Source organism: Achromobacter sp. 77 (assembly GCF_020541125.1).
Lineage (GTDB): Bacteria > Pseudomonadota > Gammaproteobacteria > Burkholderiales > Burkholderiaceae_B > Achromobacter > Achromobacter mucicolens.
In genome coordinates, this window is the sequence record NZ_CP059848.1 from 1,476,615 (window position 1) to 1,585,247 (window position 108,633).

Annotated in this window: 127 protein-coding genes, 1 other RNA gene and 2 pseudogenes (1 of these 130 cut by a window edge); 91 read left to right on the forward strand and 39 right to left on the reverse strand. The window is 64.2% G+C overall.

From position 1 onward, the window contains the following. From H4P35_RS06645 to H4P35_RS06660, 4 genes are all read left to right on the forward strand, one after another. On the forward strand, window positions 1-146 hold the 3' end of the coding sequence (locus H4P35_RS06645; protein ID WP_226848471.1) for an MOSC domain-containing protein. It extends 571 nt beyond the left edge of the window; the window shows 146 of its 717 coding nt (coding positions 572-717); its start codon lies off the left edge, out of view; the stop codon is at window positions 144-146. After that, on the forward strand, window positions 134-1,378 hold the full coding sequence (locus H4P35_RS06650) for a lytic murein transglycosylase (protein WP_370638973.1): 1,245 nt from the start codon (window positions 134-136) through the stop codon (window positions 1,376-1,378). Before H4P35_RS06645 ends, H4P35_RS06650 begins: the two co-directional genes overlap by 13 nt. Window positions 1,379-1,506: 128 nt before the next feature. Next, entirely contained in the window at window positions 1,507-1,920 is a 414-nt protein-coding gene (locus H4P35_RS06655; protein ID WP_180099106.1) for a YidB family protein, read from the forward strand. Between the two features lie 81 nt (window positions 1,921-2,001). Beyond that, complete coding sequence (locus tag H4P35_RS06660) at window positions 2,002-2,925, forward strand: DUF4434 domain-containing protein (RefSeq protein ID WP_370638974.1); 924 nt, start codon at window positions 2,002-2,004, stop codon at window positions 2,923-2,925. An 11-nt stretch (window positions 2,926-2,936) separates the two neighbouring features. Here H4P35_RS06660 and H4P35_RS06665 read toward each other — a convergent pair whose 3' ends face one another. From H4P35_RS06665 to H4P35_RS06680, 4 genes and pseudogenes are all read right to left on the reverse strand, one after another. After that, complete coding sequence (locus H4P35_RS06665; RefSeq protein ID WP_226848474.1) at window positions 2,937-3,047, reverse strand: acyl-CoA dehydrogenase family protein; 111 nt, start codon at window positions 3,045-3,047, stop codon at window positions 2,937-2,939. Between the two features lie 2 nt (window positions 3,048-3,049). Beyond that, window positions 3,050-3,256: pseudogene (locus H4P35_RS06670) on the reverse strand (acyl-CoA dehydrogenase family protein); the annotation flags it as partial. Window positions 3,257-3,268: 12 nt separating this feature from the next. Beyond that, window positions 3,269-3,943 (reverse strand): alginate O-acetyltransferase AlgF, encoded by a 675-nt coding sequence (locus tag H4P35_RS06675; RefSeq protein WP_226848475.1) that lies wholly within the window; start codon window positions 3,941-3,943, stop codon window positions 3,269-3,271. Next, a pseudogene (locus tag H4P35_RS06680) lies at window positions 3,940-4,233 on the reverse strand (D-alanine--poly(phosphoribitol) ligase); the annotation flags it as partial. The pseudogene H4P35_RS06680 and the gene H4P35_RS06675, both read right to left, overlap by 4 nt. Before the next feature lie 106 nt (window positions 4,234-4,339). Here H4P35_RS06680 and H4P35_RS06685 point away from each other — a divergent pair. Further along, complete coding sequence (locus H4P35_RS06685) at window positions 4,340-4,588, forward strand: hypothetical protein (protein ID WP_056322221.1); 249 nt, start codon at window positions 4,340-4,342, stop codon at window positions 4,586-4,588. A gap of 133 nt (window positions 4,589-4,721) precedes the next feature. On the opposite strand, the gene H4P35_RS06690 is transcribed toward H4P35_RS06685, so the two are convergent. From H4P35_RS06690 to H4P35_RS27155, 9 genes are all read right to left on the reverse strand, one after another. Continuing rightward, window positions 4,722-5,921 (reverse strand): site-specific integrase, encoded by a 1,200-nt coding sequence (locus H4P35_RS06690; RefSeq protein ID WP_226848476.1) that lies wholly within the window; start codon window positions 5,919-5,921, stop codon window positions 4,722-4,724. A 235-nt stretch (window positions 5,922-6,156) separates the two neighbouring features. Then, entirely contained in the window at window positions 6,157-6,639 is a 483-nt protein-coding gene (locus tag H4P35_RS06695; RefSeq protein ID WP_226848477.1) for a hypothetical protein, read from the reverse strand. Beyond that, window positions 6,636-7,064, reverse strand: coding sequence for a hypothetical protein (locus H4P35_RS06700; RefSeq protein ID WP_226848478.1), 429 nt, complete (start codon window positions 7,062-7,064; stop codon window positions 6,636-6,638). Before H4P35_RS06700 ends, H4P35_RS06695 begins: the two co-directional genes overlap by 4 nt. 308 nt (window positions 7,065-7,372) lie before the next feature. Next, window positions 7,373-7,906 (reverse strand): hypothetical protein, encoded by a 534-nt coding sequence (locus tag H4P35_RS06705; protein WP_226848479.1) that lies wholly within the window; start codon window positions 7,904-7,906, stop codon window positions 7,373-7,375. Next, window positions 7,903-8,904, reverse strand: coding sequence for a hypothetical protein (locus H4P35_RS06710; RefSeq protein WP_226848480.1), 1,002 nt, complete (start codon window positions 8,902-8,904; stop codon window positions 7,903-7,905). Before H4P35_RS06710 ends, H4P35_RS06705 begins: the two co-directional genes overlap by 4 nt. Before the next feature lie 300 nt (window positions 8,905-9,204). Then, window positions 9,205-10,101, reverse strand: a complete 897-nt coding sequence (locus H4P35_RS06715) for a recombination-associated protein RdgC (RefSeq protein ID WP_226848481.1) — start codon at window positions 10,099-10,101, stop codon at window positions 9,205-9,207. A 6-nt stretch (window positions 10,102-10,107) separates the two neighbouring features. After that, window positions 10,108-10,407 carry a hypothetical protein gene (locus H4P35_RS06720; RefSeq protein WP_226848482.1) on the reverse strand — a complete coding sequence of 100 codons (300 nt, stop codon included), beginning with the start codon at window positions 10,405-10,407 and terminating at the stop codon, window positions 10,108-10,110. Continuing rightward, window positions 10,404-10,637, reverse strand: a complete 234-nt coding sequence (locus H4P35_RS06725; RefSeq protein ID WP_226848483.1) for a hypothetical protein — start codon at window positions 10,635-10,637, stop codon at window positions 10,404-10,406. The genes H4P35_RS06720 and H4P35_RS06725 overlap by 4 nt, the downstream gene beginning before the upstream one ends. After that, complete coding sequence (locus H4P35_RS27155; protein ID WP_255616266.1) at window positions 10,634-10,759, reverse strand: hypothetical protein; 126 nt, start codon at window positions 10,757-10,759, stop codon at window positions 10,634-10,636. Before H4P35_RS27155 ends, H4P35_RS06725 begins: the two co-directional genes overlap by 4 nt. 305 nt (window positions 10,760-11,064) lie before the next feature. Here H4P35_RS27155 and H4P35_RS06730 point away from each other — a divergent pair, with 305 nt between their 5' ends. Further along, window positions 11,065-11,688, forward strand: coding sequence for a hypothetical protein (locus H4P35_RS06730; RefSeq protein WP_226848484.1), 624 nt, complete (start codon window positions 11,065-11,067; stop codon window positions 11,686-11,688). 419 nt (window positions 11,689-12,107) lie between these two features. Here the strand turns inward: H4P35_RS06730 and H4P35_RS06735 are convergent, their stop codons facing one another. Further along, on the reverse strand, window positions 12,108-13,133 hold the full coding sequence (locus tag H4P35_RS06735; protein WP_226848485.1) for a S24 family peptidase: 1,026 nt from the start codon (window positions 13,131-13,133) through the stop codon (window positions 12,108-12,110). Between the two features lie 71 nt (window positions 13,134-13,204). Between H4P35_RS06735 and H4P35_RS27255 the strand changes: the two genes are divergently transcribed. From H4P35_RS27255 to H4P35_RS06780, 9 genes are all read left to right on the forward strand, one after another. After that, window positions 13,205-13,441, forward strand: a complete 237-nt coding sequence (locus H4P35_RS27255) for a YdaS family helix-turn-helix protein (RefSeq protein WP_175235397.1) — start codon at window positions 13,205-13,207, stop codon at window positions 13,439-13,441. 153 nt (window positions 13,442-13,594) lie between these two features. Beyond that, window positions 13,595-14,038, forward strand: coding sequence for a phage regulatory CII family protein (locus H4P35_RS06745; protein WP_226848486.1), 444 nt, complete (start codon window positions 13,595-13,597; stop codon window positions 14,036-14,038). Further along, a complete protein-coding gene (locus H4P35_RS06750) occupies window positions 14,035-14,340 on the forward strand; it encodes a hypothetical protein (RefSeq protein WP_223574971.1) in 306 nt (101 codons plus the stop codon). The genes H4P35_RS06745 and H4P35_RS06750 overlap by 4 nt, the downstream gene beginning before the upstream one ends. Next, window positions 14,333-14,638, forward strand: a complete 306-nt coding sequence (locus tag H4P35_RS06755; RefSeq protein WP_175234775.1) for a hypothetical protein — start codon at window positions 14,333-14,335, stop codon at window positions 14,636-14,638. Before H4P35_RS06750 ends, H4P35_RS06755 begins: the two co-directional genes overlap by 8 nt. Next, window positions 14,629-15,105 (forward strand): nuclease domain-containing protein, encoded by a 477-nt coding sequence (locus tag H4P35_RS06760; protein ID WP_226848487.1) that lies wholly within the window; start codon window positions 14,629-14,631, stop codon window positions 15,103-15,105. The genes H4P35_RS06755 and H4P35_RS06760 overlap by 10 nt, the downstream gene beginning before the upstream one ends. After that, a complete protein-coding gene (locus H4P35_RS06765; protein WP_226848488.1) occupies window positions 15,102-15,947 on the forward strand; it encodes a helix-turn-helix domain-containing protein in 846 nt (281 codons plus the stop codon). The genes H4P35_RS06760 and H4P35_RS06765 overlap by 4 nt, the downstream gene beginning before the upstream one ends. After that, on the forward strand, window positions 15,919-16,677 hold the full coding sequence (locus tag H4P35_RS06770; RefSeq protein ID WP_226848489.1) for a replication protein P: 759 nt from the start codon (window positions 15,919-15,921) through the stop codon (window positions 16,675-16,677). Before H4P35_RS06765 ends, H4P35_RS06770 begins: the two co-directional genes overlap by 29 nt. Then, on the forward strand, window positions 16,674-17,096 hold the full coding sequence (locus tag H4P35_RS06775) for a hypothetical protein (RefSeq protein WP_226848490.1): 423 nt from the start codon (window positions 16,674-16,676) through the stop codon (window positions 17,094-17,096). The genes H4P35_RS06770 and H4P35_RS06775 overlap by 4 nt, the downstream gene beginning before the upstream one ends. Continuing rightward, window positions 17,096-17,758 (forward strand): hypothetical protein, encoded by a 663-nt coding sequence (locus tag H4P35_RS06780; RefSeq protein WP_226848491.1) that lies wholly within the window; start codon window positions 17,096-17,098, stop codon window positions 17,756-17,758. Before H4P35_RS06775 ends, H4P35_RS06780 begins: the two co-directional genes overlap by 1 nt. A 103-nt stretch (window positions 17,759-17,861) precedes the next feature. On the opposite strand, the gene H4P35_RS06785 is transcribed toward H4P35_RS06780, so the two are convergent. Next, window positions 17,862-18,482, reverse strand: a complete 621-nt coding sequence (locus H4P35_RS06785) for a hypothetical protein (protein ID WP_226848492.1) — start codon at window positions 18,480-18,482, stop codon at window positions 17,862-17,864. 143 nt (window positions 18,483-18,625) lie between these two features. On the opposite strand from H4P35_RS06785, the gene H4P35_RS06790 reads away from it, so the two are divergent. Then, window positions 18,626-19,399: a DNA adenine methylase gene (locus H4P35_RS06790; RefSeq protein WP_226848493.1), complete on the forward strand. Its 774-nt coding sequence runs from the start codon at window positions 18,626-18,628 to the stop codon at window positions 19,397-19,399. Here the strand turns inward: H4P35_RS06790 and H4P35_RS06795 are convergent. Continuing rightward, entirely contained in the window at window positions 19,396-19,674 is a 279-nt protein-coding gene (locus tag H4P35_RS06795; protein ID WP_226848494.1) for a BrnA antitoxin family protein, read from the reverse strand. The genes H4P35_RS06790 and H4P35_RS06795 overlap by 4 nt on opposite strands. Continuing rightward, on the reverse strand, window positions 19,661-19,927 hold the full coding sequence (locus H4P35_RS06800; protein ID WP_149064077.1) for a BrnT family toxin: 267 nt from the start codon (window positions 19,925-19,927) through the stop codon (window positions 19,661-19,663). The genes H4P35_RS06795 and H4P35_RS06800 overlap by 14 nt, the downstream gene beginning before the upstream one ends. 722 nt (window positions 19,928-20,649) lie before the next feature. Between H4P35_RS06800 and H4P35_RS06805 the strand changes: the two genes are divergently transcribed. From H4P35_RS06805 to H4P35_RS06955, 31 genes are all read left to right on the forward strand, one after another. Then, window positions 20,650-20,982: an HNH endonuclease gene (locus H4P35_RS06805; protein WP_226848495.1), complete on the forward strand. Its 333-nt coding sequence runs from the start codon at window positions 20,650-20,652 to the stop codon at window positions 20,980-20,982. Between the two features lie 229 nt (window positions 20,983-21,211). Then, window positions 21,212-21,742 (forward strand): terminase small subunit, encoded by a 531-nt coding sequence (locus H4P35_RS06810; RefSeq protein ID WP_223574985.1) that lies wholly within the window; start codon window positions 21,212-21,214, stop codon window positions 21,740-21,742. Window positions 21,743-21,745: 3 nt separating this feature from the next. Next, window positions 21,746-23,443, forward strand: a complete 1,698-nt coding sequence (locus H4P35_RS06815) for a terminase large subunit (RefSeq protein ID WP_226848496.1) — start codon at window positions 21,746-21,748, stop codon at window positions 23,441-23,443. Window positions 23,444-23,447: 4 nt separating this feature from the next. Further along, window positions 23,448-23,624, forward strand: coding sequence for a hypothetical protein (locus H4P35_RS06820; RefSeq protein WP_191578589.1), 177 nt, complete (start codon window positions 23,448-23,450; stop codon window positions 23,622-23,624). Then, window positions 23,614-24,957 carry a phage portal protein gene (locus tag H4P35_RS06825; protein WP_226848497.1) on the forward strand — a complete coding sequence of 448 codons (1,344 nt, stop codon included), beginning with the start codon at window positions 23,614-23,616 and terminating at the stop codon, window positions 24,955-24,957. The genes H4P35_RS06820 and H4P35_RS06825 overlap by 11 nt, the downstream gene beginning before the upstream one ends. Further along, the gene (locus tag H4P35_RS06830) at window positions 24,954-25,649 is read left to right on the forward strand and encodes an HK97 family phage prohead protease (RefSeq protein ID WP_223574991.1); all 696 of its coding nucleotides are present in this window, start codon (window positions 24,954-24,956) and stop codon (window positions 25,647-25,649) included. The genes H4P35_RS06825 and H4P35_RS06830 overlap by 4 nt, the downstream gene beginning before the upstream one ends. Before the next feature lie 10 nt (window positions 25,650-25,659). Next, complete coding sequence (locus H4P35_RS06835) at window positions 25,660-26,922, forward strand: phage major capsid protein (RefSeq protein WP_226848498.1); 1,263 nt, start codon at window positions 25,660-25,662, stop codon at window positions 26,920-26,922. A gap of 60 nt (window positions 26,923-26,982) precedes the next feature. Continuing rightward, window positions 26,983-27,354 (forward strand): hypothetical protein, encoded by a 372-nt coding sequence (locus H4P35_RS06840; protein WP_226848499.1) that lies wholly within the window; start codon window positions 26,983-26,985, stop codon window positions 27,352-27,354. After that, window positions 27,355-27,687: a head-tail connector protein gene (locus tag H4P35_RS06845; RefSeq protein ID WP_226848500.1), complete on the forward strand. Its 333-nt coding sequence runs from the start codon at window positions 27,355-27,357 to the stop codon at window positions 27,685-27,687. After that, on the forward strand, window positions 27,684-28,043 hold the full coding sequence (locus tag H4P35_RS06850) for a head-tail adaptor protein (RefSeq protein WP_226848501.1): 360 nt from the start codon (window positions 27,684-27,686) through the stop codon (window positions 28,041-28,043). Before H4P35_RS06845 ends, H4P35_RS06850 begins: the two co-directional genes overlap by 4 nt. Further along, window positions 28,036-28,533 carry an HK97 gp10 family phage protein gene (locus tag H4P35_RS06855; RefSeq protein ID WP_226848502.1) on the forward strand — a complete coding sequence of 166 codons (498 nt, stop codon included), beginning with the start codon at window positions 28,036-28,038 and terminating at the stop codon, window positions 28,531-28,533. Before H4P35_RS06850 ends, H4P35_RS06855 begins: the two co-directional genes overlap by 8 nt. Then, window positions 28,523-28,882: a DUF3168 domain-containing protein gene (locus H4P35_RS06860; protein ID WP_226848503.1), complete on the forward strand. Its 360-nt coding sequence runs from the start codon at window positions 28,523-28,525 to the stop codon at window positions 28,880-28,882. Before H4P35_RS06855 ends, H4P35_RS06860 begins: the two co-directional genes overlap by 11 nt. Window positions 28,883-28,943: 61 nt before the next feature. Next, window positions 28,944-29,597, forward strand: a complete 654-nt coding sequence (locus H4P35_RS06865) for a phage tail protein (RefSeq protein WP_226848504.1) — start codon at window positions 28,944-28,946, stop codon at window positions 29,595-29,597. Then, window positions 29,597-29,908, forward strand: a complete 312-nt coding sequence (locus H4P35_RS06870; RefSeq protein ID WP_226848505.1) for a phage tail assembly chaperone — start codon at window positions 29,597-29,599, stop codon at window positions 29,906-29,908. The genes H4P35_RS06865 and H4P35_RS06870 overlap by 1 nt, the downstream gene beginning before the upstream one ends. A 53-nt stretch (window positions 29,909-29,961) precedes the next feature. Next, window positions 29,962-30,216 (forward strand): DUF1799 domain-containing protein, encoded by a 255-nt coding sequence (locus H4P35_RS06875; protein WP_226848506.1) that lies wholly within the window; start codon window positions 29,962-29,964, stop codon window positions 30,214-30,216. 2 nt (window positions 30,217-30,218) lie between these two features. Next, a complete protein-coding gene (locus tag H4P35_RS06880) occupies window positions 30,219-32,219 on the forward strand; it encodes a phage tail length tape measure family protein (protein WP_226848507.1) in 2,001 nt (666 codons plus the stop codon). A gap of 39 nt (window positions 32,220-32,258) precedes the next feature. After that, window positions 32,259-33,023, forward strand: coding sequence for a phage tail tape measure protein (locus H4P35_RS06885; RefSeq protein ID WP_255616267.1), 765 nt, complete (start codon window positions 32,259-32,261; stop codon window positions 33,021-33,023). After that, on the forward strand, window positions 33,020-33,358 hold the full coding sequence (locus H4P35_RS06890) for a phage tail protein (RefSeq protein ID WP_226848508.1): 339 nt from the start codon (window positions 33,020-33,022) through the stop codon (window positions 33,356-33,358). The genes H4P35_RS06885 and H4P35_RS06890 overlap by 4 nt, the downstream gene beginning before the upstream one ends. A gap of 9 nt (window positions 33,359-33,367) precedes the next feature. Next, entirely contained in the window at window positions 33,368-34,102 is a 735-nt protein-coding gene (locus H4P35_RS06895; RefSeq protein ID WP_226848509.1) for a phage minor tail protein L, read from the forward strand. Then, entirely contained in the window at window positions 34,102-34,872 is a 771-nt protein-coding gene (locus H4P35_RS06900) for a C40 family peptidase (protein ID WP_370638959.1), read from the forward strand. The genes H4P35_RS06895 and H4P35_RS06900 overlap by 1 nt, the downstream gene beginning before the upstream one ends. After that, on the forward strand, window positions 34,869-35,531 hold the full coding sequence (locus H4P35_RS06905; protein ID WP_226848511.1) for a tail assembly protein: 663 nt from the start codon (window positions 34,869-34,871) through the stop codon (window positions 35,529-35,531). The genes H4P35_RS06900 and H4P35_RS06905 overlap by 4 nt, the downstream gene beginning before the upstream one ends. Next, a complete protein-coding gene (locus H4P35_RS06910) occupies window positions 35,528-38,896 on the forward strand; it encodes a host specificity protein J (protein WP_226848512.1) in 3,369 nt (1,122 codons plus the stop codon). Before H4P35_RS06905 ends, H4P35_RS06910 begins: the two co-directional genes overlap by 4 nt. Window positions 38,897-38,905: 9 nt before the next feature. Next, on the forward strand, window positions 38,906-39,193 hold the full coding sequence (locus H4P35_RS06915) for a hypothetical protein (protein ID WP_226848513.1): 288 nt from the start codon (window positions 38,906-38,908) through the stop codon (window positions 39,191-39,193). Then, the gene (locus tag H4P35_RS06920) at window positions 39,193-39,927 is read left to right on the forward strand and encodes a hypothetical protein (protein WP_226848514.1); all 735 of its coding nucleotides are present in this window, start codon (window positions 39,193-39,195) and stop codon (window positions 39,925-39,927) included. The genes H4P35_RS06915 and H4P35_RS06920 overlap by 1 nt, the downstream gene beginning before the upstream one ends. 48 nt (window positions 39,928-39,975) lie before the next feature. Further along, on the forward strand, window positions 39,976-40,146 hold the full coding sequence (locus H4P35_RS06925; protein ID WP_160144424.1) for a hypothetical protein: 171 nt from the start codon (window positions 39,976-39,978) through the stop codon (window positions 40,144-40,146). Continuing rightward, window positions 40,139-40,822, forward strand: coding sequence for a pyocin knob domain-containing protein (locus H4P35_RS06930; RefSeq protein WP_142054299.1), 684 nt, complete (start codon window positions 40,139-40,141; stop codon window positions 40,820-40,822). The genes H4P35_RS06925 and H4P35_RS06930 overlap by 8 nt, the downstream gene beginning before the upstream one ends. Before the next feature lie 213 nt (window positions 40,823-41,035). Continuing rightward, entirely contained in the window at window positions 41,036-41,272 is a 237-nt protein-coding gene (locus H4P35_RS06935) for a hypothetical protein (RefSeq protein ID WP_142054301.1), read from the forward strand. Window positions 41,273-41,353: 81 nt separating this feature from the next. Then, entirely contained in the window at window positions 41,354-41,662 is a 309-nt protein-coding gene (locus tag H4P35_RS06940; RefSeq protein ID WP_142054303.1) for a hypothetical protein, read from the forward strand. Window position 41,663: 1 nt separating this feature from the next. Further along, window positions 41,664-41,942, forward strand: a complete 279-nt coding sequence (locus tag H4P35_RS06945; RefSeq protein WP_142054305.1) for a hypothetical protein — start codon at window positions 41,664-41,666, stop codon at window positions 41,940-41,942. Beyond that, window positions 41,939-42,439: a hypothetical protein gene (locus H4P35_RS06950; RefSeq protein WP_142054307.1), complete on the forward strand. Its 501-nt coding sequence runs from the start codon at window positions 41,939-41,941 to the stop codon at window positions 42,437-42,439. Before H4P35_RS06945 ends, H4P35_RS06950 begins: the two co-directional genes overlap by 4 nt. Then, complete coding sequence (locus tag H4P35_RS06955) at window positions 42,436-42,837, forward strand: hypothetical protein (protein ID WP_142054309.1); 402 nt, start codon at window positions 42,436-42,438, stop codon at window positions 42,835-42,837. Before H4P35_RS06950 ends, H4P35_RS06955 begins: the two co-directional genes overlap by 4 nt. Window positions 42,838-43,215: 378 nt before the next feature. Here the strand turns inward: H4P35_RS06955 and H4P35_RS06960 are convergent, their stop codons facing one another. From H4P35_RS06960 to ompA, 12 genes are all read right to left on the reverse strand, one after another. Continuing rightward, window positions 43,216-43,710 carry a helix-turn-helix domain-containing protein gene (locus tag H4P35_RS06960; RefSeq protein ID WP_142054311.1) on the reverse strand — a complete coding sequence of 165 codons (495 nt, stop codon included), beginning with the start codon at window positions 43,708-43,710 and terminating at the stop codon, window positions 43,216-43,218. Next, on the reverse strand, window positions 43,691-44,029 hold the full coding sequence (locus H4P35_RS06965) for a hypothetical protein (protein ID WP_142054313.1): 339 nt from the start codon (window positions 44,027-44,029) through the stop codon (window positions 43,691-43,693). Before H4P35_RS06965 ends, H4P35_RS06960 begins: the two co-directional genes overlap by 20 nt. 168 nt (window positions 44,030-44,197) lie before the next feature. Beyond that, on the reverse strand, window positions 44,198-44,506 hold the full coding sequence (locus H4P35_RS06970; RefSeq protein ID WP_226848515.1) for a hypothetical protein: 309 nt from the start codon (window positions 44,504-44,506) through the stop codon (window positions 44,198-44,200). A gap of 55 nt (window positions 44,507-44,561) precedes the next feature. Then, complete coding sequence (locus tag H4P35_RS06975) at window positions 44,562-45,224, reverse strand: SOS response-associated peptidase (protein ID WP_226848516.1); 663 nt, start codon at window positions 45,222-45,224, stop codon at window positions 44,562-44,564. Between the two features lie 53 nt (window positions 45,225-45,277). Then, entirely contained in the window at window positions 45,278-45,751 is a 474-nt protein-coding gene (locus H4P35_RS06980; RefSeq protein WP_226848517.1) for a hypothetical protein, read from the reverse strand. After that, a complete protein-coding gene (locus H4P35_RS06985; RefSeq protein ID WP_226848518.1) occupies window positions 45,744-46,127 on the reverse strand; it encodes a helix-turn-helix domain-containing protein in 384 nt (127 codons plus the stop codon). The genes H4P35_RS06980 and H4P35_RS06985 overlap by 8 nt, the downstream gene beginning before the upstream one ends. A gap of 52 nt (window positions 46,128-46,179) precedes the next feature. Continuing rightward, entirely contained in the window at window positions 46,180-46,620 is a 441-nt protein-coding gene (locus tag H4P35_RS06990) for a hypothetical protein (protein WP_226848519.1), read from the reverse strand. A gap of 302 nt (window positions 46,621-46,922) precedes the next feature. After that, window positions 46,923-47,311: a transfer-messenger RNA gene (gene ssrA, locus H4P35_RS06995) on the reverse strand. A gap of 91 nt (window positions 47,312-47,402) precedes the next feature. Continuing rightward, window positions 47,403-48,581 carry an MFS transporter gene (locus H4P35_RS07000; RefSeq protein ID WP_226848520.1) on the reverse strand — a complete coding sequence of 393 codons (1,179 nt, stop codon included), beginning with the start codon at window positions 48,579-48,581 and terminating at the stop codon, window positions 47,403-47,405. 378 nt (window positions 48,582-48,959) lie between these two features. Next, window positions 48,960-49,634: an HAD-IA family hydrolase gene (locus H4P35_RS07005; protein ID WP_062838600.1), complete on the reverse strand. Its 675-nt coding sequence runs from the start codon at window positions 49,632-49,634 to the stop codon at window positions 48,960-48,962. After that, window positions 49,631-50,359, reverse strand: a complete 729-nt coding sequence (gene ubiG / locus H4P35_RS07010) for a bifunctional 2-polyprenyl-6-hydroxyphenol methylase/3-demethylubiquinol 3-O-methyltransferase UbiG (protein ID WP_056322229.1) — start codon at window positions 50,357-50,359, stop codon at window positions 49,631-49,633. The genes H4P35_RS07005 and ubiG overlap by 4 nt, the downstream gene beginning before the upstream one ends. 148 nt (window positions 50,360-50,507) lie before the next feature. Beyond that, window positions 50,508-51,089, reverse strand: a complete 582-nt coding sequence (ompA, locus tag H4P35_RS07015; protein ID WP_056322232.1) for an outer membrane protein OmpA — start codon at window positions 51,087-51,089, stop codon at window positions 50,508-50,510. A gap of 412 nt (window positions 51,090-51,501) precedes the next feature. On the opposite strand from ompA, the gene gyrA reads away from it, so the two are divergent. The 15 genes from gyrA (at window position 51,502) to cysM (ending at window position 68,187) form a co-directional block, all read left to right on the forward strand. Next, window positions 51,502-54,162 carry a DNA gyrase subunit A gene (gene gyrA / locus H4P35_RS07020; protein ID WP_226848521.1) on the forward strand — a complete coding sequence of 887 codons (2,661 nt, stop codon included), beginning with the start codon at window positions 51,502-51,504 and terminating at the stop codon, window positions 54,160-54,162. Next, entirely contained in the window at window positions 54,162-55,292 is a 1,131-nt protein-coding gene (gene serC, locus H4P35_RS07025; protein WP_056322236.1) for a 3-phosphoserine/phosphohydroxythreonine transaminase, read from the forward strand. The genes gyrA and serC overlap by 1 nt, the downstream gene beginning before the upstream one ends. Continuing rightward, window positions 55,285-56,370: a prephenate dehydratase gene (gene pheA, locus H4P35_RS07030; protein WP_056322239.1), complete on the forward strand. Its 1,086-nt coding sequence runs from the start codon at window positions 55,285-55,287 to the stop codon at window positions 56,368-56,370. The genes serC and pheA overlap by 8 nt, the downstream gene beginning before the upstream one ends. A 10-nt stretch (window positions 56,371-56,380) precedes the next feature. Then, on the forward strand, window positions 56,381-57,502 hold the full coding sequence (gene hisC / locus H4P35_RS07035; protein WP_226848522.1) for a histidinol-phosphate transaminase: 1,122 nt from the start codon (window positions 56,381-56,383) through the stop codon (window positions 57,500-57,502). After that, window positions 57,499-58,401 carry a prephenate dehydrogenase/arogenate dehydrogenase family protein gene (locus tag H4P35_RS07040; protein WP_226848523.1) on the forward strand — a complete coding sequence of 301 codons (903 nt, stop codon included), beginning with the start codon at window positions 57,499-57,501 and terminating at the stop codon, window positions 58,399-58,401. The genes hisC and H4P35_RS07040 overlap by 4 nt, the downstream gene beginning before the upstream one ends. A 4-nt stretch (window positions 58,402-58,405) precedes the next feature. Continuing rightward, entirely contained in the window at window positions 58,406-59,728 is a 1,323-nt protein-coding gene (gene aroA / locus H4P35_RS07045; RefSeq protein ID WP_180099120.1) for a 3-phosphoshikimate 1-carboxyvinyltransferase, read from the forward strand. Window positions 59,729-59,743: 15 nt separating this feature from the next. Continuing rightward, window positions 59,744-60,430, forward strand: coding sequence for a (d)CMP kinase (gene cmk / locus H4P35_RS07050; RefSeq protein WP_226848524.1), 687 nt, complete (start codon window positions 59,744-59,746; stop codon window positions 60,428-60,430). Between the two features lie 176 nt (window positions 60,431-60,606). Further along, entirely contained in the window at window positions 60,607-62,319 is a 1,713-nt protein-coding gene (gene rpsA, locus H4P35_RS07055; RefSeq protein WP_056322251.1) for a 30S ribosomal protein S1, read from the forward strand. Between the two features lie 3 nt (window positions 62,320-62,322). Beyond that, complete coding sequence (locus H4P35_RS07060; RefSeq protein WP_056322254.1) at window positions 62,323-62,685, forward strand: integration host factor subunit beta; 363 nt, start codon at window positions 62,323-62,325, stop codon at window positions 62,683-62,685. 209 nt (window positions 62,686-62,894) lie between these two features. Then, a complete protein-coding gene (locus H4P35_RS07065) occupies window positions 62,895-63,209 on the forward strand; it encodes a lipopolysaccharide assembly LapA domain-containing protein (RefSeq protein WP_062838607.1) in 315 nt (104 codons plus the stop codon). A 46-nt stretch (window positions 63,210-63,255) separates the two neighbouring features. Beyond that, the gene (gene lapB / locus H4P35_RS07070; protein ID WP_056322260.1) at window positions 63,256-64,470 is read left to right on the forward strand and encodes a lipopolysaccharide assembly protein LapB; all 1,215 of its coding nucleotides are present in this window, start codon (window positions 63,256-63,258) and stop codon (window positions 64,468-64,470) included. Beyond that, window positions 64,467-65,408: a D-glycero-beta-D-manno-heptose-7-phosphate kinase gene (gene rfaE1 / locus H4P35_RS07075; protein WP_226848525.1), complete on the forward strand. Its 942-nt coding sequence runs from the start codon at window positions 64,467-64,469 to the stop codon at window positions 65,406-65,408. Before lapB ends, rfaE1 begins: the two co-directional genes overlap by 4 nt. After that, window positions 65,405-66,394: an ADP-glyceromanno-heptose 6-epimerase gene (rfaD, locus tag H4P35_RS07080; RefSeq protein WP_062838608.1), complete on the forward strand. Its 990-nt coding sequence runs from the start codon at window positions 65,405-65,407 to the stop codon at window positions 66,392-66,394. Before rfaE1 ends, rfaD begins: the two co-directional genes overlap by 4 nt. A 170-nt stretch (window positions 66,395-66,564) precedes the next feature. Beyond that, window positions 66,565-67,071 carry a helix-hairpin-helix domain-containing protein gene (locus H4P35_RS07085; protein ID WP_226848526.1) on the forward strand — a complete coding sequence of 169 codons (507 nt, stop codon included), beginning with the start codon at window positions 66,565-66,567 and terminating at the stop codon, window positions 67,069-67,071. Between the two features lie 207 nt (window positions 67,072-67,278). After that, window positions 67,279-68,187 carry a cysteine synthase CysM gene (gene cysM, locus H4P35_RS07090; RefSeq protein WP_056322744.1) on the forward strand — a complete coding sequence of 303 codons (909 nt, stop codon included), beginning with the start codon at window positions 67,279-67,281 and terminating at the stop codon, window positions 68,185-68,187. Window positions 68,188-68,346: 159 nt separating this feature from the next. Here cysM and mltB read toward each other — a convergent pair whose 3' ends face one another. Continuing rightward, window positions 68,347-69,507 (reverse strand): lytic murein transglycosylase B, encoded by a 1,161-nt coding sequence (mltB, locus tag H4P35_RS07095; RefSeq protein ID WP_226848527.1) that lies wholly within the window; start codon window positions 69,505-69,507, stop codon window positions 68,347-68,349. Window positions 69,508-69,517: 10 nt separating this feature from the next. Here mltB and H4P35_RS07100 point away from each other — a divergent pair, with 10 nt between their 5' ends. From H4P35_RS07100 to H4P35_RS07175, 16 genes are all read left to right on the forward strand, one after another. Beyond that, window positions 69,518-70,441 (forward strand): histone deacetylase family protein, encoded by a 924-nt coding sequence (locus H4P35_RS07100; protein ID WP_226848528.1) that lies wholly within the window; start codon window positions 69,518-69,520, stop codon window positions 70,439-70,441. Window positions 70,442-70,512: 71 nt separating this feature from the next. Next, window positions 70,513-71,262, forward strand: a complete 750-nt coding sequence (locus tag H4P35_RS07105) for an electron transfer flavoprotein subunit beta/FixA family protein (protein ID WP_056322273.1) — start codon at window positions 70,513-70,515, stop codon at window positions 71,260-71,262. Between the two features lie 2 nt (window positions 71,263-71,264). Next, on the forward strand, window positions 71,265-72,194 hold the full coding sequence (locus tag H4P35_RS07110; protein ID WP_056322276.1) for an electron transfer flavoprotein subunit alpha/FixB family protein: 930 nt from the start codon (window positions 71,265-71,267) through the stop codon (window positions 72,192-72,194). Window positions 72,195-72,376: 182 nt separating this feature from the next. After that, window positions 72,377-74,068 (forward strand): aspartate-alanine antiporter, encoded by a 1,692-nt coding sequence (gene aspT, locus H4P35_RS07115; protein ID WP_226848529.1) that lies wholly within the window; start codon window positions 72,377-72,379, stop codon window positions 74,066-74,068. A 115-nt stretch (window positions 74,069-74,183) separates the two neighbouring features. Beyond that, window positions 74,184-76,001 carry a bifunctional aspartate transaminase/aspartate 4-decarboxylase gene (locus tag H4P35_RS07120; RefSeq protein ID WP_226848530.1) on the forward strand — a complete coding sequence of 606 codons (1,818 nt, stop codon included), beginning with the start codon at window positions 74,184-74,186 and terminating at the stop codon, window positions 75,999-76,001. 39 nt (window positions 76,002-76,040) lie between these two features. Next, window positions 76,041-77,741: an aspartate-alanine antiporter gene (gene aspT / locus H4P35_RS07125; protein WP_226848531.1), complete on the forward strand. Its 1,701-nt coding sequence runs from the start codon at window positions 76,041-76,043 to the stop codon at window positions 77,739-77,741. 204 nt (window positions 77,742-77,945) lie between these two features. Further along, complete coding sequence (locus H4P35_RS07130) at window positions 77,946-78,587, forward strand: peroxiredoxin (RefSeq protein ID WP_056322285.1); 642 nt, start codon at window positions 77,946-77,948, stop codon at window positions 78,585-78,587. Window positions 78,588-78,863: 276 nt separating this feature from the next. Beyond that, window positions 78,864-79,829, forward strand: coding sequence for a sulfate ABC transporter substrate-binding protein (locus H4P35_RS07135; RefSeq protein ID WP_226849444.1), 966 nt, complete (start codon window positions 78,864-78,866; stop codon window positions 79,827-79,829). A 24-nt stretch (window positions 79,830-79,853) separates the two neighbouring features. Then, a complete protein-coding gene (cysT, locus tag H4P35_RS07140) occupies window positions 79,854-80,744 on the forward strand; it encodes a sulfate ABC transporter permease subunit CysT (RefSeq protein WP_056322290.1) in 891 nt (296 codons plus the stop codon). Beyond that, the gene (cysW, locus tag H4P35_RS07145; protein WP_226848532.1) at window positions 80,741-81,640 is read left to right on the forward strand and encodes a sulfate ABC transporter permease subunit CysW; all 900 of its coding nucleotides are present in this window, start codon (window positions 80,741-80,743) and stop codon (window positions 81,638-81,640) included. Before cysT ends, cysW begins: the two co-directional genes overlap by 4 nt. A gap of 24 nt (window positions 81,641-81,664) precedes the next feature. Next, a complete protein-coding gene (locus H4P35_RS07150) occupies window positions 81,665-82,729 on the forward strand; it encodes a sulfate/molybdate ABC transporter ATP-binding protein (RefSeq protein WP_223574717.1) in 1,065 nt (354 codons plus the stop codon). After that, on the forward strand, window positions 82,726-83,469 hold the full coding sequence (locus H4P35_RS07155; protein WP_152383781.1) for a phosphoadenylyl-sulfate reductase: 744 nt from the start codon (window positions 82,726-82,728) through the stop codon (window positions 83,467-83,469). The genes H4P35_RS07150 and H4P35_RS07155 overlap by 4 nt, the downstream gene beginning before the upstream one ends. Window positions 83,470-83,508: 39 nt before the next feature. Continuing rightward, the gene (gene cysD, locus H4P35_RS07160; protein WP_152383782.1) at window positions 83,509-84,417 is read left to right on the forward strand and encodes a sulfate adenylyltransferase subunit CysD; all 909 of its coding nucleotides are present in this window, start codon (window positions 83,509-83,511) and stop codon (window positions 84,415-84,417) included. Window positions 84,418-84,459: 42 nt separating this feature from the next. Beyond that, entirely contained in the window at window positions 84,460-85,758 is a 1,299-nt protein-coding gene (locus H4P35_RS07165) for a sulfate adenylyltransferase subunit 1 (protein ID WP_062838618.1), read from the forward strand. A 211-nt stretch (window positions 85,759-85,969) separates the two neighbouring features. Further along, window positions 85,970-87,400 (forward strand): PA0069 family radical SAM protein, encoded by a 1,431-nt coding sequence (locus tag H4P35_RS07170; protein ID WP_226848533.1) that lies wholly within the window; start codon window positions 85,970-85,972, stop codon window positions 87,398-87,400. 76 nt (window positions 87,401-87,476) lie between these two features. Next, window positions 87,477-87,944, forward strand: coding sequence for a hypothetical protein (locus H4P35_RS07175; RefSeq protein ID WP_226848534.1), 468 nt, complete (start codon window positions 87,477-87,479; stop codon window positions 87,942-87,944). A gap of 19 nt (window positions 87,945-87,963) precedes the next feature. Here H4P35_RS07175 and H4P35_RS07180 read toward each other — a convergent pair whose 3' ends face one another. Beyond that, window positions 87,964-88,836, reverse strand: coding sequence for a DMT family transporter (locus H4P35_RS07180; RefSeq protein WP_108696456.1), 873 nt, complete (start codon window positions 88,834-88,836; stop codon window positions 87,964-87,966). A 212-nt stretch (window positions 88,837-89,048) separates the two neighbouring features. Here H4P35_RS07180 and rplS point away from each other — a divergent pair, with 212 nt between their 5' ends. Further along, window positions 89,049-89,429 carry a 50S ribosomal protein L19 gene (gene rplS, locus H4P35_RS07185; RefSeq protein ID WP_056322312.1) on the forward strand — a complete coding sequence of 127 codons (381 nt, stop codon included), beginning with the start codon at window positions 89,049-89,051 and terminating at the stop codon, window positions 89,427-89,429. Window positions 89,430-89,553: 124 nt separating this feature from the next. Then, complete coding sequence (locus tag H4P35_RS07190) at window positions 89,554-90,285, forward strand: CoA pyrophosphatase (protein ID WP_128827751.1); 732 nt, start codon at window positions 89,554-89,556, stop codon at window positions 90,283-90,285. An 82-nt stretch (window positions 90,286-90,367) separates the two neighbouring features. On the opposite strand, the gene rsgA is transcribed toward H4P35_RS07190, so the two are convergent. Together rsgA and H4P35_RS07200 are read right to left on the reverse strand one after the other, a co-directional pair. Further along, window positions 90,368-91,270, reverse strand: a complete 903-nt coding sequence (rsgA, locus tag H4P35_RS07195) for a ribosome small subunit-dependent GTPase A (RefSeq protein ID WP_062838621.1) — start codon at window positions 91,268-91,270, stop codon at window positions 90,368-90,370. Beyond that, complete coding sequence (locus H4P35_RS07200) at window positions 91,267-92,517, reverse strand: M48 family metallopeptidase (protein WP_152383786.1); 1,251 nt, start codon at window positions 92,515-92,517, stop codon at window positions 91,267-91,269. The genes rsgA and H4P35_RS07200 overlap by 4 nt, the downstream gene beginning before the upstream one ends. Window positions 92,518-92,578: 61 nt before the next feature. Between H4P35_RS07200 and orn the strand changes: the two genes are divergently transcribed. Then, window positions 92,579-93,124 carry an oligoribonuclease gene (gene orn / locus H4P35_RS07205; protein ID WP_062838623.1) on the forward strand — a complete coding sequence of 182 codons (546 nt, stop codon included), beginning with the start codon at window positions 92,579-92,581 and terminating at the stop codon, window positions 93,122-93,124. A 59-nt stretch (window positions 93,125-93,183) separates the two neighbouring features. Beyond that, window positions 93,184-93,822, forward strand: a complete 639-nt coding sequence (locus H4P35_RS07210) for an NAD(P)H-hydrate epimerase (RefSeq protein ID WP_226848535.1) — start codon at window positions 93,184-93,186, stop codon at window positions 93,820-93,822. A 19-nt stretch (window positions 93,823-93,841) separates the two neighbouring features. Here the strand turns inward: H4P35_RS07210 and paaX are convergent, their stop codons facing one another. Further along, window positions 93,842-94,771 carry a phenylacetic acid degradation operon negative regulatory protein PaaX gene (gene paaX / locus H4P35_RS07215; RefSeq protein ID WP_175156251.1) on the reverse strand — a complete coding sequence of 310 codons (930 nt, stop codon included), beginning with the start codon at window positions 94,769-94,771 and terminating at the stop codon, window positions 93,842-93,844. Window positions 94,772-94,943: 172 nt separating this feature from the next. Here paaX and paaA point away from each other — a divergent pair, with 172 nt between their 5' ends. The 9 genes from paaA to paaK all read left to right on the forward strand — a co-directional run bounded on the left by paaA (window position 94,944) and on the right by paaK (window position 103,140). After that, entirely contained in the window at window positions 94,944-95,933 is a 990-nt protein-coding gene (gene paaA / locus H4P35_RS07220) for a 1,2-phenylacetyl-CoA epoxidase subunit PaaA (RefSeq protein ID WP_062838626.1), read from the forward strand. Between the two features lie 199 nt (window positions 95,934-96,132). After that, window positions 96,133-96,417: a 1,2-phenylacetyl-CoA epoxidase subunit PaaB gene (paaB, locus tag H4P35_RS07225; RefSeq protein ID WP_006388300.1), complete on the forward strand. Its 285-nt coding sequence runs from the start codon at window positions 96,133-96,135 to the stop codon at window positions 96,415-96,417. 16 nt (window positions 96,418-96,433) lie between these two features. Next, window positions 96,434-97,198 (forward strand): 1,2-phenylacetyl-CoA epoxidase subunit PaaC, encoded by a 765-nt coding sequence (paaC, locus tag H4P35_RS07230; RefSeq protein ID WP_226848536.1) that lies wholly within the window; start codon window positions 96,434-96,436, stop codon window positions 97,196-97,198. After that, window positions 97,195-97,701, forward strand: coding sequence for a 1,2-phenylacetyl-CoA epoxidase subunit PaaD (paaD, locus tag H4P35_RS07235; protein ID WP_062838680.1), 507 nt, complete (start codon window positions 97,195-97,197; stop codon window positions 97,699-97,701). The genes paaC and paaD overlap by 4 nt, the downstream gene beginning before the upstream one ends. Before the next feature lie 14 nt (window positions 97,702-97,715). Continuing rightward, entirely contained in the window at window positions 97,716-98,804 is a 1,089-nt protein-coding gene (gene paaE, locus H4P35_RS07240; RefSeq protein ID WP_056322336.1) for a 1,2-phenylacetyl-CoA epoxidase subunit PaaE, read from the forward strand. A gap of 47 nt (window positions 98,805-98,851) precedes the next feature. Continuing rightward, on the forward strand, window positions 98,852-100,516 hold the full coding sequence (gene paaN, locus H4P35_RS07245; protein ID WP_128827755.1) for a phenylacetic acid degradation protein PaaN: 1,665 nt from the start codon (window positions 98,852-98,854) through the stop codon (window positions 100,514-100,516). Window positions 100,517-100,531: 15 nt separating this feature from the next. Then, window positions 100,532-101,320 carry a 2-(1,2-epoxy-1,2-dihydrophenyl)acetyl-CoA isomerase PaaG gene (gene paaG, locus H4P35_RS07250; protein ID WP_056322341.1) on the forward strand — a complete coding sequence of 263 codons (789 nt, stop codon included), beginning with the start codon at window positions 100,532-100,534 and terminating at the stop codon, window positions 101,318-101,320. Further along, window positions 101,320-101,790 carry a hydroxyphenylacetyl-CoA thioesterase PaaI gene (gene paaI / locus H4P35_RS07255; protein ID WP_180099141.1) on the forward strand — a complete coding sequence of 157 codons (471 nt, stop codon included), beginning with the start codon at window positions 101,320-101,322 and terminating at the stop codon, window positions 101,788-101,790. Before paaG ends, paaI begins: the two co-directional genes overlap by 1 nt. 36 nt (window positions 101,791-101,826) lie before the next feature. After that, window positions 101,827-103,140, forward strand: a complete 1,314-nt coding sequence (paaK, locus tag H4P35_RS07260; RefSeq protein WP_062838629.1) for a phenylacetate--CoA ligase PaaK — start codon at window positions 101,827-101,829, stop codon at window positions 103,138-103,140. 41 nt (window positions 103,141-103,181) lie between these two features. Here paaK and H4P35_RS07265 read toward each other — a convergent pair whose 3' ends face one another. From H4P35_RS07265 to kynB, 5 genes are all read right to left on the reverse strand, one after another. Beyond that, window positions 103,182-104,582, reverse strand: a complete 1,401-nt coding sequence (locus H4P35_RS07265) for an MATE family efflux transporter (protein ID WP_155721765.1) — start codon at window positions 104,580-104,582, stop codon at window positions 103,182-103,184. Continuing rightward, on the reverse strand, window positions 104,579-106,309 hold the full coding sequence (locus tag H4P35_RS07270) for a glycosyltransferase family 39 protein (RefSeq protein ID WP_152383793.1): 1,731 nt from the start codon (window positions 106,307-106,309) through the stop codon (window positions 104,579-104,581). Before H4P35_RS07270 ends, H4P35_RS07265 begins: the two co-directional genes overlap by 4 nt. Before the next feature lie 124 nt (window positions 106,310-106,433). Then, entirely contained in the window at window positions 106,434-106,700 is a 267-nt protein-coding gene (locus tag H4P35_RS07275; RefSeq protein WP_008164119.1) for a type B 50S ribosomal protein L31, read from the reverse strand. A 226-nt stretch (window positions 106,701-106,926) separates the two neighbouring features. Next, window positions 106,927-107,775 carry a tryptophan 2,3-dioxygenase gene (gene kynA / locus H4P35_RS07280; protein ID WP_226848537.1) on the reverse strand — a complete coding sequence of 283 codons (849 nt, stop codon included), beginning with the start codon at window positions 107,773-107,775 and terminating at the stop codon, window positions 106,927-106,929. 144 nt (window positions 107,776-107,919) lie between these two features. After that, a complete protein-coding gene (gene kynB, locus H4P35_RS07285) occupies window positions 107,920-108,546 on the reverse strand; it encodes an arylformamidase (RefSeq protein WP_056322353.1) in 627 nt (208 codons plus the stop codon). Window positions 108,547-108,633 lie beyond the last annotated feature (87 nt).

Sequence of the window (108,633 nt, forward strand, 5' to 3'; positions counted from 1 at the left end):
TGCACACGCTTGCCGCGTTGCCCGAACTGTCGCCCAACTGGCGTGCGCTGTTTGAAAAGCGCGCCCGTGCCGGTGAAGTCGAAGACTGGACGCGGCGCCTGCAAGGCGATGCCGCGATCGCACCTCCCAAGGAATCCCAAGCATGAAATCCCTCTTGAGCGGCGCCCGCGCCGCGGTGACGACCGCCGCGGTAACGACCGCCGCCCTGATCCTGCCCGCGCCCGCGGCGCTGGCCGCCGACTCCTTTGCCGCCTGCCTGTCAACACTGCGGGCGCCCGCCTTGAAGGCTGGCGTCTCGGGCGCGACGTTCGACACGCATACCGCCCAGCTTGTGCCCGACATGGCGGTGATCGATCTGCTGGACGCGCAGCCGGAATTCAAGACGCCCATCTGGGACTACATGGCGGGACTGGTGGACGACGAGCGCGTGGCCGACGGGCAGGCCGGCATGGCGCGCTGGCAGGCCGAGCTGGACCGGGCCTCGGTGCGCTATGGCGTGGACCCGGCCACCATCGCCGCGGTTTGGGGCGTGGAAAGCAATTTCGGCCGCACGCTGGGCGGCCGGCCGTTGCTGACCTCGCTGTCCACGCTTTCGTGCTACGGCCGGCGGCAGGCGTATTTCCGCGGCGAGTTCTTTGCCACGCTGAAGATCATCCAGGACGAGCACATCGCGCCCGAGCGTCTTGTCGGATCCTGGGCGGGCGCCTTCGGCCAGACCCAGTTCATGCCGTCCACTTACCTGCGGCTGGCGGTGGACTTTGACGGCGATGGCCGCCGGGATCTGGTCGACAGCGTGCCGGATGCGCTGGGGTCGACGGCCAATTTCCTCAAGCGCGCGGGCTGGAATCCGGGACTTGTCTGGGGCTATGAGGTCAAGCTGCCGGCCGGGCTGGATACGTCCGGGGCAGGCCGCAAGAACAAGCGTCCGGTGTCCGCGTGGGCCAGACAGGGCGTGACGCTCGCCGACGGGCAGGCGTTGCCGGCGGGCGACACCCCGGCCGGGCTGCTGCTGCCGGCCGGCCGCAACGGCCCGGCGTTCCTCGTCACGCGCAATTTCGACGCCTTGTATTCGTACAACGCGGCCGAAAGCTACGCGCTGGCGATCGCGCATCTGTCGGACCGTTTGCGGGGCGGCGGTCCGCTGTTGCAAGCGTGGCCGACAGACGATCCTGGCCTGTCGCGCGCCGAGCGGCGCGAGCTGCAGCGCCTCTTGATCGCCCGGGGTTACGACCTGGGCGAACCCGACGGCATGATCGGCGCCCGTACGCGCCAGGCCTTGCAGGCCGCCCAGCGCGAACTGGGACTGCCGCCGGACGGGCGCGCGGGCCAGAAGGCGTTGAAAGCGCTGCGGGCATCGGCGGCCCCGGCCAAAGGGTGAACCGGATCGCGTGGCCACGCGCGCGATTTACAACTTTTGCAAAGTCGTCGCCGGCGGCAACAGCATTGACGCACACCGCGCTTTTCATGGGCCTATACTGATTTCCCGACTTTTTCAGGAGCGCGGCAATGAGCCTATTGGACACTTTGGCCTCGATGGCCGGCGGCGGTCAGCAAGGCGGATCGGCCTCGCTGCTGCCCGCGCTGATCGAACAACTGAACAAGTACCCCGGCGGCCTGACCGGGTTGATCGCCAGCTTCCAGAAGGGCGGACTGGGCGAAGTCGTGGCGTCATGGGTGGGCACGGGTCAGAACCTGCCCGTCAGCCCGAGCCAGCTCGGCGCCGTGCTGGATCCCGGCGTCGTGAACGAACTGGCCGCCAAGACGGGGCAAGACGAGAGCGCCGTGCTGGATTCCCTGTCGGCCCTGCTGCCGCAACTGGTCGACAAGGCCACGCCTGACGGCGCCGTGCAATCCGGCCAATCCTTCAACCCGGCCGATCTGCTGGGTTCGCTTTCGGGCATCTTCGGCAACCGCGGATAAGGGCAGGGCAGTCTTCTGGAACATCCGCAGCTCAAGTCCCCCCTGCGCCGGCGCCTGTTTCAGGCGCTGGCCCTCGGCGCGCTGGCGCCCTTGGCGGCATGCTCGCCGCCGGTTTTCGTAAATGCCACGTTCCTGCAGCTGTGGCGCAGCCACGCGGACCTGACGGCTGACGACTGGCGGCTGCGGCTGCGCAGTTTCCGCCGGCTGGGCAGCCGCGAGATCTTCCTGCAATGGACCGGCCTGGAAGGCGGGCGGCCAGACGACTGGATGGCGCCCGGCGCGCTGCTGGACACGCTGTTCGACGAAGCCGCGCACCAGGGCCTGGGCATCCACGTCGGCCTGCCGTACGACCAGCGCTGGTGGGACGTGCTGGCCCGCGCCGACACCCCCGCGCTGGCCGCCTTCCTGGGCCAGACGCGCGAGCGCGGCATCGCGTACATGCGCGAATCCGGCTGGAACCAGCGCCGCGCCTTCCGCGGATGGTATCTGCCGTATGAGCTGGAACAGTACAACTGGGCGTCCGACGAGCGGCAGTCGCTCTTGCTGCCGTGGCTGGACGCGCTATCGCGCGCGGCGCAGGAGACCAGCGGCAACGTGCCCTGCATCTCCACCTATTTCAGCCGGCTGCCGGGCAACGGGTCGCTGGCGACACTGTGGAGCCGCATTCTTGACCACGTGGGTATCCATCCCATGATCCAGGATGGCGTGGGCGTGGCGGGAATGGACAATCTGCGCGCGCTGGCGCCGCTGCACGACATGCTGCTGGAACGCCGTGCGTCGTTCGACCTGATCCTGGAACTCTTCGAGGAAATGCCGTCGGGGTCGACTGACGGCTCGACGTTCAAGGCCCGTTCGGCCGACTTTCCCCGGGTGTACGAGCAATGGGAAGTGGCGCGCGGCTATGGCGCCAAGCGCATCGTGGCTTTCGCGCTGGACCCTTGGGTGATCGGCGATACGCCCGAGGCGCAGGCCCTGATGCAGGCCTGGATGGACGCGCGCGTCTGACGCGCGCCGCGTCAATTGAAGCTGCGGCCGATGATTTCCAGCATGACCTCGCTTGTGCCCCCGAAGATGCGCAGCGCGCGCGCATTCGCCTGCTTGAAGCGGGTGTTCCGGTAGTCGATCACGCGGCCACATGACCGAAGTCGCCGCCTGCCCCATAGGGGTCCGGCAGCGCACAGTTGAGCATCCCCTCTTCGCCCGCGCGCCGCCACAGCGCGCGCGGTGTCACGCCGGCAGCTTCCCATTCGGCGTAGTGGGGTGCGATCTCGCTGGCAATGAAGCGCTTGACCTGGTCGCGAAAGAGTTCGTGATCGTCCCGGAATACGCGGCGCATGACAGTGTCTTCCTATTTCTTGTACGGGTCCGTGCCGCTGGCTTGCCCGCGCAGCACAGGGGCTTCGGGCGTGCCGGTCAGGAACAGGCTGTAGTGGTCGCCGGGTTGCAAGGCCGGCAGCGGCATCGCCTTGGACGCGGCGGCGCCGCAGCCGGCGGCCAGCATCGCGCTGACCGGATTGATTGCGCGCGCGGCGGACGCGCTGGGCTCGACGTCCTTGAACAGGACGGGGCCAGACGGGCTGACGGACAACTGCCCGGCCGGGCAGTCCGTCGCCAGATTGTAAAAGCGCAGCTCGGCCTTCAGCGCATCCTGCGCGCCGGCGCTATCGTCGATGACGCCGAAGGACAGCCTGCCGCCGTCGCGCCGCGGCACCAGCGTGCTGAACGTGTCGGGCGCCACCTGCAGCGTGCCGGCCAGGTTGCCGTCGATGCGCACATCAAAGGGCTGGTTGCCCTTCACGATGGCGTAGGTGGTGGCCTGCCGGTCTGGGCCGATCTCCTGCACCGGGCCTTGGGCGACCTGCGCCTGCAGCGGATTCACGTGCGGATTGACCACCCGCACGAACGACGACCCCGCGGGCGGCCGGGCCGCATACAGTTGCGCCAGCACGCCTTCGGCGGCGGCGCTGGCGGCGCAGGTCGCCATCGTAAGGGTGAGGGCCAGGTGAAAAGAGGTGCGAGTCATGCTTGCGGCTCCGGTTTCTTGCTAAGGCGCGTTTCAAGATACAGCCGTTCGAGCTGCTTGCGGTCTGCCAGTCCGGCCGGCAGCGGCTGCAATCCGGTGGACGGGGCGTGCGGGCAGTCGCCGCGGCCCGCGGGTTCCGCAAAGCCGATCAGGCGGACAATGGCGCCGTCGGGCCGTCGCAGCGCCACCGTCGCGCCGACGCGCACGCCAGGCAGCGCGGCGATGGCCGCGTCGATCTCCGCCAGTTCGATGCGGTAGCCGTGCAGCTTGATCTGGTCGTCGATGCGGCCGCCGGATGGGGGCAGGCTGACGCGGGCAGCCCAATGCGAGTAAGGTACGGGGAAGGCCTTATTGCCCGGCACACCGGCCTGTGCCGCCAGCAGGAACCCGCACACCATGAAGACACATCACGCAGCGCTGCGGCTGCTCCTTGCCGGAGCAGCCCTCGCATCCCTCGCTGCCTGCGCCGACACGCCGCAGCAACCGCGAAGCAACGTGGACTACCGCAGCCGGCCGTTGGATTCCCCGGCAGGGGCAGATTCCAACCCGTCCGGCCAACGCCTGACCATCCAGTCCGGCGAGGGCGAACGCTTGAATCTGCCGTGGTTCATCGAGGGCGCGCAAGACTGGATCAACCGGCAGTGACGCCGCAATGCCGGCGGCCCCGCCGGGCTCAGACAAAAAAAATCCTCAAGGATCTGCATCCTTGAGGATTTTTGGTTTCAGCTGACGTTGCTGAACGGAATTTGGTGGAGCCGGGGGGAATTGAACCCCCGGGCTAGCCAGTGTTTATGCGGGTCTTGGGGGCGATATTGACCAAATGCTGACTATTCGAGGCGCCGTACAGAGCCTCTGCCTTGGAGCCGGCGTCGGGGGCGGCGTCTGGCATCCAGCGGCCATAGACCCGCCGAATCATGCCCCAGTCTGCGTGCCCCATCTGATTGGCAACCCACATGGGATGCTCTCCCGCAGACAGCATCATCGAGGCGTATGTATGCCGGGTCTGGTATGGAACCCTGTAACGCACCTTGGCGCGCTTCAGGGCCGGCTGCCACAGAGTCTTGCGGATTGGCTGATCGCCTTCCCACGGGGCGCTCGTGCGGGGGTTGTGGAAAACGTGGGCATTTGCCAGCAGGGTAAACGCCTTCTGTGCTTCCAGCGCTTCGCGGGCAGGGCCGAGCAGCTTTACCATCCGCTTGCTGCTGTTCGTCTTCGGAACTTCCGCGGCGCCCTTGGCCGCCTGAGTGGTAGCTCGGCGGATACGGACTTCGCCCCGCACCAGGTCAACATCCTCCCATCGAAGGCCGACCATCTCGGACGTTCGCAGGCCAGTCCATAACGCGAACTGGACGAGGTTGCGCCCCTGTCCGTCAAGCGCCTTCAGGATTTCCACCTGTTCGGCGGCTGTGAAGGGATCAACGTCATCCTCTTCCTTTGGCGGCTCGTTCTTTTGGTATGTCCAGCCAGCAATAGGATTGGCGTCAATCAGCTCGTCGGTCACGGCGTCGTCCAGTGCTGTTCGGAGAACAGAGAGGACGTTAGCGATGCGCTTGTTTGTGACTTCCATGCCTTCGCACATTTCGCGAACGTGGGCGCGGCGTAGATCAGCAAGTTCATGTTTCCCCAGCGTGGGGACCAGGCGCCCGTTGACGGCTTTCCGGTAACCGTCCGCCGTGCTTGCCTTGATGGTCTTGGCCTTCGCGTCCACCCAGCCCTCAAGGTACGCCTGGACCGTCTGCCCAAGTGCCTTCGGGCTGAACTTGGCTGCGTTTTTGCTGTCGGGGAAGGTAGTCGCGTAGCTGAAAGTGCCGCGAGAAATCGCGTCGAGGATCGCGGCCCGGTGGTTCGCCGCCCGTTTTAGATTAGCGGGCGTGGGCTGGAGCTTGATGCGTTCCCGGCACCTCTGGTTCGCATAATAGAAGTCGATTTCGATGGACGAGTCGGAAGCTGGCCGAACGCCATCGTACTGCTTGCCCATGCGTCATATCCTTCGGTGTTGATTAGAACGCGGCCGTCCGGAGCCTTCACCCAAATGGTGCCTTCAGCCCAAACGCCGTCACGGATCTTGGTGCGGACGGCGTCTTCAGTATAGCCAGACTCATCCGCGAATTTCTTGATGGTCAAATGCCTGACGGGCATGTTTCCTCCCTAGCGATCCGCCTTCGGCGGGCCTCGGAATGCTGTATTGATGTCGCACTTGTATGGTCAAAGCCTCATAAATGAGGCATTTCATTCAGCAGCGCCTGCGCATCGGCATAGGCCCGCATGGCGCGCTGCTCGTCGATCTGATCGGCCCCGAGGGTTTCGGCGCACTCGCGGAGTTGGGCGGACAGGCGCTCGATCGCTGCCGCAGCTTCCAGCATGATCGGGGATGGAAGACGCATTCCTTCTGGTGCTGGACCGCTGCAATCTCGCCTTCCAAACTCAGGCTCGCCGTTGATCATCGGACCCATCGCATATTTGCAGCGCAGTCGATGGATCAGGTCATCGGCTACGGGCGCGCGCAGCTTGGACAGCGCCTTGTGCGCTTTGTACATGAGCAGCGTGATGGAGTCTTCGCCGCCATGCAGGCCGATCCATTGATGCAGTTGCGCAATGACAGATTCGGGGCTGTCGTAGCCGTGCCGCTGAATCACGGCGTTGACGTATTCATCGCTCAAGGGGTTTGCCGGGGCGGCGGTGTTCTGGTTGGTCATGCTGCCCCCGCTTCGGATTGGCTGCGGTGTTCGTCGATGTCTTCCTGCGTGACGTTGAACGTCTGGATCTGCTTCACGCTGAAGAAATTGACCTGCGGGTTGACCGAAGACAGCCAGGCCTTGACTACACGGCCCAGATCCAGAACCTGTTCATCGGTCAGGTCGGTCAGGTAATCCTCGGCGAACTCGCCGCCCACGTCGTGGGCGCGTTCCTGCATTTGTTCGATCAAGTCATCGACATCGAAGAAGTCAGCGGGATCAGGCCTCTCCGATACGCCCAGACGGTACTCGGCGCCCAGAGTCAGCTGGTCATTATCGTCAAGGGCCTGGAGCGCTTCGCTCACGCAGCCTTCTTGGAAGTCATCGCCGTTGAGGCTATAGCTGTCGAAGGTGGGTTCTTGCATCGTCGGCGCGGTGTTGGTCATGATGAAACTCCTGTGATCATGAGGTACGATTTCTCCGGCCTAAATATGGGGGGGCGAAGAAATGACTATGTGTCTGTTCTGCAAGGATTTGGAAGGGAAGCCGTCAACGGATAATCCGCACGCGGCGCTCTTGCTTCATTCCTCCGCTGGTGGGGGCGTCCGAGATACAGGTCCGCTTAAGACCTGGATTTACCGATGCTCAAAATGCGGGACGGAGATGTGGCGAAATATCGAGGATGGGCAATTCGCGGGCGAGTGGATTGCCGGCTCGGAGACAAACTGAGGCCATCGTCCGAAGCCCATCCGTGCTACTGCAGAGATTCGGAAAGGGCGGCGTCGACACATACGGGGTCGAACAGTTTGTGCGCGGCGTCGAAATCAATCCAATTGCCGGCGCGATCTTCGAATCGTTTTACGCCGCCGTGCGGGCCGATCAAGAAGCTGTACCTGGGCAGAGCGCGCAGCTTCTTCCGCACGGCCTCAAACGCTTCATTGCGGTCGGTTGGTGCAACGCCAACGCCAGAGGCCTGAGCACGGCGGGCGGCTGTTTCGTTCCTGACCTTTTCTTCCCAGCAGGAAGGGCAGAGCGTGTCCCAGGACATGCCGGAGAATGCGCCGCGGCAGATCGCGCATTTCTTGCCGGGGGCGGAGGGCGACATTTCGGGTGTGCCCAGGGCTGCGCCCAGGAAACTGCGGAGGGGAGCGTCTGCGGCGTCAAGGGCGTCGCGATAGCGCTGGCGCTCTTCCGGCGTCATCTTTGCGACCATGTCGTGCAGCACGCGGGTGGATAGCGCGGCCAGGTCGACGTCGTCCAGGTCGTCGAGGTTTTGGGGGGCGTTCATGCGTTGGCATCCTGTGATGTGGGGATTTCGGCCTGACCCGCAGCCGCTGCGGCCTCGGCCTGCCGGCGCTGCTTCTCTGCCTGCTTGGCGCGGGCCGTTTGGACGGCGCCGTGGGCCTGGAACAGACCCAGGAGGGCGGCGGCCGGGACAGTGATGGTTTCGCTGGCAACGCGGCCTTCCTGAATGTCCACGAGGGTTGCGCGCTGGTTGGCGTCCAGTCCCTGCATAAACGTGTCCACGCCGCTGATGAGCGGGGAGACGACTTTGCGGGGCAGGGCGCGGCCGTGGATGGTGCTGGACGTTACGCGGGACTTGCCGGAGGCCTGGGCCTTTTCAAACTCGCCTTGTAGGAATGCGCCAGCGCCCTCGCCATGCTTGGCAACGGCCTCGATGGCGGTGGACGCCTTCACAGCGCCGGAACGCACCAGAGCATGCACATCGCTGTTGGCGTGCGCCAGGGCGATCATCTTGGCGACCCATTGGGGCGATACCTGTTCCAGGCGGCTGATGCGCTCGTTATCCCACTTGAAGCCGGCCAGCTTGGCGTAGCCGAAGGCGGTTTCCAGAGGGGTCAGGTGCCGGCCCTGCGCGCTGCTGATGACGCGGGCGGTGCGGTCGGCGTCGTTGCCAACGAACGCCGTGACATCGATCCAGACAACGCTGTCTTCATCCTGCAGCGGCGCGCCGGCGGCAATCGCACGACCGATCTGCGCATGGCGGCGGTGGCCGTCCACCAGCCACACGCCACCCTCGGGCCGGGGGCGGACTTCGAGCGGCGGGATCTTGCCGCCCGCCATGATGTGCTGAAACAGAGCTTCGTCGTCGGCTTCGGCGCGCTCGCGTTCCTCGCCGTCCAGCAGATCGAGAGGGGTGCGCAGGTTGAAGCCGGGTTCTACATGCAGATCCTCATAGCGGGCCTGCATTGCGTGGGCGCGCTTGATTTCCTTGGAAAGGATCTTCTGCCGGAAGGAAACCGGCGCTGCGGATTGATCGGACATGGAAAATCCTCAGTGGGGTACGATTTGCAAACCGACTATCGATGGGCTTGCAATGGACACGGAATTCGAATATCTGGGGCACCGCGTGTATGTCCGGATCCGCGAAATCTCCGGGGAGACTCTTGGATTCAGGACTGGCTTGTGGCGTGCAAATGTGGTCGTCCAACCGGAAGGGGGCGACTGGACCGAAGTGGGTGACGGTGGGCCTTTCGGGGACCCCGAAACAGCCTGCGCGGACGGAAAAGTCCGCGGGAGGGCTTTCATCGACGGCTTGTCCGCGCGGACGGACACCTAAGCAGTTCAGAACTGCTTTTCTCCGCCTAGGGCTTCTACGAGTTCGGCGAGCAGCTTTGCAAGTTCTCCCGTCATGAGGACCATGTCCGAGTTGGACTTCTCGTCGTCGTTCTGCGAGTAGTCCGCGCCTTCCTTCAGCACATCGAGGGGCGAGACACGGCGGATATCCAGGCCTTCGGTCAGCACGAACGACACGCGGTCGGCCCAGGTCATGGCGAGGCGGGTGCATTGCTTGCCGGACTGGATGTGCCTGCGCGCGTCGTCGGCGTCGATGGAGTGCTTGACGTAGCGGATGGCTGCGCCGCTCGTGCCAGAGGAACGCAGTTCGGTGTCTTGGTCGATGGTGAAGTTGGACGGGGCTTCGTCTTCAGCCAGCCAGCCGGTCATGGCCGCGGCGGGCGACTGCGCGACGTACAGGTTTTCCAGCGGCATGGGGTCGACCGTCTTCGCCAGCAGGCCGATGACCTCATCCGCCTTGGACGATGAGGCGGTGTCGATCACCAGCCAGCGATTCACTGGGTCAATCCAGACGCGGGTATCGCGGTAGACGCTGAAGGCGCGCGGCAAGAGTTCGTCGGTGACGCGCTCCTTGATTTCCTTCATCTGCTTGCGGCCCGGCTTGTAGCCTTGCTGCTCTTCGATTTCCTCGGCCCGCGCCTTGGCGACCTGAGCGATCACTGAGGGCGGCAGCAGCTTCCTTTCGGCGCGCAAGCAGAGCAGGAACTGACCGGCCACGGGGTGGGCAAGTTCGCCGCCTTCACGGGGCGCGATCCAGCCGAGGGACTGCACTTCGAGGTTGTTGCCAGACTGGAACGCGTGGAGCTTTAGGCCCGCCTGCAGCTTGTCGGCGTAGTCGGACAGCGGGGCGGAAAGGCGGTAGATCTTGAGGTTTCTGAACCACATGGGTGATTAACTCCTTGGCTGGGTTTGAGGCTTGGCTTGCGTCCGGGCTTTCTTTTTCGGAGGGCCGGGCCGTTTGCCGGTGTGGGTACGACGCCTCCAGATGTTTCGGATGGCCTGGGTGCTGACGCCGAAGCATTCCGCCAGGTCGTTGCTGGGCAGCGAGCCCTGGGCCTTGCGGATGAACGCCACTTCCCTGCGCGATAGTGGTTTGGGCGTGGGGTCTTTCCAGATGAAGCGGCTCCGCGGAGGGGCGATTTGCGGCGACCAGCCGCTGCGGTCCCGCACAATGAACTGGATCCCGTTCATAGGAAGCTCCGCAACAGCCAGCCAAAGGCCTGCGGGCCGAAGAGGATGAATGCGGCGAAGGCGAGGCCACCAGGCCATGCCCACCACGGGATATCCGCGTCCTTGCTCCAGTTGCCTTTCCCGGCGTGGTCGCGGGGCGCTATGAGATCGCCCAGCTTGCGAGCTGCCCGCTTGATGGTGATGGGATGACGGTCGCGCACCGAGGGCGCGCTTGCGCTGATGGTGTTCATGTCGGGTTCCAGGGATCTGCCGCGGCGTGGCGGCGGGAGAGGTAGTCGCCGATCGGTGCCAGCACCAGCCGCGCGAACGCGAGCAGGCCCAGGCCCCAGGCGAGGGTTTCAGTCAAGGTCATGGGAATCTGCGCAGAGTTGCGCGGTGGTCAGCTTGGGAGAGCGGGCCGGAAGCCCGGGTTGATCCTGAAAGTCACTTTCAGCGCCGGTGACGTTGCGGCGCCGGCCCGCTCTCCGAAGCCGCCCCAGGTGCGGGGCTGGCGTGGTGCTACTTGCTGATCGAACTGCCGAAATTGAAAACGTCGATCAGTTCTTCAATGAAGCGTACGAGTGCTGCAAGCATGCAGTGCCTCCTGGGCTGAGAGTGGGGGAATGAGGTTCGGTGTCCGGTAAAGTTCGGCTTTCTTCATGTTTAGGGAATGAGTAGATGACAACCAGACGAGTCCTTAAGGAGGCAGCGTTCCGGGCTTGGAAGACCACCATCGGGGCCGGATACAGCAAGCGTCGAATTAACACAGAAGGGGATCTACAGGCCTTCTTTTGGCAGAACCTGCGCGATGAGGTCGGCGAAGACAGCCGCACGATTTTTGTTCAGCCGCGGGTCAAACTTCCCGGGGATGGAGTCAACGGCAAGAAGACCGTGGTGCCAGACATTGTTGTCTGCAATTCTCGATCGATCATTGGTGTTGTCGAACTAAAGTACGGCCCGCGGAGCAGGCCGAACATCAAGAAAGACCTCGATTCCCTGCAGGTTTTGGCCCAGTTGAAACTGGGAAGCGATGTTGAAATCAAGAACGAACGCTTCTTGGGCGAAGGACCTGCGGTTCGAACTCAATACAGCTTGGCACGAGATGTGCTTTGGGTATGGGCGGGGGTGTATTGCGGAGACTCGGGCAGCTACAAGCCGGAAGACGGAACGAAGAACTCGTTCATATGCGATGCTCGCGACGACGAATTTCGACGTTCATTTATCGCACTTCACGCAGAAACCTCGGAGAATGGCCCGGTCGACGTGTTCGCCAAGTCTTGGGGTAAGGCGGCGCTTCGGTAAGCGCTGACTCGCAGCGCTGGCCGAAACCCGCTGTTCAGCGGAATCGGAAGAGGCCGGGGGTTATCGTCGCCACGCCCGGCTGGGCGTTGCCTGGCTGTGGAAGCCCAAGCACACAGGGTCCGGGGGCGTGCTGGCGCCTGGCTGGTTGTCCTGTTTCGCCCTTCCTCCCTCGCGGGGGCGGGCGGCCTCGGTTGTTAAAGAGCGTTTCTCGCCTTCCCCATCCCGACTTTGTGGCGGTGACGTCTCCCGCTTGAGGCGATGCCCTGACTGCTGGCTGCGGGTCCGTGGGGTCTTTCGAGCAGCTGAAGCTGCGTTAAGACAGATATTAGTAAACACTAAACTTATCGTCAAGTAAAAACTAAACTCGCCCGGCGAAAAAAAGCCACCCGAAGGTGGCTGTGCTGTTGAGCTGTTGTTTGCTATGCGCGGGTCCATTGCCCCGATTCGCCGTCCCCGATGCGGGTTCCGGCCCAGACAATCTGGCCAAGCACCCGGACAAGCGCGCCATTTTCCAGCGGGATGTCCGGATAAGCAGGGTTGAACGAGCGTGCTACCCATCGCTTAGTTAATTTGTCCTTCGTCACGGTCTTCACGATCATCTTGCCGTCGTAGTTGATGGCGTACACGCCTCCCGACGCTACGTCCTGCAAGGTGAGGCTTTCGTTGGGCACGACTAGCAGGGCGGCGCCGTCGCGAATGATCGGCTCCATGCTGTCTCCCTTCGCATACACGACGCGGGCCTTTCCAGCGCTTGCGCCCACTGACCGTAAAAAGGACCGCCGGAACTGGACGGTCCCGGTTTCTTCCTCGACTAGGTTCTCAATTCCCTCACCAGCCGCCAGACGCACGTCGGCCATCTCCGCGACCTTCTCGAACTTATCGTTAGCCGCGGGAGGATCCCCCGGTGCAACGTTTGCGATGACGCCCGTCCGGGTGCTGATTCGGATCTTGTTCTCTTGCTCGGTCTGAAGCGTGGTTTTCCCACCTTCCCACGGTGCAGGCGGCAGCCCGCCGATGCGCATGGGGAAGGCATCGTCAGCGGCGTCCATGTCGACCAAACCGCCTCGCACGGGAGTTCGGCCGGTGGAGGCGGGAGGCGGGGCCACAGTGATCCCCAGTTTCATCTGGGCGATAGCGAGCGAGATAGCACCTTCCAGCGCGCTCAGCTGGCTCGCCGGCAAGGCCCGCACATCCTCTTCTTTGATAGTCAGGAAAGGCCACTGGGAGGGCGGTACTGCGTCCGGTGTTTGGGGCGCGTCACCTGACGCGGCATCCAAGAACCCTTCGCCCATTCGGTAATCCCGCTCGAGCCTGCGCGCGGCGCGTTCCCCAATGGGGGCCGTGCCGGACAGGACTTGCGAGAAATAGCTCTTCTCCTTGCTCGGGGTCCCATTCTGTTGGACCCAGGCACGGAGGTTCGCCCGTCGAATTTCTTGGATGGTCATGGCGAAAGTTTATAGGACACTAAATTAGTAAACACTTGACCTTACGGTTTAGTTCTCACTAAACTCGCCGCATGGACCTGAAGACCTACATCAACAGTAGCCCGCGAGGCACAGCGGCGAGTTTGGCCAAGGCGATTGGCGTCTCGCCCTCTTACTTATCTCAGATGGCGTCCGGCCTGTCGCCTATATCCGCAGAGCGCTGCGTGGCGATTGAGCGGGAGACGTCTGGGGCAGTTCGGCGCAAAGACCTCATGCCAGATTGCTGGGACCGAATTTGGCCCGAACTCAAGGAGGTGTCGCATGTGTAGGGCTGACGCGGGCCAAGCGCCTGAAGTACCCGCCACCGCCCCCAATCCTACTGAAAAGGTCCAGATCGGACCGCTTGACGTCTGAGAGTCGTTTTCCATGCAGCGCATCGTAAGGCCGCTGCTCAGCAATAGATACGTTCAGGAAATTCACAGATGAACATCACCACTGCGGCCGATTTGACGGTGCATGATTACAAGGGCGGCAGCGAGGCGCTGGGGGCGGTTATTGGAATGTCGCCGGCCGTGCTGCGTAACAAGGTCAACCCCAACAACACCACGCATCACCTTACGCTGGCTGAGGCCGACCGCATTGTGCGAATGACGGGGGATGTGCGCATCCTGGCCGCCTTCGCGCATGGCAACGGCTATCTGCTGGTCAAGGCTCCCGAGTCCTGCGGGGAGAGCGACATGTCGGTGCTGGAGCAGGTGGCGGCGCTGATGATCGCCCACGGCAGGTTCGGCCATGAGGTGTATGACGCCCTGGCTGATGGGGGCGTCGACCAGCAGGAAATGCTGCGCGTAGACGCTGCGGGCCGCGCGTTGATGGAAGCGGTTGCGGCCGTCGCCCGTCGCCTTAGCGGGATGGCCGAACAATGATGCAGCGCGGATCATCAGGTGTACCTGTTCGGCCGCGCGTGCCGTCCACGGAGCAGAAGGGGGCGGCGCTGTCGCGCGCGGCTGCAATGATGTGCAACGGCGCGAAGTTTCAGCGGTGGGTTGTCTCCCGCGTGGGCGCCGCCCCCGAGGGCGTGAGCGCAAGCCAGCACGCCGCGCAATTTGTTCGGGACGCGTGCGGGATCACAAGCCGCGCGCAGCTGGACCACAACGCCCAGGCAGCGGCCATGTTCCACGAGGCGGTGCGCAAGCCGTTCGTGAAGTGGAGCGGCATCTATGGCTGACTGCCTGCACATGTTCCGGGGCTACCAGGTGCCACCTGAAACGGTGGAGAAGGTCCGTCAGGCCATCATTGACACGCGGGGTCGTGTGGACGTCGCTGCGCTGCGAGCCATCGTGCAGCCTGCCATGAAAGCCGTCGAACCCTGGTCCAGCACGTCCCGGGAAGTCGCTGCGGCATGCGCGGTCGATTCGTTCGTTTTCGACGCGGCGCGGGCCGGGTTGGTCAAGCGCCGCGTGAACGCGTGGAAGCTCCCGGCCTGGTATCGGGTCAAGAAACAGGCGGGGGCGGCATGTCGCTGACGCGCAAGGCCCCCCTGAAGCCAAAGACGCCGCTGAAGCGTGGTGCGCCGATGATGCGCGCAACGCCCATGCCGCCGGCACGTGTCGCAATGAAGGCACGCAAGAAGGGAAAGAAGCCGCCCAAGACCGTGTACCGCAATCAGGCGCTGCTTGACCTTGCCAAAGGCGAGGAATGCTTGCTGCGCGTGCCCAGGTACTGCCAGGGCGGCACGGATACCACGGTGGCCTGCCATTCCAACCTGTTGCGCGACGGCAAAGGGAAGGGCATCAAGGCGCACGACTGGGCCATTGCGTTCGGCTGCGGCCCTTGCCACTGGTTTATCGACCAATCGCCAGCACCGCTGGAACAGAAGCTCGCCTATTTCATCCCCGGCTTGCGCCTTACGCGCTTGCGAATCATCGCTATGGGCAAATGGCCCGAAGAGGCGGAGCGCGGGTATCAACTTTTGTATGGAGGGGCGCAATGAGCGCAAAGGTATTCGGCGCCGTGTTCGAGCGCTACCGCAACGGAGGGGGCGAGCTGCTGCTTGCTCTTGCCCTGGCGGACCACGCGCACGATGACGGGACGCACATTTTTCCCTATGTGGAGACCTTGGCCGTCAAGACCCGCCAGTCCGTCCGCGCGGTGCAGTATCAACTGAAGAGCATGCGCGAAGCCGGCTGGCTGATTGCTGTGAACTCTGGGAACGGTGGGCGCAGCCAAGCTTCGGAGTATCGGATTTCGCCGGAGTGGCTTGCCGGGGGAGAAGCAATTCCGCCTGCAAAGAAAGACGAAAAAGGGGCAGACGAAAAAATTGCACCCTTTTCGGAGGGCGCGGAAAAGGGTGCAAACGGCAGCACAAAGGGTGCAACTGACGGCGCAAAGGGTGCAAGCGACGACGCAAAAGGGTGCAGTGGGTTGCACCCGCATATAACCGTCAAGAACCAAAAGAAGAACCGTCAAGAACCGTCACCCGCGCGCAAGCGCTCGGCGGGGTTCGATCCGATGCGTGTGGAGTTGCCCGCCTGGTTGGATGCGGAACTGTGGGAGCGCTGGGTGCGCCACCGCGTGCAGTTGCGCAAACCACTGACCGAGGAAGCCGCACGGCAGCAGGTCAAGGACCTGGCGACCTTTCGCCAGCAGGGGCACACGCCCGCCGCGGTCATCGAAAACGCCATCGGCAAAAGCTGGCAAGGCCTGTTCGCCCCGAGTGGCATCGCAGCTGGGGGCGCGCAGCGTCCCGGCAAGTTCAATCCGACCGACTACGTAAACCGCAATCGCACCCATGGAGGCACCGACTATGACGACGGTCGCACAATCGACGAGTGAGCGAGCCGGCTGGGCCGTGCCGCTGGCGAAGCTGGAAGGCATTTCGCTGATCGACCACCTTTGGAATCGCCTGTCGGGCACGTACGGGGGGCGCTGGCTGAAGGACTTCCCGGACATGCAGAGCATCGAGAACTGGAAGACGGCATGGGCCGAGGCGCTGGACGATGATCGCGTGACGCCGCAGGAAGTGGCCGAAGGGTTGCGCACGTGCCGCCGCATGTTCCCCGACTGGCCGCCCGCCGTGGGCGAGTTCATCCGGGCATGCCGTCCAGGCCTGATTCCTGAGAACGCCTTTCACGACGCCGTTGCTGGGATGACCGCGCGCCGGCGTGGCGAAATGGGGCAATGGACTCATCCGGCGGTGTACTGGGCGGCTGTCCGCGTCGGTTCGCATGACCTGCTGAACTGCGGCTACTCGGTCATGCAGTCCCGATGGGAGCGCGCTCTTTCGGAGGAATTGAGCCGCAGCGAATGGGCTGCCATCCCCGCGCCGGCCGTTGCTCTGCCTGCTCCGGGGGCCACGCAGGCCACGCCTGAAGAGGCGGCGAAGGAACTGAAGGCGATGGGTGCGGGCGCGATCTTGAACGATTCTGGTCGCAATCCCCGCCGTTGGGCAAAGCGAATCCTGGCCGAAGCACAGCGGAAGGGCGGGCGAGTGCCATCCCTGGCGGTGCTGAACATGGCCCAGGCCGCAGTGGGTGCGCCGACGGACGGCGGGGGCGCGGCATGAGCGCGATGCAACGGAACAAAGGCGCGGCCTTTGAGCGCAAGGTGGCCAACTTACTGACGGAAGCGACTGGAACGACCTGGCGCCGTCGCGTCCGCAATCAGGCCGGCGATAGCGACGTGGTGGCCGACGAACCGGCCTTCGCCCGTATCAGCATCGAATGCAAGCACGCAAACGTGCTTTGCCTTCCTGCCTGGTGGCGTCAGGCCATGGAGCAGGCGGGGGCAGCGGGCGTGCCGGTGCTGATCTACAGACAGACGGGGGCGCGCGGCGAAGCCGTGATGGTCGACGCGCACGACGTGAACCCGAAGATTTTTCCTGTCCGGGGGCGGCACACCGTCACCCTGGGATGGGAAGCAGCTATGCAATGGATGCGGGAAATGCTGCCCGCGAAAGTGACTTATTCCCCGGGGATTATCTGATGACGACAATGACTCTTTCCCGCCTGCCTTCGGTGCCGGCCGTGGCGGCTAAGGCGGTGCCGCTGTTTGCTAGCGCACATGCGGCGCTTACGTTCGCCCTGAACTTTTCGATGCAGCAGTATGACCGGCCGTTGATGAACAAGATTGCCTCAGGCGAGTTGACGGCCGGGACGACACTTGGGGGCGGAAAAGGCCTCTCCGGCCTTGATGGGGCAGGCCAGGCGGGCATGATCCGCGCGGAACTGGCGCGGCTCAGTCCCATCGATCAGGCCGTTCTAGTGGCACACGCCGCGCCGGCGCAAATCTCGTGCGGGTGTGGCATTGCGTGCTGCTCTGGCTGGAAGGTCAACCCGGAATGGCAAGACGCGATGAGCGTGTTGACGAGCGCAGCTGCATCGGGGGCGCTGTCCGGTTGCGTGTCCAATGGTCGATTGCGGTCGGCACTCATCCAGCGGCTGTTCGGCGCGAAGGTGACGCTTTCGGAGTTGGCAGAGCGGTACGATGTGGACGAAAAAACTGCTTCCGCGCACCATGCGAAGCTGAAGCGCTGGCTTTTCGGGGGCGTGGACCAGAAGGGCGCGGGCCTTCATCAGCAGGCGTATCGAGCGCTGGGCGACCGGCTGAAGGCATGCAAGTGGATCGCCGAAGGGCCTGACGTATAAACGACTTGACGGATGGGGTTTTTTCCCCCAAGATTCCTCGCTAACGGATACGGTGCATTAGTGCGTCGAAATTAACCCGCCATGCGAAAGCAGGCGGGTTTTTTTATTCGTCCGTGATCGCGAATCTGCAAGAAGTTTCTGAGAGACCCAACAACGTAATTCGCTTTTTCGGGTCTTCGGCGGTTGTGATGTACTCGCCAAGGTTGAGAAGCTCGGAGTGCCTACCTATTTGGATACTGCAGCCGCGGTAACTCACGTTCCGTACTGTCAATGTAAGTCGCTTTTGCGTGACAAAGTGCGGCGAGTTGACTGGCAGTTCGAGAGTGTCTCCTGTGTACGCCTGCAAGCTTGAGCGTAAACGCCCATTCTCGGCCCGGAGAGAGTCGGCCTCTTTCGTAAGATTGTCGAGCCTTGATTGGTATCCGTGCGCGTCGGCTTTCAACCGCTCATACTCCGCTCGGTCGAAGACCTGCTGGCCCAATGTCGCTGACAGCGTTCGCATTTCCGCGAGCGTTTTAGGCAGGTCCAGCTCTTCCGCGAGCTTTCGCGCATTCAACTCGTCAGAAATTTGGTCTTTGGCAGCGCTCCATCCCGCAGAGTAGGTCGTTACCCCTGCTCCCAACAATCCGCCCAACACGGTGGCGGTTACGCCAAGTACCTTGAGATGGTTCTTCCACGCGGGGCTAGGTGAAGGTTGCCCGGTAGCAGTGTGGAGTGCGCTCATATTTTCTTTGCTCGTTAAAAGGCGGCGACAGTGGAGGAATCGCGAGTTCCCCAACTGACAGCCGATACACGGACCAGGCCCGTGACCGACCCAAGGCCGCCCTACCTGTACAGGCGGCGGCCAGTTTACATGGACGCTCACAAGTGGCAAAACCGATCATTCCCTGGCTGGGTGGCAAGCGCCGTCTGGCCGACAAGATTCTTCCCCATTTCCCCAAGCACACGTGCTACGTGGAACCCTTCGCCGGGGGCGCGGCGCTATTGTTCGCGCGGCCGGAACCGGCCAAGGTGGAGGTGTTGAACGACATTAACGGCGACCTCGTGAACCTGTACCGCGTGGTGCAGCACCACCTGGAAGAGTTCGTGCGTCAGTTCAAATGGGCGCTGACCAGCCGGCAGATGTTCAAGTGGCAGAAGGAAACCCGGCCGGAGACGCTAACCGACATTCAGCGCGCGGCGCGCTTCTACTACCTAATGCAGAACTGCTTCAGCGGCAAGGTGGAAGGGCAGAGCTTCGGCACGGCGACAACTGCGCCGCCCGGCCTCAATCTGCTACGGATGGAGGAAACGCTGTCAGCAGCGCATCTTCGGCTGGCGCGCATCTACGTTGAACACTTGCCATGGCGGGACTGCGTGAAGCGCTACGACCGCCCGCACACGCTCTTCTACATGGACCCGCCTTATTGGGACACGGCGGGCTATGGCGTCGATTTCGGCCTGGATGAGTATGCGGCCATGGCGGAAGCCATGCGCACGATGAAAGGCCGTGCGATTGTGAGCGTCAACGATCACCCGAAGATGCGGGAGGCGTTCACGGGCCTACCCATGCAGGTACTAGACATCCGCTACACGGTGGGCGGCGGGGCCGGCGTGCCGCGACGGGAGCTTCTAATCCAGAGCTGGCGAGATGCTGACTAAGCCGGGCGATGCGTCTTGAGCCAGTCCTTCAGGGCCGTATCAATGCGCGTCTGCCAGCCTGTACCGGAGGCCTTGAAGGCCTCCACTACATCAGGTGACAGGCGGATAGTGATGCGCTCCTTCGTGACCTCGGCTTTTGGGCGCCCGATCTTCTTCATCTGCTTCAGGTCGGCAGTACCGAGTTCGTAGGTATCCGGATCGGCGGCGATGCCGCGGTTGATGGCCTCATCTTCTTCACGGGTGGGGACAATCGTCCCCGGCTTAAGCTTCGGCATACAAGTTCACCTCTCTCGAATTTGCCTTGCGCAGGCTGATGATGCGCCGTTCGTTGTTGCGGTCCACGTACACGACGCAGTACAGGCGCACATCGATATAGCCCAGGGCGATCATGCGGCGTTCGCCGTACTCGCGGCGCATGTCTTCACGCACCAGGGCGTCATCCCATTCGAACTCTTCGGCTTCGGCCAGCGAAACGCCATGCTTGCGCTGGTTGCTCAGGTCTTTGGCGGGGTCGAATGTGATGTCCATGTAGTTATTGTATGCACATTAAATCCAACGCGCAAGGACTTTCTGTGCATACGTTTTTATCTCTGCTCCCTCTCGCTATCGAGGGTCCGCACGCTGGGCATGGCGTGCGGGTGGTTGATCATCGCCGCCGGGCGGTGTGCTGTAGATAGCACCCGGCAATATCAGCAAGAAGATGGGTTTGAGACCTGACCTAGTTGCGCCACGTCTGTCGGAACTCCTGGTCAAACCACATTTCGGCAAGATCGACGGCCGGCATAACGGAGCGGAATTGCAGTAGCTCTGGGTGGTGCTGTTCCAGCCAGGCACAAAAGTCGGAGAACCTCACGTCCTGGACGCTGACGTTGGCATGGTGGGCGCGCTTCCACTGGTGGCACAACTGTCTGATGGCGCGTTCGCATTCTGTCTTTGTCATTGCCGCCTCGATGCAAGTGGTTTTCCGGAGGGATGGACATGTTACGAGAAACAGCCGCAGCCGCGCGGCAAGACATTACGCGTGCGAAGTACGCAGGAGTTGACCCGGCATTCTGTCTGGCGGCGCGACAGGCTCTAGATGACTGCATGCGAATGTATCGGCACAAGCTGAAGGGCCTATCGGTGTTTGAGGTTGGCGTGCGGCGGGAGCGTCGTGCGTACTACATGGCTCAGTTCGTCTCCCGTGTGGATGCAATCTCGGCTGTGGCGCGTGCCTATGCGGCGCAGGTTCGGCAGGGGAGAGCGCGGGTATGAAGCTCACGACACTCAAGCCGCGCCTTGCAATGGCCGGTTCCAGGTTGGCCGCTGCGCCAACGCCGAGCACCAAGCGCATGACGGGCCGCAAGCTGCAAGACCGTCGCTTGCGCGTCTGGGCCGCTGGCCCGCATTGCGCGCACTGCGGCGCGCTGACCACTTACCCCTACGGCTTCGAGCTGGATCACAAGGTCAGCCTGAATGATGGTGGCGCAGACGTGGACGAGAACACGCAGGTGCTGTGCGTCTCGCGCGATGCGCACGGGCGCAAGGTCGGATGCCATGACGCAAAGACGCGGCAGGACATGGGGTACAGGAACAGGCCGTAGGGAGCCGCAGTGACGGGGCAGTGTCCGAAGCGCATCCGCCCAGGCGGCGCGTCCTGTGGGGCCCGTGCGCGTGTCTGCGGGGCATCGCCATAGGGCAGGGCGGACGGCAGTCAGGGGGGGCGGGGCGAAAGTCTGGCGGATTCGCCTCCCGGAAACCACCTGTTCCCTCACGCGCAGAAAATTTCCCCATTTTGGAAAATTGTTAACCCTCATTTGTTAACCAAAACCTATGGCATTAACCGACAAAAAGCGCCGATTCGTTGACGCGCTGCTGTCGGGTCTATCCGGTGCGAAAGCCGCTATCCATGCGGGTTACAGCGAAAACGGAGCGGCCCAAGCAGCCGCACGATTGATGCGCGACAAGCATGTCCTGGCGGCACTCGGACGGACGGTCGAAGTTAACAAATCGGTTAACAAAAAACCGGTTAACAAAAAGCTCGATCAAAGGCAGCCGGCAACGCCGGATTGCGGATCGCAGGACGCGGAGACCGACACCGATTCAATGGACGGGATCGGTCTGAAAGCGCTCGGGCTTACCTCGGATCCGCGGGCGGTGCTGGTAGCCATCATGAACGACGTCGGAGAAGAACCGAAGCTTCGGCTGGAGGCGGCCAAAGCACTGATGCCATTCACGCACGGAAAGATCGCCGAGAAGGGGAAGAAAGGCGCACAGCAGGACGCAGCCAACAAGGCTGCAACTGGCGGGCGATTTGCTCCGCCGCCGCCTCCGACTCACCTGCGTGTTGTCGGGAAGGGCTAATTCATGTCCTGGACAACCGCATGCCCGGATTGGGCGGCGCGCCTGCGAGCGCGCCAGTCAATTATCCCGCCGCCCATCTTCCCAGACCAAGCCGAATACGCCTTAGGGATATTCAAGCAATTGCGCGTGGTGGACCTGCCCGGAAAACCGACTTTCGGGGAGTGCAGCGAGGACTGGGTGTTTGACTTCGTGCGGGCCATCTTCGGAGGATATGAGGCGGCCACGGGGAAGCAGTTGATCCGGGAGTACGGACTGCTGATCAGCAAGAAGAACACGAAATCGACGATTGCAGCCGGCATCATGTTGACTGCATTGGTCATGTGCTGGCGCGAAGAAGAGGAACATCTGATCCTGGCGCCGACTAAGGAAGTCGCAGACAACAGTTTCAAGCCGGCTGCCGCAATGATCCGGGCCGACGAAGAACTGTCGGACATGTTCCACGTCCAGGATCACGTGCGCACCATTACCCATCGCGTGACGCGCAACAGCCTGAAGGTTGTTGCCGCGGATACCGACACGGTATCGGGCAAGAAATCCGGCCGAGTCTTGGTGGACGAGCTGTGGCTTTTCGGCAAGCGTGCGAATGCCGCGGCGATGTTCATGGAGGCGCTTGGCGGCCAGGTCTCTCGCGATGAGGGATGGGTGATCTACCTGACCACGCAGAGCGATGACCCACCGGCCGGGGTATTCAAGGAGAAGCTCGACTACTGGCGCGACGTGCGCGACGGGAAGGTCGAGGATCGCAAGACCCTGGGCATTCTGTACGAGTTCCCGGATGAAATGGTCGAGGCGAAGGCATACCTGCTGCCCGAGAACTTCTACATCACCAATCCGAACCTTGGCCGATCCGTCAGCGCGGAATGGTTAGAGGACGAGCTTAAGAAGCACATCGTCAAGCGCGACGGGTCAAGCCAAAAGTTCCTGGCGAAGCACTTGAACGTGCAAATCGGCCTGAGTTTGCGATCGGACCGATGGGCTGGTGCCGACTTTTGGCAAGCGCAGGGCGATCCCGCCCTGGCCGAGCTGGACTCGTTCCTGGACCGTTGCGAAGTGGTCGTGGTCGGCATCGATGGCGGTGGACTGGACGATCTGCTGGGCTTCGCTTTGGTCGGTCGCGAAACGGGGACCCGCCGCTGGTTGCACTGGGGGCGCGCCTGGGCGCACAAGATCGTCCTCGAGCGTAGGGCTGAAATTGCACCGGCTCTACAGGACTTCGAGAAGCAGGGCGACTTGAAGATCGTTGAGCGGCCCGGTGACGACGTTGCCGAGGTGGCCGATATCGTTTGCCGCGTGCGGGATCGCGGCCTGCTGCCCGAAAAGCTGTGCATCGGCGTGGACGGGTCAGGTATTGGAGACATCGTTGACGAGCTCACCAGTCCCGGGCGCGACTTCACGCTGGAAGAAATCACCGCCATTTCGCAGGGTTGGCGGCTGAACGGCGCGATCAAAACCACAGAGCGCAAGGTTGCCGGGCAGGAAATGCTGCACGGGGGGCGGCCGCTGATGGCCTGGTGTGTCGGGAATGCAAAGACCGTGCCGCAAGGAAACGCGATCGCCATCAACAAGCAGGTTTCCGGCAGCGCAAAAATCGACCCGCTCATGGCGCTCTTTGACGCCGTTTTCCTCCTGTCGCTCAACCCTGAGCCGCGGGGGCTTCAGAGCCTGGACGGGTTCTTCGCAAACCCTATCGTTATCGGATAAATCTATGAAGGCAGCAATCATTCTGCTGGTGCTCTTGCTCCTGGCAGGCGTTGCCATGCTCGCCGGCGGTGTTTACCTGCTGGCCGGCCCTGGTTGGTGCCTCATCAGCGGGGCGGTCGTGACTTTTGTTGTCGCGATCTACCTGCTTCGCGGCATCCGAGGGGTGACGCATGGCCAATAGCTCGTTTTCGAAGGTTTTGGCCCGCAGCATTGCTCCCGCCGTCAGGTCGGCGGCGCCGGACGGCGTGAAATCGAGCGTAAGCGACTGGATCGGACGCAAGTTTGGACTGACGGATACGTCATTCTGGGCTGCGTGGGGCGGCGGAGGATCTGCCAGCGGCAAGGCGGTGACGGCGCAGTCGGCGCTGACGCTGTCGGCCGTTTGGAGCTGCGTCAGGCTCCTGGCGGAGACGATCGCGACGCTGCCATTCGATTTGTACCGCAGGGAAGGGCGCGAAGCGGTTGAGGCGACGAACATGGAGCTGTATGCGCTCTTGCGCCACCAGCCCAACGCCGACATGACGTCGGTGCAGTTCTGGGAAGTGCTGGTTGCTTGCTTACTGCTGTGGGGCAACTCCTTCGCCGAGAAGCGAATGAGCAAGGGGCGGGTCATTGCAATCGATCTGCTTTATCCGTGGCGGATGCAGGTCCGGCGGCTGGCCGATGGATCGATCGAATACCGATACAACGACATAGACGGCACGCATCGGGTGATTCCCGAAGAGCGAATGTGGCATATCGCCGCGTTCAGCCTGGACGGCTTGTTGGGCATGTCCACGATCCGGTACGGCGCCAACGTGATAGGGGCGTCCCTGGCGGCTGACGAGGCAAGCGCCAAGATCTTCGCCAATGGGTTGAATGTGGGGGGCGTCCTATCCACGGACAAGATCCTGAACCCGGACCAGCGCACACAGCTGGGCGACAGCCTGTCGGCCAAGTTCGCCGGCGCGATGAACTCGGGCAAAACGATGGTGCTCGAGGCTGGCATGAAGTACCAGCAGGTGCCCATGAACCCCGAGGATGCGCAACTGCTCGCCACCCGCGCGTTCAACGTCGAGGAGATCTGCCGCTGGTTCCGCGTGCCGCCCTGGATGGTGGGGCATACCGAGAAATCCAGCAGCTGGGGAACTGGCATCGAACAACAGATGATCGCGTTCCTGTCGTTCTCGCTCCGACCATGGCTCACACGTATCGAGCAGTCCATCCGCAAGTCCCTGTTGGCACCGGCTGAGCGTCCGCAGTACTTCGCCAAGTTCAACGTCGAAGGCCTGCTGCGAGCCGACAGCGCGGCGCGCGCGGCGTTCTATTCCGTGATGACGCAGAACGGCATCTACACCCGCGATGACTGCCGCCTGAAGGAGAACTTGCCGCCGCGCGGCGGCAATGCCGACGTGCTCACCGTGCAGTCCAACCTGCTGCCGATCGACAAGCTGGGCGATACGGCCGGCGCGGAGCAAGCCAAGTCGGCGTTCTCCGCCTGGCTCGGCCTTTCGACATTTGAGGACAAGACATGAAGCGCAAAGACGCAGCGATGCACATCCGTTCGTTCGATTACGACGTAAAGGCCGTCCAGGATGACGGCCTTTTTTCTGGCTACGGCTCAGTCTTCGGCGTCGTCGATTCGTACAACGAAGTGGTCGCCCCGGGGGCGTTCATGGACAGCATCGAACAGACCCGGGCGAAGGGTCGAACCTTTCCGGTGCTATGGCAGCACCGCAGCGGTGAACCCATCGGCAACTGGGACATCGACCAGTTGAAGGAAGACGCTCACGGGCTGCACGGCACCGGCCAGCTTTGGCTCGATGACGCCACCTACGCCAAGACCGCATATCGCGGCATGAAGACGCGCGCGATCACGGGCCTTTCCATTGGCTACTACGTGCGCGAGGACAGCTACGACGAAAAGACGCGCATCCGCACGCTCAAGCGCCTGGACCTGGTGGAAATCTCCATCGTGACGGCGCCGGCGAACGAGGAGGCACGCGTTGACGCAATCAAGGCCCGGATCGCCCACGGGGGAATGCCGGACCTTCCCGATTTTGAGCGGTTCCTGCGCGAGGCAGGCTTCTCGAAATCTCAGGCCGCGGTGATCGCCAACCGAGGGCTGAAACACCTGCTTGACCGGAGCGAGTCCGGGGGCGAGGCGAAAGAAGCAACCGCTGGACTGATCAAGCAGATCGGCCGGCTTCAACTCCCGACTTTTTAAAGGTACACAAATGGGCCGCTATACCAATCTGGCACACAAGCACGAATTCGGCCGCAAGTCCGCCGACAACGCGGGGCGTCTGGATGACACCCTGGAAATCAAGGCGCTGGTCAAGGCGCTGAACGAGCGCGACGAAGAGATCAAGATTTTCGCCGAGAAGGCCTCGTCCGAGATCAAGGAACACGGCAAGATTCTGTCGGACACCCAGGGCATCCTGGAGACGCTTTCCAAGGGCGGTATCGCTCTGAACGAGCGTTTGGTCGAGCTCGAGCAGAAGATGGCCCGCCGCGGCGCGGCCGATGAAGGCCAGGCTGCAAAGTCCATCGGCGAGCAGTTCACCGAGTCCGACGACTTCACCGGCCTGGCCGCGAAGGGCCGCGGCATCGCTCGCATGAACGTCAAGGCGGTCACCAGCATCACCAGCTCGACCACGGGCACCGGTGGCGTGGGCGCCGCGATTCAGCCGACGCGCGTGCCTGGCATCATCTCGGGCCCGGATCGCCCCTTCACCATCCGCGACCTGATCATGCCGGGCCGTACCGGTTCGAACTCGGTCGAGTTCGTGCAGGAGTCGGGCTTCCAGAACATGGCGGCTCCGGTAGCCGAAACGGCGCTCAAGCCGCAATCGGACCTGTCCTTCGAGCTGAAGACCACGACGGTCAAGACGATCGCTCACTGGTTCCTGGCTTCCAAGCAGGTTCTGGCCGATATCCCGCTGCTGCAGAGCTACATCAACGGTCGCGCGATATTCGGCCTGAAGTACGTCGAGGAAAACCAGATCCTTGCCGGCGACGGCACCGGTCAGAACCTCCTGGGCCTGATCCCGCAGGCGACGCCGTTCAACGAATCGCTGCGCCAGGCCGGCGACACCAAGATCGACCTGCTGCGCCGGGCGATTCTGCAGGTCCGCATCGCCGAATACCGCGCCAGCGGCATCGTGCTCAACCCCGTGGACTGGGCGGACATCGAACTCCAGAAGGACGAGCAAGGCCGTTACATCTGGGTCAACGTGGTGGAAGGTGGCGTGCCGCGCCTCTGGAAGCTGCCGGTTGTGGACACGACCGCCGTGCCCGAAGGTGAATTCCTGGTCGGCGCCTTCAACATCGCCGCCCAGGTGTTCGATCGTGAAGACGCCGCCGTGGAAGTGTCGACGGAAGACAGCGACAACTTCCGCAAGAACATGGTGACGATCCGCGCCGAGGAACGCCTGGCGATGGCGGTGTACCGCCCCGAGTCGTTCGTCCACGGCGAGTTTGCCGACACCACGCCGTAAGGCGGCACCAGCAGATGAGCGGGCCGGGCCCAGCCGCGGCCCGCTCAACAGGAGCAAGTCATGTCGTTTATCGCACGCAAAGGCTTCCTCAACGGGAGCGAATACCAGCGACGCGGGCGCCCGATCGATGTGTCGGGCGAACGCGCGCGAGAACTGCTTCGGCTCGGCCTGATCGCCGAAATCGAAGACAAGGCCGCGCCGGCGCCTCAGAACAAGATGAACCCGCCGCCGGAGAACAAGGGGGCGGGCGACCCGCCGGCAGGAGATCACACTGCCTTGCTGTCGAAGAACGCGCCCGAAATCATCGCGGCACTCGCCGGAATCGCTGATCCGACCTTGCTGCCGGACCTGTTGACTGCGGAGCAGTCTGGCAAGGCGCGCAAGTCGGTCCTGGAGGCGATCCAAGTGGCCATCTCGTCCACGGGGGCATGAATGGAACTGGTCACCATCGAACTACTTCGCTCGCACTGCCGCGCGGACACCACGGATGATCCTCTGCTCGAGGTCTACGGATCGACTGCGGAAGAGAACGCGCAGGCGTATCTGAATCGCCGCGTGTACGCGACTGCGGACGCGCTGGCTGCAGCAGTCCTGGCGGGAACTGCGGGCGACGATCCGATGGTGGTGACCCCTGCAGTCCGTGCCGCCGTGCTGCTGATCGCCGGCAGCCTGTACCGAAACCGCGAGGAAGGCCCCGACTCTCGCACGCTGCCGGTCGGCGCCCAGGCGCTGCTGCAGCCTAACCGAGTGGGGTTGGGCGTATGAGCATCGCTGCTGGAAGTCTGCGCCGCCTCGTGCGAATTGAACGCCGCGAGACCGGGACGGATGACGCGGGCCAGCCAAATGGCGCATGGGTGGAAGTGGCCACCGTGTGGGCGGACCCTCGCGGCCAGACCGGTATGGGTTCCATCACGCGCAACCAGGAGAACGTGGGGGCGTCGATCAACGCCTATAGCTTCCGGATCCGCTTTCGCCGCGGGCTTGACCAGGGCATGCGCTTGCTTGAACTGGAGGACGGCGTCCCGGTTGGCGACCCATTCGACATCAAGAACGTTCGCATGGACCTGGCGGGCCGCGAATGGACGGACGTGATCTGCGAACAGGGTGGCGGCGATGGCTAAGGGGCTGCAGGCGACGTTTGACACCTCCGGCTGGTCTGCGGGCCTTGATCGTTTGCTGGGACCCGCACGGGTCAGCCTGGCGCGCTCAATGGCCGTTGCTGGCGGCGAGGTGCTGCGAGATGAGGCCAAGGCGCGGGTGAACACGCACAACGGCGTTTTGGGCGCCGCCATCTACCTTGCCTTCCGGGAGCGGTACTCGACAGATCAAGAAGTCCAGTACGCCGTCACCTGGAACAAGCGTAAGGCGCCTCACGGCCACCTGGTGGAGTTCGGGCACTGGCAGATCTATCCGGTGATCAAGAAGGCCGACGGAACCTATGTGACCGACAAGCGCCGCAAGCTTGCAACGCCCAAGTGGGTGCCCGCCTATCCGTTCCTGCGGCCGGCGTATGAGGCTGCCTCAGCTCGCGCACAGGCGGCAATGATTCAGCGCGGGCGGCAACGATTGCCGGAGCTCCTGGCAGGACAGGAGGTTCGTGATGTCACTTGAAGCCCAGTTGCTCGCAGTGCTGGGGCCGTTGGTCGGCGGTCGTGCTTATCCAGATGTCACTCCGGACAAGCCAGTGTTCCCGCTCATCGTCTACCAGGGCGCGGGCGGGCAAGAACAGTGGTACGTGGAGCGCAAACGCCGCGAGAAGCGGCATCAGCGCTTGCAGGTCTTCGTATGGGCCACCACACGGGCGCAGGCAAGTGACATCGCGGAACAGATCGGCACCGCCTTGTGTGAAAGCGACTTTCCTGCTGTTGAGCCGTATGGCTCGCCCACCAGCCTCTACGAAGAGGCCATCAAGAAGTACGGCACCCGCCAGGACTTCGGTATCTGGTTCCTTCCCTCCTGACTTTCCCCGCTTCTACATCGAACCCGGCCGCGCGCCGGGTTTTTTCATTTGAGGAACACAAATGTCTTCCATCTTCATCAACGGCACGCGGTATTCCATCTCGACGGCGCTCGCCGCGGCCGCCGCCATCTCGGCCATCTCCAATGCAAATCCGGCTGTTGCCTCCGCGGTTGCGCCGCCGGAAGACGGCTCCATCCTGGTTCTGAAATCGGCGTGGACCAATCTGAGCGAGACCGTGGCGCGCAGCGCCAATGCAGACACCGACAGCTTCGAGCTGGAAGGCGTGGACACCGTAAGTACCGTCCTGTTCCCGGCAGGCGGGGGCGCTGGCTCCTATCAGGAAGTCAGTTCCTGGGTAGATCTGGACCAGGTGCGCGACGTGGTGATGGCCGGCGGCGACCAGCAGTTCTTCAACTATCAGTACGTCGAAGATCCGACCAGCCGCCAGCGCCAGAAGCCGACCTTCAAGAACGCGATGACCATGACGGTCTCGCTGGACTACGACCCGGACAAGCCTTGGTATGCGGCGCTGATCGAGGCGGACCGCTTGCGCGAGCCCGTCGTCGTGCGCGGCGTGCTGCCCAACGGCTCGACGCTCTTCTACTACGCCTATCCCTCGTTCAACAAGGTCCCCGTCGGCCAAGTGAACGAGAACCTTCAGAACACGGCGGTTTTCTCCCTCATCGCCGATCCCATCCGCTACGAGGCCGCGTAATGACGTTCAAGATCAAATCCAACCCGACCATCGACGCCAGCATCACCATCGTCGGCCAGGGGCGCGAGCAGCAACTGAACGTCACGTACCGCCACATGACCGGCAAGGAGTACGACGCGTTGATGAAGCAGCTGGCGGCCGATGAAATTTCGACCGCCGACCTGCTTCTCCTGCTGATCGAAAAGTGGGACGCCGACATGGCCGTGAGCAAGGAGTCGATCGACTTGCTCTGCGAGCATCAGCCCGGCGCCGATCTGGCGATCGCGAGCGCTTTCAACGACGCCATCCGGGTCGAGCGCAAAAAAAACTGACTGAGGCTGTGGCGGCGTTCCTTTGGGAGCCGCCATCAGCCGCAACGTTAGCGATGGCCGGGTTAAAGCTCAGCGACTTTCCCCGGCCTTGCGCCGAACTCTGGCCGGAGCACGTGCCGGCGTTCAACCTGTTCACGCGCAACTACACGCAGTGGCGTGTGGGAGCGGGAGGGCCGATAGGGCTGGATTACGGGGTCCTGTATCACGACCTGGACCGTCAAGAGCTTCCCAGGGCGGCGCAGCAGGAAATCATGGACGTTCTTCGGATCATCGAGCGGGCGGCCCTGGAAATCTTCCATAAGAGTTGAACATGGCACAGGAAAGCATTGGCACCGCGCGGCTAGATATCGTCGTCGATACCTCGCAGTTTGACGCCGCGGTTGCTTCGGCCAAGCGTAGTACCTCCGACATGGCGCAGTCGGCTCAAGCTGACTATGCCAAGTTGACGGCTGCGGAGCGACGGCGCGTTGATTCGCTGATCCATCAGGCCAACACCATTGGCATGACCCGCAAGGAGCAGATCCTTTATAACGCGGCGCTGCGGGGCGTTCCGACCTCGATCCTGGATGAGATCAAGACCAAGCTTGCCGCGACCGGCACCGCTGCGGTTGGTGCGACCAAGCAGATTAACCAGTACGGGATTAGCGCTGCGCAACAGGCTGCCGCGCTGAGGGGGGTGCCTGCCCAGATCACTGACATCGTTGTTTCGCTGCAAGGCGGGCAGCAGCCGCTGACCGTTCTGCTTCAGCAGGGCGGCCAGCTGAAAGACATGTTTGGCGGCATCGTGCCGGCGGCGCGGGCGTTGGGCGGCGCTCTGTTGAGCCTCATCAATCCGTACACCTTGGCGGCAGGGGCGGCAGCAGCGGTGGCAGTGGCTTGGGTAAAAGGATCTTCCGAAGCGGAGAACTTCCGCGATTCCTTAATCCTGACCGGCAATGCCGCGGGTGTAACGGCGGGCAATCTCGTCGCGATGGCGCGTGGCCTGGGCGAGATTACCGGAAGCCATTCGCGAGCAGTTCAAGCCCTGAACGCCGTGGCGGCCTCCGGGAAGCTTTCCGGTACCGCACTGTCGGACGTGGCACTTATCGCTGCTGAAATGCAGCGCGCGGTTGGCACGGGGATTGAGAGCACAGTCGAGATTTTCGCAAAGCTCGGCAAGGACCCCGTGGCGGCGGTTGTTGACCTCAACGAGCGCTATGGGATCTTGACCGGTTCGATCTATGCGCAGGTTCAGGCGCTGATGGAGCAGGGGCGGGCGCAAGAGGCTGTTGAGCTGGTCGCGCGGCAAGCGGCGGCGGAGCTTACGGGGCGGACCGCAGAGCAAAAGCAAAACCTGGGATCGCTTGAGTCGGCTTGGAACAAGCTAGGCGCAGCTGCGTCATGGGCTTGGGACAAGATGCTGGACATCGGCCGGGAGAGCACGGTTGATGAGACGCTTCGCGAGTTGGAACGAGAGGTGCGTCAGCGTGCGGAGAATATCCGCATTGCGGCCGAAGCTGGTGCCACGATAAGCGAGAAGGAAAGGCAAGGCCTCAAGAATGCCGAAGCGCGTCGTGATGCTGTAATCGCGCAGAAGAAGGAGGCGGAAGATGCCGCCAAAGCGGAGGCTGAGCTCGTCCGGGTCAATCGCGAGGCGATTCAATCACGGAAAGAGATATCCAAGCTTATTGACGAGGGCGCGTCAAAAGCGGAAAAGCGACGCAAGGACTTACAGGACTTAGACGACCGGATTGCGAAGGCGCAGAAAGATGGCACAACGCTTGACGCGTCGGTAATCAAGGCCGCCCGTGCCGCCATCGAGCGCCGGTACGAGGACAAGAGTCCCCAAAAGGCGTACTCGGACCCGGCGGCAACCAAGCTTCTGCAGCAATATCGCGAGGCGGAGGCATCTCTTCAGGCTCAGATCACCAGCGAGGGCAAGCTTGCCACCTGGGGTCAGAAGCGTGCCGAGTTCGAGCAGCAGATTGCATACCTGAAGGACAAGAAGGTCCTGACGGCCGACCAAAAGAGCCTACTCGCCCAGGAAGACTTGCTGCGCCGGCAGCTTGATCTGAATGTGGCCGCCGAGCAGGAGCTTCGCACCAAGCGGGAAACCGCCAAGGTCGAAGCGCTGCGCGCTAGCCTTGCCGGCACTCGGGATCTGGAGCGGCAACAGTATGCCGACCAGGTGGCCGGCGTTGGGCTGGGTGACCGTGCGCAAGAGGAACTTCGCGCGCGTCAGGCGATATTGCGGGACTACCAGCGCCAGCAGGCGCAGTTCGACCGCTCGATGGCATCGGGTCAGATCTCGCAGGAGACCTACCGGAGCTAGACCGCTCTCCTGCAAGAACACCTGGATCTGCGTCTGTCGATGCAGCAGCAGTATTTCGACCAGGTCCGCGAAGCGCAGGGCAACTGGAAGAACGGTGCAACATCAGCGCTGGCCAACTATCTGGACTCCGCCGCGAACGTAGCCGGCCAGACGAAAACGTTGTTTTCGAATGCCTTTCAGGGGATGGAAGATGCGATCGTGCGATTCGCCACGACCGGCAAGCTGTCTTTCAAGGACTTCGCCACGTCGGTCATCGCTGATATGGCGCGGATTGCAGCGCGCCAAGCGGCTGCCGGGTTTTTGGGCAGCATCTTCACCACGCTTGCCGGCGCTGCAATAGGGGGCGTCACTTCTGCCGGGGTGAGCGCCGGCGCGGGCTACCAGGGCACCGGCATGGCGGCTGTTGGCAGCACAGATGGGATGACGATGACGGGCTGGAGCTCGGTAGCCGGGGCGAGGGCGTCTGGGGGCCCGACCGCTGCCAATTCGCTCTATCGCGTCAACGAGCTGGGCCCAGAGCTGTACTCGGAGGGTGGGGAAACCTACTTGATGAGCGGTGCAAACGGTGGCTACGTCACCCCGCTGAAGCAGGCGGCCGGAGGTTCCAGTGGCGGAAGCGTCGTCAATGTTCAGGTCAATGTGAGTTCCGACGGAAACGTCAGCTCCTCGGCCTCGTCCGATCAGTACCGATCGTTCGGCGACGAGCTGGGCAGGTTCGTGGATGAGCGGATTCAGCAGTTCCAGGTGCAGAGCTACCGCCCGGGGGGCTTGGCCTGGCGCCAACAGAACGGAGGGCTATCTTGAGCAAAGAAACATTCTCGTGGCGGCCGATCAACTCGCCGCAGGGCGAGATCAAATTCCGGCGCACTGTGGCCCAGTTTGGTGACGGATACAGGCAGGCGGTCGGCGATGGCATCAACAACAAGATGCAATCCTGGCCCCTGCAGTTCCAGGGCAGCGCGCAGGAGCTGGCGCCGATGTTGGACTTCTTGGACCGTCACGCTGGCGTTATGGCGTTCTATTGGACCCCGCCACTCGGCGTCCAAGGTGTGTACGAGGCGGTCGGCTACAACCCGGTTCCTGTGGGAGGTGGCGTTTACACCGTTTCCGTCACGTTTCAACAGATCGGCGCAGTGTGAGGTGAGGATATGTCAGTTCCAGTCGAAGTACAGAAGCTGGACGCAGGAAACCTGTTTGTCGGGTTCGAGATCGACTGCACCGGCATCGGTGGTAGCACTGAGCGCTACCACAATCACCGAGACGGGCCGATTGTCTGGCAGGGAAAGACGTACCTCCCGTGGGCAATCGAAGGTCGCAATTTCGAGCGTACCGGCAATGGAGAGCAGCCTCTCCCCGAGGTGTCTGTGGGCAACATTGGGCAGGACGACGAAGGGAACCCAATACCGGGCGTGGTCACGGCGCTCTGCCTCGCGCTCGACGACCTGGTCGGTGCAAAGCTGATCCGCCGGCGCACGTTTACCAAGTATTTGGATGCGGAGAACTTCGAGGGAGGGAACCCGAGCGCGGATCCTACAGCGCACCTGCCGGACGAGGTGTGGACCATCTCCCAGAAGCGGCTGGAGACCAAGCAGGCCGTGACGTTCGTGCTGACCTCTCCATTTCAGTTCGAGGGCGTCCAGTTGCCGCGACGGCAGATCATCGCAGGCAAGTGCGGCTGGCTGGTCATCGACGGACCTGAGGGCGGTTACCGCGGGGCCTATTGCGGCTACACCGGCAGCGCGATGTTCGATCGTGATGGAAACCCCGTTTCTGACCCTTCACAGGACAAATGCGGTGGGCGTGTCTCGGACTGCAAGCGACGTTTCGGGGAATGGCAACCCCTTTCTTTTGGCGGCTTTCCGAGCGCCGATAGGATTCGATGATGCGCGCAGCGATCAGAAGGAAAATCGAGGCGCATGCCTTGCGCGATTACCCGCGCGAGGCGTGCGGATTGCTGGTCGCCGATGGCGCCAAGCAGCGGTTCATTGCCTGCAGGAACATGGCCGAGGATGGGCAAGACTTCGTCATCTCGGGCGAGGATTACGCCGCGGCAGAGGACCAGGGCCAGGTCATCGCTGTTGTTCATTCGCACATCGACAGGGACGCGACCCCGACCGAAGTCGATCTGGTCAGTTGTGAGGCGACGGGGCTGCCGTGGCACATCGTCAGCGTGAAGAAGAACGCGGGCGATGAAGCGCCGGTGATCGCGCACTGGCAGTCGTTCGCGCCGAGCGGATACGTGGCGCCATTGGTGGGTCGGAATTTCCATCATGGATCTCTGGACTGTTACGGGCTGATCCGAGACTTCTATCAGCGCGAGATGGGCATTACGTTGCCTGACTTCGTTCGCCCAGATCGCTGGTGGGAAAAGCCGGAGCGCGGCGAAATCTACCTGGACAACTTCCAAGCAGCCGGGTTCGTTCAAGTCAGTGACGGGCCCAGGTATGGCGATGTATTGCTGATGCAATACCGCAGCGATCGCACAAACCACGGAGGCGTGTTTCTTGGCGACGCCGATCTTAAGTCGCAGCCGGGCTTGCACCGCGTGCCGGGCGCGATGCTGCATCACGCCATGCCGCGGCTGTCGGAGAGGGTGGTGTACGGCGGATATTGGGCCGACATAACCCGAATGATAGTGAGGTATGCGAGATGAGTGCAGCAACGATGGGACAGCCCGCTTCCGCGGGTTCTTTTGCGCCCGATCGCGTGCGGACGATCCGTCTGTACGGCTGGCTGGGCGCAAAATTCGGCCGGGTCCATCGGTTCGTGTGCAACGACACGGCGGGTGCTATCCGCGCGCTGTGCCAGATGGTCCCGGGATTTCAGGCCGCCCTCTACGAAAGCAAGGACCGGGGTATCGGATATGCCTGCTTCATTGGCAAGGAGAACATTGCCGAGGGCGGGCTGAGCTTTCCTGTTGGACATGATGACATCCGCATCGCCCCAGTGATCCAGGGGTCCGGTCGTGGGGGCGCATTCCAGATCATCCTGGGCGCCGTCCTGGTGGCGGCGGCATTCTTCACCGGGGGCGCGTCAATTGCCGCTGGCGGTGCGATTGCCTTCTCTAGCGTGGCGGGGCAGATGGCCTTCATGCTGGGCGTGGGGATGATCCTGGGCGGCGTGTCACAGCTTCTGACGAAGCAGCAGGGCGGATTGTCGAGCGTTGACAGCCCGGATAACGGCGCCTCCTACAACTTCAACGGGCCCGTCAACGTCACGGCGCAAGGAAACCCGGTTCCGGTCTTCTACGGCGAGATGACCATCGGGTCCGTGACGGTGTCCGGCGATATGTATTCGGAGGATCAGCAATGACGGTTGAGCTGCTTGAGCGCAAAGGCGGGATGCGCATCGTAGGCTCGGGTGGCGGCGGGAAGGGGGGCGGGAGCGCTCGAACTCCCGTTGAGCAGCCCGACAGCCTGCATAGCACCGCCTACGCCGTTCTGCTGGACGTGATCAGCAACGGCGAAGTGTTTGGGCCAGTCCACCCGGGAGAGCCACTGCGGTGCATCTATTTGGATGGAACGCCCATCCAGAACGAAAACGGCACACTCAACATTCCCAATGTGCAGGTCGAGATCCGCTACGGCACGCAGGACCAGGAGCACATTGCCGGCTTCCCCGCGTCGGCAGACGTGACCGCGGTGGGCGCGGACGTGAAGACCACTCAACCGTGGACGCAGCTCATCACCAATCCCGAGCTGTCGGCGGTTCGCGTCACGCTTCAATGGCCCCAGCTCATGAAAGCCATCGAGTCTGGCAAGAACGTTGGCGATCGCGTCGGCTACGTCATCGAGTACGCAATCGACCTCGCTGTTGGCAGCGGCGCCTTCGAAAACGTTCTGACCACCACCGTTGATGGCAAGTCGGTGGGTGGGTATAGCCGAACGCACCGGGTCGAGCTGCCGGCCACGAACGCCGGTTGGACAATTCGCGTGCGCAGGTTGACGGCGGAGGCTAACAACACCGCCATTGCCGATGCCATGAAGGTAATGAGCTTTGCGGAGGTGATTGACGGCAAGTTCCGATATCCCATGACCGCGCTGGTCGGTATCAAGATCGATGCCGCGCATTACCAGAGCATCCCGACGCGGGCGTATCGCTGGAAGGGTCAGATCATCCGTGTCCCGAGCAACTATGACCCGGAGACCCGAGCCTATACCGGCGTGTGGGATGGATCGTTCAAGCGCGCCTGGACCGACAACCCGGCGTGGATTTTTTACGACCTCGTCACGAGCAAGCTATACGGCCTGGGCGACCGGATCGATGCGTCGATGATCGACCGCTACGCCCTGTACCAAATCGGGGCGTATTGCGACCAATTGGTGTCAGACGGGCAAGGTGGGCAAGAGCCGCGCTTCACGTGCAACTGCTACATCCAGGGCCGGGCTGATGCCCTCAAGGTCATCAACGATCTGGCGAGCGTCTTTCGTGGCATGGCGTACTGGGCAAACGGCCAAGTTCTGGCCGTGGCAGACGCGCCCAGCGATCCGGTCTACACCTACCCGAATGGCAAGGTGCTCGATTCCCAATTCAATTACACGGGGGCCGACATCTCGACCCGCAATACCGTGGCGTTGGTGTCCTGGAACGACCCGAGCGATTTCTACCGTGCCAAGGTCGAAGTGGTGAATGACGATGACGGCATTTTCCGATTCGGCATTCGCAAAACCGAAGTCACGGCCTTCGGATGTACGTCCCGTGGCCAGGCCCAGCGCGTAGGGCTGTATCAGTTGTATACGTCGCGCTTGGAGACCGGCGGGGTGTCCTTCTCCGTGGGCCTCGAAGGGGTTATTCCGCAGCCGGGGAGCATAATCCAGATCGCCGATCAGAACAGGGCTGGGCGCCGGATCGGCGGCTTGGTTCGTCAAGCCTCGGCCTCGACGGTGACGCTGGATCGAGATCACCCGATCCAGCCCGGCAACACTCTGACCGTGATTTTGCCGAGCGGCCAGGCAGAGCGGCGCCGGGTGGCGCTGGTATCCGACCGGGTGGTCACTGTCAGCCCAGCCTTTTCGGCGGCACCGGTTGCGGACGCCAGTTGGTCCGTGGACGCGGATGATCTCGTCGCTCAGTATGTGCGGGTCATTTCGGTGAAAGAACGGAATGAGGGCACGATTTTTGACGTGTCCGGGGTGTTTCATCACCCGGGGAAGTTCGCCGCCATTGACAACGGCGCACGGCTGGACCCGCTGCCCGTCAGCGTGGTACCGCCACGGTCCCAGCTTGCGCCCGACAACGTCAGGATCGCCGAGTTCGCGACGTTTCACCAAGGCATCACGCGGCACAATGCCGAGATCACCTGGGAGGCAGCGGAGAACGCGGTTTCCTATGACGTGCAGTGGCGCCGCGACAGTGGTGACTGGGTGCAGATGCCGCGCACGGGAACCCTGCTCGCGGAAATCCTGAATATCTACTCCGGGGACTACGTAGTTCGCGTCCGCGCCATCAACGGGTTGGATGTTCCGTCGCTGTGGGCCTATTCGCCCTTGACGACGCTGTCCGGCGTAATCGGCAGCCCGCCGGTTGTCACGTCGCTCGTCACGACTGGCGAGATTATGGCGATCCGCTTGAACTGGTCCTACCCGGACACGCCAAACATCCTTGAGAAGGCGGAGATCCGCGCGAGCCTGACCAACAACTTCTTTGACAGCTATGTGGTTACCCAGGTGTCCTATCCGGATACCTCCTACACGCTGTACGGCCTGGGATACTCCACCGAGATGTGGTTCTGGATCCGGCTGATCGACAAGAACGGCACGGCAGGACAGTGGTACCCGGCATCGTCCAGCGCCGGCGTGTTTGGAAAGCCGAACCAGGACCCCGAGACGATCTTGGACTACCTGGAAGGCAGACTCGGCGAGGGCCAATTCGCACCTGGAGTGATCAGGGAAATTCAGGCAGGCGTTACCGAGGACGTGCTGGAAAAAATCATTGGCGACCTAGCCGGTGACGACGTGCTCGATCAAAAGTGGTTCGCAGGCGATGATGGCGACAGCTTCGTCGGAACGGTGACGACGACCTCGGTGATCAACGAGGGCGATTACCGCGAGGCAAAGCGCACGACCTCCCTGGCCGCGCAGACGGCGGGAAACCTGGCGATCATTCGTCAAGAGCTTCAGGTGACGGCGGATCTGACCCAGGCAACTGCCAATAGCCTGACGGTGCTGTCCGCGGCGGTGACTGGGATGGAGGCGACCGTCGAGGAAGCGGCCTCTGTTGTCGCGAGTCTGGATGGCGCGTTGTCGTCGAGCTGGCAAGTGAAAACGCAGGTTCGAACCGATGGACGGGTCGTACAGACCGGCGTGGCGCTAGGCGCTGCGATTAACCCTGACGGCACCAGTCGTAGCGAGTTCCTTGTGATGGCTGACACGATTGCATTTCTCAATTCGATCAATGGCCAACTGCACGCGCCCTTCATCTTTGACGTAGCAAACGACACGGCGTTCTTGAACAGCCTGTTCATCAAAAACGGGACTATCACGAACGCCATGATCGGCGCCTACATTCAATCCGACGACTACGTGGCGGGCGTGACCGGCTGGCGTCTCTCGAAGACTGGCACGTTCGAGCTGAACTCGCCCCTTCCTGGCGGTGGTCGCATGCGTATCACGCCGCAGCAGGTGATCGTGTACGACAACAACGGCATTGACCGGGTGACGCTCGGCTACATCCCGTAGGGGGGAGCGATGGCATTTGGCGTTCAGATAAAGGATGCCGCGGGCAACGTGCAGGTGCAGTACACCTCCACTCTTCCGCGCATCCTTGGGGACTTCGTCACCGGTACCGCCGACGGTTCGATCAGCTTGCCCGAGCTGGTCGGCGGAGCACCGTTCTTTTTCCCCGTTGGCGGTGAAGGAGCGGCCGGCTACATGAACATGCCGATCATTTCGGCGACCGCGTCCGGGTTCATATGGTATTTCGTCTCGCCAATTAATCGCGTTTCCGTCCGGGTCGGCTATGGGAGGATAGGCTAATGGCCGACTTTGGGGTACGAATCAGAAACGGCGACCTGATCACTCAGATCGACAGCACCTTTAAAAACCTGGCTTTGTGGGCTAAGGGCGTAGCGGTGGCGAATCAAGCCGTTGGCTTTAGCTCTTGGCGCGCAGCAACGATCACCGTTCCCTACAACTCATCTTCGTCCTTTGCCTGGCGGGCAGATTTACCATCCTTCATTATGGGGGCGACGTTTACGGCAACGACGATGACAGTGAGTTTCCTGTCCTACATCGTCGGCGGCTCGCAGGCGACGATCTACTGGTACGTGTTTGCTTCGCCAGATGTGACGGGGTTTCCTGCTGGGCAGGATTATGGGCTTCGGGTGAAAAACGCGAATTGGGCGATCTCCTTCGATTCGCGGAACCAGTACATGCGGTATCTGGCCAGTCTCGGGGGGACGAGAGCTGATCTTCCGACGACGCAGGACAACATGCCGCCGCAGTTTTTGACCTACACCATGCCGGTAGGGACGGTTCCGGCAGTCCTTCAGGGCAACCTTTGCTCGTATACGGAAGAGGTGCCTGTAGGGGTCGGGCCGAACCCCGGCTACATGTTCTTCTGGATTGCCGCCTGCGTCAGACAACTGGGCAACACGCTTGGAATCGCAAATGCGCCACGAGTCCAAGGCCCGTATACCAACGCGATCAACGCCCCGTCCATTGACCGACCTTTATGGAACTACACGGTCATCGACGTGAACGGGCTTTAACCGACATACCGCCTCTGGGCGGATTTGTTTTTAGGGGCATAGCAAAACATGCAACAGGAAATTCATCAGGTCCTTCTCCAGAACATGGGCAATCGCTTGACCCACGAGCTCATCAATGGGCTGACGGCCCGATTGGAGATGATCGCCAGGCAGGGCATCGCCGACGCGATCAAGGCGCAGGAGGCCGCGAGGATGCCCACGGGAGAAGGCGATGCCTGATTACTCCGACTTTCAGATCGATCTGGATACGCCGCAGGTCGGAGGAGGGCGCGGTGAGTCTCCCCGATCGGCTTTTACGAAGATCAACGGGCTGATCGATGTGCTCGCGAACGGCTTCAGCGAAATCATTTTTGCTGGAACGAATGCCAACGACGTGGTGCGCCCAGGCTTCTACGTCATCCAGTCCGATGCGAACGCCACTGCAGCGCTCAACTGGCCCATTCAATTAGCTGGCACGCTCATAGTGGAGGCTTCGAACGCGGGCAATATGCAGGTGACGCAGGCGTACACCACGCGAACAGGCCGCACATTCAGGCGCGTGCGCTTTACCTCCAGCAAGGTCTGGGAGGGATGGCAGGAGAATGCCCGAATCGCGGATCTGGGAGCCATCAATGCGCTTGGCATCGGGCAGTCTTGGCAGAACGTAGGGGCCTCTCGCGCGCCAAATACAAACTTCACGAACTCAACCAGCAAGCCGATATTAGTGATGGCTTCTGTCGCGCTGAATGCGGCGAACGGTCGCATCATCATGTACGTGGATGATCGGCTTGCGCAAGACTCTTTCAATCCTACGTCGGCCGCGAGCCTGGGCGCGCAGGTAGTTGTTCCCGCCGGTTCCACATACCGGATAGTGCCCGTGGCAAGCGCCATCTCCGCATGGTGGGAATACCGATAAATGCAAACATTCAAAGACACCGAAACCGGCCAGTATTGGCAGTTCGAGGATGATGTTTCAGTGGTCGAAGTGGACGCCGGGCTGAGGTTCGTTGCGGTTCATGGCGCTGAACTTTCCGTTCCTCAAACCCTTGTCCGGAGCACTCCGCCTCCGCCATATGTCCCTCCCGAGCCCGAGCCTTTGCCAGTGTCTCGTTGGCAAGGGCGCGAGGCCATGCGAGCTACGCCCTACGGCGACATACCGCTGGAGGAAGGTGGCATTTCGCTGTTCGAAGCCACCGAGCAACTACTTGCCCGGCCTGAGACGCCGGCGTACTACCGGACCGCTTGGGAAGAGATGCAGGTGTTCGACCCGACCAGCCCGATGCTCAGCGCGATCGCCGACACACTGGGCCTGGCTGCCGCGGACCTTCGCGCCTTGTTCCTCTTCGCCGCGACCTTGAAGGCGTGACGGGTGCAAGTGGCACCGCAGCGACCTCGATCTCAATTCATCCCGCCAAGGCGGGATTTTTTTCGTCTCAAGGAGACGCGATTGAACATCCAAGACTTTGACGCCTTTGCGGCCAAGTTCGCCGGCGTCCTGGGCGCAGCTGTGTCCATGCGCTACCTGCAAGGCAGTTGGCCGGCGCGCATCAGCATGGCCGTCAGCGGCTCGCTGGTGGCCTATTACGCTTCGCCGTACTTGTCCCTCGCGCTGGGCATTCCCGAAGGTCTGGCGGGCTTCCTGATGGGCATGTTCGGCATGGCCATCGTCTCGCGCGCCTGGGAGGCGGTTCAGTCCGCGCCCATCGCCGCGCTTTGGCAGGCAGTCATCGACCGCGTACGCGGCAAGGGGGCATGACATGGACAGCACCATCTATCTGACGCTGTGGGCAGTTCTCGCGTTCGTCTGCTGGCTGGTGGTAGCCGGGGGCGCCGGCCTGGCCGTGTTCGCCCGAGCCATCAAGGACACCACGCTTGAACGGATCGGCCTGTCGGCCATCTGCCTGACGGCTACGGGTGCCGCTTGCCGCATCTTCGTGGCGGGCTGGGCCAGCGCGGGGGACGCGGCGTTCGCGGCCTCTGCCGCCTTCTACGTGGCTGCCGTGACGGCCAAGCACATCAGGAGCCCCAAGCAATGACGCTATCCGAAATCATCGCCGCCGGCATCAACCCGGCGCTGGCGCTGCTGCCCGCCGGCATGGACACGCCCGAAGCGCGCATCATGCTGCTGGCGATCGGGCTGCAGGAATCGCGCTTCGAACATCGGCGCCAGCTCGTGGGCAACCCGCCGCGCCCGGTCGGGCCCGCGAAGAGCTTCTGGCAGGCCGAGCAGGGCGGCGGGATGGTACATGGCGTCCGGCTGCACGTCGCCACCAGCGCTGCGGCCGCGCACCTTTACCAGGCGCGGGGCGTGCCGGCTCGCGACGCCGCTATCTGGGATGCCATCGAGCACGACGACGTGCTGGCGGCTGGCCTGGCGCGCCTGCTGCTGTGGAGTGACCCCGGTCGGCTGCCTGCGGTCGGCGATAAGCAGGGGGCCTGGAATCTCTACCTGCGCACCTGGCGTCCGGGGAAACCGCATGCGGCGACGTGGCCGGCCCTTTACGCGCGGGCGGTGGCCGAGGTGACACGATGAATCCGCTCCTGCGCGCGGCGCTGCCATACCTGATCGGCGCGGCGATGCTCACTGCCGTCGTCTTCGGGGTGCGCTGGTATGGCGCCAGCCAATATCAGGCCGGCGTCGACAAGGCGAATGCGGATCACATGCTGGCCGAGCTCACTGAGTTCAAGAATCAGACCGCGCGCCTGGGCGGAATCTCCGACACCCTGGAGGGCGCCTTGGTGGCGCTGCGCGATTCCGAGCCCAAAACCATCGAAAGGTACACCCGTGTCGAAGTTCAGACCCCTTTGCCTGCTAGCTGCCGCCTTGATGCTGAGCGGCTGCAGCACATCAACGAAGCCGGCCGCCTGGCCAATACTGCCCGCCAACCTGGCCCAGCTGTGCCTGCCGGTGCCGGAGGTGACAAGCGATAGCTGGGACGACTTCGCGCGCAGTTACATGGCGCTGGCGCTCCGGTATGGGGAATGCTCGGCCCGGCATCGGGCTACTGTGGAGGCGTGGCCGAGATGAGCACGTGCAGATACACGGCACAGACCAGTACGCGCTGGATCACCCTCGTAATGAGGTCGGCGATGCGCAGGTAGGATTCGAGTCGTTTCATGGGGTCGCCTCAGAGGTAAGGACGACCTAAATACTATTGTCACGACTTGGGAAAATCCTCTTGGGGGTTTTCCGCCGCAGATGTTTGGGTCGTTATGTGGCTTTCGCCACACATCCCTCAAAACCGACGGTTTGTGCTAGACCTTCCGGCAAGTGACCGCACAACTGGCAGCGTGTCAGGCCCGGCTGCCCTAGCCGTCGTTGCTCTTTTGACGCTGCGATGGCTGATCTTCAGGCGCCAGCGAGAATCTGTATCCCTGGCGAGGCACCGCGAGGATCGGCAATTTGATCCCGTGTCGGGAAAACTTGGCCCGCATCTTCGAGATGTTCACTCGAAGCCGCAGGTTGAGCTCGTCGGGTTGGGCGTCACCGCTCCATCGGGCCAGCAACGAGTGAAATTCCCCGCTTCTGATCAAATCACCAGGTGAGGCCAGAAGCCGGGCGAAGATCATCAATTCCACGGGTGCAAGGCGAACATTCCAGCCGGACACGCTGACGCATTTCTTCTGGAAGTTGATGCTCCATCCGGCCACGGAGAGACCTTCGGTTCGACAGGACTTGCCCCACTCGGCGCTGGCGTCGAGGAGTGCGAGGAGCGGTGTCGGCTTTGGTGGCCCGCTGATTGAGCGGGATTTTTTCGCCGGGCCAGCGACGCCACTACCTGGCTTAGTTGATCTGGAGGTCATACATGACCCCTGCATCATCCATACAGGCGCCGGAGCCGATTTCGTTCCGGGGATTGAGCGCGAACACGCAACGCAGGCCGCTGTTGTCGGCGGAGCGCGCGAAAAAGGTCCCGTTGCCGCCAACAAATCCAAGATTCTTTTTCTTCTCCTCCATCGCGGGCGGCAGGTTGTCCGCGAGCGATATGGAGGGCACCGAAATGGTCCGATTCGGGCTGTAGCGAAATTCCCCGGTGTAGATCTTGCCGGCGAGATCGACAGTTGCGTCGGCGCCGTTCCATTTTGCGAAGCCACGGCCGGTGGTGCCGCTTTTCTGGTCCATGAGGGCCATGTCATAGGTCGAACAGCCGGATAGGGCGACGACGGATACAAGCAGCGCTATTCTTTTCATTATGTGTCTCTCTTCGTTGTTGATGCACGTGGGAGGCGACATAATTATTACATTAATTACTTTATGAAAATGGGGTTGAATTCCATTTTCAATAACGGCCTACCCTTCGAGCCATTGCATCCACCATCCCTGGTAGTAGCGCCGTCCGTCGATCTCTTCGAAGCCACAGACCATCATGCCCCTGTCGGAGCAGAAGGTGAGTAGCTCCGGTTCCAGCAGGTCGGGGATCGGACCCTTCGCGGTCGCGCCGAACTTCGCCAGGCCGTCCATTGTCATGACGCGCACCTGGCGGCGCATGTCCTCGCGCGTGATCGAGTACATCCGCACAGTGCCGGTCACCGCTGGCGCGGGGTCATTGTCCCGACGCTTCTGGCCGAGGTAGTGGGTGCGGACGACGGAGCAAAGCATGATTCTGCTGTGATGTTGCTGTATGGATATACAGTATATGGCAGCAGAATCGGGGTCAGGCCATCGGCGTGGCGACGAGCTTGTCGGAGGGGAAGGGCACGAGGAAGTCGCGGCTTTGGTCGGCGCTGGCGGTGAGCCAGTCTCCATAGGCGCCCTCGGGCAGAATCACCACCATGCGTTTTTCTTTGTTTGGCTGGTGGTAGTCGCGGAAGAGTGGATCAGTGTCCGCATTGATGGTCAGCATCGTGTAGCTTTCTTGCCAGTGGCCGGCCGCGTCGCGGTAGCGGTCCCACAGGCCAGCGACTCCCAGCGGAGCGCCGTCCGCTCGCGTGAACCGGGTTGCGACCGCTTTGCCGGATCGCCAATCCGGCTCGAAAATCGCATCGGCCGGGATGATGCAGTGCTGCGTGCGGCGCCAAGCGTTGCGGAAGGTGAAGGCATTGGCGACGCGGTCATCACGCGCATTGAAGGTCGAGAGCTTCTCAGCACCGGCCAGTGCGTCGGGCCGCGTAGAGCCGGATATCAGACCCCAACGTCCGACCACCGATTCAAGATCGGGCACAGCCTCGTCGCCTGCATCATGCTCCGGCGGTCGGCGTACGAAGATGCCCTGGTAGCGCGGCCACATGTCGTACTTGCCGAGCACACCCGGCCGGGTCACGCCGAACTTCTTCAGCAGCAGTTCGGCGTCCTTCAGTGTTTGATAGTGGCTACACATGGAATCCTCGAAAGAGGAAAGCCCGCGTCTCTGGGGCCACTTCGGCCTTGCGGTCAGCCGCCGATGTGCTGCATGTTGGGTATGAAAGGATTGCCTTGAGCAACTCGCAGGCTCGGCCCTTTCACTTCGCCTTTCTCTGTGACGATGCGGGAGCGCAGCATGGTCGGCTCGCTCAAAGACAACGGCGCAACAATGAACTGAGTTCTGAAACCCACTCTCTTCTCTTCAGCGCCGGCGAACGCCTCCTCTTGCACGATCGACCTTTGCTGCTGGAGCAGTTCGCTCGGGAAGTCCTGCGAGACAAGTACCTGACCAAGATCGCTGGTGAGTTCGAAGCGTAGCGATTGCAACTGCTCGTCATACGGGGTACTGATCTCAACGGCGACCGAAAACTTCGGCAGACTCATCGGGAACGACTGAGTGACCAGCGTGCCGTTGAAGATCCCAATGTGTGACGTCTGACCTGTTATTTCCAGGCGAACGTCCTCGCAAAAGGTGACCGCGAGTTGGCGGGTTTCGTCACGCATGGTTCTTTGCTTCAATAGTTGTTTCGAGTGCCGAGGCCACTTCAGCTACGGAAATGCCGAGCCCGCGGGCAAGCTTCATCATGGTGTCAAACGTCGGGTTGGGGTTGTCCTTACCAGACTCCAGGCGCGCAATCTGCGGTTGCTTAACATCGGCCGCCTCAGCTAGCTGCCGCTGAGACATGCCAGTGCGAAGTCTGAGAACCGCCAATGTAGGCTTCGCTTGATGCTCAGGGTAGAGCAACTGCGAAACCAAATTGGTAGCGGCTCGAACGTCTTCCGCGCCGACGCGCTCGTCCAGCCCTGCAAACGCTTCATCTAGCGAAAATTGAGTTTGGGCCACGGGCGCAGCGACGGCTGGCACGTTGACCTCGATCATCCGATCGCCAACAAAGAACCATTGAGGTTGTAGGGCGAGGGCCGCCTGTACTTCAGCGCTGGGGGTTGCAGACGCGATCGTAGGCGCGCAGCAAGCGATCTGCCACAGGACTTTTGAGATTGTCATAGTCGAACTCTGATTTATCTTCTTTGTCGATTTGTATTACGGCAAGCACACGCGCAATTTCAGCGTTGCCATCGTGCATACAATAAAAAACTCGGAAGAGTTTTTCGTTCCGTTCAAGCTCTAAGCTTTTCAACCGCCACAGCCCACGACCGCCTTCTTCGTGAGCTTTACGCCATTTGAGTACATTGACTTTGTCCTCGGGGTTGCGGAACTCGCCATAGCCGTCTTCCCATATCTTGTTGAATAGATCATCGTCAGCCGCGAGCTGCCGAAACAGCTCTCGCAACGTGGTCAATTCGATGGGGTACTTGAAGCTGAGGAGTTGGATGTCCTCTCGGGCCTCAAGCTCGAAGACGAACTTGCCCATATTATATATTAAAAGTTATCAAAATGGGAGGCGGCCGGGAGGCCGTCCTGTTGGCCGAAAGATCATACCTGATTGTTACAGCATCGTACGCATGTAGATCCCCTCGTATGGAGCCGAAGCAACCTGCGGATCGCGATCTGGTCGCCAGGGCCGTCGCGGATTTACAACATGAAGATGTGCGAGATCGCACCAGTGCCGCGAAATGCTGACCAAAAAACTGACCAAACTACCCAAAACAGCCCAAAAAAAAGGCCAACTTTTTGGGTTGGCCTTTTCTAAGTGCTTGATATTGCTAGAGTATTTGGTGGAGCCGGGGGGAATTGAACCCCCGTCCGCAAGCCCTCCGCAACCAGTTCTACATGCGTAGTCGATTTATTTGGTTTTAACTTTGGACTTAGCCAACCGACAGGCCGGACCAAAGCGATTCACGTAATTTAAATCTGAGCCGTGTGACCCCAGCGCAGACCGATTCCTTGTGAATGTCGCTGCTGCGGTTCGAGGGTTACCCCCCTAGGAAGTTGCCTTCCTCCGCCTGACCCAAGGACAGATCAGTGCAGCGGCTCACCGCTTAAGCGGCGAGAGCGAAACGCTCGTCGTTGGCGTTTGTAGTGTTCCAGTGGTTTAACGAGCGTACTGGTGCTCGGCATGCCCTGAGTTGTTTCGCGACCCACGTCGAATCCGGATCGGCCCCAAGAACCTCTATTGTACTGTCAAACGCAATAGCCTGCCATCGCGCAATTGCCCGCCGGAACCGGCGTGGCGGCCTGGACACCGGCGCCGGCTCAGACGGCGTTGGCGCACGCCGCCTTGGACTGACGACGGCCGCGCGCCGCCGCCATCATCAGCGCGGCCAGGCCCACGGAAACCGCCACGATGATGGCGGCTGCGCCGCCCAGCGCCGCCAGGCCGTAGTGGTCGATCACGTGCCCGCCCACCACGGCGCCCAGGCCGATGCCGATGTTGGCGCCCGAGATGTTCAGCGACGCGGCAAAGGCGGGCGCTTCGGGGGCGGACTTCATCAGCCGCACGTGGCAGACGATGAACAGCGCGGCCTGGGCGATGCCCCAGATTCCCAGCGCCACCGCCAGCAGGCCATGCGACTGCATGGCGGGTGCAACGAACGTCAGGCCCACGGCCATCAGCGCCGAAAAAAGGGCCGTGGCGCCCAGCGGGCTGCGGTCCACGAGGCGCCCGCCCAGCGTGTTGCCGGCCAGTCCGACCGCGCCGAACGCCATCATTGTCCAGCCGACGGTCTCGCCGTCAAAACCGCCCAGGCGCTCGAGCATGTCGGCCAGGTAGGTGTAGGCAGTGAACATGCCCGTGAACACCAGCAGCGACAGCCACACGTGACTGACCACCATGGGATCGCGCAGGATGCGCAACTGCGTGACCAGGCGCACGCTGTCGGCCCGGACGCGCGTGCTGGGAAAGGTCAGGAGCAGCAGCAGGGCCTTGGCGAATGCCACCGCGGACAGCACCCAGAATGCGGCGCGCCACCCGAAGGCGTCCGAGATCAGCACGCCGATGGGAATGCCGAACACCGTGGCGGCCACGATGCCGAAGGCCACCGTCGAGATGGCGCGTCCGGCGCGTGCCGGTCCCACCAGTTCCACGGCGGTGGCGCTGGCCAGCGACCAGAACACCGGCAGCGCCAGCGCCGGCACGAAGCGGGCGATCGCCATGATCCAGATGTTGGGCGCCACCGCCGCCAGCGCATTGGACAGCCCAAACAGCACCAGCACGCCGATGAACAGGCGCTTGCGCTCCATGTTGGCCATGAGGGCGGTGAGCAGGGGGCCGGTCGCCGCGACGGTGAAGGCGAATAGCGTCACCAGCAGGCCGGCCTGGGAAACGGTCACGTTCAGGTCGCGGGCGAGGCCGGGCAGGAGGCCCACGATCAGGAACTCGGTGGTCAGGATGGTGAAGCCGGCGGCGGAAAGAAGCAGGATGGGCAAAAGCATAGGCATTCCTTGGGCGCGAGGCCGGAAGGCGCCGCGCGTGCAGGGAGTTGAAGGCAAGGTCTAAAAGGTCTGGCGTGCGCCACGCCAGGCAGGCGGGGCACGGTGCGACGGGACGCTGAGGGCCGTCAGCATGGGGAAGTCGCCGCGGCCTGCTTGGGCCACGACGCCGGCATGCGCCGGTAGCGAAGCGATCCGAAAAAGCCGGAGCGCGGTGTACGGTTCACACTTTAGGGGAGATTGCGGGGCGGATAAAGCCCCGGCGTCCGGATAGATTGTTCGGTCAGTTGCGCTAATAAGGCCGAACAGTGGCGGGCACCAGGCAGGTGCGGACGCCGCCCCGGCGGGACGGGCAGCCGCCGGGTCGCCCGTGCGCGACGGTCAGCGCAGGTCGCGCGGCAGCAAGGGCTCGATGGCCGCCCACAATTCCGTGGGCGAATTGGCGCAGGTTTCCGCCTGCCAGGCGATGACGTTGTCTTCTTCGCCCACGTAGCCATAGGCAGCTGCCACGGCGGGCATGCCGGCGGCGTGGGCAGCCTGAATGTCACGCAGGTCGTCGCCGACGTAGACGCAGCGGTCGATCTCAAAACCCGCTTCGCGCGCGGCGTGCTGCAGGGGCAGGGGGTGGGGCTTGGCGTGTGCGGTGGTGTCGCCGCAAACCAGCACGGCGCTGTCGCGCGTCAGGTCCAGGAATTCCACGATTGGCAAGGTCAGGTAGGTGACCTTATTGGTGACGATGCCCCAGGACATGCCCCGATTGCGGATATCGGCCAGCAGTTCCTCAATGCCCGGGAACAGCTTGCTGTGCACCGTCGAGCTGGCGGCGTAGTCTTCCAGGAACTGCAGGCGGGTGGGCTCGTAGTCCGGATGACCCGGTTGCAGGTCCAGCGCCACGCGCAGCAGGCCTCGCGCACCCTGGGACGCCACGGGACGCAGCGCCTCGTAAGCCATTGGCTCCAGGCCGCGGCGGGTGCGTTGCCGGTTCGCGGCGGCTGCCAGGTCGGGGGCGGTGTCGGCCAGCGTGCCGTCGAAATCGAACAGGATCAGGGCGCTCATTTACGGGTAGCCATCAGGTAGTTGACCGAGGTGTCGGACGACAGCGAGTAGATCTGGGTGATCGGGTTGTATTCCATGCCGCGCATGCTCACCGGCTCCAGCGCGGCGCCGCGCGCCGCGGCCGACAGTTCGCTCGGCTTGATGAACTGGTCGTAGGTATGCGTGCCGCGCGGCAGAAGGCGCAGGACATATTCCGCGCCGATGATGGCGAACACGAAGGACTTGGCGTTGCGGTTCAGGGTCGAAAAGAACACCCAACCGCCCGGTTTCACCAGGGTCGAGCACGCGCGCACGATCGAGGCGGGATCCGGCACGTGTTCCAGCATTTCCATGCAGGTCACCACGTCGTACTGGCCGGGTTGCTCGGCGGCCAGTTCCTCGACGGGCACCTTGCGGTACTCCACCTTCACGCCCGATTCCAGACCGTGCAGGCGCGCGATCTTCAGGGACTTGTCGGCCAGGTCGATGCCGGTCACCTCGGCGCCGCTGCGGGCCATGGCTTCCGACAGGATGCCGCCGCCGCAGCCAACGTCCAGCACCTTGCGGCCGGCCAGGCTGCCCGCGCATTCCTGGATCCACTCCAGGCGCAGCGGATTGATGGCGTGCAGCGGCTTGAACTCGCTTTCGGGATCCCACCAGCGGCTGGCCAGGGCGCTGAACTTGTCGATTTCGGCCTGGTCGGCGTTGACGGAGGCTTGCGCGGTGTCGTGAGTTTGCGTGTTCATGGGCGGTCCGGCGTAAGGCTGCTCTATATATAGAGGGGTCCAGCGCGCTAGGCGAGGAGAGGGCTCGGCGCTGCATCCGACGGGCTCGGCGCAGGCGAAAAAAAGGGCCTCGCTATGCGAGGCCCCTTTATTGTAGCTAGTCCAGCAATTACTTGCGGCTACCCACGATTTCGATCTCAACGCGACGGTTCTGGGCGCGGCCTTCCTTCGTCTTGTTGGAAGCGATCGGCTGCAGTTCGCCCTTGCCTTCCGTATAGATACGGTTGGGGTCGATGCCCAGGCTGACCAGGTAAGCCTTGACCGAAGCGGCGCGGCGCTCGGACAGCTTCTGGTTGTACTGTTCGGTACCGATCGAGTCGGTGTGGCCGACGGCGATGATCGTTTCCAGATCGATGGTGCTGGCTTGCTGAGCGACTTGCTGCAGCAGTTGGCGACCTTCGGGCTTCAGGGTCGACTTGTCGAAGTCGAAGAACGTGTCAGCATTGAACACGACCTTTGCCGCCATCGGGGCCGGCTTCGCCTTCTGCTGGGCAACCGGGACGCCGTCGCAACCGGGGATGCCGGTGGCCGGGGTCCAGAAGGCATCGCGCCAGCACAGTTCGTTCGTACCGTTCTTCCAAACGTTACCGAACGGGTTGCGCCAGTTGTCCACGGTTTGCGCGGAAGCTACACCAGAGGCCGTGACGGCGGCGAAGGCGAGCGCCAGAGCGAATTTGGAGGGTTTGTTCATGTTTCTCCTCGTTGAGCTTGAAGCTGGATAAGTGACTCGCAGCGAACCCCCGCCGCATATCAGGAAAACGGGGCCAGTATAGCAACGCCAAGAGCTGGTTCAAAGGAATAGCTACTGGGTTTCCTGCGTGCTGGAAACAATCTTAAGGCATTTGGGGGGCTTTGGCTTCCCTGGACAGGCGCATTAATGCTGGATATGACGTTTTCGGCACTCCTGCCGTTTCCCATGTTGGTTTTTGACAACAGGGCCGCGGGGCGCGGGCGGGCTTGGCCGGGCGGCGTTTCCGATCGATCCGTCGCGGTCCGCTTGCGGCGCCTTCCGACGGCCCATCCGACCGGTCCCTCAATCGAATGATAGAATTTCCTGTTTACCCGGCCCGGGTTCCTCCTTACACGATTCTGTCGTTATATATATGGATTCCTTTGCCAAGGAGACGCTTCCGGTATCGCTGGAAGAAGAGATGCGCCGCAGTTACCTCGATTACGCGATGAGCGTGATCGTCGGTCGGGCGCTACCGGATGTGCGGGACGGCTTGAAGCCCGTCCACCGGCGCGTGCTCTACGCGATGCACGAGCTGAACAACGACTGGAACCGCGCCTACAAGAAGTCCGCGCGTATCGTCGGGGACGTCATCGGTAAGTACCACCCCCACGGCGACCAGTCCGTCTACGACACCATCGTCCGCATGGCGCAGGATTTCTCCATGCGCTACATGCTGGTCGACGGGCAGGGCAACTTCGGTTCCATCGACGGCGACAACGCCGCCGCGATGCGTTACACCGAAATCCGCCTGGCCAAGATCGCGCACGAGCTCCTGGCCGACATCGACCAGGAAACCGTCGATTTCGGACCCAACTACGACGGTAGCGAACAGGAACCGCTGCTGCTGCCGTCGCGCCTGCCCAACCTGCTGGTCAACGGCAGCTCGGGCATCGCGGTGGGCATGGCCACCAATATTCCGCCGCACAACCTCCAGGAAGTGGTCGACGGCTGCCTGTACTGCCTGCGCAATCCGGCGTGCACGGTCGATGAGCTGATCGAGCTCATCCCGGCGCCGGACTTCCCCACGGGCGGCATCATCTACGGCATGTCCGGCGTGCGCGAAGGCTATCGCACGGGTCGCGGCCGCGTCATCATGCGCGCCAAGACGCACTTCGAAGACATGGAGAAGGGCAATCGCCAGGCGATCGTGATCGACGCGATTCCCTACCAGGTCAACAAGAAGACGCTGCAGGAACGCATTGCCGAGCTGGTCAACGACAAGAAGATCGAAGGCATCTCCGACATCCGCGACGAGTCCGACAAGGACGGCATGCGCCTTGTCATCGAGCTCAAGCGCGGTGAAGTGCCTGAGGTCGTGCTGAACAACCTCTACAAGAACACCCAGCTGCAGGACACCTTCGGGATGAACCTGGTGGCGCTGGTCGACGGCCAGCCCCGCCTGCTCAACCTGAAGCAGATGATCGACTACTTCCTGCAGCATCGCCGCGAAGTGGTCACGCGCCGCACCGTGTTCCAGTTGCGCAAGGCCCGCGAGCGCGGCCACGTGCTGGAAGGCCTGGCGGTTGCGCTGGCCAACATCGACGATTTCATCGCGATCATCAAGGCAGCGCCGACCCCGCCGGTGGCCCGCCAGGAACTGATGGCGAAGTCCTGGGATTCGTCGCTGGTGCGTGAAATGCTGTCGCGCGCCGACGGCGACACGCCGGGAGGCCGCGCGGCCTTCCGTCCGGACGACCTGGGCGTCGAGTTCGGCCTTCAGGGAGACGGCCTGTACCGCCTGAGCGACACCCAGGCCCAGGAAATCCTGAACATGCGCCTGCAACGCCTGACCGGGCTGGAGCAGGACAAGATCGTCGGCGAATATAAGGACATCATGTCCACCATCGCCGACCTGCTGGACATCCTGGCCCGTCCCGAGCGCATCACGACGATCATCAGCGAAGAACTGCAGGCCATCAAGGCCGAGTTCTCGACCGGCGCCAAGGATTCGCGCCGTTCGGAAATCGAACTGAACGCGACGGAACTGGATACCGAAGACCTGATCACGCCGACCGACATGGTCGTGACGCTGTCGCACGGCGGCTACATCAAGAGCCAGCCGTTGTCCGAATACCGTTCGCAAAAGCGCGGCGGACGCGGCAAGCAGGCCACGGCCATGAAGGAAAACGACTGGATCGACCAGCTCTTCATCGCCAATACGCACGACTTCCTGCTGTGCTTCTCGAACCGCGGCCGCGTCTACTGGCTGAAGGTCTGGGAAGTGCCTCAGGGCACGCGTAATTCGCGCGGCAAGCCGATCGTCAACATGTTCCCGCTGGCCGACGGCGAGAAAATCACGGTGGTGCTGCCGGTCAAGGAATTCAGCGAAGACCACTTCGTCTTCATGGCGACCTCGCGCGGCACGGTCAAGAAGACCCCGCTGTCCGACTTCTCCAACCCGCGCAAGGCCGGCATCATCGCCGTCGACCTTGACGATGGCGACTACCTGATCGGCGCCGACCTCACGGATGGCAAGCATGACGTCATGCTGTTCTCGGACGCCGGCAAGGCCGTGCGCTTCGACGAGAACGACGTGCGTCCGATGGGCCGCAATGCCCGCGGCGTGCGCGGCATGATGCTCGAAGACACGCAGACCGTGATTGCGCTGCTGGTCGCCGGCGACGAAACGCAGACGGTGCTGACCGCCACCGAAAACGGCTACGGCAAGCGCACGCCGATCGCGGAGTACACGCGCCACGGCCGCGGCACGAAGGGCATGATCGCCATCCAGACCACCTCGCGTAACGGCAAGGTCGTGGGTGCGGTGCTGGTCACGCCCACGGATGAAATCATGCTCATCACCACTGGCGGCGTCCTGGTGCGCACCCGCGTCGCGGAAATCCGCGAAATGGGCCGCGCGACGCAGGGCGTCACGCTGATCAACGTCGACGATGGCAGCACGCTGTCCGGCGTGCGCCGTGTCGTGGAAAGCGATGCGGACGACGACGGCGAACTGGACGAAGACGGCCAGCAAGCCGGTGGCGACGACAGCAGCGACCCAGCAGATTCGACGGAACCTACGGAGCAATAATGGCCCGCCCCTGGAACTTCTCGGCCGGCCCCTCGGTCCTGCCCGAGGTGGTGCTGCAGCAAGCCGCTGCAGAAATGTTGGACTGGCACGGCAGCGGCATGTCCGTGATGGAAATGAGCCATCGCGGCAAGCATTTCGTGCAGATCTGCGATGAAGCAGAGTCCGATCTGCGCGACCTGCTGGGCCTGCCGGCGGACTACGCCGTCATGTTCATGCAAGGCGGCGGTTCCGGGGAAAACGCCATCGTTCCCATGAATCTCATGGGACGCCGCGGCGCGCCGGCCGCGGACTTCGTCGTGACGGGCCATTGGTCCAAGCGCTCGTACAAGGAAGCCGGCCGCTACGGCAGCACGCATATCGCGGCCAGCTCCGACCACGCCACCCAGATCGACGGCCGCGAGCAGGCGCCCTTGACCTGGGTGCCGGCTGCCGATACCTGGCAGGTGCGCAAGGAATCGGCCTACCTGCACCTGTGCAGCAACGAGACTATTGGCGGCGTCGAGTTCCTGGATTGGCCCGACACCGCCGACCTGGGCGCGCCCGACGTGCCGCTGGTCATCGACGCTTCCTCGCATTTCCTGTCGCGCCCGATGGACGTGACGCGCTGCGGCATGATGTACGCCGGCGCGCAGAAGAACGCTGGCCCGGCCGGCGTCACCATGGTCATCGCGCGCCGCGACCTGATCGGCCAGGCATTGCCGATCTGCCCGTCCGCGTTCGACTACGCCAACGTGGCCGCCGAACACTCGCGCTACAACACCCCGCCCACTTTCGCGATCTACATCGCGGGCCTGGTGTTCAAGTGGGTCAAGGCCAACGGCGGCGTGGCTGGCATGGAAGCGGCCAACAAGGCCAAGGCCGACCTGCTGTACGGTTATCTGGACAGCACCAGTTTCTACCGCAATCCCATTCACGCGCCCGTGCGTTCGCGCATGAACGTGCCGTTCGTGCTGCATGACGAGTCGCTCAACGACGCCTTCCTGAAGGGCGCCGAGGCAGCGGGCCTTACGCAGTTGAAGGGCCACAAGAGCGTGGGCGGCATGCGCGCCTCTATCTACAACGCGCTGCCGCTCGAAGGCGTGAAGGCGCTGGTCGAGTACCTGAAGGACTTCGAGCGCCGCCATGGATGAAGAGCTGCAGCGCAAGCTGCTTCCCCTGCGCAAGCGTATCGACGACCTCGATGCGCAAATCCTTGATCTCCTGTCGCAGCGCGCCCGCGCCGCGCTGGAAGTGGGCGAGGCCAAGCACGCGGCGCACGCCGATGGCCCCGTGCTGCGGCCCGAGCGTGAGGCCGAAGTCATCCGCCGCCTGCAGCAGATCAATCCTGGTCCGTTTCCGAATGCCGGCGTTGCGTCGGTCTGGACCGAAATCATTTCCGCATGCCGCGGCCTTGAACGCGGCATGACGGTCGCGTTCCTGGGCCCGCAGGGTTCGTTTTCGGAACAGGCCGCGCTGGAACACTTCGGGCATGCGGTGCAGAAGCTGCCTTGCGCCTCGTTCGACGAAGTCTTCCGGGCCGTTGAGGCCGGGCAGGCCGACGTGGGCATGGTGCCTGTCGAGAATTCGACCGAAGGCGCCGTCAACCGCAGCCTGGACCTGCTGCTGAACACCCCGCTCAAGATCCTGGGCGAGCGTTCGCTGGTGATTCGTCATTGCCTGATGTCGCAATCGGGCAGCATGGACGGCATCAAGACCATTTCCGCGCATCCGCAGGCGCTGGCCCAGTGCCAGGGCTGGCTGACGCGCAACTATCCCGACGTCGAGCGCGTGGCCGCGTCTAGCAACTCCGAAGCGGCGCGCGCTGCCGCCGGAGATCCGACCATCGCGGCGATTGCCGGCGATGTCGCGGCGCCTGCCTGGAACCTGCAGATCATCGCCGCCGGCATCCAGGACGACCCGCACAACCGCACCCGCTTTCTGGCGATCGGCAACATCGAGCCGCTCGTCAGCGGCAAGGACAAGACCAGCCTGATCCTGGCGGTGCCCAACCGCGCGGGCGCCGTCTATGAAATGCTGGCGCCCATGGCCGCCAACGGCGTGTCGATGACGCGCTTCGAGTCGCGCCCGGCGCGCACCGGCCAGTGGGAATACTATTTCTACGTCGACGTCCTGGGCCACCGGAACGACCCGAATGTCGAGCGCGCCCTGGCAGCCCTGCAGGCGCAGGTTGCCTACCTCAAAGTGCTGGGCTCGTACCCGGCGCAGTGAATCCCACATCATGACCCACGCATCCAAGCCCCTCGTTGCCCCCGCGCACGTCAGTGCCATTGCCCCGTACCAGGCCGGCAAGCCGATTGAAGAACTGGCCCGCGAGTTCGGGCTGGATCCGGCCACCATCGTCAAGCTGGCTTCCAACGAAAACCCGCTTGGCATGCCCAAGTCGGCGCGCGCGGCCATGCTGGCCGCCGCCGAATCGCTGGCGCGCTATCCGGATCCCAACGGTTTCGACCTGAAGGCGGCGCTTGCCGAACGCTATGGCGTGCCGATGAACTGGATCACGCTGGGCAACGGTTCCAACGACATCCTGGAAATCGCCGCGCTCGCGCTGCTGGAACCGGGCACTTCGGCGGTGTACGCGCAGCACTCGTTTGCGGTCTACCGCCTGGCCACGCAGGCGCGCGGCGCGCGCCACATCGTGGTGCCCGCCGTCGACCACGGCCATGACCTGGATGCGATGTTCGAGGCGATCGCCGACGACACGCGGCTGGTGTTCATCGCCAACCCGAACAACCCGACCGGCACTTTCGTGCCGGGCGAGAAGGTCGCCGAATTCCTCGAACGTGTGCAGGCCGCCCACGGCGACCGCGTCACCGTTGTGCTGGACGAGGCCTACAACGAATACCTCGACCCCGAATTGCGCTTTGACAGCACCGCGCTGGTGCGCCGCTATTCGAACCTGATCGTGTCGCGCACGTTCTCCAAGGCCTATGGCCTGGCGGGCCTGCGTGTCGGGTTCTCGGTCGCGCAGCCCGGCCTGACCGATCTGCTGAACCGCGTGCGCCAGCCGTTCAACGTCAACACGCTGGCCCAGGCCGCGGCCATCGCCGCGCTCGGCGATGCGGATTATCTGGAAGAGGCCTACGCCTCCAACAAGGCGGGCAAGGCCCAGCTCTGCGCCGCGTTCGACAAGCTCAACCTGCGTTACGTGCCCAGCTACGGCAACTTCGTGCTGGTCCACGTGGGCGACGCGCCGCGCATCAATCTTGAACTTCTCAAGCGTGGCGTCATCGTGCGTCCGGTGGCCGGCGACGGCCTGCCGGAGTGGTTGCGCGTGTCCATTGGACTGCCCCATGAAAACGCCCGATTCATCGACGCCCTGACCGCCATCCTGACCGCATGAACGACGCGTTACCTTCTTCCGATCAGGGGGCCGCGGGCCCCCTGATTCCTGTGTTGGCAGTGGTTGGCGTCGGCTTGATCGGCGGTTCGTTCGCGGCGGCCTTGCGCCAAGCCGGGCAGGTCGGCAAGGTGCTGGGCGTGGGACGCAACGCGCAGTCGCTGGAACGCGCCGTCGCGCTGGGCCTGATCGACGAGGCCGTGCCGGCCGAAGCCGCGGCCGCCCATGCGGATCTCATCATGCTGGCCACCCCGGTTGGCGGCCTGACCAACGTGCTGTCGCAGATGCGGCCGCACCTTGCCCCAAATACCATCCTGACCGATGGCGGCAGCACCAAGGCCGAGGTGGTCGACGCCGCGCGCGAGGCGCTGGGCGACCGCATAGGCCAGTTCGTGCCGGGCCACCCCATCGCGGGTGCCGAGCGTACCGGGCCGGAGGCGGCGGACGCCAGCCTGTATCGCGGGCGCACCGTCATCCTCACGCCCGTGCCGGAAAACCAGGCGGCCGCCCTGACGCTTGTGCGCCGGGCCTGGCAGGCCTGCGGCGCGGACGTGATCGACATGGAGGCGGGCGCGCACGACCGTGTGCTCGCGTCGGTCAGCCATCTTCCGCATCTGCTTTCCGCGGTGTATATGGAACAGGTGGCCACGGCCGCCGACGCCCAGACCCGGCTTGACCTGGCGGGCAGCGGCTTTCGCGACTTCACCCGTATCGCCGCCGGATCGCCCGAGATGTGGCGCGACATCTTTCTGTCCAACCGCGACGCGATGCTGGCCGAACTGGCTGCGTTGCGCGGGGTGCTGGACCGTGCCGAGCGCGCTATTGCCGATGGCGACGGCGAGGCTTTGCTGACGTTGCTGGACACGGCGGCGCGTGCGCGCCGCGGCTGGCGCAAGGAGTAGTTCAATGGGCGCTTTGCCTTACCTCGATCTGCCGCGCGTGCGGCGTGCGCAGGGCATGATGGCCTTGCCGGGATCCAAGAGCATTTCCAACCGCGTGCTGCTGCTATCGGCCATTGCCGAGGGCTCGACCGTCATCACCGGCCTGCTGGACTCCGACGATACCCGCGTCATGCTGGCTGCGTTGCGCCAGTTGGGCGTGCAGGTGTCCGACCTGGACGCCGGCCGCGTGACGGTGCAGGGCGTGCGCCGCTTTCCGGTGGAAAGCGCCGACCTTTTCATGGGCAATGCCGGCACCGCGATCCGCCCGCTGACGGCGGCGTTGGCGCTGATGGGCGGCGACTATCGCCTGTCCGGCGTGCCGCGCATGCACGAACGCCCCATCGGCGACCTGGTCGATGCCCTGAACGCGCTGGGCGCGCGCATCGAATACCTGGGGCAGCCGGGCTATCCGCCGCTGCACATCGGCCGCGGCGACATCGCCGAGAACGCGGTGACGCGCGTGCAGGGTTCGGTGTCCAGCCAATTCCTGACCGCATTGCTGCTGGCCGCGCCGCTGCAGGCGGCGCGCAGCGGCAAGCCGGTGACCATCGAGGTCGTGGGCGAGCTGATCTCCAAGCCTTATATCGAAATCACCCTGAACCTGATGGCGCGCTTTGGCGTGCTGGTGCAGCGGGATGGCTGGAGCCGCTTCGTGGTGGAGGCGGGCGCGGCTTACCGGAGTCCGGGCGAGATCGCCGTGGAAGGGGACGCATCGACGGCGTCGTATTTCCTGGCGCTGGGCGCCATCGGCGGCGGCCCCGTGCGGGTGACCGGCGTGGGCGCCGACAGCATCCAGGGCGACGTGGGATTCGCGAGCACCCTGGCCGACATGGGCGCCCAGGTCACCTACGGCCCGGGCTGGATCGAAGTCTCGGGTGTGCAGGTCGCTGACGGCGCGCGCCTGAAGGCTTTCGACACCGATTTCAACCTGATTCCCGACGCCGCCATGACGGCCGCTGCGCTGGCCCTGTATGCCGACGGCCCCTGCCGGCTGCGCAACATCGGCAGCTGGCGCGTCAAGGAGACGGACCGCATCCACGCCATGCAGACCGAGCTTGAAAAGCTGGGTGCACGGGTGGAATCCGGCCCCGACTGGCTGCAGGTGACGCCGCCGGCGCAGGACGCCTGGCGCGATGCGCACATCGGCACCTGGGACGACCATCGCATGGCCATGTGCTTCTCGCTGGCGGCATTTGGCCCGGCGGCGGTCCGCATTCTCGACCCCGGTTGTGTCAGCAAGACGTTCCCGGGTTACTTTGACGTCTACGCCGGCCTGGTGTCGGCCTAGCGCTGCATGGCATCCATGACTTCGACAGCTTCAACTTCCGCCTCACCGGCCCCGGTCATCACGATCGACGGCCCCACCGCGTCCGGCAAGGGCACCGTGGCCCATCGCGTCGCGAAGGCGCTGGGCTGGGCCGTGCTGGACAGCGGCGCGCTATACCGCCTGACGGCGCTGGCCGCCATCAACCGCGGCGTGGCCGCCGAGGACGAGCCCGCCGTGGCGCGCGTGGCCGAGACGCTGGATGTGCGTTTCGAAGGGCCGCACGTGTACCTCGAGGGCGCCGATGCGGGCCATGACATCCGCCGCGAGGAAGTGGGCAATTTCGCGTCCCGCGTGGCTGCTTTCCCGGGCGTGCGGCAGGCGCTGCTCGAGCGCCAGCGCGCCTTCCGGCTGCCGCCGGGCCTGGTCGCGGACGGCCGTGACATGGGCACCGTCGTGTTCCCGGATGCGTCCCTGAAGGTCTTCCTGGTGGCCGACGTTGTCGCCCGGGCGGAGAGGCGGCGTAAGCAGTTGATCGAAAAGGGAATTTCTGCTAATCTAGACGACCTTTTGCGGGATATGCGCGAGCGTGATGCGCGCGATACCGGGCGCGCCACCGCGCCGCTCGCTCCCGCAGCAGATGCACACGTGCTGGATTCGTCCAACCTGACAATCGCAGAAACGGTGCAGGCAATACTGGATTTCTGGCAGCACGCCAACCAGTGACGCGCTAGGCAGCATTTAAAGCAGTTTTTTGATTAGGCCCTGCTCAAGCCAGGCGACTCCCCCACGGGCCACCCCGCAAGGGTCAGCCAGCCGGCAGGTATTTTGACTCCACTGTGGCGGGCAATCCGCTGCGGTGTGTTCTTAACGGCCATTTCGGCCCAATGGATTTCAACCCCATGTCTTCCGTTTCCACTACCGCCACCGGCGGCGAAAGCTTCGCCGACCTTTTCGCACAAAGCCTCAAGAGCCAGGACATGAAGTCCGGCGAGGTCATCAGCGCCGAAGTCGTGCGCGTCGACCACAATTTCGTCGTCGTCAACGCCGGCCTGAAGTCCGAAGCGCTGATCCCCCTGGAAGAGTTCCTGAACGACCAGGGCGAGCTCGAAGTGCAACCCGGCGATTTCGTCTCGGTGGCCATCGATTCCCTGGAAAACGGCTACGGCGACACCATCCTGTCGCGTGACCGCGCCAAGCGCCTGTCGGCCTGGCTGCAACTGGAAAAGGCCCTGGAGAACGGCGAACTGGTTACCGGCACCATCACCGGCAAGGTGAAGGGCGGTCTGACCGTCATGACCAACGGCATCCGCGCGTTCCTGCCGGGTTCGCTGGTGGATCTGCGTCCGGTCAAGGACACCACCCCGTACGAAGGCAAGACCCTCGAATTCAAGGTCATCAAGCTCGACCGCAAGCGCAACAACGTTGTGCTGTCGCGTCGCCAGGTGCTGGAAGCCAGCATGGGCGAAGAGCGTCAAAAGCTGCTCGAAACCCTGCACGAAGGTGCCGTGGTCAAGGGCGTGGTCAAGAACATCACCGACTACGGCGCGTTCGTCGACCTGGGCGGCATCGATGGCCTGCTGCACATCACCGACATGGCCTGGCGCCGTGTGCGTCACCCCTCCGAAGTCCTGCAAGTGGGTCAGGAAGTCGAAGCCAAGGTCCTCAAGTTCGACCAGGAAAAGAGCCGCGTCTCCCTGGGCGTCAAGCAGCTTGGCGAAGATCCGTGGGTGGGCCTGGCTCGCCGCTACCCGCAAGGCACCCGCCTGTTCGGCAAGGTCACGAACCTGACCGACTACGGCGCGTTCGTTGAAGTCGAAGCCGGCATCGAAGGCCTGGTCCACGTGTCCGAAATGGACTGGACCAACAAGAACGTCGACCCGCGCAAGGTTGTGACCCTGGGCGAAGAAGTCGAAGTCATGGTCCTGGAAATCGACGAAGACCGTCGCCGCATTTCGCTGGGCATGAAGCAGTGCCGCCAGAACCCGTGGGAAGAGTTCGCCACGAACTTCAAGCGTGGCGACAAGGTCCGCGGCGCCATCAAGTCGATCACCGACTTCGGCGTGTTCGTCGGCCTGCCCGGCGGCATCGACGGCCTGGTCCACCTGTCCGACCTGTCGTGGACGGAAGCTGGCGAAGAAGCCGTGCGCAACTTCAAGAAGGGCGACGAAATCGAAGCCGTGGTTCTGGGCATCGACACCGACAAGGAACGCATCTCGCTGGGCATCAAGCAGCTGGAAGGCGACCCCTTCAACAACTTCGTCGCCACGTTTGACAAGGGCGCCGTGGTTCCGGGCACCATCAAGTCGGTCGAAGCCAAGGGCGCCGTGGTTACGCTGTCCGTGGACGTCGAAGGCTACCTGCGCGCTTCCGAGATCTCCTCGGGCCGCGTCGAAGATGCCACCACCGTGCTGTCCGCCGGCGAGAACATCGAAGCCATGATCGTCAACATCGACCGCAAGACGCGTTCGATCCAGCTGTCGATCAAGGCCCGCGACAACGCCGAAACCGCCGACACGATCCAGCGCATGTCCGACGCCAGCGCTTCGTCCGGCACCACCAACCTCGGCGCGCTGCTGAAGGCCAAGCTGGACCAACAGCGCAACGACGGTTAATTCGTGACCAAGTCGGAGCTGATCGCCGCCTTGGCGGCCCGCTATCCTCAGCTGGCCGCCCGCGACACCGATTACGCGGTCAAGACCGTACTTGATGCAATGACCCAGGCGCTTGCCTCGGGTCAGCGCATCGAGATCCGCGGTTTTGGCAGTTTTTCGTTGTCGCAGCGGTCTCCCCGCATCGGTCGCAATCCCAAATCCGGCGAGCAGGTGCTGGTGCCTGGCAAACAGGTGCCGCACTTCAAGGCAGGCAAGGAATTGCGCGAACGGGTGGACCTGGTCGGCGGCAATGACGAGGACGCTCAATCCTCCGGATCGAGCGAGTCGATGCCGTCTTCCATGGCAGGTTTGCACGCCATGCATTGACGCGTCGGCCAGGCAGAGCTGCCTTCGGGCAGATCGGACCGCGAACGAAGCCCCTTGAGAAATCAAGGGGCTTTGTTTTTGTGGCGCCCGTTCACGCGTTCGTCCCACCTTCGCATTCGCTGTCCGGGCTCCGCCTTGGGGCTTTTTTTTCTCTCGCCGTGAAGACGTCGCTTACAATTGACGGTCTCGAATCATCTGGAGCATGCGCCATGCGCTATCTCGTCTGGGCCCTGCGATTGCTCGTCTTTGTGGCGGTGTTGATGTTCGCCTTGAAGAACACCGACCCCGTCGCCGTGAAGTTCTACGCCGACTACGTCATCCAGGACGTCCCGCTGATCGTCGTCATGCTGGTCGTATTCGTGCTTGGCGCGTTGTTCGGGCTGCTGCTGACCGTTCCCGCAGCGCTGCGCCGCCGCCGCGAGGCCATCCGCCTGCGCCGCGAACTGGATCGCATCCAGGCCGCCGCCAACGGCACCACGCCCGTCGTGCCCCCCGAAGCCGTCGCTCCCATGTCGCCGCTGTGACATCGCGCCGGCTTTTTTGCACCGAATTACCGCATGAGTCCGAATAGTGGATTTTGAACCTTGGTGGTTGATTTTCGTCCCGGTGCTGTTCGCGCTGGGCTGGCTGGCCGCGCGTTTCGATATCCGGCAGATGCTGCGGGAAACGCGCAGCCTGCCTGACTCCTATTTCCGCGGGCTCAACTTCCTGCTCAACGAAGAGCCGGACCGCGCCATCGACGCGTTCGTCGAGGTCGCCAAGCTGGACCCGGAAACCACGGAGCTGCACTTTGCCCTGGGCAGTCTGTTTCGCCGCCGCGGCGAAATGGAGCGCGCCATCCGCGTGCATCAAAGCCTGCTGAACCGCTCCGACCTGCCACAGGCCGAGCGCGAACACGCGCAGCACGAACTGGCGCAGGACTTCCTGAAGGCCGGGATGCTGGACCGGGCCGAAAGCGGTTTCGAGCAGCTCAAGGACACGCGTTACGCGTTGCCTGCGCTGCGCTCGCTGATCCGCATCTATGAATCCGAACACGATTGGCCGCGAGCGATCGAGGCCGTCAAGACCTTGCAGGGCCTGGTCGACGAGCCCGTCCCGCAAATCGTGCACTACTACTGCGAACAGGCGCAGACCGCGCTGGCGGCCAAGCCCGCCGACGTCGAAAGCGCGCACAAGGCGCTGGACGCCGCAGACCACGCGCTGACCACCACCGAGGCCGCCTCGAGCAAGGGCGCCAAGGTGCGCACCGCCATGCTGCGCGCGCGCCTGGCGCTGATCGAGCAGGATCCCAAGCGCGAAAGGCTGTACCTGGAATCGGTCATGACCGACGCGTCCGAGTACGCCGGGTTGGTGGCCGAGCAGTTGCTGGCGAACTATCGCAACGCCAACCAGGCCGCCGCAGGCCTGGACTTCCTGCAAAAGCAGTATGGCCGCCATGCGTCCCTGGATCTGTTCAACGTGGTGTTCCGGGAACTGCGCGTGCAGCAGGGCGCGGCGACGGCATGGGCCTTCGCGCGCGGCGCGCTGCGCAGCCATCCTTCGCTGCTGGGGCTAGATCGCCTCCTGGAGGCCGAACTGGCCAACGGCGACAGCGATGGCGACCACGGCCCGGTGCCGGGCGCGGACCTGACCCTGCTGCGCAGCCTGATCCACAAACACACGCAACGGCTCGATCGCTATGCATGCCGCAATTGCGGTTTTCAAGCGCGTCGCTTCTACTGGCAATGTCCCGGCTGCAACGCCTGGGAAACCTATGCGCCGCGCCGTCTGGAAGAACTTGAATGAACTCTTTTCCCGCCGACGCCATTTCGCGTAGCCGCGTGCTCGTGGTTGGCGACGTCATGCTGGACCGCTACTGGTTCGGCGAAGTGGAGCGCATCTCCCCCGAAGCGCCGGTGCCGGTCGTGCGGGTCGCCCGCCGCGAAGATCGTCTGGGCGGCGCCGCCAACGTGGCGCGCAACGTGGCCGCGCTGGGCGGCCATGTCACGCTGGTCGGCGTGCTGGGTCAGGACGAGGCCGGCGACAGCGTCCGGCGCCTGTCCACCGAGGCCGGCATCCAGGGCGACCTGATCGCCGACAACGAACTGCACACCACCCTGAAGATGCGCGTCCTGGGCCGCCAGCAGCAACTCTTGCGCGTGGATTTCGAACAGCATCCCTCGCAGGCGTCGCTGGACGCCGTGGACGCGGCCCTGGCGCGCCACCTGGCCAACCACGACATCGTCGTGCTGTCGGATTACGCCAAAGGCGTGCTGACCCGCGTGGAGTCGCTGATTGCGCTGGCGCGCAGCGCAGGCATCCCGGTGCTGGTGGATCCCAAGGGCGATGACTACTCGCGCTATCGCGGCGCGACCCTGGTCACGCCCAACCGCTCGGAAATGCAGCAGGCGGTCGGCCGCTGGAATTCCGAGGCCGAATTGACCGATCGCGCGCAGCGCCTGCGCGCGGATCTGGACCTTGAAGCCCTGCTTGTGACGCGGTCCGAGCAGGGCATGACTTTGTTTTCCGATGCGGGACGCGATCACACCGATGCGCAGGCGCACGAAGTGTTCGACGTGTCCGGCGCGGGCGACACCGTGCTTGCCACGCTGGCGGTCACGCGCGCCATCGGGCTGCCCTGGGCCGAAGCCATGGGCTGGGCCAACAAGGCCGGCGGGATCGCCGTGGGCAAGCTGGGCACGTCCGTCGTCACCGCCGCGGAATTGGCAGGAGAATCCTCATGATCGTCGTTACCGGAGCCGCGGGCTTCATTGGCAGCAACCTGGTTCGCGGACTCAACCGCCGCGGCATCGAAGACATCATTGCCGTCGATGACCTGACCGAAGGCGACAAGTTCGTCAATCTCGTCGATTGCAAGATCGCCGACTACATGGACAAGGACGACTTCCGCCGCCGCGTCGCCGACGGCAGCCTGCCCGATATCCGCGCTGTGCTGCATCAGGGCGCGTGCTCGGACACCACCGAGCGCAACGGCCGCTACATGCTGGACAACAACTACCGCGTCACGCTGGAACTCTTCGAGTTCTGCCAGACGCGCCGCGTGCCGTTCCTGTATGCGTCCTCCGCGGCCGTGTACGGCGGGTCGACGACCTACGTCGAGCATCCCGACAACGAAGGCCCGCTGAACGTGTACGGCTATTCCAAGCTGCTGTTCGACCAGGTGCTGCGCAAGCGCATGGACAGCCTGACGGCGCAAGTCGTCGGCCTGCGGTACTTCAATGTGTATGGCCCGCACGAGCAGCACAAAGGCCGCATGGCGTCGGTGGCCTTCCACAACATGAACCAGTTCCTGGAACACGGGCACGTGCGCCTCTTCGCGGGTTGGGACGGCTATGTGGATGGCGGCCAGAGCCGCGATTTCATCTCGGTCGAAGACGTGGTCGCGGTGAACCTGCACTTCCTGGATCATCCCGAACAATCCGGCATCTTCAACTGCGGCACCGGCAAGGCGCAGCCGTTCAATGACGTGGCGGCCGCGGTGGTCAACACGCTGCGCGCCGAGCGGGGCGAGGCCGAGCTGACGCTGGCGCAGCTGGCCGAACTGGATCTGATCCGCTACATCCCGTTCCCGGACGACCTCAAGGGCCGCTACCAAAGCTACACGCAGGCCGATGTCACGCAGCTTCGCGCCGCCGGCTTCACGGCGCCCATGCGCGATGTGCAGACGGGCGTGGCCGAATACGTGCGCTACTGGCGCGCCCGCAAGTAATCCTTCCGGCAGCCGATCCGACAAGGCCACCGCCGTGCGGTGGCTTTTTTTCGCCTGCGTGGTTGCCGGGCTGGATGAATTGATTCACTCGCCGGGCGCAGGGCGGGGCGGGGCCCGATGATGGGAACAAGGCGCGGCAACCGCTGCGCTCCGACCCGTCAGGAGAGCCCATGAATCCCTTCGTCCATTCCACCGTTGCCCGCCATCTGCCGCTGGCGCCGTGGCGCCGCGCGCGTCCGGCCGCCATGCCCGCCTGCCCGCGCGCGGGCCAGCGTGCGCTGCGGCAGGCGCTTGGCGCCTTGCTGCTGTCCGCCGGCCTTGGCGTGGCCGCCCCGCCCGCTCAGGCCGTGGATATCAACCAGGCCACCGCGGCCCAGCTTGAAGGCCTGCGGGGCATCGGCCCCCGCACCGCCGACATCATCGTGCGCGAACGCGAACGCGGCGGCCGTTTCGAATCGCTGGACGACCTGACCGAGCGTGTGCGGGGCATCGGACAGAAAAAGGCGCAGGCGCTTCAGGCGGCCGGCCTGACGATCGGCGCCGCGGGCGCCGCGCCGAAGTCTGGGGCGGCAGCCGCGCCCGCAGCCCGCCCGGCAGCAGGCAAGGCGGCTGCGGCAAAGCCTGCCGGAGCGTACACGGCGGGCGGCGCGTCGGTCCCGGCCCGCGCCAAGCCCTGAGCCCGGCGGTCCGGCGATCAGCCGATCCGGCGATCCGGCGGTCCGGCGGTCCGGCGATCCGGCGATCCGGCGATCCGGCGATCCCGAGGTCCAGCGATCCGGCGATCCGTCGATCCGGCATCCCCGCATCCCGGCGATGCGGGGAGCCCCTGGCGCGTGCGCGGCTTTTGGGGCCGCGCGGCGCCGGGCGGAGTTATGATCGACCGCATGACTACTACCTACCCCACCATCGAGCAGACCGTCGGCAACACGCCCCTGGTGCGCCTGCAGCGCATTCCCGGGGCGGCGGGCGACGCGCGCGGCAATGTCATCCTGGCCAAGCTGGAAGGCAACAACCCGGCGGGATCCGTGAAGGATCGCCCGGCCTTGTCGATGATCCAGCGCGCCGAAGAGCGCGGCGACATCAAGCCGGGCGACACCCTCATCGAAGCCACCAGCGGCAATACCGGCATTGCGCTGGCCATGGCGGCCGCCATGAAGGGCTACCGCATGATCCTGATCATGCCGGACAACCTGTCCGTCGAGCGGCGTGCCGCCATGGCGGCGTATGGCGCTGAGCTCATCCTGACGCCGGCCGACAAGGGCGGCATGGAATACGCCCGCGACCTGGCCACCGAGATGCAGGCCGATGGCCGGGGGCTGGTGCTGGACCAGTTCGCCAATCCCGACAATCCGCGCGCGCACATTGAAACCACGGGCCCGGAACTCTGGAACCAGACGGAAGGACGCATCACGCACTTCGTCAGCGCCATGGGCACCACGGGCACCATCATGGGCGTGTCCACGTACCTCAAGTCGCGCAACCCCGCCGTGCAGGTGGTGGGTGCGCAGCCGGCCGAAGGATCGCAGATCCCGGGCATCCGCAAATGGCCCGAGGCCTACATGCCCAAGATCTTCGACCGCAGCCGTGTGGACGCCTACGAGTCCATCCAGCAGTCCGAAGCCGAAGTGATGGCGCGGCGGCTGGCCGCCGAGGAAGGCATTTTCGGCGGGATCTCGTCGGCCGGCGCACTGGTCGCGGCCCTGCGGGTTGCCGAGCGCGTCAACGATGCGACCATCGTGTTCATCGTGTGCGACCGCGGCGACCGCTATCTGTCCACGGGCGTCTTCAACTGACCTGCTGGCTGGCCCCCGCGCGGGATTGCGCGGCGCGCCGCCCAGGACGAGGCGGCCATCGCTTGAATGAAAAAACGCCCCGGCGGTTGCATCCGCCGGGGCGTTTGTCCATCCGCGCGGGCAGCAGTCACCGCGCGGGGAAAATCGGCGCGCGCGCGATCATCGCGTCACGCGGGCCTCGATCTCGGTGGCCAGGTCGGCCACCGACGTGGCGTAGAAGTAGCTGCGGTTGTACTTGGTGAGCGCAAAGAAGTTGGGCGTCCCCACGCGATACTGCGCCGTGCCGCGCATTTCCTCGACCAGATCCACCACGCCCAGCGGCTGGCTGACCCAGCCATCGCTGGATGCGCCGGGCTGCAGGCGCGAGCCCGCCGCCGTCAGCGTGGTCCAGCTTTGCTTGGGCTCCAGGCCGCCGTCCACCAGAGCGGTGGGGTCGGCGGGCAGCACCACGGGCGCGAACACCGGCAGGCCGCGCTGCCAGCCGTGCTGTGCCAGGAAGCTGCCCACGGACATGATGGCGTCCTGGGTGTTGTTGGTCAGGTCGATATGGCCATTGCCGTCGCCGTCCACGGCGTAATGCATCACGCTGGTCGGCATGAATTGCGGCATGCCGATGGCGCCGGCGTAAGACCCCTTGGTTTCCAGTTCCAGCTTGTCGTTCATGACGAGCGTCAGGAAGTCGGCCAGCTGGGTGCGGAACATCGTGGCGCGCTCGGGCTTGGCCGGGTCCGGGTAGTCGAAGGCCAGCGTGGCCAGCGCGTCCAGCACGCGGAAATTGCCCATGTTGCGGCCATACAGCGTTTCGACGCCGATGATGGAGGCGATGATCGGGGCCGGCACGCCAAAGCGTTGCGCCGCCTGATTCAGCAGGTCGCGGTTTTCGTTGTAGAACTCGACGCCCCAGGCAACGCGCTTGGGTTCGACGAAGCGGGAGCGATAGGTCAGCCAGCTGCGCCAGACCTTCTTGCCGGGTGGGGAGGGCGCGATGAGCCGCGCCACCGTGGCGTTGTAACGTGAGCTTTCCAGCGCCTGGACCATCGGCGCCAGCGGCAGCTGACGCTCGGCGGCCAGGTTTTCGACGAAGGTGCGGACGTCGGGCCGCAAGGCGCCGGATGGCGTCAGCGTGGCGGGCGCGTCGTCCGCGAGTTCGGGGCCGAGCGTCGGCGTGCTGGGCCCGATGCGGATGGCGGGCGTCCCTGAAGCCTGAGCGGTCTGGGAAGCGGAAGGAGTGGAGGTTGCTGCGGTGGGAGTGGTGGTGGAGCACCCCGCCAGCAGAGCGGAAAGCGCGCCGAGTTGCAGTATTCGCCGACAGATGAACATAATCTTCCTTATGGAGACCATGTATCTTACCCACCCGGCATGCCGCTTGCATGAAATGGGAAGCTGGCATCCGGAAAGCCCCCAGAGGCTGGACGCCATCTCCGATCAGTTGCTCGCAAGCGGATTGATGCCTTACCTGGATGACCGGCAGGCGCCGCAGGCGTGCCGCAATGACCTCTTGCGCGTGCACACTGTCCAGTACCTGGACAGTCTGCAGAAACATACGCCGGACCAAGGGTATTACCCTATCGATCCCGATACGCTCATGAACCCGCACACCTTCGAGGCGGCGTTGCACGCGGCGGGAGCGGGGGTGGCGGCGGTCGATGCCGTGCTGGGCGGCGAGGCCCGAACGGCCTTCTGCGCCGTGCGTCCGCCCGGGCACCACGCGTGCCGGTCGCAGGCCATGGGCTTCTGCTTTTTCAACAACGTCGCCATTGCGGCGCAGCATGCCATGGACTTTCACGGCCTGACGCGCGTGGCGATCGTCGATTTCGACGTCCATCATGGCAACGGCACCGAAGATGTCTTTGCCGGGGACGATCGGGTGCTCATGTGCAGCTTCTTCCAGCATCCGTTCTTTCCCAATAGCGGCGCGGACCATCCGGCCGCCAACATGCTCAATGTGCCCGTGCCCGCCTACACGGCTGGCGCCGCGGTCAGGACCATCGTCACGGACACCTGGCTGCCGCGGCTGGAGGCCCACCGTCCGGAATTGATCCTTGTGTCCGCGGGCTTCGATGCTCATCGCGAGGACGACATGGGGCAGATGGGCCTGGTGGAGGCGGACTACGCCTGGATCACCGAGCAGCTGGTCGAGGTGGCCGATCGCCACTGTCAGGGCCGGATCGTGAGCACGCTCGAAGGCGGTTACAACTTGTCCGCCTTGGGCCGCAGCGTGGTCGCGCACATACGGGCGCTGGCGAAGCTGTAGAATCAGGAAAAAATTGTGCAATGCGATCCCGGCGCATGCCGGGTCATTATTTTCCAATTGGAGGCAGCGGGATGAAGGTGTTGGTACCTGTCAAGCGCGTCGTTGACTACAACGTCAAGGTGCGCGTCAAGTCTGATCAGACCGGCGTGGATATCGCCAACGTGAAGATGTCCATGAACCCCTTTGACGAGATCGCCGTCGAAGAAGCCACCCGCCTGAAGGAAAAGGGCGCGGTCGCTGAAGTCGTGGCGGTTTCTTGCGGCGTTGCGCAATGCCAGGAGACACTGCGTACCGCCATGGCCATCGGCGCCGATCGCGGCGTGCTGGTCCAGACCGATGCCGAACTGCAGCCGCTGGCTGTCGCCAAGCTGCTCAAGGCGCTGGTCGATAAGGAACAGCCCCAGCTCGTGATTCTGGGCAAGCAAGCCATCGACGACGACGCCAACCAGACGGGCCAGATGCTGGCCGCGCTGCTGGACTGGCCGCAGGCCACGTTCGCCAGCAAGGTCGAGCTGGCCGACGGCAAGGTCACCGTGACGCGCGAAGTCGACGGCGGCCTGGAAACCCTGTCGCTCAAGCTGCCCGCCATCGTGACCACCGACCTGCGCCTGAACGAGCCGCGCTACGTCACGCTGCCGAACATCATGAAGGCCAAGAAAAAGCAGTTGGACACCGTCACGCCGCAAGACCTGGGCGTTGATCCCGCGCCCCGCCTGAAGACGCTGAAGGTCAGCGAGCCGCCCGCCCGCAAGGCCGGCATCAAGGTTGCCGATGTCGCGGCGCTGGTGGACAAACTCAAGAACGAAGCGAAGGTGGTCTGATCATGACGACGCTGGTTATTGCCGAACACGATAACGCCCAACTCAAGGGCGCAACCCTGAACGCCATCGCCGCCGCCGCCAAGATCGGAGGCGACGTGCACGTGCTGGTCGCCGGCGCCAACGCGCGCGCCGTGGCCGACCAGGCCGCCCAAGCCGCCGGCGTGGCGAAGGTCCTGCTGGCCGATGCCCCGCATCTGGCTGACGGCCTGGCCGAAAACATCGCCGCGCAGGTGCTGGCCGTGGCCTCGAGCTACAGCCATATCCTGTTCCCGGCCACGGCCTCGGGCAAGAACGTGGCGCCGCGCGTCGCCGCCAAGCTCGACGTGGCGCAGATCTCCGACATCATCGGCGTCGAATCCGCCGATACGTTCCAGCGCCCGATCTACGCCGGCAACGCCATTGCCACCGTGCAATCGGCCGACGCCGTCAAGGTCATCACCGTGCGCACGACCGGCTTTGACGCGGTTGCCGCGCAAGGCGGTTCCGCCTCGGTCGAAGACGCTGCCGCTGTCGCCGACTCGGGCCTGTCCACGTTTGTGGGCCGCGAAGTCGCCAAGAGCGATCGTCCCGAACTGGCCGGCGCCCGCGTCGTGGTGTCGGGCGGCCGCGGTCTGGGCAGCGCCGAAAACTTCAAGATCCTGGATCCGCTGGCCGACAAGCTGGGCGCCGCGCTGGGCGCTTCACGCGCCGCGGTCGACGCCGGCTATGCGCCGAACGACTGGCAGGTTGGCCAGACCGGCAAGATCGTCGCGCCGCAACTGTACGTGGCTGTCGGCATCTCGGGCGCCATCCAGCATCTGGCCGGCATGAAGGACTCGAAGGTCATCGTCGCGATCAACAAGGACGCCGAGGCGCCGATTTTTGGCGTGGCCGATTACGGCCTGGTGGGCGATCTGTTCACGGTCGTTCCCGAACTGACCAACGCGCTGTAAACCGCAGCGCAGGCGTCAATCAGAACCGCGGGCGTGAAGCCCGCGGTTTTTTTTGCGCGTTTTATCCGCGCCGCCAAATTGTCAAAAACGTTTGATTTTCGCAAAGACTCTGCTAACGTAACCGGCGCGCTACCCCCTGTTTGCGAATGTGCTTGACCTGTACAGAACGAAGGAGATTCGTGATGGAATGGTTCTTTGACACACTACGTAAGTACCCGGAGCTGGCGATTTTCCTGACCTTGGGTCTTGGCTATTGGATCGGCGCCAAGAAGATCTTCGGCTTCAATCTGGGCGCAGTAACGGGAACCCTGTTGGTGGGCGTGCTGGTCGGCCAGCTCAACATATCGATTGCCCCCATTCTCAAGCAGGTGTTTTTCCTGCTTTTCCTCTTCGGTCTTGGCTACGGCGTAGGACCGCAATTCTTCCGCGGCATGAAAAGCGATGGCCTGCCTCAGGTCATTTTTGCCGTCATCATCTGCGTGCTCTGCCTGCTGGTCACTTGGGGGACCGCGGTTGCGTTCGGCTTTGACGCCGGCACCGGCGCGGGATTGCTGTCGGGCGCGCAGACCATTTCGGCGGTCATGGGCGTGGCCACCGACACGATCAACGGGCTGTCCGTCGACGCCGCCACCAAGAAGCAGTGGATCGACAGCATCCCCGTCGCGTATGCGGTCTGCTACATCTATGGCACGGTGGGGAGCGCCTGGCTGCTGGCTTCCCTGGGCCCGAAGCTGATGCGCGTGGACATCGTCAAGGAATGCCAGGAGTACGAGGCCAAGATGTCCGGCGGGGCTGATTCAATGGAACTGTCGGGCTACCGCAAGTTCACGGCGCGGGCCTACCGGCTGGACAACACGGATTACGTCGGCAAGACCGTTGGCGAGCTCGAGGCGAAATTCGTCGACGCCCGCGTGTTCGTCGAACGCATCCGCCGCGGCGACCAGATCATCGATGCCGACTCGGGCACGGCGCTGCAGGCTGGCGATGTGCTGGGCGTGACCGGACGCCATGACGCGCTGGTGCTGCAGGCTTCGGGTCTCATCGGCACCGAGGTCGAGGACCGTGACGTCATCAACCTGCCCGCCGAAGTCGTCGAAGTCGTGCTGACCAACAAGAACGTGGCCGGCAAGACGATCAAGGAGCTTGCCGATAACGAGACGGTGCGCCAACTGGGCCGGGGCGTGTTCCTGCGCAAGGTCACGCGCGGCGGCCACGAGATGCCGGTCAACTGGGGCCTGAAGCTGGACCGCGGCGATCGCCTTTTCATGCTGGGCGCCAAGCGCGACGTCGAACGGGTCGTGGGCAAGCTGGGCTACGTGGACCGCGCCACCAACCAGACCGACATGGTGTTCGTGGGTTTCGGCATTTTGCTGGGCGGGTTGTTCGGCACGCTGGTGCTGACCGTGGGCGGAATTCCGATCACGCTGTCCACTTCCGGCGGCGCGCTGATTTCAGGGCTGGTGTTCGGCTATCTGCGCTCCGTGCATCCGACGTTCGGGCGTGTGCCCGAGCCGGTGCACTGGTTCCTGACATCGGTTGGCCTTACCGCGTTCGTCGCCGTCGTGGGCATCGTGTCCGGACCGGGGTTCGTACAGGGCTTTCAGCAGTTGGGCGCCAAGCTTTTCATCGCCGGTGTCATTGCCACCAGCATTCCGATGATCCTGGGCGTGCTGATCGCCCGTCATGTCTTCAAGTTCCACCCGGCCATTGCGTTGGGGGTCTGCGCCGGCGCCCGGACCACGACCGCGGCCATCGGCCAGATCACCGAGACGGCGAAAAGCCAGGTCCCGGCGCTTGGCTACACGGTGCCTTATGCCATCGGCAATACCCTCCTGATCATCTGGGGCATTGTCATCGTCATGCTCATGGCCTAGCAGGACAGCCCCGCAAAGCCGCGGCGTGCGGGTGCTACAGAGCAGAAAAGCGCGGCAATCGTAACGACGCCGGTCTTCACGGCGTCGGCCAACACGCATATCAGGAGTACACAAAATGGCTTCCATTGCGCCCGTCACCGTCAGCCTGGCCTCGGCCTTGAAGACCACGCGTTCCCATCAGCGCGACCTGGAACAGTTGTCTCCGTTTGAACTGAAGGACTATCTGATCACGCTGGCCAAGGATAGCCAGCAATCGGCCGCCGCCTCCATGCTGAACGCGGGCCGCGGCAATCCCAACTGGATCGCCACGGAACCGCGGGATGCGTTTTTCCTGTTGGGCCGGTTTGCCATGAAAGAGGCGCGCCGGGTGCGCGACGAAGGCATCCTGGCGGGCATGCCGGCCAAGAAGGGGTGCGCCGACCGGCTGCGCAAGTTCCTCTCCAAACACAAGGGTGAAGACGGCTACGACTTTCTGGTCGGGGTGCTGGAATACGGCGTGAAGATCAAGGGGTTTGATCCGGACGAATGGATCCATGAACTGACCGACAGCATCATCGGTGACCACTACCCCGTGCCTCCCCGGGCGCTGGTGCACATCGAGCAGATCATCCATGACTACCTCGTCAAGGAAATGTGCGATGGCCGCCCGCCCAAGGGCAAGTTCGATCTCTTCCCGGTGGAAGGCGGCACGGCGGCCATGTGCTACATCTTCGATTCGCTGATGGTCAACGGTCTGCTCAAGCAGGGCGACACCATCGCGCTGTTCCTGCCCACCTTCACGCCCTACATCGAAATCGCGCACCTGGAGCGCTTCCAGTTCAAGATCGTCGGCATCAATGCCAACAGCATGCGCGCGGATGGCACGCACGACTGGCACTATCCGGCTTCGGAAATCGCCAAGCTGGAAGACCCCAAGATCAAGCTGGCGGTCACGGTGAACCCGAGCAACCCGCCCTCCGTCGCATTCAGTCCCGTCGAGATGAAGCAGATCGTGCGCCTGATCCGCAAGAATCCCGACCTGGTGCTGGTGACCGACGACGTCTATGGCACCTTCGTGCCGAACTTCCGGTCGCTGATGGCCGAGGTGCCGCAGAACACCATCTGCGTGTACTCCTTTTCAAAGAATTTCGGCTGCACCGGCTGGCGTCTGGGCGTCATCGCCACGCACGAGAACAACACGATGGACCGGCGCATCGCCGAGCTGCCCGCAGCGTGGAAAAAACGGCTGGACAAGCGCTACAGCGCCATGACGATGGAGCCGGAAAAACTGAAGTTCATTGACCGCCTGGTCGCGGACAGCCGGGATGTCGCCTTGAACCACACGGCCGGCCTGTCGTTGCCGCAGCAGGTGCAGATGGGCTTTTTCGCGCTGTCGCACCTGCTGGACCTGAAGGACGCCTACAAGCATCTGACCATGCAGATCGTGCGCAGCCGGCGCGACGCGCTGTGGCGGGGGCTGGGCATCCCGATGCCGCCTGAAGATCCGATGCGGGGCTGGTACTACGTGGAACTGGACTTCATGGTCTGGGCCAAGATCACGTACGGCGACGCGTTCTGCAAGTACATGACCAGCAACTACGAGCCGGTGGACTTCCTGTTCCGCCTGGCCGAGAAGTCCGGGGTCGTGCTGATGGACGGCGGCGGCTTTGGCGGGCCGCCCTGGTCGATCCGTGTGTCCCTGGCCAACCTGGACGATGGAGACTACGCCAAGATCGGCAAGTACATGGTCGAGGCCGCCACCGAATACGTCGAAGCCTGGAAGGCGGGCGAGCTGGTGCGTTCGGGCCCCACCGCGGGCAAGGGCCAGACGGTCAAGCCGGCGGCCGCCAAACGGACCGCCGCCGGCAAGAAGGCAGCCAAGAAGGCCGTGAAGAAGGCGGTGAAGAAGGCCGACACCGCTGCGAAGTCGGCAAAGAAGGCCGCCGCGAAGTAGGCGGGCGCAACGCAGGCAACAACAGGGCGGCGTGAACTCATGACGTGTTCGGTCGGGTTTTTCAATAACGTCCCCATCGCGGTGTTGTTCGTCACGGTGGGCTTGGGATACCTGATCGGCAAGCTGAAGGTCGGGCCGATACAGCTAGGCGGGGTGTGCGGCACGCTGATCGTCGCCCTGCTGATCGGCCAGACGGGCTGCCAGATGCGCGGCGACCTGAAGGAAGTCGCGTTCGCCCTGTTCATCTTTGCCATGGGCTACTCCGGCGGCCCGCAGTTCTTCGCCAACCTCAACCGGTCCAGCCTGCGCTTTGTGGCGCTGCCGCTCATCGAGGCGGTGCTTGTCTTGACGATCGTGCTGACGGCCGTGCCGCTGTTCGGGCTGGATGCCGGCACTGCCGCGGGCCTGGCGGCCGGTGCGGCGACGGAATCGGCTGTCGTTGGCACCGCCGCCGAGGCGCTCAAGCACCTGGGGCTGCCGGATGCCGAGGTGCAGCGCATGGAGGCCAACATCGCGACGGCCTACACGCTGACCTACCTGGTGGGTCTCATCAGCATCGTGTTCTTCACCAGCCAGGTGGCGCCCGCGCTGCTGCGCATCAACCTGCGCGAGGCGTCCAAGGCGCTGGAGGCCAAGCTGGGCGCCATGCCCGGCGACAACGACGAGGCCAGCCTGCCGACACTGCCGCGTCTGGTGGGACGCGCCCACGTGGTCAAGGACGTGGACGGCAAACGGGTCGCCGACGTGGAGGCCCAGTTGGGCGGACGCACGGTGGTCAGCCGCGTCCTGCGCAATGGCGAGGCGGTCGATGCCACGCCCGATTATGTGCTGGCGACCGGCGACATCGTGGTGGTGCTGGGACTGCGCCGTTTTGCGCTGCGAGCCGGATCGGTGATCGGCCCGGAAATCCAGTTGCCCGAGGCGCACGCGGACGACCTGCAATTGAGCGAGCTGCAAGTCATCGTCAGCAAGAAGACCGTCAATGGTCACACGGTGGGCGAGCTGGCTAAGCGCCCCAACGCCCGGCGCGCGCGGGGCGTGTTCCTGCAATCCATTACGCGGTCGGGGCACGTGCTGCCCCTGACCCCCGCGACGGTCGTGCAATACGGCGATCTGGTCACCCTGGTGGGCGCGGAGCCGGAGCTGTCCGAGGCGGGTGCGGCGCTGGGATCCGAACTGCGCCGCAGCGGCGTGACAGACCTGGTCTTTCTGGCGTTCGGCATTCTTGCCGGGCTGATGATCGGCAGCCTGGGGGCAAGGCTGTGGGGGATTCCGGTATCGCTGGGCAGCGGGGGCGGGGCGCTGGTCAGCGGCCTGGTGTGCGGCTGGATCAATGCGAAGCGGCCGTCGATCGGACACATGCCGGCCCATGCCGTGCAATTGCTCAAGGACCTGGGACTGGCGATCTTCGTGGCCTGCGTGGGCCTGTCGGCCGGGCCGGATGCGCTGTCGCTGATCCGCGAGCATGGCGCGGTGCTGCCCTTGATCGGCCTGTTGGTGTCGCTGGGGCCCGCGTGCCTGTCGCTCTGGGTGGGACACAAGCTATTGAAGATCGAAGGGCCGCTGCTGGTGGGCGCCATTGCCGGACAGCATGTCAGCACGCTGGCCATCAGCGCCATCCTGACGGCCAGCGGAAGTTCGGTGCCCCTCTTGGGTTACACGGTGACATACGCCATCGCCAACGTGCTGCTGCCGGTGCTGGGGCCGATCATCGTGTCGCTGGCGTACCACCTGAGCTGAGCGGCTTCAGCCGGGGGCGGGATGGCGAAAAGCCTGCTGCGAATATTGCATAAGGTTATATGACTTGCGTATTTCCCCGCCTGTTGGTTTGATGGAAGAATCGTTTCACACGCGGTCACCGCCGCCCCGAAACGCGATTGCCCGCTGCGGTCCAAGCCGGACCGGCGGCCGGTCCCATCAACTGAATCCCGTACAGGAGACATCATGAGTCAACTACGCCTGGGCGACACCGCCCCTGATTTCGAGCAGGAATCCTCGGCTGGCAAGATCCGCTTCCACGAGTACCTGGGCAACAGCTGGGGGGTGCTTTTCTCGCATCCGGCCGATTTCACGCCCGTCTGCACGACCGAGCTGGGCTACACCGCCAAGCTGGCCGACGAGTTCGCCAAGCGCAACGTGAAGGTTCTGGCCCTGTCGGTCGATGGCGCCGATTCGCACGCCAAGTGGATCGAAGACATCAACGACACGCAATCGACGACGGTCAACTTTCCGATCATTGCCGACAAGGACCGCAAGGTCTCCGAGCTGTACGACATGATCCACCCGAATGCCAGCGCCACCGCGACCGTGCGTTCGGTGTTCGTCATCGATCCGAACAAGAAGGTCCGCCTGACCATCACGTATCCCGCCAGCACGGGCCGCAATTTCAATGAGATCCTGCGCGTCATCGATTCGCTGCAACTGACCGACAGCCACAGCGTGGCGACGCCGGTCAATTGGGAAGACGGCGACGACGTGATCATTGTTCCTTCCCTGCAGGACGAAGCGGTCATCAAGGAGAAGTTCCCCAAGGGCTACAAGGCCGTGCGTCCGTACCTGCGCATCACGCCGCAACCGAATAAGTAAATACGAAAAACAGGGGGTGCGCGCTGCCGCTTCAGCGCGCCGGATAACCACCCGGACCGCCGCAATCTTCATAGAGGATTGCGGCGGTTTTTCGTTGCTGGGACGCGCGTCCTATATGCCTCTTGGCGATGAGCAATCAAAAAATGATTCGTTCCGTTCAGATCGGCCTGCCCGCAAACTTGCCTCCACATTGCAGATCACAGGGAGCAGGGCATGTCTTTCAGGAAAGCCGGTTGGTTGGCCGCCTTGGCCGCAGTCACGGTGTCGTTTGCCGCGATGGCGCCCGCGCAGGCACAGCAGAAGCAGACGCTGTTGAACGTGTCCTACGATCCGACGCGCGAACTCTATCGCGCCATCGATGACGCCTTCGTCAAGCAGTACAAGGAAAAGGCCAACGTCGATCTGACGATCCGCCAGTCGCACGGCGGTTCCGGCCGCCAGGCGCGTTCGGTCATCGACGGGCTGGAAGCCGACGTGGTGACGCTGGCGCTGGCCTACGACATCGACGCCATTGCCGACCGCGGCCTGCTGCCCGAGAACTGGCAGACCCGCCTGCCGCAGAACAGCTCGCCGTACACGTCCACCATCGTGTTCCTGGTGCGCAAGGGCAACCCGAAGCAGATCAAGGACTGGGACGATCTGGTCAAGGACGGCGTGCAGGTCATCACCCCAAATCCCAAGACCTCGGGCGGCGCCCGCTGGAACTACCTGGCCGCGTGGGCCTACGCGCTGGAAAAGAACGGCGGCAGCGAGGACAAGGCGCGCGCCTTCGTCGGCGACCTGCTCAAGCACGTGCCGGTGCTGGATACCGGCGCGCGCGGCGCCACCACGACGTTCGTGGAGCGCGGCGTGGGCGACGTGCTGCTGGCCTGGGAGAACGAAGCGTTTCTGGCCCTGGAGGAACTGGGCCCGGACAAGTTCGACATCGTGGTGCCGTCGCTGTCCATCCTGGCCGAACCGCCGGTGGCCATCGTCGACAAGGTCGTGGACAAGAAGGGCACACGCGCCGTCGCGCAGGCCTATCTGGAATTCCTGTACACCCCGGCCGCCCAGGAAATCATCGCCAGGAATTACTACCGTCCGCTGGACAAGACGGTCGCCGCCAAATACGAGGCGAAGTTCCCCAAGGTCAAGCTCGTCACCATCGACGACAAGATCTTCGGCGGCTGGCGCAAGGCGCAGAAGGACCACTTCAGCGACGGCGGCACCTTCGATCAGATCTACCAGCCGCAGAAGAAATAACGGCATCACGTTCGGACGACGGCCATGACTTCAGCCTCGAACCCGGTGGCAAACGGCGCGCAAGCGCCTTTTGCCGCTCGGCGCAACAGCCCGGGCGTGCTGCCCGGATTTGGCATTTCCATGGGCTACGCGGTGCTGTATCTCAGCGTGCTCGTGCTGATCCCGCTTGCCGCCTTGCCCATCAAGAGCGCCGGCCTGGGATGGCAAGGCTTCTGGGACGCGGTCACCGCGCCGCGCGTGCTGGCCTCCTACAAGCTGACCTTCGGCGCGTCGTTCATTGCGGCGCTGGTGAACCTGGTGTTCGGCACGGTGGTCGCGTGGGTGCTGGTGCGCTACCGCTTTCCCGGCAAGAAGATCCTGGACGCGCTGGTAGACCTGCCGTTCGCGCTGCCGACGGCTGTGGCGGGCATTGCCCTGACCGCGCTGTACTCGCAGAAGGGCTGGCTGGGCGGGCCGTTGTCGGAATGGTTTGGCCTGAAGGTGGCGTTCACGCCGCTGGGCATCGTCATCGCGCTCATCTTCATCGGCGTGCCGTTCGTCGTGCGCACGGTGCAGCCGGTGCTTGAAGACGTCGAGCGCGAAATCGAAGAGGCCGCCGCCAGCCTGGGCGCGGACCGCTGGCAGACCTTCCGGCGCGTGCTGCTGCCGACCATCACGCCCGCGCTGATGACGGGGTTTGCGCTGGCGTTTGCGCGCGCGGTGGGCGAGTACGGATCGGTGGTGTTCATTGCGGGCAACATGCCCATGGTGTCCGAGATCACGCCGCTGCTGATCATTTCCAAGCTGGAGCAGTTCGACTACGCCGGCGCGGCCGCCATCGCGACCGTGATGCTGGTGCTGTCGTTCGTGCTGCTGCTCGTCATCAATCTGTTGCAGGGCTGGCAGGCGCGCCGCGGCCTGGGGAGGCTGTCATGAGCGCACCGGATCGTCCCGCGCATCTGACCGAGCCGCGCTGGGTGCGCGGCGTTCTGCTGTTCATCGCGCTGGGGTTTCTGGCGCTCTTTCTGCTGGTGCCGCTGGCGGCCGTATTTGCCGAGGCCTTCCGGAAGGGATGGGCGCTGTACCTGGACGCCATCGTCGAACCGGACGCGCTGGCGGCGATCCGTCTGACGCTGCTGGTCGCGGCAATCGCCTTGCCGGTCAATCTGGTGTTCGGCGTGGCGGCGGCCTGGGCCATCACCAAGTTCCAGTTCCGCGGCAAGCAGTTCCTCATCACGCTGATCGACCTGCCGTTCTCGGTCTCGCCCGTGGTGGCCGGTCTGGTGTTCGTGCTGCTGTTCGGCTCGCAGGGCTGGTTTGGCGAGTGGCTGCAGGCGCACGACATCAAGATCGTCTATGCGGTGCCCGGCATCATTCTCGCGACGTTGTTCGTGACGTTCCCGTTCGTGGCGCGCGAACTGATCCCGCTGATGCAGGCGCAGGGCAGCGAGGAAGAGCAGGCCGCGCTGACGCTGGGCGCAAGCGGCTGGCAGATCTTCTGGCGCGTGACGCTGCCGAACATCAAGTGGGGCCTGCTGTACGGCGCCATCCTGTGCAACGCGCGGGCGATGGGCGAGTTCGGGGCGGTGTCGGTGGTGTCCGGGCAGATCCGGGGCCTGACCAACACGATGACCCTGCATGTGGAGATTCTCTACAACGAATACCAGTATTCCGCGGCGTTCGCCGTCGCCTCGCTGCTGGCCTTGCTGGCGCTGTTGACCCTGGTGGCGAAGAACGTGGTCGAGTGGCGCAACGCGCGCCTTCTGCAGGGCGCCGACCAGCCGGTGGAGTATCCCGGCCCCGCGGTTGCCATCAACCCGGCGGCCGCCTGACGAGCCGGGCAAGGAGACATAGGCATGAGTATCGAAGTACGCAATTTATCCAAGCGCTTCGGCCAGTTCAAGGCGCTGAACGATGTGTCGCTGCACATCGAGACCGGCGAGCTGGTGGCGCTGCTGGGGCCGTCGGGCTGCGGCAAGACCACGCTGTTGCGCATCATCGCCGGGCTGGAGTCGGCCGATTCGGGCAGCGTGCTGTTCGCGGGCGAAGACGCCACTGCCGTGGACGTGCGGCAGCGCCAAGTTGGATTCGTGTTCCAGCACTATGCGCTGTTCAAGCATATGACGGTGTTCGAGAACGTGGCCTTCGGCCTGCGCGTCAAGCACCGCTCGCAGCGTCCGTCCGAGGATCAGATCAAGCGCAAGGTGCATGACCTGCTGAGCCTGGTGCAACTGGACTGGCTGGCCGACCGCTATCCGGCGCAGCTGTCGGGCGGGCAGCGCCAGCGCATCGCGCTGGCGCGGGCGCTGGCGGTCGAGCCGCGCGTGCTGCTGCTCGATGAGCCCTTCGGCGCGCTGGACGCCAAGGTGCGCAAGGAGCTGCGCCGCTGGCTGCGGCGGCTGCACGACGAACTGCACGTGGCCAGTGTGTTCGTCACGCACGATCAGGAAGAGGCGCTGGAAGTCTCGGACCGCGTGGTGCTGATGAACGCCGGTCGCATCGAGCAGGTGGGCACGCCGCGCGAGGTCTGGGAAAGTCCGGCCACGCCGTTCGTCTACGGATTCCTGGGCGACGTGAATCAACTGCAAGGCACCGCCACGCGCGGGGTGTGGGAAGGCGCCGGCCTGTCGCTGCCGGCCCCGGAACTGGCGCAGGCCGACGCGCAGCGCGCCACGGCCTACGTGCGGCCGCATGAGTTCGAGGTCGAGCGCTACCGCGCTGGCGCCGAGGGCATTGCCGTTCGGCTGTCTCACGCCTATCTGGCAGGCCCCAGCGCATACCTGGAACTGGCGCGCCAGGACTCGGACGCCATCATCGAGGCCGAGGTGCCCGAATCCCTTTATCAGCAACTCAATCTGCAGGATGGCGAGATCCTGCTGGCGCGTCCCCGGCGCGCCCGTATTTTCGCGGTGCAACCATGACCACAACGGAACTCACTTCAGAACTTGAACCCGCCCTGGCGGCGCGCTGGCGCGACCTGACCGGGCGGCTGGCGGACATCCGCCGGCGTTACCCGGATGCCGCGCTGGCCTCGTCGTTGGCGGCCGAGGACATGGTGCTGACGCATGCCATCTACAGCTCGGACCTGGATCTTGAGGTCTTCACGCTGGACACGGGGCGGCTGCATGCCGAGACGCTGGGCGTGCTGGATGCCGTGCGCGAACGCTACGGCCGCGAGATCACGGTGTACCGGCCCGTGCAGGCGGCAGTCGACGAACACGTCGCCGCGCATGGCGCCCATGCTTTCTACGAAAGCGTCGAGCTGCGCAAGGCCTGTTGCCAGATCCGCAAGGTCGAGCCGCTCAAGCGCGCGCTGGCCGGCCGCGGCGCCTGGATCACCGGACAGCGGCGCGCGCAGTCCACGACGCGCGGCGAGCTGCTGCTCGAAGAGGACGACAAGACCTTCGGGCTTTACAAATTCAACCCGCTGGCCGAGTGGAGCGAGGACGACATCTGGTCCGCCATCCGCGCGCTCGGCATTCCCTACAACCCGCTGCACGACCAGGGCTACCCGTCCATCGGTTGCGAACCCTGTACGCGCGCCATCCGCCCCGGCGAGGACCTGCGGGCAGGGCGGTGGTGGTGGGAATCGTCCGACTCGAAGGAATGCGGCCTGCACGCGGGCAACCGGGTCATCACCATTGCGGCGCGCGCCGATTGAGCGCGGCCATGAATTCAAAATCGTTTTAGGGGAAAACCTATGTCTGCTGTTATTCAACGCAGCCACCTGGATTGGCTGGAATCGGAAGCGATCTTCATCCTGCGCGAAGTCGCGGCCGAATGCGAAAAGCCCGTCCTGCTTTTTTCGGGCGGCAAGGATTCCGTGGTGCTGCTGCGCCTGGCCGAAAAGGCCTTCCGGCCCGGCCGCTTCCCGTTTCCGCTGATGCACATCGACACCGCCCATAACTTCGACGAGGTGATCGCCTTTCGCGATGCCCGCGCGGCCGAGCTGGGCGAGACGCTGATCGTGCGCAGCGTCGAGGATTCGATCAAGCGCGGCAGCGTCGTGCTGCGCCGCGAGACCGACTCGCGCAATGCGGCCCAGGCGGTGACGCTGCTGGAAGCCATCGAGGAATTCGGCTTTGACGCCTGCATCGGCGGCGCGCGTCGCGACGAGGAAAAGGCGCGCGCCAAGGAACGCATCTTTTCGTTCCGCGACGAGTTCGGCCAGTGGGATCCCAAGGCCCAGCGTCCCGAGCTCTGGAGCCTGTTCAACACGCGCGTGCATCGCGGCGAGAACATGCGCGTCTTCCCGATCTCGAACTGGACTGAGCTGGACGTCTGGCAGTACATCCAGCGCGAACAGCTGGCGCTGCCGTCGATCTACTTCGCGCACGAGCGCGAGGTGGTGCGCCGCAAGGGGCTGCTGGTGCCCGTCACCCGCCTGACCCCGCCGGCCGAGGGCGAACAGGTCGAACGCCTGTCGGTCCGGTTCCGCACGGTGGGCGATATCTCGTGCACGTGCCCGGTCGCCTCCGACGCCGGCGACACCATGGCCATCATCGCCGAGACCGCCGTGACGGACATCACCGAGCGCGGCGCCACGCGCATGGACGACCAGACTTCCGAGGCCTCCATGGAGCGCCGCAAGAAGGAAGGCTATTTCTGAACGACAAGACGCGCCGGCGCATGCCGGCGTCTGGGGACCCTCATGAACGCACTGAACGATTCCTTTCTTTCCGGCGCCGACACCGGCGTGCTGCGCCTCATCACGGCGGGCTCCGTTGACGATGGCAAGTCCACGCTGATCGGCCGCCTGCTGTATGACAGCAAGGGCGTATTTGCCGACCAGCTCGATGCGATCTCGCGCGCCAAGCACAAGCGCGTCGCGGGCGACGGCATCGATTTCTCGCTGCTGACGGACGGCCTGGAAGCCGAACGCGAGCAGGGCATCACCATCGACGTGGCGTACCGCTACTTCTCGACGCCCACGCGCAAATTCATCATCGCCGATGCGCCGGGGCACGAGCAGTACACGCGCAACATGGTGACAGGCGCATCGACCGCGGATGTCGCGGTCATTCTCATCGACGCGACCCGCGCCGCCGACGGCAAGCTGCTGCCGCAGACCAAGCGGCACAGCACCATCGCGCGCCTCTTGGGCATACGCCATATCGTCGTCGCGGTGAACAAGATGGACCTGGTGAACTGGGACCGCGCCGTCTTCGAACGCATCCGCGACGCCTATGCGGACCTGGCCGGCAAGCTGGGCATCGCGCATTTCGACGCGTTGCCGTTGTCGGCGCTGAGCGGCGACAACGTCGTCACGCTGTCCGGCAAGACGCCCTGGTACGACGGGCAGCCGCTGCTCGCGCTCCTGGAATCGCTGGATTTGTCGGGCGACGGCCGCGCGTTGCCGCTGCGCTTTCCGGTGCAGTGGGTGGCGCGCCATGGCGGCGAGCGCGCCGATGATTTCCGCGGCTACGCGGGCCGGCTCGCCAGTGGCGTGGTGCGCCCGGGAGACGCGGTGACGGTGCAGCCATCTGGGGTGACGGCGGTGGTGCAGGAAGTGCGCGCATTCGACCGCACGCTTGACGAAGCGGTGGCGGGCGACTCCATTACGCTGGTGCTGGACCGCGATGTCGACGTGTCGCGCGGTGACGTGATCGTGCACACGGCCGCGCCGGCGCAGGTGTCGCGCGAGTTCGAAGCCGAGCTGTGCTGGCTGGACGCGCAGGCCTTGAATCCGGCGCGCAAGTATCTGCTCAAGTCGGGCACGCGTCTGACGTCGGCGAAGGTGCGTGCGGTGCTGTCGCATCGGGACATCCACGAACTGCAGGAAGTCGAGAACACCGAAGGCACGCTGCGCATGAACGACATCGGACGCGTGACGCTCACCACGCGCGAGTCGCTCGCGGTCGATCGCTACGACGATGTGGCGGCAACCGGCGCGTTCATTCTGATCGACGAGGCCACGCATCAGACGGCTGCCGCCGGCATGCTGCGGTAAGCCGCAATCCGGGGCGAAATCGCTGAATTTTGCCCCGGATTTTCATGTTGTTTTTCGTCCAAACCTAATGTTGGCGCGGGTTCCCGGGCGATATCGCAAGATGAAATCGAATTGTTCAGACGATGTCTTCTTCTTGCGGTAAAGTTGGGCTGTCTGACGAAAAGGCTTTTGGTGCTTGTCAAAACCACTGTGTTTTTGTACAGTAGTTTTTATGGCACGCACCGATCATTCTTTTCCCGCCGGTTCTGGGTCCCCGGCTGCCGCCCCCGCCGCCTTGCGCGGTCGGGGTGCGGTTACTAATGTTCGGCATCGCTTCCAACGCGATGACCGCGTCCAGGTCGACGACGGCTGGTCCGCGTCCGGTCTGCCGGCCGATTTCATCGACTCCGTCCCCGATAACGCGCCGGACGCCAGCGATGCGGTCTTCTCCCCCGTTATCCCCATCCTGCCCGACACCCGCTGCGCGCCGTCCGCACCCAAGACCACGGTCACTGCGGAAGAAGCGCGCAAGATCTTGTCGCGCAACGATTCCCCAGACATTCCTTTCGACGTCGCCGCCAATCCGTACCGCGGCTGCGAGCACGGTTGCGTGTATTGCTATGCCCGGCCCACGCATTCCTACCTGGGCTATTCGCCCGGGCTGGACTTCGAAACCCGCCTGGTCGCCAAGGCCAACGCCGTGCAAGCGCTGCGCGCAGAGCTGGCTCGGCCCGGCTATAAGCCGTCGCCCATCAACATTGGCTCGGCTACCGACGCCTACCAGCCCATCGAACGCGACTGGCGCCTGACGCGGGGCATGCTCGAGCTCATGCTCGAAACCCGCCATCCGGTCACCATCGTCACCAAGAACGCGCTGGTGGCCCGCGACCTGGACCTGCTGGCCGCCCTGGCGCAGCAGAACCTCGTGGTGGTCTACATCAGCATCACCACGCTGGATGCCGGCATGGCCCGCACGTTGGAACCCCGCGCCGCCGCCCCGTGGCGCCGCCTTGAAGCGGTGCGCAGCCTGACCGACGCCGGCGTGCCGGTGGGCGTCCTGGTGGCTCCGGTCATCCCGTTCATCAACGACGAATCCATGGAACACATCCTCCAGGAAGCCAAGGCCGCCGGCGCGCATTACGCCAGCTACACGGTCCTGCGCCTGCCCTGGGAGGTCAAGACCCTGTTCGAAGACTGGCTCAACGCCCACTATCCCGACCGCGCGCAGCGCGTGCTGCATCGCATCGAAGACCTGCGCAACGGCCGCCGCAACGATCCCAACTTCGGGTCGCGCATGCGCGGAACGGGCATCTGGGCCGACCTGTTGCGCCAGCGCTTCGCGGTTGCGACGCGCAAGTTGGGGCTCAACCGCGCCCGCCTGTCGCTCGATTGCAGCCGCTTCGTGCCGCCCGTGGGGCCTGGTGCTTCAGCGTCGCTTTTCGACGCTGCGTCCGCGGCTGCGGTTGCGGCTCCGGCGGGCCCGGCCGCGGCTACGCCGGGTGATGCCGGCGGTGCCGACTCCGATTTCCCATCCCCGGCTGGCGCGAAAGCGTCTTCAGGGGTCCCTTTTCCTGGTGGTTTGCCCGCGGTCAGCGGCGCGTACGGGCGCGGTGCGCGCCAGTTGCGCGCCATGGCCGCCGGCCAATTGTCTTTGTTCGACTGACCGCAGGCTGCTGTTGCCTCGGGTGCATGCCAGGGCGAATCGCCTCGGCGCTGGAACGTTTATCCAAGGAGTTCCCATGAACACCGCTGATTTTTCCGTCCTGCAGGATGAGCTCGCCGTTTCCCTGAACCCGCTGCGCCGTGGCGCCAACCGCGCCCGCGCGTTCTGCGCCAGCCTGACGGGCATGGCCTTGCCCTGGAGCGGTTCGGCCTCTGGCCCGCGCACGCGTGCCATCCGCATGCCCGCCCGCTGGCCGTTCCCGCCGGCGCCCACGCCTGAGGAAGTGGCCATCAGTCCTGCGGCAGGCGCTCCCGCGGTCGACACCCCGGCGAGCGTTTCGGCTCCGGCTCCGGCCGCCGCTCCCGTTCCCGTAGCCGTGCCGGTCGCCTCGGGCGCGCGTGATCACAGCATCGGTGACGCCAAGGCTCAGCCCGTTGCCAACCAGCTCACCATGAAAGCCATGATCACGGACGTCGTGCTGGTGTTGGCCTGGGGCGCAATGATTCCCGGCCTGATGTGGTTGGGCGTGGCGGGCGGATTCTGAATACGCTGCCACGCGGCGGTCAGCTCGATCCCAACAGGATCACGCCCGCCAGAATGGACACGCAACCGGCCAGACGGCCGACGCCCACTTTTTCACGCAGCAGGAACATGCCGGCCAGGGTGCCGAGCATCATGGACATTTCGCGGGCTGGCGCCACCAGGCTCAGCGGCGCGCCGTTGCGCAGTGCATACAGCACCAGGATGTACCCCAGCGGCGACAGAAAACCCACGGCCAGCGCCAGGTGCCAATGTCCGCGCATGGATTCCCACGAATGCGTGGGGCGGCGCAGCATGTGGGGCGTCATCATCGCGGTGCGGGTTACACAGGTGAACCAGTCGAACAGCACCGGGCTGATCAGCAGCACTTTCACGCCGTACGCGTCCACCACCGTATAAGCGGCGATGAACAGGCCGATCACCACACCCCAGCGCACGCCGATCCACGCCTGCGGCTGCTTGAAGATGGCCAGCCGTCCCTGGGTGGCGATCAGCAGCACCCCGGCCACCACGCACAGCATGCCCGCAATCCCGGTGCTGGTGGCTGGCTCGCCCAATAGCAGGAAGGCGCCCGTGGTGGAAAGCAGCGGGCCGGTGCCCCGGGCAATCGGATACACCACGGACAGGTCGGCCACCTGATAGCCGCGTTGCAGGCACAGGCTGTAGCCCAGATGCAACAGGCTGGACGCCAGGATTGCCCCGACGACGGGCCAGGTCCAGTTCATGCCGTCGTGCATCAACACCCAGATCACCCAGGGCGCATACAGCACCGAGGCGCACAGGCCGTACGCGAAGACGAAGGGCGCGCCCACCATGGCCGCGCGCTTGGCAAGGAGGTTCCACGTGGCGTGGGCCATCGCCGCCAGGACGACCAATAACAGGGACGAGTACGACATGGGGGGAACAGCGTCAGATGACGTGTTTGTTACAGGGAGTTGGAAGGGTACCGCAAACCATGCTCAAGCCGCAGATGTTACCCGAGGCCTGGCGGAATTTTGGTGTAGAATCATCGGTTTGCCAAATCTCATCCTCTGCTTGCGGCATAGCACTCACAATACTGAACGGCAAAAGTATTACCCCGCAAAGGCATGATGATCTAGGAGTTCACATGAACCTCATCGCTATCCTGGAACAGGAAGAAATTGCCCGTCTGACCGGCGGTCAAGCCAAGCCTGAATTTGCTCCTGGTGACACCGTCATCGTGAGCGTCAACGTTGTCGAAGGCACCCGCAAGCGCGTGCAGGCTTTCGAAGGCGTTGTGATTGCCAAGCGCAATCGCGGTCTGAACTCCGCGTTCACCGTGCGCAAGATTTCGTCGGGTGAAGCCGTGGAACGTACGTTCCAGCTGTACTCGCCGCAAATCGCCAGCATCGAAGTGAAGCGCCGCGGCGACGTGCGCCGCGCCAAGCTGTACTACCTGCGCTCGCGCTCGGGCAAGTCGGCTCGCATCAAGGAAAAGCTGGTCAGCAAGCAAGCCAACGCGGCTTGATCGCTTATCGGTACACGGCCCTGCCAGTGTCGGACGTACACGCCAACCCGCGTTTCCGTCCGGCACGGGTTTCCGGGTTAAAAAGGCACCTGCGAGGGTGCCTTTTTTCTTATTTCTGAGCCGTATGTCTGATTCCTCGTCTTCCGCGCGGCCCCGACGGCCGCTGGCGCGTCCCGGCTTCGATCCCGCGACGCAACCGTGGGTGGTGGCCAACGAAGCGCTGCCGCCTGTGCCGACCCGCCTGCTCACGCCGGACTCGCTGCGAGGCACGCTGAGCCAGCCGTCCACCTGGACGCTGGAGTTGTCGCGTGACAACGACCTGCGCTATCCCGGACGAGAGGGCGCGCCGGTGCCTGCCGCCGTGCTGATTCCGCTGGTGACCCGCGACGAGGGCGTGAACATCATGCTGACGCAGCGCGCGGCGCACCTGCATGATCACGCGGGCCAGATCAGTTTTCCCGGCGGTCGCATCGAGACCAGCGACGCCACGCCCGTGGCGGCGGCGCTGCGCGAGGCGCAAGAGGAAACCGGCTTGCCGGCCAATCACGTGGAAGTCCTGGGCAGCATGCCGCCGTACCTGACGGCGACCGGCTTTTCGATCATTCCCGTCGTGTCGCTGGTGCGGCCGGGGTTCGAATTGGCGCCCGATGCGTTCGAGGTGGCCGAGGTGTTCGAGGTGCCGCTGTCCTTTCTGATGGACCCGGCCAATCACCGCCTGTACGAAGCCCGGCTGGATGATGGGCGGGTGCGCCAGTATTACGGCATGCCGTATGGCAAGCATTTCATCTGGGGCGCGACCGCGGGAATGCTGCGCAATCTTTATCACCTGCTGCGCCACGGATTCACGCCGCGCTGACGCGCCTGGGGCAGGGGTTTTCGTGACCCGCACACGCTGACGGCCCCGATTGGGGCCGTTTTCAATGGCGCGGCGCCAAGCGTCAGTAGCGTTGCTGGCCTGCCAGGTTTTCCTCAAGGATGCGTTCGTACAGCGCGTAGCGAGCAGGATCGATCCTGCCGGCCTGCAACGCCGCCATCACGCCGCAGCCGGGCTCGTGGCGGTGGGTGCAGTTGTAGAAACGGCATTCCTCGATGGGCTGCGTGAACTCCGGAAAACCGCGGATGATGTCGTCACGGGTCAGGTGATGCAGCCCGAATGCCTGGAATCCCGGCGAATCGATCAGGTCGCCGCCCGGCGCCGGCAGATGGTAGAGCCGGGTGCTGGTGGTGGTGTGCTTGCCCATGTCCAGCGCGGTGGAGTGCTCGCGCGTGGCGGCGGCGGCGTCGGGCACCAGTGCGTTCAGCAGCGTGGACTTGCCCATGCCGCTTTGCCCCAGCAGCAGGTTGGTGCGGCCAGCCAGGCGCGGCGCGAGCAGGGTGTGGACCTTTTCGGGCTCGAGCGCACTCAGTTCGATGACATCCACGCCCAGCGCCGCGATGGGCGCAAGCCGCGCGCGGGCGGCCGGCAGCTCGTCGGTCAGGTCCGTCTTGTTCAGGATGATGAGCGGCGCGATGCCTGCGCTCCATGCGCCCGCCAGAGCGCGGCCCGTCAGGTCGTCCGAAAAGGTGGGCCGCACGGCCACGACGATCAACAGCTGGTCCACATTGGACGCAAACTGCTTGGACCGCATTTCGTCGGAACGATAGAGCAGGTTGCTGCGCGGCAGGATGGCGTCGATGGCGCCTTCGTCCTTGCCTTGAGGCGTGATCTTGACCCGATCGCCCACCGCGGCGCCGGTCTTCTTGCCGCGCGGGAAGCATTTGCGTAGCGCGCCGTCGGCCAGTTCCACGGTGTAGTGGCGGCCATGCGCGGCGATGATGCGGCCTTCCATTGGCGCGCTCATGCGGCGGCCGCCATCAGGTGGCGGATGCGCACGGCGGCAGGCGGGTGACTGTCATAGAAGGCGGAGTGCACGGGGTCGGGCGTCAGGGTGGCGGCGTTGTCGTCGTACAGCTTGACCAGCGCGGAAACCAGCCGGTCCGGGGAGCTTTGCTCGGCGGCATAGCGGTCCGCTTCGAATTCGTCGCGGCGGGAATACCAACTGGCAAGAGGCGTCAACATGAAGGTGAATACGGGAATGACCAGGAAGAACAGCAACAGGGCCATGGCGTCGTTGCGGCCACCCAGTTGCGGCAGCACGCCCAGGCCCACATAGAACCACGGTTGCTGCGCGACCCAGCCCAGGATGGCAAAGAACACCAGCGCGGCGGCAAAACTGAAGACTACGCGCTTGATGATGTGACGTTTGGCGAAATGCCCCAGCTCGTGCGCCAGCACGGCTTCGATTTCGTCGGCGTTCAGGCGCGCCAGTAGGGTGTCGAAGAACACGATGCGGCGGGATTTTCCGAAGCCCGTGAAGTAGGCGTTGCCATGCGCCGAGCGGCGCGAACCGTCCATGACGAAGAGTCCGTTCAAGGCAAAGCCGCAGCGCTGGGCCAGGCGCTGGATGCGGCCGGCCAGTTCGGGGTCGGAAAGCGGCGTGAACTTGTTGAAAAGGGGGGCAATGAACATCGGGTAGATGATCAGCAGCGCCAGGTTGAACACCGTCCAGAGCGCCCAGGCCCAGATCCACCAGTAGGCGCCTGCACTGCCCATCAGCCACAGCACGGCGGCGGCCAGCGGCAGGCCCAGCACGGCGGCGACCAGGAGGCCCTTGAGGGCATCGGCCACGAACAGCCCGGGCGTCATGCGGTTAAAGCCAAAGCGCGCTTCCAGCTTGAACTGGCGCCAGAGCGTGAAGGGCAGGCCCAGCAACCCCAGCACCAGCGCCACGGTCACCAGCAGCAGCATCTGCCGCGCGAAGTCGTTGCTGGTAAGCTGGCTGACCGCAAGGTCGATGAACTGCAGCCCGCCCAACAGCGTCAGGGCGACCAGCACGAGGGCATCGTAGGTGCGTTCGAGCATGCCCAGCCTGACCCGCGCCACGGTGTAATCGGCCGCCCGTTGGTGGCTGGTCAGCCCGATGCGATGGGAGAATTCCGCAGGCACCTGGTCCCGATTGCGGGCGACGTGGCGGATCTGGCGCGACGCCAGCCACATGCGCACGGCAATATCGGTCAGCAGGAAGGCAACGAACAGCAGTGTGAACATGGGCAATGCGTTTTGCTCAAGAAGGGATGTGCGAAAATCGCGTGTTTTAAAGGCAAATTATATGGCTGCGAACGAAAACCGCCTGATCTGGCTCGACATGGAAATGACGGGGCTGGACCCCGAGAAAGAACGGATTATCGAGGTCGCCGTCGTGGTGACCGAGCCTGACCTGACGGTCGTGGCCGAAGGGCCGGTGATCGTGGTGCACCAATCCGACAGCCTGCTCGACGCCATGGACAACTGGAACAAATCCACCCACGGCAAAAGCGGGCTCATCGACAAGGTCAAGGCCTCCACGGTGTCCGAGGCGCAGGCAGAGGATACGCTGTTGGCGTTCCTTGCGCAGCATGTGCCGGCCGGAAAATCGCCGATGTGCGGCAACACCATCAGCCAGGACCGCCGTTTCATGTTTGCGTACATGCCGCGCCTGGAACAGTTCTTCCATTACCGCAACCTGGACGTCAGCACGCTCAAGGAGCTGGCGCGCCGCTGGGCCCCCGCCGTCTACAAGGGATTCGAGAAAAAGAGCCGCCACGAAGCGCTGGCCGACATCTACGAGTCCATCGACGAACTCAAGTACTACCGCGAGCATTTCCTGAAGGTCTGAGTCCGGCGGCGGACCGCCGGGTTCCAAACGTCACACGGCCTTGCCGCCGCGCTTCGCTTATGCCGTCCTACTCCGTCGCGCAGATCCGTCTTGCAGAGCAGCGCGCCCTGGCATCCGGGCGCACCCTGATGCCGCTTGCCGGCGCCGCGGCCGCCAACTTCGTTACCGCGCGGGTTCCCGCTAAGGCCTCGGTGCTTGCCCTGGCCGGTCCCGGCAATAACGGCGGGGACGCGTTGGAAGCGGCCACGCTGCTGCTGGCGCGGGGCTTCGATGTCCATGTGGTGCTGCCTTCCGGCCCCGGCAAGCTGCCTGCCGACGCTGCCCGTGCCTGGGCCGGCTGGCTGGCCGCAGGCGGTCAAGCACGCACGCATGACGACCTGACTGAAGGACCGTCCCCTGATCTGGTGATGGACGGCCTGTTCGGCATTGGCCTGAACCGTCCCTTGGATGCCAAATGGCAATCCCTGATCGATGCGGTCAATGCCTTGCAGGTGCCGGTGCTGGCGCTGGATGTGCCCAGCGGCATCGAGGCCGACAGCGGGGCGGCGCTGGGCCGCCCGATTCAGGCGCGCTGGACGCTATCTTTCATTGCGGTCAGCCGCGGGCTGTCGCTTCCCGGCGCGGGACGCGCGGCCGCCGGAGCGTGCCACGTCGATACGCTGGGCGTCGTCATGCCCGCCGACAGCGCAGACCGCTGAGCGGCCGCACGGGGGGCTGTCAGGCCGGCCGCCCGCCAAACCGGGTTTCGACCTCGGGCGACAGCGGGCGATAGCGTTCGTTGTCCTGGCCGGCCAGGGCATCCAGGTGGATCTCGGACGGATCGAATACCTTCCAGTAGAGCCGGCCGCATAAGTCGCGGGCGGCGTGGCCGGGCCAGTTGTCCGGCAGCATGGGGGCGGGAAGCTGCGGGTCGTGCAAGACGATCCGGCGCCAGCTGTGCAGCACCATGACGCGGACGGTAAATGCGTCTGCGGGCGAGGGCGCGTCGTCCAGTAGCTTTTCCAGCGGGCCGAAATTGCGCGAGAACTGCCGGTATTGCTCGGCCACGTCGTCCAGGTTCCAGCACTGGGTGGCCAGGCTGGCGATGGGCAGCCCGCCAGCCCCGGCCAGATCGCGGGCCGACAGCACCAGCGCGCGGTCCGGAATGCCCAGCTTCTCAAGGATCTCGTGCGCGGCGCGCGCCTCGGTGTGCGGATGCGCAAACAGCCCCGGCGCGATCATGCCGAAGCCTTCCCAGGTCAATTCGCGGCGCAACTCGCCGCGCTCAGCCAGTCCGTTGCCCGTGCGGGGCAACGCGACCAGCGTCCATTCCCCGTTCCATTCCTTGGCGCCGCCTTCGTAGATGCGTTGCGACGCGTGCGACGTATATCGCGCGCCTTGCTCGGAGATCAGGTACAGGCTGCGCCGGCCGTGCCGTTCGGACTGCAGCCAGTTCTGCGCCACCAGGCGAAAGACGCTGGTGCGCAGCAGGCGTTCGTTGATGCCCAGCGGGGCGAGCAGCTCGATCAGGCTGCCCAGCCAGATGGCGCCGCCGTGGGGCGCGAGCGCATCGCCCAGCACGCTGACGCAGAGCGATTTCGCGCGGGGCGGATCGCTTTTCAATAAGCGGGACAGGGCGCGTTCCAGGGGCGACTGAGGGTTTGCCATAAGGAGGGCCGCGGACGGCCGATATCGGGATGCTGGATATGATACATAAATCCAATGTGATACAGATTTGAGTTTGACAATGAATTTTTTGTATTAAATAATCGATCCATGACATGACGGCACTGCGCAGCGTTTGCTTTGCGTTTTCGCAAACCGTCTCAAGGAGACAACTATGTACGCTCAACTCGTCGAAACCGGCGTCAAGCAGGTCAAGACCGCGGACCAGCTCGAAGGCCTGGAACAGACGTTCCAGCGGCGCATCGACGACGGCGTCCGCATCGAGGCCAAGGACTGGATGCCCGAGGCCTACCGCAAGACCCTGGTTCGCCAGATCTCGCAGCACGCGCACTCGGAAATCGTGGGCATGCTGCCGGAGGGCAACTGGATCACCCGCGCGCCGTCCCTCAAGCGCAAGGCCATCCTTCTGGCCAAGGTGCAGGACGAAGCGGGCCACGGGCTCTACCTGTACAGCGCCGCGGAAACCCTGGGCGTGTCGCGCGACGACCTGATCGACGACCTGCACGCCGGGCGCGCCAAGTACTCCAGCATCTTCAATTACCCCACGCTCAGCTGGGCCGACATCGGCATGATCGGCTGGCTGGTCGACGGCTCGGCGATCATCAACCAGATTCCCCTGTGCCGCTGTTCGTACGGCCCGTACGCGCGGGCCATGGTGCGTGTCTGTAAGGAAGAGTCCTTCCACCAACGCCAGGGCTATGACCTGCTCATGCAGATGTGCCTGCACGGCACGCCCGAACAGAAGGCGATGGTGCAGGACTCGCTGAACCGCTGGTGGTGGCCGGCCCTGATGATGTTCGGCCCGTCGGATGCGGATTCGCCCAACAGCGCCCAATCGATGGCCTGGAAGATCAAGCTCTTCTCGAACGACGAGCTGCGCCAGAAGATGGTGGACCAGACCGTGCCCCAGGCCGAGTACCTGGGCCTGACCGTCCCCGATCCTGACCTGAAGTGGAACGCCGAGCGCGGTCACTACGACTTCGGCGAAATCGACTGGACCGAGTTCTACGCCGTGCTCAAGGGCAACGGCCCCTGCAACCGCGAACGCCTCGCCGCGCGCGTCAAGGCGCACGAGGATGGCGCCTGGGTGCGCGACGCGCTGGTCGCCCACGCCGAAAAGCAGTCCGCCCGTAAAGCCGCTTGAAGGTTCCACCCCCCCCGGAGCGCTGCGCGCTTCCCCCCCAGGGGGGCGCCGCAGCGGACCGGCGGAGCCCGGATCCGCGCGGCCCCGCTGGCCCTTGCTGGCGCTTCGGGATCGGTCAAATTTCTGGCATTCGCAGTTCCCAATTTCATTTATTGCAGACCGTCGGCGCCATGCGCCCCGGCATTAGAGGAAATCCATCATGAGCAAAGACTGGCCTCTGTGGGAAGTCTTCATCCGCAGCCAGCACGGCCTGGCGCACAAGCACGTGGGCAGCCTGCATGCCCCGGATGCGGAAATGGCGATCAATCATGCCCGCGACGTGTATACGCGCCGCAACGAGGGCCTGAGCATCTGGGTGGTGCGCGCCTCCGACATTTCGGCCAGCAGCCCGGGCGACAAGGATCCGCTGTTCGAGCCGGCCAACAGCAAGGTCTACCGGCATCCGACCTTCTTCCCGATGCCTGAAGAAATCAAGCACATGTAAGGCGGATGGGGGAGACATGGATAAAGCACTCTTTGAATACCTGCTGCGTCTGGGCGACACGTCGCTCATCCTGTCGCAGCGGCTGGGCGCCTGGACGGGCCACGGTCCGATCCTGGAAGAAGACCTGGCGCTGACCAACACGGCGCTGGACCTGCTGGGCCAGGCCCGCATGTGGCTGACGCTGGCCGGCGAGGTCGAGGGCGCGGGCCGCGACGAGGACGCGCTGGCCTATCTGCGCGACGCGCACGAATTCCGCAACGCGCTGCTGGTCGAGCGCGACAACGGCAACTACGCCGACACCATGGCGCGGCAATTCCTGTTCGACGTGTGGCATTACTTCCTGCTGCAGCGCCTGGAGACGTCCGCCGACGAGCGCGTTGCGGCCATCGCGGCCAAGTCGCTCAAGGAAGTCACCTATCACGTGCGGCGTTCCTCCGACATGGTGGTGCGTCTGGGCGACGGCACGGCCGAAAGCCACGCCAAGATGCAGGCCGCCATCGACGACGCGTGGCGTTTCACCGGCGAGCTCTTTGCTGATGACGCCATCGACCAGGACCTCGCGGCGCGCGGCATCGGCTGTGAGCTGGCCTCGCTGCGCCAGCCCTGGCTTGCGCACGTGCGCGAAGTGCTGGAAGAAGCCACCTTGACGGTGCCCGACGAGGCGGCCGCAAACCACGCGGCGCACCGCGGCGGCCGCCAGGGCAAGCACACCGAGGCGCTGGGCTACGTGCTGGCCGAAATGCAATACCTGCCCCGCGCCTACCCGGGAGCCACGTGGTGAACGCGCTCGCGCCCATTTCCGCCGACCAGGTCTACGCCTGGCTGCAGGAGGTTCCCGATCCGGAGATCCCCGTGCTGTCCGTGGTGGACCTGGGCGTGGTGCGCGATGTGTCGTGGGACGGCGACGCCTGTGTCGTCGTCATCACGCCGACCTATTCGGGCTGCCCCGCCATGCGCGAAATCACGCAGGACATCCGCCAGACGCTCGAACGCCACGGCGTGCCCGAGGTCCGGGTGGAAACGCGCCTCGCGCCCGCCTGGACGACCGACTGGATGACCGAAAAAGGCCGCGAGGCCCTCAAGGGTTACGGCATCGCGGCCCCCGCCGAACGCGCCATCGACATCTCGGGCATCAGCCGCCGCACGGCAGCGCCGGCCATCGCCTGCCCGCGCTGCGGGTCGCGCGACACGCGCCTGGTCAGCAATTTCGGGTCCACGTCGTGCAAGGCGCTGTATCGCTGCGTCTCGTGCCGCGAGCCCTTCGATTATTTCAAGACTCACTAAAGAGTGGTTTCGAGATGAGCCAGAACCAATTCCATGCTTTGAAGGTGGCGTCCGTCGCGCGCAACACGCGCGACGCCGTGGTCGTGACCTTCGACCTGCCCGAGGCGCTGACGGAAGAATTTGCCTTCCAGCCCGGCCAGTACCTGACGCTGCGCACGCAGCTCAACGGCGAAGAACTGCGCCGTTCGTATTCGATCTGTTCGGCGCCGCGCGACAAGCTCCTGCGCGTGGCGATCAAGAAGGTCGACGAGGGCGTGTTCTCCAGTTGGGCCAATCACGAATTGCAGCCTGGCCAGACGCTCGAAGTCATGGCGCCGGCCGGCAACTTCACCGTGGACTTCTCGCCGGAGAACCAGCGCCACTACGTGGCCTTCGCGGTGGGCAGCGGCATTACGCCTGTCTTTTCGCTGGTCAAGACGGCGCTGTCGACCGAACCCAAGAGCAAGTTCACCCTGTTCTTCGGCAACCGCGCGTCGTCCGCGGTGCTGTTCCGCGAGGAAATCGAAGACCTGAAGAATCTGTACATGGACCGCTTTTCGCTGGTCTACGTCATGAGCCGCGAGACGCAGGACATCGAGCTCTTCAACGGGCGCCTGGACGGGGACAAGGTCGATCAGCTCATGTCGGCCTGGATGAGCCCGGAGGATATCGATTACGCTTTTGTGTGCGGTCCCCAGACCATGACGGAGAGCGTGGTCGAACGGTTGCAGGCGCGCGGCATCCCGAAGTCGAACATCAAGTTCGAACTCTTCGGCGCGCCGAAGGGCCCGCGCGCGCTGCGCACCGGCCAGGACGCCCGCCAGGCGCCCGGCAAGGGGCAGTGCGAGGTCACCGTGGTGCAGGACGGGCATAGCCGCATGTTCGTCATCGACAAGAACAAGGACAGCGTGCTGGATTCGGCGCTGGCACAGGGCATCGAACTGCCGTATTCGTGCAAGGGCGGGGTGTGTTCCACCTGCCGCTGCAAGGTGATTGAAGGCGAGGTGGACATGGACGCCAACTTCGCCCTTGAAGACTATGAGGTCGCGCGCGGGTTCATCCTGAGCTGCCAGAGCTTCCCGGTCAGCGACCGGCTGGTCATCGACTTCGACCAGGAAACCTGACCCGGCGCGCGCCAGGCAAGCATTCAAATCTTATTGGAGAGACAAGCGTGTCCCAGAAATTCTTCGAACGCCACCAGCCCCTGCTGGAACAATCCCTGGCAGCCGCCGCGCTGCGCGGCTACTGGAGCCCGTTTGCCGAGTCGCCCAGCCCGCGCAACTATGGCGAGACCGCCAACGACGAGGGTCGCGCCGCCTTTGAAGCCCTCAAGGGCAAGCCCTTTCCGCTGAACCTGCACGATGCCGACGGCGTCGTGGGCGGCGAAAAATCGCCCTATGGTTTCGACCTGGGCATCACCTATCCGCGCGTGCCGGCCGACAAGCTGATCGCCGCTTCCAAGCGCGCGCTGCAAGACTGGCGCCGCGCCGGTCCCCACGCCTGGGTGGGCGTGTCGCTGGAAATCCTGGCGCGCCTGAACAAGCTCAGCTTCCAGATCGCCTACGCGGTCCAGCACACCACCGGTCAGGGCTTCATGATGGCCTTCCAGGCCGGCGGCCCCCACGCGCAGGACCGCGGCTTTGAAGCCGTCACCTACGCCTGGCAGGAGATGTCGCGCATTCCGGGCGTCGCCGTCTGGGAAAAGCCGCAGGGCAAAAACGATCCCATCCGCATGGAAAAGCACTTCACGATCGTGCCGCGCGGCGTCGCGCTGGTGATCGGCTGCTCGACCTTCCCGACGTGGAACGGCTACCCCGGGCTGTTTGCCAGCCTGGCGACGGGCAACACCGTCATCGTCAAGCCGCACCCGGGCGCAATCCTGCCTCTGGCCATCACCGTGAAGGTGGCGCGCGAAGTGCTGCAGGAAGCCGGCTTCGATCCCGACGTCGTGCAGCTTGCCGCCCATGAAGCGGGCGACGACACCGCGCAGAAGCTGGCGCTGGACCCCGCGGTCAAGATCGTCGACTTCACCGGCAGCACCGCCAACGGCGACTGGCTGGAGAACAATGCGCGCCAGGCCCAGGTCTACACCGAGAAGGCCGGCGTGAACCAGGTCATCATCGATTCGACCTCGGACCTGAAGGGCGTGGCCCGTAACCTGGCGTTCTCGCTGGCCCTGTATTCCGGCCAGATGTGCACGGCGCCGCAAAACATCTACGTGCCGCGCGACGGCATCAACACGCCCGAAGGCCGGGTCAGCTTCGACGACGTGGCTGCCGCGTTGGGCGTGGCGCTGGAAAAGGTCGGCGCCGATGCCGCCAAGGCCGTCGAACTGACGGGCGCCATCCAGAACGAAGGCATCGTCGAGCGCATCGAGAAGGCGCGCGCCTTGGGTCTGCCGGTCGTGGCCGACAGCAAGACGCTGGTCCATCCGCAGTTCGAGAACGCGCGCGTGCGCACCCCGCTGTTGCTGCGCACCGAGGCCGGCAACCCCGCGCTCAGCCAGGAATGGTTCGGTCCCATCGCGTTTGTCGTGGCCACCGATTCCACGGCGCACAGCATCCAGCTGGCGCGTGACAGCGTCATCGAGCACGGCGCGCTGTCCCTGTCCGCCTACACCACGGACGAGCGCGTGGCCGAGCAGATCCAGGACGCCGCCGAAGTGTCGGGCGTATCGCTGTCGCTGAACCTGACCGGCGCGGTGTTCGTCAATCAGACCGCGGCCTTCAGCGACTTCCATGGCACCGGCGCCAACCCGGCGGCCAACGCGGCGCTGTCGGACACGGCGTTCGTCTCCAACCGCTTCCGCGTGGTGCAAACCCGCCGTCACATCTAAGCCGGGCGATCGCACATGACCTACCAGGATATTCAATTCGACCTGTCGGGCGGCATCGCGCGCCTGACGCTTAACCGCCCGGACAAGCTCAACAGCTTCACGGCCAACATGCACGCGGAAGTTGCCGACGCGCTGACCCGCGTCGAAACCGAAGGCGCGCGCGTGCTGGTGCTGACGGGCGCCGGCCGCGGTTTCTGCGCCGGCCAGGACCTGAGCGAGCGCAAGCCCGCGCCCGACGGCACGCCGCCCGATCTGGGCGAGACCGTCGACAAGTTCTACGCGCCGCTGGTGCGCCGGCTGGGCGCCTTGCCCATGCCGGTCGTGGTGGGCGTGAACGGCGTGGCGGCGGGGGCGGGCGCCAATCTGGCGTTTGCGGGCGACATCGTCATCGCCAAGGCGTCGGCCAACTTCATCCAGTCGTTCTGCCGCCTGGGGCTCATTCCGGATACGGGCGGCACGTTCGCGCTGCCCCGTCTGGTGGGCCGCGCCCGTGCCATGGGCCTGGCCATGCTGGGCGACAAGCTGAGCGCCAAGCAGGCAGAAGAGTGGGGCCTGATCTGGCAATGCGTGGCCGACGAGGAATTCGACGCCGCGCTGGAGCGCCTGGCCACGCATTTCGCGGCCGCGCCCACCAAGGGCCTGGCGTTCACCAAGCGGGCGCTGCAGGCCAGCCTGGGCAATGACCTGTCCACGCAGCTGGACCTGGAACGCGACATGATGCGCGAACTGGGCCGCAGCGCCGACTATGCCGAAGGCGTGGCCGCATTCCTGGGCAAACGCGAACCGCAGTTCAAGGGGCAATGATGAGCGTTCACGTTCCCCCCGTTGAAGTGCCTGCCGATCCGCAGGAACTGGCGCAGGCCGTGGGCTCGGTGATGTATGCCGGCGACGCGGCCTCGCAAGGCCTGGACATGAAGGTCGAGGAAATGGCGCCGGGCTACGCGCGGCTGACCATGCGGGTGCGGCCCGACATGCTGAACGGCCACAAGACCTGCCACGGCGGCTTCATCTTCGCCCTGGCCGACAGCGCCTTCGCGTTCTCGTGCAATTCGCGCAATGTCAGCACCGTGGCGTCGGGTTGCACGATCGACTATCTGGCGCCGGGATTCGAGGGCGACCTGCTGACCGCCGTGGCCCAGGAGCGTTCGCTCGCTGGCCGCACCGGCGTCTACGACGTCACCGTGACCAACCAGGACGGCCGCAACGTGGCCTTGTTCCGGGGACGTTCGTACCGCATCAAGGGCCAGATCGTCGGGACGCCCGCGGACGCCTGACTGCATTACAGAACCAAAGAGAAGAGAGACATCATCATGCCCAACACCATGAGCAAGCCGGGACTGGATCCTATCGAGCATGCCAGCCAGGACGAGCTGCGGGCGCTGCAGCTGGACCGCTTGAAGTGGACCCTCAAGCATGCGTACGAAAACGTGCCGCACTACAAAAAGGCGTTCGACGAAGCCGGCGTGCACCCGGACGACCTGAAGCAGTTGTCCGATATTTCGAAGTTCCCGTTCACCACCAAGAAAGAACTGCGCGAGAACTATCCGTTCGGCATGTTTGCCGTGCCGCGCGAGCGCATCTCGCGCATCCACGCGTCCAGCGGCACGACCGGCAAGCCGACCGTGGTGGGCTACACGCAGGGCGACCTGGACAACTGGGCCAACCTGGTGGCCCGTTCGATCCGCGCGGCGGGCGGCAAGCCCGGCGATACGGTTCACGTGGCCTACGGCTACGGGCTGTTCACGGGCGGCCTGGGCGCGCACTACGGAGCCGAACGCCTGGGATGCACGGTCATTCCGATGTCGGGCGGACAGACTGAAAAGCAGGTCCAGCTGATCAATGATTTCCGTCCGGACATCATCATGGTCACGCCTTCCTATTTCTGCAACATCCTGGAAGAGCAGCGCCGCCAGGGTATCGATCCGCGTCAAAGCTCGCTGCGCATCGGCATTTTCGGGGCCGAACCCTGGACGGGCCAGATGCGCGCCGACATCGAGGCCGAAGCCGGCATCGACGCCGTCGACATCTATGGCCTGTCCGAAGTGATGGGCCCGGGCGTGGCGAGCGAATGCGTCGAGACCAAGGACGGTCCGGTCGTCTGGGAAGATCATTTCTACGCCGAGATCATCAACCCGGACACGGGCGAACCGGTGGCCGACGGCGAACCGGGCGAACTGGTGTTCACGTCGCTGACCAAGGAAGCGATGCCCATCGTGCGCTACCGCACGCGCGACCTGACCCGCCTGTTGCCGCCCACGGCGCGCAGCATGCGCCGCATCGGCAAGATCACGGGCCGCAGCGACGACATGCTGATCGTGCGCGGCGTGAACATGTTCCCCACGCAGGTGGAAGAACTGGTCCTGAAGATCGCGCAGCTTGCGCCGCATTACCAGCTGGTGCTGAGCCGCACGGGCAACATGGACGAGCTGGAGATCCTGACCGAAGTGCGCGCCGAGTTCTCGGGCCTGTCCGACGCTGAACGCGCCAATCTGGGCAAGCAGTTGCAGCACGCGGTCAAGACGCACATTGGCGTCAGCGCGCGCATCCAGGTGTCGGATGCCGGGCATGTGGAACGCACGTTGACCGGCAAGGCGCGCCGGGTGATCGACAAGCGTCCGAAGTAAAAAAAAGCAGCCGCAAGGCTGCTTTTTTCATTGCGCCGTCACTACTGCCCCACGGTGCGCAGGATCCGCCGGTACCAGAAGTGCAGCAGGGCGGCCGACAACGCCAGGCCGAACATGGCCATCAGCCACATGCTGCCGGCGCCTTGCGGCGATCCCGGCACCAGCAGGTCTCGCAGGCCGTCGATGCCGCCCTGGCCGGGACCGAAGCCGAACCACCAGCCGCCCACCAGTCCCACGCCGGCCAGCGCGACCGTCTGCAGGATCAGCGGCACGACGGCGATCTTGTAGGCGCGCAGTAGGTACGAGTTGATGCACTGCATCGAATCGAACAGATGGAACAGCGGCAGGACGGCGAGCAACGTGGTCGCCACGGCAGCGACCGCGGCGTCGTCCGTGTACGCGGCCAGGATGAGCGGGCGGCCGATCAGCAGCACGGCGGCCGTCAGCAGCGCGCCTATCAGGCCCAGCGCCAGGCCGGCCATGCCGGTGCGGTGCGCATGCGCGTAGTTGCCCGCGCCGATGGCCTGCGCCGTCAGCGCGGCGGTCGCCACGCCCAGCGCCATCGGCATCATGTAGCAGAGCGCGGCCAGGTTCGACATGATCTGATGCCCGCCGGTCACGAAGGTGCCCTCGCGCGCCACTAGCAGCGCCATGAAGGTGAACGCCGACACCTCGACCAGGTAAGAGCCGCCCATCGGGACGCCCAGACGCAGCAGTTCCTTGAGCGCCTTCCAGTCCGGCTTGCCGATGCGCAGCTGGAAACGGCGGTAGTAGCGGTCGTGCGTGATCACCCACAGGCCCAGGCCCAGGCTCATCCAGGACACCACGGCCGTGGCCAGCCCCGCGCCGGCCGCGCCCATCGCGGGCAGGCCCAGCTTGCCGTAGATGAAGATCCAGTTGAACAGCGCCTTGAAGCCGATGATGGACAGGTTGATGGCCATGACGAGCTTGGGCCGCGACACCGCGGTGCCCAGCGCATAGATGGTGCGGAACACCAGCGCGGCGGGCAGGGCCAGGACCAGCGCCTGCAGGTAGGACGCGATGCGGTCTCGCACGCCGGGGGCAACATCGCCCGACATGAAGAGCCACATGTCCGGAAACAGCATCAGCACCGCGCCCACGACCGACAGGCCAAGCGCCAGCCACACGCCCTGGCCCCAGCTTTTGCCGACTTCCAGGTTGTTGCCGGCGCCGAATTGCTGCGCCAGGATCGGGATCAGGGCATGCACGACGCCCATCAGGCCGACGAAGATCGTGATGTAGATGGAAGCGGAAAGCGCCATCGCCGCCAGGTCGTCGGGGCTGGAATGCCCCGTCATGGCGGTGTCCAGCACGCCGAACGAAATGCTGGCCCACTGGCTGATGAGCACGGGCCAGGCCTGCTTGAGGATCCCGCGCAGGGTGGCGCCGAAGGTCATCGGCGCCGTCATGGCAGGGGTCATGGCTTGGCGCCGGTGCGCAGCAGGCGGAAGGTTTCGGAACGGTCGGCGCGGCGGCCGCCTTGCCAGAGGACTTCGGCGCCTTCGCTGTAGGCAGCGGTGCCGTCGCGCAGGCTTTGGTTGGTGGTCTGTTGCAGGACCAGCGTGCAGCGCGTGTCGAACGGGAACGACAGGTTGTTGAAGATGAGGAACGAGGCGCGTTGCCCGCTGCCCAGGCTCAGGCCGCGGATGCACTCGCCAGGACGCTTGTGCTGCGCGATGGCCTCGGCCAGCTGGCCCGACACGGTGCGATAGCTGCGCGCGTAGTCCACCGCGGGTTGCCACAGCAGCACCAGCAGGATCCAGGTCACGGTCAGGCCGCCAGCCGACAGCACCGTGCCGCGCCACAGCGCCTGCGGGCGCACGCGCAGCCGCCATACGACCAGGACGATCCACCCCAGCGTGAAAAGGACGGCCAGGGCAAAGGCCACCCACGAGATCACGGGCTCATAGCCGGTGGTCTGGCGGGCGATGTTGCGGGAAATCTGCGCCGGCCAATGGAAATGCAGCGCCACCCAACCGAGCCAGGCCGTGGCCACGGTCAGCGAAAAGCACATGACGGCAAACCAGTCCAGCGTGTTCACCACGCCGCGGCGCAGGGTGGGTAGCGAGAACGCGCCCAGCACCGCGCACGGCACGGCCAGCAGCACGAATTCGGAATCGCCGGCCTCGTCCACGAAGAACAGGATGACGGTTGAGCACGCCAGCAGCATCAGGGGCACCCAGATGTGCGGGGCATGGATCCAGGCACGCCAGCGCCAGATGGCCAGCAGCGCCAGCGGCCAGGTCGGCCACAGGTACCACGGCAGGTCGCGCAGTGTGCGGGCGGCGTCGTGCAGGCCCGGGATGGCGAACGACGACAGGTTCCAGGTCTTCCAGTTGCGAATCCAGTATTCGCTGCCCTGGCTGGCAGGGATCCACCAGGCGAGGATCAGGCCGGCGGCCAGCACTGCGGCCCAGAGCAGCCAGCGCTTGCATTTCCAGAGCGGGCTGCGGGGATAGAAGGCCAGCGCCGCGCCGATCATGATGGGCAGGGCGCCGACCCAGCCGCGCGTCAGAAAGCTGGCGGCCAGCGCGATGCCCAGTGTGGTGGAGCCGGTGACGGGGCGGTCCACGGTGCGGGCCAGCGAATAGAACGCCAGCGCCTGGCAGGCCATGATCGCGGGCATGACCGTCGTTTCATGGGTGCGCTGCAGGATGCCGACGGTGGCGAGCAGCAGCAGCAGGGCGGCATCGGCCAGCATGCGGCCGTAGTCGCGGGGTTCGGGTTCACCGCCGAAGGGCAGCGCCAGCGGCTGGGCCTCGGCGCGGCGGCCCAGCAGATACGTGCCGTACCAGACGCTCGAGGCCGTGATGCCGAACCACAGCAGGTTGGGTAGGCGGCCGGCGGTGATGTCGCCGATGAACGGGCCAAACAGCCAGATGCTGATCGCGCCCACCCACGTGATCAGCGGACCTTCCTCGGCGTGGGCCAGATGCCCCACCTGCGGCAGCAGCCAAGTCAGGCCGCCTTCGCGGATCGCGGTGATCATGGTCGCCAGTCCGACGGCGTCGTCGGTTTTCCACGGGTCGCGCATGAACAGCCCGGCCACGATGTAGGCCAGGGACAGGCCCAGCAGGATGAGGCGGGGCAGTTTTGCGGTGGCGACCGACGTCAGCCGGGCCGGGGTGGAAATGGAAAGTGGGGACACGGGCGTTAATGTAACCGAGTGGTCGGAATGCGCCACCCCCTGACCGATTGTCCGGCGTCAAGGGGGGAAAAAAAAGCAGCCCGAAGGCTGCCTTTTTGCTGTGACTCCCGCAGGAGCAACAGGATCAGGAAGCGGACTTGACCGTGCCAGCAGTGCGGGCGAAGCGGGCGCGGAACTTTTCCACGCGGCCGGTTTCGACGATGCGGGTCTGGGCGCCAGTGTAGAACGGGTGCGATTCGGAGGTCACGTCGCACTTGAAGAGCGGGTACGTCTTGCCGTCGAGTTCGACGGTTTCGCGCGTCTGGACGGTGGAACGGGTGATGAACTTGTTGCCCGTTTGCAGGTCGGCGAAGACGACTTCGCGGTATTCGGGGTGAATGCCTTCTTTCATGGTGCTTTCCTAGACTCGGTCGAGTCTTTTTCAAGAGTTAGGGTCGCCAGCTACAGCTGCCTGGGTCGCTGCCCGGGTTGGGCTTACCTACACCCATTGGCGCGACAGGCGCTAGCCACGTATCCAAAAAGTAACCCCGCATTCTAGCACGCGATATTGCCCTCGGCCAGCCGTAAGTGGGCGCCTGGGCCAGCCTGCGGCCCGGGCGCCTTGATGCGAGAGAACGTCAGAGATCCGTGCGCAGCTTCCAGATTTCCGGAAACAGCACGACTTCCAGCATGCGCCGCAGGTAATCCACCCCGGACGTGCCGCCCGTGCCGCGCTTGAAGCCGATGACCCGTTCGACCGTCGTCACGTGGCGAAAGCGCCACAGCCGGAAGGCATCTTCCAGGTCGGTCAGCTTTTCGCCCAGCTGGTACAGCGCCCAGTAGCGGTCCGTGTCGCGGTAGACCGCCAGCCACGCGGCTTCAACCGCCGCAGACGCCTGATAGGGCTGCGTCCAATCGCGCTCCAGGTAGTCCGCGGGAATGTCCAGGCCATTGCGCGCCAGCAGCCGCAGCGCCTCGTCATACAGGGACGGCGCCTCGTAGGCGCTTTGCACCTGGGCCAGCAGGTCGGCGCGGTGCGAGTGCGGCTTGAGCATTGCCGCGTTCTTGTTGCCCAGCAGGAATTCGACCTGGCGGTACTGGTAGCTCTGGAATCCGCTCGACCGCGCCAGATAGGGACGCAACGCGGAGTATTCGGGGGGCGTCATGGTGGCCAGCACGTCCCAGGCGTGAACGAGCTGCTCCATGATCTTGCTGACACGCGCCAGCATCTTGAAGGCGGGCTGCAGACGGTCTGCTGCCACGCTGGCGATCGCCGCGCGCAGCTCGTGCAGCATCAGCTTCATCCACAGTTCGCTGGTCTGGTGCTGGATGATGAACAGCATTTCGTTGTGCTCGGGCGACATCGGATGCTGGGCGCCGAGCAGTTCGTCCAGATGCAGGTAATCGCCGTAGGTCATGTCGCGCGCGAAATCGAGCTGCGCTTTTTCCTCGCGGACGATGTCTTCGGGGCGTTCGTTCTGGTTCATGCGCGGCCTCCGGGGCAGGGCGGGGCGGCGCGGCGGGCGGATGCGGGCAGCGCGCGCCAGTGGGGCGCGAAAAGCAATTGCATGGTCGATTCTCCAGGCGGGGCGGCTGCAGTCGCGCAGCCGCTCCCAGGCAGGCAAATCAGCCTACAGTTCGCGCAGGACCGCGCGGACCGGGCTGGCATCGGCCTGGACCAGCGCCAACGGCAAGGCGATCAACTCGTAATCGCCTTCCGGCACGTCGTCGAGCACCAGGTTCTCCAGTACCCGCATGTCATGCCGCAAGATCGTGTGGTGGCTGTCCAGGGTCTTGCTGGAAGCGGGGTCGATGCTGGCGGTGTCCAGACCGATCAGCATGACGCCGCGTTCGGCCAGCCATTCGATCGTCTGGGGCGCGTAGGCGGAGAAGTCGTCCGTCCACCAGTCCTGCGCGGCATGCTTGGCGGTGCGCACCAGCACGCGGGGCGGCAGGTTGTGCGCCGCATGGGCAAGGTGATCGATGGTGATGAGCGCGCCGCAGTCGATCGCGTGGATGACGCGGCAGGGGCCCAGAAAGGGTTCAAGCGAGACCGCGCCGATGGCTGCGGCCCCATTTTGGTAGTGCAGCGGGGCGTCGGCATGCGCACCGATGTGCGGCGACAGCGTGATTTCGCTGACATTGACCGGACAGCCAGGCGTGAGCGACCACTTCCATTGCTGGCGGTACGGCGTGTCGCCCGGAAACACGGGCGATGCCGTCGAGACGGGCGGGGAAATGTCCCACAGGCGTTTCATGGCAGGCAAGAAGGGTCGCGAGGGCCGAAATTTGGTTAAGCCTAAAACAATATCGGGCGGTAGTCTAACGGAATTCCGGCCCGCGTT

Bases quoted from the DNA above. Each gene is read 5' to 3' on its own strand.
- H4P35_RS07135 (WP_226849444.1), top strand. From the start codon at position 78,864: ATGGCGCCCGCGCAGGCACAGCAGAAGCAGACGCTGTTGAACGTGTCC.
- H4P35_RS06720 (WP_226848482.1), bottom strand. From the start codon at position 10,407: ATGAACGGGATCCAGTTCATTGTGCGGGACCGCAGCGGCTGGTCGCCG.
- H4P35_RS07265 (WP_155721765.1), bottom strand. From the start codon at position 104,582: ATGACCCCTGCCATGACGGCGCCGATGACCTTCGGCGCCACCCTGCGC.
- H4P35_RS06805 (WP_226848495.1), top strand. From the start codon at position 20,650: ATGAAGCTCACGACACTCAAGCCGCGCCTTGCAATGGCCGGTTCCAGG.
- paaC (WP_226848536.1), top strand. From the start codon at position 96,434: ATGGATAAAGCACTCTTTGAATACCTGCTGCGTCTGGGCGACACGTCG.
- H4P35_RS07120 (WP_226848530.1), top strand. From the start codon at position 74,184: ATGGCTTCCATTGCGCCCGTCACCGTCAGCCTGGCCTCGGCCTTGAAG.
- H4P35_RS07155 (WP_152383781.1), top strand. From the start codon at position 82,726: ATGACCACAACGGAACTCACTTCAGAACTTGAACCCGCCCTGGCGGCG.
- H4P35_RS06700 (WP_226848478.1), bottom strand. From the start codon at position 7,064: ATGACCAACACCGCGCCGACGATGCAAGAACCCACCTTCGACAGCTAT.
- rsgA (WP_062838621.1), bottom strand. From the start codon at position 91,270: ATGAGCGCGCCAATGGAAGGCCGCATCATCGCCGCGCATGGCCGCCAC.
- aspT (WP_226848531.1), top strand. From the start codon at position 76,041: ATGACGTGTTCGGTCGGGTTTTTCAATAACGTCCCCATCGCGGTGTTG.
- H4P35_RS07175 (WP_226848534.1), top strand. From the start codon at position 87,477: ATGAACACCGCTGATTTTTCCGTCCTGCAGGATGAGCTCGCCGTTTCC.
- H4P35_RS06960 (WP_142054311.1), bottom strand. From the start codon at position 43,710: ATGACCTCCAGATCAACTAAGCCAGGTAGTGGCGTCGCTGGCCCGGCG.
- H4P35_RS06715 (WP_226848481.1), bottom strand. From the start codon at position 10,101: ATGTGGTTCAGAAACCTCAAGATCTACCGCCTTTCCGCCCCGCTGTCC.
- cysD (WP_152383782.1), top strand. From the start codon at position 83,509: ATGTCTGCTGTTATTCAACGCAGCCACCTGGATTGGCTGGAATCGGAA.
- H4P35_RS07190 (WP_128827751.1), top strand. From the start codon at position 89,554: ATGTCTGATTCCTCGTCTTCCGCGCGGCCCCGACGGCCGCTGGCGCGT.
- H4P35_RS06695 (WP_226848477.1), bottom strand. From the start codon at position 6,639: ATGACCAACCAGAACACCGCCGCCCCGGCAAACCCCTTGAGCGATGAA.
- H4P35_RS06780 (WP_226848491.1), top strand. From the start codon at position 17,096: ATGACGACAATGACTCTTTCCCGCCTGCCTTCGGTGCCGGCCGTGGCG.
- H4P35_RS06975 (WP_226848516.1), bottom strand. From the start codon at position 45,224: ATGTGTAGCCACTATCAAACACTGAAGGACGCCGAACTGCTGCTGAAG.
- H4P35_RS06825 (WP_226848497.1), top strand. From the start codon at position 23,614: ATGGCCAATAGCTCGTTTTCGAAGGTTTTGGCCCGCAGCATTGCTCCC.
- mltB (WP_226848527.1), bottom strand. From the start codon at position 69,507: ATGTTCATCTGTCGGCGAATACTGCAACTCGGCGCGCTTTCCGCTCTG.
- H4P35_RS07210 (WP_226848535.1), top strand. From the start codon at position 93,184: ATGCCGTCCTACTCCGTCGCGCAGATCCGTCTTGCAGAGCAGCGCGCC.
- H4P35_RS07150 (WP_223574717.1), top strand. From the start codon at position 81,665: ATGAGTATCGAAGTACGCAATTTATCCAAGCGCTTCGGCCAGTTCAAG.
- H4P35_RS06800 (WP_149064077.1), bottom strand. From the start codon at position 19,927: ATGGACATCACATTCGACCCCGCCAAAGACCTGAGCAACCAGCGCAAG.
- pheA (WP_056322239.1), top strand. From the start codon at position 55,285: ATGGATGAAGAGCTGCAGCGCAAGCTGCTTCCCCTGCGCAAGCGTATC.
- H4P35_RS06755 (WP_175234775.1), top strand. From the start codon at position 14,333: ATGGCTGACTGCCTGCACATGTTCCGGGGCTACCAGGTGCCACCTGAA.
- H4P35_RS06950 (WP_142054307.1), top strand. From the start codon at position 41,939: ATGACGCTATCCGAAATCATCGCCGCCGGCATCAACCCGGCGCTGGCG.
- kynB (WP_056322353.1), bottom strand. From the start codon at position 108,546: ATGAAACGCCTGTGGGACATTTCCCCGCCCGTCTCGACGGCATCGCCC.
- H4P35_RS06920 (WP_226848514.1), top strand. From the start codon at position 39,193: ATGGCCGACTTTGGGGTACGAATCAGAAACGGCGACCTGATCACTCAG.
- paaK (WP_062838629.1), top strand. From the start codon at position 101,827: ATGCCCAACACCATGAGCAAGCCGGGACTGGATCCTATCGAGCATGCC.
- H4P35_RS06900 (WP_370638959.1), top strand. From the start codon at position 34,102: ATGCGCGCAGCGATCAGAAGGAAAATCGAGGCGCATGCCTTGCGCGAT.
- hisC (WP_226848522.1), top strand. From the start codon at position 56,381: ATGACCCACGCATCCAAGCCCCTCGTTGCCCCCGCGCACGTCAGTGCC.
- H4P35_RS06830 (WP_223574991.1), top strand. From the start codon at position 24,954: ATGAAGCGCAAAGACGCAGCGATGCACATCCGTTCGTTCGATTACGAC.
- H4P35_RS06930 (WP_142054299.1), top strand. From the start codon at position 40,139: ATGCCTGATTACTCCGACTTTCAGATCGATCTGGATACGCCGCAGGTC.
- H4P35_RS06990 (WP_226848519.1), bottom strand. From the start codon at position 46,620: ATGGGCAAGTTCGTCTTCGAGCTTGAGGCCCGAGAGGACATCCAACTC.
- H4P35_RS07200 (WP_152383786.1), bottom strand. From the start codon at position 92,517: ATGTTCACACTGCTGTTCGTTGCCTTCCTGCTGACCGATATTGCCGTG.
- H4P35_RS06810 (WP_223574985.1), top strand. From the start codon at position 21,212: ATGGCATTAACCGACAAAAAGCGCCGATTCGTTGACGCGCTGCTGTCG.
- H4P35_RS07085 (WP_226848526.1), top strand. From the start codon at position 66,565: ATGAATCCCTTCGTCCATTCCACCGTTGCCCGCCATCTGCCGCTGGCG.
- paaA (WP_062838626.1), top strand. From the start codon at position 94,944: ATGTACGCTCAACTCGTCGAAACCGGCGTCAAGCAGGTCAAGACCGCG.
- aroA (WP_180099120.1), top strand. From the start codon at position 58,406: ATGGGCGCTTTGCCTTACCTCGATCTGCCGCGCGTGCGGCGTGCGCAG.
- H4P35_RS06845 (WP_226848500.1), top strand. From the start codon at position 27,355: ATGGAACTGGTCACCATCGAACTACTTCGCTCGCACTGCCGCGCGGAC.
- H4P35_RS06905 (WP_226848511.1), top strand. From the start codon at position 34,869: ATGAGTGCAGCAACGATGGGACAGCCCGCTTCCGCGGGTTCTTTTGCG.
- ompA (WP_056322232.1), bottom strand. From the start codon at position 51,089: ATGAACAAACCCTCCAAATTCGCTCTGGCGCTCGCCTTCGCCGCCGTC.
- H4P35_RS06895 (WP_226848509.1), top strand. From the start codon at position 33,368: ATGTCAGTTCCAGTCGAAGTACAGAAGCTGGACGCAGGAAACCTGTTT.
- H4P35_RS27155 (WP_255616266.1), bottom strand. From the start codon at position 10,759: ATGACCTTGACTGAAACCCTCGCCTGGGGCCTGGGCCTGCTCGCGTTC.
- paaE (WP_056322336.1), top strand. From the start codon at position 97,716: ATGAGCCAGAACCAATTCCATGCTTTGAAGGTGGCGTCCGTCGCGCGC.
- H4P35_RS06875 (WP_226848506.1), top strand. From the start codon at position 29,962: ATGGCCGGGTTAAAGCTCAGCGACTTTCCCCGGCCTTGCGCCGAACTC.
- H4P35_RS06855 (WP_226848502.1), top strand. From the start codon at position 28,036: ATGGCTAAGGGGCTGCAGGCGACGTTTGACACCTCCGGCTGGTCTGCG.
- H4P35_RS06725 (WP_226848483.1), bottom strand. From the start codon at position 10,637: ATGAACACCATCAGCGCAAGCGCGCCCTCGGTGCGCGACCGTCATCCC.
- cysT (WP_056322290.1), top strand. From the start codon at position 79,854: ATGACTTCAGCCTCGAACCCGGTGGCAAACGGCGCGCAAGCGCCTTTT.
- H4P35_RS07065 (WP_062838607.1), top strand. From the start codon at position 62,895: ATGCGCTATCTCGTCTGGGCCCTGCGATTGCTCGTCTTTGTGGCGGTG.
- H4P35_RS06970 (WP_226848515.1), bottom strand. From the start codon at position 44,506: ATGCTTTGCTCCGTCGTCCGCACCCACTACCTCGGCCAGAAGCGTCGG.
- cmk (WP_226848524.1), top strand. From the start codon at position 59,744: ATGACTTCGACAGCTTCAACTTCCGCCTCACCGGCCCCGGTCATCACG.
- H4P35_RS06735 (WP_226848485.1), bottom strand. From the start codon at position 13,133: ATGACCATCCAAGAAATTCGACGGGCGAACCTCCGTGCCTGGGTCCAA.
- H4P35_RS07105 (WP_056322273.1), top strand. From the start codon at position 70,513: ATGAAGGTGTTGGTACCTGTCAAGCGCGTCGTTGACTACAACGTCAAG.
- kynA (WP_226848537.1), bottom strand. From the start codon at position 107,775: ATGAACCAGAACGAACGCCCCGAAGACATCGTCCGCGAGGAAAAAGCG.
- H4P35_RS07180 (WP_108696456.1), bottom strand. From the start codon at position 88,836: ATGTCGTACTCGTCCCTGTTATTGGTCGTCCTGGCGGCGATGGCCCAC.
- paaB (WP_006388300.1), top strand. From the start codon at position 96,133: ATGAGCAAAGACTGGCCTCTGTGGGAAGTCTTCATCCGCAGCCAGCAC.
- cysM (WP_056322744.1), top strand. From the start codon at position 67,279: ATGACTACTACCTACCCCACCATCGAGCAGACCGTCGGCAACACGCCC.
- H4P35_RS06815 (WP_226848496.1), top strand. From the start codon at position 21,746: ATGTCCTGGACAACCGCATGCCCGGATTGGGCGGCGCGCCTGCGAGCG.
- H4P35_RS07040 (WP_226848523.1), top strand. From the start codon at position 57,499: ATGAACGACGCGTTACCTTCTTCCGATCAGGGGGCCGCGGGCCCCCTG.
- H4P35_RS06880 (WP_226848507.1), top strand. From the start codon at position 30,219: ATGGCACAGGAAAGCATTGGCACCGCGCGGCTAGATATCGTCGTCGAT.
- H4P35_RS06730 (WP_226848484.1), top strand. From the start codon at position 11,065: ATGACAACCAGACGAGTCCTTAAGGAGGCAGCGTTCCGGGCTTGGAAG.
- H4P35_RS06955 (WP_142054309.1), top strand. From the start codon at position 42,436: ATGAATCCGCTCCTGCGCGCGGCGCTGCCATACCTGATCGGCGCGGCG.
- H4P35_RS06760 (WP_226848487.1), top strand. From the start codon at position 14,629: ATGTCGCTGACGCGCAAGGCCCCCCTGAAGCCAAAGACGCCGCTGAAG.
- H4P35_RS06750 (WP_223574971.1), top strand. From the start codon at position 14,035: ATGATGCAGCGCGGATCATCAGGTGTACCTGTTCGGCCGCGCGTGCCG.
- H4P35_RS06965 (WP_142054313.1), bottom strand. From the start codon at position 44,029: ATGGACCAGAAAAGCGGCACCACCGGCCGTGGCTTCGCAAAATGGAAC.
- H4P35_RS06980 (WP_226848517.1), bottom strand. From the start codon at position 45,751: ATGCGTGACGAAACCCGCCAACTCGCGGTCACCTTTTGCGAGGACGTT.
- paaI (WP_180099141.1), top strand. From the start codon at position 101,320: ATGAGCGTTCACGTTCCCCCCGTTGAAGTGCCTGCCGATCCGCAGGAA.
- H4P35_RS07165 (WP_062838618.1), top strand. From the start codon at position 84,460: ATGAACGCACTGAACGATTCCTTTCTTTCCGGCGCCGACACCGGCGTG.
- H4P35_RS06770 (WP_226848489.1), top strand. From the start codon at position 15,919: ATGACGACGGTCGCACAATCGACGAGTGAGCGAGCCGGCTGGGCCGTG.
- H4P35_RS06850 (WP_226848501.1), top strand. From the start codon at position 27,684: ATGAGCATCGCTGCTGGAAGTCTGCGCCGCCTCGTGCGAATTGAACGC.
- H4P35_RS07005 (WP_062838600.1), bottom strand. From the start codon at position 49,634: ATGAGCGCCCTGATCCTGTTCGATTTCGACGGCACGCTGGCCGACACC.
- H4P35_RS06795 (WP_226848494.1), bottom strand. From the start codon at position 19,674: ATGCCGAAGCTTAAGCCGGGGACGATTGTCCCCACCCGTGAAGAAGAT.
- ubiG (WP_056322229.1), bottom strand. From the start codon at position 50,359: ATGAACACGCAAACTCACGACACCGCGCAAGCCTCCGTCAACGCCGAC.
- H4P35_RS06865 (WP_226848504.1), top strand. From the start codon at position 28,944: ATGTCTTCCATCTTCATCAACGGCACGCGGTATTCCATCTCGACGGCG.
- rpsA (WP_056322251.1), top strand. From the start codon at position 60,607: ATGTCTTCCGTTTCCACTACCGCCACCGGCGGCGAAAGCTTCGCCGAC.
- H4P35_RS07100 (WP_226848528.1), top strand. From the start codon at position 69,518: ATGGAGACCATGTATCTTACCCACCCGGCATGCCGCTTGCATGAAATG.
- H4P35_RS06915 (WP_226848513.1), top strand. From the start codon at position 38,906: ATGGCATTTGGCGTTCAGATAAAGGATGCCGCGGGCAACGTGCAGGTG.
- paaX (WP_175156251.1), bottom strand. From the start codon at position 94,771: ATGGCAAACCCTCAGTCGCCCCTGGAACGCGCCCTGTCCCGCTTATTG.
- H4P35_RS06820 (WP_191578589.1), top strand. From the start codon at position 23,448: ATGAAGGCAGCAATCATTCTGCTGGTGCTCTTGCTCCTGGCAGGCGTT.
- H4P35_RS06655 (WP_180099106.1), top strand. From the start codon at position 1,507: ATGAGCCTATTGGACACTTTGGCCTCGATGGCCGGCGGCGGTCAGCAA.
- H4P35_RS07170 (WP_226848533.1), top strand. From the start codon at position 85,970: ATGGCACGCACCGATCATTCTTTTCCCGCCGGTTCTGGGTCCCCGGCT.
- H4P35_RS06945 (WP_142054305.1), top strand. From the start codon at position 41,664: ATGGACAGCACCATCTATCTGACGCTGTGGGCAGTTCTCGCGTTCGTC.
- H4P35_RS06860 (WP_226848503.1), top strand. From the start codon at position 28,523: ATGTCACTTGAAGCCCAGTTGCTCGCAGTGCTGGGGCCGTTGGTCGGC.
- orn (WP_062838623.1), top strand. From the start codon at position 92,579: ATGGCTGCGAACGAAAACCGCCTGATCTGGCTCGACATGGAAATGACG.
- serC (WP_056322236.1), top strand. From the start codon at position 54,162: ATGGCCCGCCCCTGGAACTTCTCGGCCGGCCCCTCGGTCCTGCCCGAG.
- H4P35_RS06775 (WP_226848490.1), top strand. From the start codon at position 16,674: ATGAGCGCGATGCAACGGAACAAAGGCGCGGCCTTTGAGCGCAAGGTG.
- H4P35_RS06710 (WP_226848480.1), bottom strand. From the start codon at position 8,904: ATGTCCGATCAATCCGCAGCGCCGGTTTCCTTCCGGCAGAAGATCCTT.
- H4P35_RS07110 (WP_056322276.1), top strand. From the start codon at position 71,265: ATGACGACGCTGGTTATTGCCGAACACGATAACGCCCAACTCAAGGGC.
- H4P35_RS06935 (WP_142054301.1), top strand. From the start codon at position 41,036: ATGCGAGCTACGCCCTACGGCGACATACCGCTGGAGGAAGGTGGCATT.
- H4P35_RS06835 (WP_226848498.1), top strand. From the start codon at position 25,660: ATGGGCCGCTATACCAATCTGGCACACAAGCACGAATTCGGCCGCAAG.
- gyrA (WP_226848521.1), top strand. From the start codon at position 51,502: ATGGATTCCTTTGCCAAGGAGACGCTTCCGGTATCGCTGGAAGAAGAG.
- H4P35_RS07000 (WP_226848520.1), bottom strand. From the start codon at position 48,581: ATGCTTTTGCCCATCCTGCTTCTTTCCGCCGCCGGCTTCACCATCCTG.
- rfaD (WP_062838608.1), top strand. From the start codon at position 65,405: ATGATCGTCGTTACCGGAGCCGCGGGCTTCATTGGCAGCAACCTGGTT.
- H4P35_RS07275 (WP_008164119.1), bottom strand. From the start codon at position 106,700: ATGAAAGAAGGCATTCACCCCGAATACCGCGAAGTCGTCTTCGCCGAC.
- H4P35_RS06675 (WP_226848475.1), bottom strand. From the start codon at position 3,943: ATGACTCGCACCTCTTTTCACCTGGCCCTCACCCTTACGATGGCGACC.
- H4P35_RS06690 (WP_226848476.1), bottom strand. From the start codon at position 5,921: ATGGGCAAGCAGTACGATGGCGTTCGGCCAGCTTCCGACTCGTCCATC.
- H4P35_RS06745 (WP_226848486.1), top strand. From the start codon at position 13,595: ATGAACATCACCACTGCGGCCGATTTGACGGTGCATGATTACAAGGGC.
- H4P35_RS06870 (WP_226848505.1), top strand. From the start codon at position 29,597: ATGACGTTCAAGATCAAATCCAACCCGACCATCGACGCCAGCATCACC.
- rfaE1 (WP_226848525.1), top strand. From the start codon at position 64,467: ATGAACTCTTTTCCCGCCGACGCCATTTCGCGTAGCCGCGTGCTCGTG.
- H4P35_RS06705 (WP_226848479.1), bottom strand. From the start codon at position 7,906: ATGAACGCCCCCCAAAACCTCGACGACCTGGACGACGTCGACCTGGCC.
- H4P35_RS06925 (WP_160144424.1), top strand. From the start codon at position 39,976: ATGCAACAGGAAATTCATCAGGTCCTTCTCCAGAACATGGGCAATCGC.
- rplS (WP_056322312.1), top strand. From the start codon at position 89,049: ATGAACCTCATCGCTATCCTGGAACAGGAAGAAATTGCCCGTCTGACC.
- H4P35_RS06685 (WP_056322221.1), top strand. From the start codon at position 4,340: ATGAAGACACATCACGCAGCGCTGCGGCTGCTCCTTGCCGGAGCAGCC.
- H4P35_RS06910 (WP_226848512.1), top strand. From the start codon at position 35,528: ATGACGGTTGAGCTGCTTGAGCGCAAAGGCGGGATGCGCATCGTAGGC.
- paaG (WP_056322341.1), top strand. From the start codon at position 100,532: ATGACCTACCAGGATATTCAATTCGACCTGTCGGGCGGCATCGCGCGC.
- H4P35_RS27255 (WP_175235397.1), top strand. From the start codon at position 13,205: ATGGACCTGAAGACCTACATCAACAGTAGCCCGCGAGGCACAGCGGCG.
- H4P35_RS06785 (WP_226848492.1), bottom strand. From the start codon at position 18,482: ATGAGCGCACTCCACACTGCTACCGGGCAACCTTCACCTAGCCCCGCG.
- cysW (WP_226848532.1), top strand. From the start codon at position 80,741: ATGAGCGCACCGGATCGTCCCGCGCATCTGACCGAGCCGCGCTGGGTG.
- H4P35_RS06885 (WP_255616267.1), top strand. From the start codon at position 32,259: ATGCAGCAGCAGTATTTCGACCAGGTCCGCGAAGCGCAGGGCAACTGG.
- H4P35_RS06985 (WP_226848518.1), bottom strand. From the start codon at position 46,127: ATGATCGAGGTCAACGTGCCAGCCGTCGCTGCGCCCGTGGCCCAAACT.
- H4P35_RS06765 (WP_226848488.1), top strand. From the start codon at position 15,102: ATGAGCGCAAAGGTATTCGGCGCCGTGTTCGAGCGCTACCGCAACGGA.
- aspT (WP_226848529.1), top strand. From the start codon at position 72,377: ATGGAATGGTTCTTTGACACACTACGTAAGTACCCGGAGCTGGCGATT.
- H4P35_RS07130 (WP_056322285.1), top strand. From the start codon at position 77,946: ATGAGTCAACTACGCCTGGGCGACACCGCCCCTGATTTCGAGCAGGAA.
- H4P35_RS06840 (WP_226848499.1), top strand. From the start codon at position 26,983: ATGTCGTTTATCGCACGCAAAGGCTTCCTCAACGGGAGCGAATACCAG.